Here is a 115,343-nt window from a genome sequence, read left to right on the forward strand (position 1 = left end):
GTAATTAACCGCCTTCATCAGGAATTGAAAAAACATTGATAGAGAGTGGTGAGTAGTGAGTGATGAGTAGTGAGTTCTTTGGGCATATTAATATGAAACATATAACCTATTCACTACTCATCACTCACTACTCACCACTCACCACTAAAATATGAGAGATTCGTTATTAATAAAAGCAGCTTTTTCCGAGAAAACAGAACGCCCGCCGGTGTGGATGATGCGCCAGGCTGGTCGTTTCATGAAAGAATACTGGGATATCAAAAACAAGTATTCGTTCCTGGAAATGTGTAAAACCCCGGAGCTGGCTGCTGATGTTACCATGCTGCCGGTTGATTTGTTGGGTATTGATGGGGCCATCCTGTTTTCGGACATACTGGTTACTGGCGAAGCCATGGGCGGCGATCTGAGTTTTACTAATGGTGTTGGACCTAAGTTTGCCAACCCGGTACGTACACAAGCCGATGTGGATAACCTGCAGATCGATGTTTTGGATAAACTGCAATATGTTGCCGATGCGATAAAAGTAATTCAGCAGCGTTTAAACGGCCGTATACCGCTTATTGGTTTTGCCGGAGCGCCATTCACTGTAATGAGCTACCTGGTAGAAGGCGGATCGACCAAGGATTTTAAACTCACTAAACTGATGCTGCATAATGAGCCCGAACTGGCTCATCAGCTGTTATCAAAAATAGCTACCGTTACAGCCGATTATCTGAACATGCAGATAGCTGCGGGTGTAAATGCCGTACAGATATTTGACAGCTGGGCACAAGCGCTGGCCTGGGATGATTATAAAGAGTTTAGTCACCGTTATATTGCCGAGATCATCAGTAAGTTGAACCGTAAGGATATTCCGGTGATATCTTTCTGCAAAGGCAGTTCGGTATTTGCGCCGTTAATGGCCGAAGCCAAACCGGATGTGATCTCGATTGACTGGAACGTTGATCTGCTGGATATTAAAAAACGTTTACCAGAAGGTATTGCAGTACAAGGTAACCTTGACCCGCATATTTTGTATGCCGATAAAAAGGTGATCAAAGAACGTATTCACCGCCTGTTTGACAGGATGAAGGACGAAAAAGGTTTCATCTTTAACCTGGGGCATGGTATTATGCCCGATATCCCGTTTGACAACGTGAAGTACGCGGTAGAGGTGATCAAAGAATATGCCCCCTAACCCCCTAAAGGGGGAATAGCAGAGGGTGATTTATAAAAATTAAAAGGTTTGCTCCCCCTTTAGGGGGCTGGGGGGCGTTATGTACAATTACGTTAAAGCTATACACATCATTTTTGTGGTTTGTTGGATGGCCGGGCTATTTTATATAGTGCGCCTGTTTATATACCATACCGAGGCACAGGAAAAACCCGAACCCGATCGTAAGATATTATCAGATCAGTTTACCATTATGGAGCGTAAGCTGTGGAATATCATTACCATTCCTTCCATGATCCTTACCGTGGCCGCTGGTATTACCATGCTGGTAATGCAACCCGGCTGGCTTCATTTTGGCTGGATGCACCTGAAGCTTACATTTGTGGTAGTGTTGGCTGTATATCACCATATGTGCCAGAATAAGATCAAGCAAATGGCCAATGGGGTATTCAAGTGGTCGTCGACCCAATTACGTTTGTGGAATGAACTGGCTACGCTCTTACTATTTGCCATCGTTTTCCTGGTGGTGCTTAAAAGCGCCCTCAATTGGATATTTGGTGTAGTGGGCCTGGTTGCCTTAGCCATGATCCTGATGATAGCCGTGAAGATATACAAGCGTTACAGGATGAAGAGGCAATAAGCCGCCCAAAGGTCATGCTGAACTTGTTACACTGTTGTCCGGGGAAATAAAATCGTAAAACTTTTACCGGACAGCCGGTATCGAAATAGCTGCGATATTTCGGGCAAAAAACATTTTATAACACCGCTCCCGCGGGATTAGCGTAGCGTATCTCGTGGGTGGCATAATTAAAGCTTTTAGCTTTAATTTCAGCTGAAAGCTGAGGCCATGTTTGCCACGGGCTGGAAGCCCGCGGCAGCGGAAGCAGTATTAAGAATATATTGAAATATATTTTCAATACCATGCAACCAATTACTGAAGCATTACATCTTAATGCTATAAATGATGTTTTTGGAACCCAAATTTACCATTCAACAATTGATAGACCGTTGTAAAACGGGCGAACGTAAAGCACAGGAGTTGTTATATAAACAATTCGCTGCCAAAATGCTGGCGGTGTGCATGCGTTATGCTACCGACAGAATGGAGGCTGAGGATATGCTGCAGAACGGATTTATCAGGGTATTCCAAAAAGCAGCAGACTTTCGTGGTGATGGTTCATTTGAAGGCTGGGTAAGGCGCATTATGGTGCACAGTTCCATTGAATATTATCGTAAACATCATAAAATGCTGCAGGTGGTTAATACGGATGATGTAGGAAATGAGCCCTCGGTAAACCCATTGGCAACATCAAATTTAGATGCACAGGTATTGTTAAGCCTGATACAACAGCTGGCACCGGGTTACCGCATGGTTTTTAACCTGTATGCGCTGGAAGGCTATTCGCACAAAGAAATTGCGGAGATGATGGGTATCAGCGAAGGCGCTTCCAAATCACAACTATCAAGGGCGCGGACTATATTAAAAGAACAAATTGCAAAAATGGAGGGTAAAAGTTATGGATATGCAGGGTAATGAATTGGATGAACTGTTCCGCTCGTCACTTAATGAATTGGAAATACAGCCATCAGCCCATGTATGGACTGGCATAGCCAATCAATTGGATGCCGGCAAACGCAAAAGATCACTGGTGTCTTTTTTAAGTATCGCCGCAGGTATTGTATTGGCGCTTACTATAGGCCTGCTGTTTATACCAAAACAGATTAAAGTAAACAAGCAGAATCCATTGGTTAACAGGATAGATAAAAACACATCTCTGCTTACTAAAACAGTTCCGGTGGTACTAACCATCGAACAACAAAACAAAAAAACGGAAAAGGGAGTTATCACCCCAGCTAATCACTTGGCAGCTGTAAAGGTTGAAAAAACAAATAACAGGGAAAATGCAAATAGAACTAAAAAAGCAAAGGTACAGAATGAGGAGTTGGTGAAAGTGAATGCGGAACCACAGGGTGTTTTAACAAGTCGTGGAGATGATCTGGCCAGTGCGGTTATCCCCGATCATACCGATGACGAAATATCAGTAAAACCAGCGATACATGACCTAAGTTTGTTGGAGAGCAAACAGCAATTGACGGCCTTGCATGCAAAACCGATTACAGCCCCGGTTAAAAAACATCGTATCCGTAGTATGGGCGATGTGTTTAACGTAGTGATAGCGGCAGTTGATAAGCGGAAGGATAAGTTCATTGAATTTTCCAATACCGATGAGGATGACGCCACGATTACCGGTATTAACCTGGGCATCATTAAAGTGAAGAAAGAAAAATAATATATTTACCATTATATATGAAACGCTTAATTTTTACCATCATCATATGCGTTGTAGCAAGCATAAGCTTTGCGCAAACTACTTCCGATTCAACTCATACTACCGTTGATAGCGTTCATAGGAAACGTGTACGGGTGAAGTTAGGCGTGGGGGATGATGCGCCGATTGTTTCAGCAAATCAGCCGGATACGGCCTATCATGCGCATAAGGCGCCCGGCTTTTCGTTCGGTGTAACCTTTTCCCGTATCGACCTGGGTTTGGCTACACTGGTTGATCATGGTAGTTTTACCTTATCGCCCAATAACCAGTTTTTGAGCTACCGCCAATGGAAAACCAGCAATTTCGGATTCGATGTGGTTCAGTTTGGCTATCGTTTTAACAGTGCCTTTAAAATATATGTTTCGGGTGGTTTCGACTGGACATTGATCCGTTTGCGCAGGGACATCACCATACAACGGAATACACCGGTTTTAACCTATACCGAGGATGATATCCATTACAGTAAAAATCGTTTTTCATCAAGCTATTTGCGGATCCCATTGTCATTCTACTACCGTAGTCATGAAGACGACAGAGGTAATTACTTCCGGGTTGTTGCTGGGCCAGAGATTGGCGTATTGCTTAATGGGCGTGTAAAGCAAATAAGCGAAGAGAACGGCAAACAGAAATTTAACGACGATTATCATTTTACCAAACTGCGTAAAGGCGCCTTTGTACGTGTAGGCTATGGCCTGATGGGTATTTATGCCAGATACTATTTTAGCGACATGTTTGAGAACAGCCCTGCGCAAAACGGATTGAGGAATTTCTCTTTTGGGTTAACGCTGGGTTTCTAAAATTAAAGCACGAATTTCACGAATGGTTTCGAATTTCACAAAACAGATGGTACGATTTAAACCGGATCACTCATAAGAAGTTCGAATTTCAAGAAACCTATTTTTATTCGTGAAATTCGAAATAATTCGTGATAATTGGTGTCTATGTCAGATACTCCTTTTTTGCAGGCAATTGCGGTAAGTAAAATATATCCTGGTAAACAGCTCTCGGGTGTAAAGCCAACCAATATGGTGGTGCAGACCGGTAAAATAACGGCTATTATTGGTGAAAGCGGCAGCGGGAAAAGTACTTTACTGAAGCTGCTTTACGGTTTGCTCTCTCCCGATACAGGAGAGGTGCAGTTTAAAGGCGATCGTATCTGGGGGCCCGAAGAAAAACTGATCCCCGGTCATGATGCCATGAAAATGGTTACCCAGCATACTGACGATCTGAACCTGTTTGCCAAAGTGTGGGATAACGTAGCCGCCATGCTGCCCGCAACCGACCTGGCCGCCAAACAACAAAAAACAGAGCAGGTACTCCAGCAACTAAACATGTTGCACATGGCCGAAAGACGCGTGGCCGATCTGAGCGGCGGCGAAAAGCAACGCGTGGCTATAGCCCGGGCTATCATTACCCGTCCACAGGTTTTGTTGCTGGATGAACCCTTTAACCAGGTGGATACTTCGTTCAGGGAAGGCTTGCAAAGCGATATCAGGCAGATAGTAAAAGAAACCGGACTTACAGTGATCATGGTATCGCATGACCCGGCAGAAGTGCTCTCCATGGCCGATGAATTGATCGTGCTGCAAAACGGAGAAATCATAGAACATGGTCATCCTAAAATCTTGTATCAATCACCAAAGAACTTGTATACCGCGCAATTGCTCAGCAACTGTAATGTACTTACCGCAGTCGAATCCAAACTTTGCGGTGTGGATATTAGAAAGGAATACGCCGTAATATATCCGGAATGGATCAGACTCAAAGTCATCACCCCAAACAAAGCCTGGACTGTAAAGCAGGTACTTTTTAAAGGCTTTTATGAGGACTTGATACTGGAACAGAAAGGCGTGTTATTACGCATAGTAAACGAAGAACCAGGCAAATACACCGAGGGTGATAAGGTTGCGGTAAGGGTAGGGAAGTGGTTGGAGTATTAGAGAGAGTCCGGGGTATTAAAAAAAATGTCATTCTGAGGAACGAAGAATCTATTCGGCAATTAGATTCTTCACTACGTTCAGAATGACAAAAATTATTTTACGGTGTTTTTTTTATACCAGATACTCAAACAAAGTACGGTCTTTATTCAATTCGATCACGTTAAAGCGATGGGCTAACATGCGTTTTAACAATGCCGGATAATCATCGGCTGATTGAAGCTCGATGCCCACCAGAGCAGGGCCGTTCTCTTTGTCGTTTTTCTTGATGAACTCAAACCGGGTAATATCATCATGCGGACCTAATACATTGGTCACAAACAATTTTAAAGCACCCGGGCGTTGCGGAAAGCGAACGATGAAGTAATGTTTAAGACCTTCATACAGTAAAGATTTCTCTTTGATCTCCTGCATGCGGGCAATATCATTGTTACCACCGCTTACTACACAAACTACCTTTTTGCCTTTTATTTTGTCTTTGCAGGCGTCAAGCACCGCTACAGAAAGGGCGCCTGCAGGTTCAGCCACAATGGCATCCTCATTGTATAGCTTGAGTATAGTGGTACAAACTTTTCCTTCGGGTACCAACAACATTTCATCCAATAACTCGCGGCAAATCTCATAAGTTAAAGTACCTACACGTTTTACCGCTGCACCGTCAACAAAGCGATCTATCTCTGGCAATGTGATCGGCTCACCATGTTCAAAAGCTTTCAGCATAGATGGCGCGCCTTCGGGCTCAACCCCTATCAGGTAAACTCCCGGTACGTGTTGTCTTAAGTAACTGCTGGTACCTGCCGCCATACCGCCACCACCGATAGGCATAATTACGACTTCAACATCCGGCAGATCTTCTAATATTTCTAGACCCACAGTTCCCTGACCTTCAATAATACGATAGTTATCAAAAGGAGGAATAAAGGTCATCTGATGGGCCTCAGTATAGATCAATGCTTCGCGCAGGCAATCATCAAAAGTATCGCCGGTTAAAACGATTTCGACGTTACCATGCCCATGCATTTCTGTTTGGGTAATTTTTTGTTTTGGCGTAATCTCGGGCATAAAAATTACACCCTTAGTACCTAAAGCATTGCAGCTGAATGCCACGCCCTGCGCATGGTTACCCGCACTGGCGCAAACTACACCACGACTCAACTCTTCGGCACTTAGCTGACTGATCATGTTGTACGCGCCGCGTAATTTATAGGAGCGTACAACCTGTAAGTCTTCACGTTTGAGGTATACCTCACATTCGTATTTTGCCGAAAGGCCGGCATTATATTCCAGCGGAGTGCGCTTAACAACGCCTTTCAGGCGTTGATGGGCAGCTTCAAAATCCAGCTGGTTCTTAGTATCAGTTTCCATTATTAGTTTTTTACCAGCTTGTGCGCTACCAGGCTCAACAGGTCGTTATCGTTGATGTCTAATTTAGCATCAGCAAGGGTTAAAAAGTTGTTATAAGCTTCGGCCAGTTCTTCTTTACTCAGGTTAATGCCCAGGCGCTCCAGATGGAACTTAAGCGCGTGCCTGCCGCTGCGGGCAGTTAATACAATGCTTGCACTTGGGAAACCTACATCTTCCGGACGAATGATCTCATAGTTTTCGCGCATTTTCAAGAAGCCATCCTGATGTATACCAGAGCTGTGTGCAAAGGCGTTAGCGCCTACAATAGCTTTATTTGGCTGTACCGGCATGCGCATTTGTGTACGGATCATTTGGCTAAGCTCATAAAATCTTTTAGAGTCTATCTGTGTATGTAAACCCAGCACCTGGTGTGTTTTCAGGATCATGACGACCTCTTCAATAGAGGTATTGCCTGCACGCTCTCCAATACCATTAATAGTACCCTCTATCTGGCGTGCGCCATTCTGCAAACCGGCAATGGAGTTGGCTGTAGCTAAACCCAGGTCGTTATGACAATGTACCGAAATGATAGCTTTGTCGATGTTTTTAACATTCTCTTTCAGGAATTTGATCTTACTGCCGTACTGATCGGGCAGGCAATAGCCGTTAGTATCCGGAATATTAACTACGGTAGCACCAGCGGCAATTACAGCCTCCACCATTTTAGCCAGGTATTCTACATCGGCACGGCCGGCGTCTTCGGCGTAAAATTCAATATCTTCTACACCACGTTTGGCATATTTTACGGCTTCAACAGCACGCTCCAGGATTTCTTCGCGTGTGCTGTTAAATTTATGCTTGATGTGCATATCAGACGAACCGATACCCGTATGGATACGCGGCCGTTTGGCATATTTTAACGACTCGATAGCAGCGTCAATATCGCCTTTGTTGGCACGTGTTAAGGCGCAAACAGTAGGTTCTTTTACAGCTTTTGAAATTTCAACAACGCTGTTGAAATCACCCGGACTTGAAACCGGGAAACCTGCTTCAATAATATCCACGCCCAGCAGCTCCAGTTCTTTTGCTATCTCAATTTTTTCGGGGGTTGTTAACTGGCAACCCGGTACCTGCTCGCCATCGCGAAGCGTAGTATCAAAAACATAAACGCGGTTGGGATCGTGTAACATATCTTTTTTTAGATTTGAGATGTTAGATATGAGATTTGAAACCTCCTATCTTTCATCGGTTAATTTTCTTATCTGTTTATTAATAATTTAATGTAATTTGAAAAATGAATATCTCATATCTCACGTCTCATATCTGATTTGGTGTAATTTGAAAAATGAAAAGTCTCATATCTCATATCTCAAATCTCACGTCTCATATCTATTCTTTTATCGCCACAAACCGTAACCTTTTATAGTCGGCATACCATTGGCCGCCTTCGTTGTAGTAAGGCTCCAGTTTGTGTGTAATTTCTTTTAATATTTCCGTTTTCTCCTCTTCAGGGATATTCTCCAGGTATTGGGCGCCAAACATGGTTACCCATTTAGCCACACCATCATCGCCATCCTGCAGGGGTGTTTTACGATCGTAATCCACTACATAGGTTACCCTGAAGCCATGCTCTTCCAGCAGGGTAGCGTATTCGCCTACGGAAGGGAAATACCAGATCCTGGTATCGGCCTGTACATGATAGCCATGGTTTTGTAGTACCAGTTGAGTTGCCTCAATTAAGCGGGCCACATTACCTTTGCCGCCCATTTCGGCCACAAAACGACCGCCATGTTTCAGGCTGTTGTATATACTGCGAGCAGCGCCGTTGGCATCAAGCACCCAGTGCAGGGCCGCGTTTGAAAATACGGCGTCATATTTTTCGTCGGTAAAAAAATCGGCAGCGTTCTCCACCGCGAAATCAACTTCCGGGTATTTTGCCCTGGCCTGCTCAATCATTTCCGGCGAAAAGTCGGTGCCTTTTACGCGTGCGCCTTTATCTTTTATTTGTTGTGTTAAATGGCCCGTTCCACAACCCAGATCCAGGATATATTCGCCGGGTTTAACATCCAGTAACTCCAGCACATCCTCGCCGTATTGAAATACAAAGGCATGCTTTTGGTCGTACAAGTCAGCGTTCCATTTCATATTAACCCCCTCTAAATCTCCCCCGAGGAGGGAGACTTTTTATTTTAAAAGTTATAACTCCACTACTATTTAAAGCCCTCTCCTTTGGGGAGGGTTGTGTGGGGTCTACAAGTATTCCAACACTTTTTGGCCCATGGCCTTAGTGCCTAAAATTTTGCTTTTGTCGGTATTCGCATCAGCGATATCGCCAGTCCGGTAACCATCTTTTAACGCTTTATCAACTGCTGATGTTACCAGTTTGGCTTCTTCTTTTAATCCGAAGCTGATCTCCAACATTAAGGCCACGGATAGGATAGAAGCCAGCGGATTGGCTTTATCCTGCCCGGCAATATCATGTGCCGAACCATGGATAGGCTCAAAGAAACCTGTTCCATCACCAATAGATGCCGATGCCAGCATACCCATAGAACCTGCTATCTGCGATGCCTCATCAGTTAAAATATCACCAAAAAGGTTGGCAGTTAACACCACATCAAACTTTTTAGGGTTTTTAACCAGTTGCATGGCTGCATTGTCAATAAACATATGCTCGGTTTCCACATCAGGGTATTGTTTAGCTATCTCCTGAACCACCTCGCGCCACAGGCGTGATGCTTCCAATACGTTAGCCTTATCTACAGAGCATAATCTTTTGCCACGAACACGGGCTGCTTCATACGCTTTTATAGCGATACGTTCTACCTCGTACCGTGAGTAGATCATCAGATCTGACGCGGTATTACGGTCTTCACTGCGTTTCTTTTCACCGAAGTAAACATCACCGGTCAATTCCCGGAAGAAAAGGATGTCCGTCCCTTTCAATATTTCAGGTTTCAGGCTTGATGCATCCAGCAGCTCATCAAATAACATGATGGGGCGCAGGTTGGCATATAACCCAAGTTCTTTACGTATTTTTAATAGCCCTTGTTCCGGACGCACTTTGGCCGATGGATCATTATCGTATTTAATGTGACCAATGGCGCCAAATAAAATGGCATCGCTGGCTTTTGCTTTAGCTAAAGTTTCGTCGGGTAGCGGATTGCCGGTTGCTTCGATACCTGCGTGACCCATGAGGGCTTCGTCAAAGGTAAATTCATGACCAAATTTTTGACCAATTGCTTCCAGTACGGCCTTACCCCAGGTTGTTACTTCGGTACCGATGCCATCACCCGGTATTACTAATATATGTTTTTTAAGTGCCATTCTTATTATTCAACCGTCATTGCGAGGTACGAAGCAATCCCCGATTTACAGAGTCTCTCTGTATAGTTTAGAGATTGCTTCGTACCTCGCAATGACGCGTGGTTAGTTATTTAGATTCTTCAAACTCCTTTATCAGTTCCTTCTTGCTCAGAATGTAGTCAATATCATCATAGCCGTTGGTCATGCAGGCTTTTTTGTAGGGGTTAACCTCAAATGTTTCCTGTTCGCCGGTAGCTACAATTTTAATGAACTGATCAACCAGGTCAATTTCCACTACAGCATGTTCATCGGCATAAACGGCTTCAAAGATCTTCTTTAAAAAATCGTCGCTTACCTGTACCGGGAGCAGACCATTGTTTAAGGCGTTGCCCTTAAATATATCGGCAAAAAAGCTGCTTACCACGGCGTCAAAGCCATAATCGGCAATGGCCCAGGCCGCATGCTCGCGACTACTGCCACAGCCAAAGTTTTTGCCTGCAACCAGTATTTTACCACTGAAGTTTGGATTGTTGAGTACAAAATCCGGTTTCGGATTGTCATTCTCGTCAAAACGCCAGTCGCGGAATAAGTTGTTACCAAAGCCTTCGCGGGTGGTAGCTTTCAAAAACCTGGCGGGAATGATCTGGTCCGTATCGATATTCTCGATAGGCAGAGGCACTACGCTGGTTTGTATATGTTTAAATATTTTGGTACTCATTGTCTGAACTCGAATTTATTGAATTTAAGAATGGCCAGAATTTTTGGCGTTCTTCTTAAATAAATTGTGGTTTGTATTTTCTATTTAATAATCGTTTAAATTGCAAGCTATTACTTCCAAAGTTGATCAGTAGCCCAGTCTTCATATTATAAGCCTCAAGGTAATTTATGCCTTGAGCCAGCTGTGTGTCACCTAAATCAATGATTGCTTTTAATTCAACCATAATCTCACTTTCAACAAAGAAATCTACCCGTCTTGTTCCGATGTGCTCATCTTTATAATAGATAGGCATTTCCATTTCCCGCTGATAGGCTAATCCCTCATCCCTTAATTCTATTTCAAGGGCGCGCTGATATATCACTTCCTGGAATCCATTACCAAGCGCTGAATGGACCCGCATAGCACAGCCTATAATTTTACTGGTGCAGTCATTAAACTCTTCGGCCGTACGCTTATAGTTTTCCATTTTTAAATTCTGGTAATTTTACAATTCCAAAAATTCGGGTTCAGACAGCTAATTCTTCTTCTTTCAAAAATTCCCGTATATCCGTTACCCTACCGGTAATAGCCGATGCAGCCGCGGTTAGCGGGCTGGCCAGGAAGGTGCGGGAATTTGGCCCTTGCCTGCCTTCGAAATTACGGTTGGAGGTAGATACACAATATTTGCCTGCCGGTATTTTATCTTCGTTCATACCCAGGCATGCGCTGCATCCCGGTTCGCGAAGCGGGAAACCTGCCGCGTCAAATATTTTATCCAGTCCCTCGCGGATGGCTTGTTCCTGTACCTGTTTTGATCCGGGAACCACCCATACGGTAACATTATCTGCCTTGTGTTTGCCTTTTACAAATTCGGCTACCTGGCGCAGATCTTCGATGCGTGAATTGGTGCAACTGCCGATGAACACATAGTCGATGGGTTTACCCAATAACTGCTCATCATCATGCAGACCCATATATTCCAGGGCTTTTTTGTATGATCCCTGCTCTTTAGCTTCAAAGGAAGCGGTTTCAGGAACGTGTTGTGTAACGCCAATGCCCATACCGGGGTTTGTTCCGTAGGTGATCATTGGCTCAATGTCTTCGGCTTTAAAGGATAATACTTCATCAAAAGATGCATCAGCATCAGAGTATAAAGTTTTCCAGTAAGCTACTGCTTTATCCCACTCTTCGCCTTTAGGGGCAAATTCGCGGCCTTTTACGTATTCAATAGTTGTTTCGTCAGGAGCAATTAGTCCGCAACGTGCACCCATTTCGATGCTCATGTTGCAGATGGTCATGCGGCCTTCCATGCTTAATGAGCGGATGGTGTCACCGGCATATTCCACAGCATAACCCGTACCGCCTGCAGCAGATATCTGTGCAATGATGTACAGGATGATGTCTTTAGCGCCGACACCTTTGTGCAATTTACCGTTCACCTCAATCTTCATCCTTTTTGGGCGCGACTGCAGCAAACACTGGGTTGCCATTACCTGTTCCACCTGTGATGTACCTATACCGAACGCTATGGCACCAAATGCGCCATGTGTTGAAGTATGACTATCGCCGCAAACGTAAGTGCCGCCCGGACGTGTAATACCCAGCTCGGGCCCTATTACGTGCACGATGCCCTGGAAAGGATGTCCTAAGCCGTACAGCTCAATACCAAATTCTTTGCAGTTTTTGGTAAGCATATCAACCTGGTAGCGGGAAAGTTCTTCTTTAATGGGAAGGTGCTGATCAATGGTAGGAACGTTATGATCGGCGGTGGCCACGGTTTGTTTTGGCCTGAAAACCGGTAACCCTCTGGTACGCAAACCATCAAATGCCTGCGGACTGGTTACTTCGTGTATGAAATGTGTATCGATGTATAAAATATCAGGAAAACCCTCGTTGCTACTGACGACGTGTGCATCCCAAATTTTATCAAATAATGTTTGTCCCATGTTTTTTAGTCTTTAGTCTAAAGTCCGAAGTAGTAAGTCATAAGCCGTAAGTACAAAGTCATTGACTTATAACTTCATACTTATGACTTACGACTCAAGACTTATAATTACGCTTCTACAACCTGGTTTTCAGGGCGTAAGCTGCGTACAGTTTTACCTGCTTGCCATATTTCGCTTTCGCGTAATTCTTTTAATTCCGCGTCTAATTTTTCGCGGTAATCAGGTTGGCTGTTCAGATCAATTGAACGTTGTGATTCTTTGCCAGTTGCAACGCTTTTGTATAATTCTTCAAATACTGGTTTAGTAGCATCACGGAATTTTTTCCACCAATCCAAAGCGCCACGTTGTGCTGTAGTTGAGCAATTGGCATACATCCAATCCATACCGTTTTCTGCAACTAATGGCATTAATGATTGAGTTAACTCTTCAACAGTTTCGTTAAAGGCTTCAGATGGTGAGTGACCATTGGCGCGCAATACATCGTACTGTGCAGCAAAGATACCCTGGATACAACCCATCAGCGTACCACGCTCGCCGGTTAAATCGCTGTATACTTCTTTTTTGAAGTTGGTTTCAAACAGGTAACCGCTACCTACAGCAATACCTAATGAAATAACACGCTCAAATGCTTTACCGGTAGCATCCTGGAAAATAGCGTAGCTTGAGTTTAAGCCACGGCCTTGCAGGAACATACGGCGCAATGAAGTACCAGATCCTTTAGGAGCAACCAAAAATACATCAACATCAGCAGGAGGAACGATGCCGGTTTGCTCGTTAAAAGTGATACCAAAACCATGAGAAAAGTATAATGCTTTACCTGGGGTTAAGTGTTTTTTAACAGTTGGCCAAAGAGCTATCTGAGCTGCATCACTTAATAAATAGCAAATTACAGTTCCTCTTTCCAGAGCTTCTTCAATTTCAAAAAGTGTTTCGCCGGGTACAAAGCCATCGCTTACTGCTTTATCCCATGTTTTAGTGCCTTTACGCTGACCAACAATTACATTAATGCCATTGTCTTTTTGGTTTAATGCCTGACCAGGACCTTGAACGCCATAGCCAATTACTGCTACAACTTCGTCTTTTAATACTTCCTGCGCTTTTGATAAAGGAAACTCTTCGCGGGTTACTACGTTTTCTTCAGTACCGCCGAAATTTAATTTTGCCATTGTTTTGTTTTTATTTAATGATTTTGATGATTGCACCGATTGTAGAGTGATTTCACCGATTATTCTATTTTAAGTTTATTTATTTTGATTTCACCGATTTTTACGAAAATCAGTCATTTTAGTTGTTAGCTTTCAGCTTTAACCTTTCGGCTTTCAGCTTACATAGTAAATACTTTTTCGCCTTGGTTAAGGTATTCGTTTTCTATCACTTCTTCGCCTGGTTCCAGTCTTTCAAATTCGCGTAGCTTACGGTTAAAACCTTCACTGTCTTTAATAATGGCTACACGTGCGCTGCGTACAAACTCAATCAAGCCAAAAGGCTGCAATATACTGATCAAATTGTCAGTTTCCTCACGGTGACCGGTGGTCTCAAATACGGTATAATCTTTACGCAGTACAACCACACGCGCACCATTTTCGCGCAGCAGGCGTTCAACGCTCACTTTCTCGGCAATTACATCGGTTGATACTTTATATAACGCTAATTCCTGCCAGATCACATCGGCATTGGTATGATAGTATGCTTTCAGCACTTCCACCTGTTTTTCTATCTGACGAACAAGCTTACGTACTACTTCTTCCGATTCGGTGATCACAATGTTAAAGCGGTGAATTTTATCTATCTCAGATGGAGATGTGTTCAGGCTTTCGATATTGATCTTACGGCGCGAGAATATGATGGCTATGCGTGTTAGCAGGCCTATCTGGTTTTCGGTGTAAACCGTGATGTTAAATTCTTGTTTCTCTATATCTTGATTACTCATGATTGCTATTTTAAAGGTTATAGGCTGTAATTATTTCAACCTGATCTCGGCTACACTGCATCCTTGCGGTACCATCGGGAATACGTTGTTCTCTTTAGTTACCATTACTTCTAAAAGGAATGATCCTTTGGTGCTCAGCATCTCATTTAATACTGCTGGAAGTTCTGCCCGGTCGTCAATTCGTTTACCGGGGATTTTATATGCCGATGCCAGTGTTACAAAATCAGGGCTCTGGATATCTACAAACGAATAACGACGCTCATTAAATAACTCCTGCCATTGCCTAACCATACCCAGGAAACGGTTGTTCAGAATGATGATCTTTACATCGATACCGGTTTGCATAATAGTGCCCAATTCCTGCAAGGTCATCTGGAACCCGCCATCACCAATAATAGCTACAACGGTGCGGTCCTGAGCGCCAAATTTAGCACCGATAGCAGCGGGTAGTGCAAAGCCCATAGTACCTAAACCACCACTGGTAACGTTGCTGCGTGTTTTATTGAATTTAGCATAACGGCAGGCCACCATCTGGTGCTGACCTACGTCGGTTACAATAATAGCCTCACCTTTTGTAATTTCATTGAGTTGTTTGATCACCTCACCCATGGTCATTTCCGGGCTGGTGGGATTCAATTCGTCATGAATTACCGCTTCAACTTCTTTTTGGGTGTATTCATTGAAAGTATTCAGCCATTCGGTATGCTTCTTTTCTTCAATCAATTTGGTCAGCATAGGGAGGGTCTCTTTACAGTCGCCCCATACCGGTACGGTTGATTTTACGTTTTTGTCGATCTCGGCCGGGTCAATATCCAAATGAACCACCTTTGCCTGTTTAGCGTATTTATCTAAACGGCCGGTTACGCGATCGTCAAAGCGCATGCCGATAGCAATCAGTACATCGCATTCGTTAGTTAATACGTTAGGGCCATAGTTGCCGTGCATGCCCAACATGCCTACGTTTAAAGGATGCTCAGTTGGGATAGCGCCTGCACCTAAAACAGTCCATGCAGCAGGGATACCTGATTTTTCGATAAATGCTTTAAACTCTTGTTCGGCGCTGCCCAAAATAACACCTTGTCCCCAAATTACAAATGGTTTTTTGGCCTGGTTTATCAGTTCGGCAGCCTCTTGGATATATTCAGAACGTACAATGGGTTTTGGTCTGTAGCTACGGATATGGTTACATTGCGTATAACCCTGGTAGTTGAATTTTTGTATCTGTGCGTTTTTAGTGATATCGATCAATACCGGGCCTGGGCGACCGCTTTTGGCAATGTAAAAAGCCTTGGCAATAACCTCGGGGATCTCGTTGGCATCAGTTACCTGGTAATTCCATTTGGTTACCGGTGTGGTGATGTTGATCACGTCGGTTTCCTGGAAGGCATCGGTGCCTAACAAATGAGCAAACACCTGCCCGGTGATACATACCACAGGAGTACTATCAATCTGCGCATCGGCTAAGCCGGTTACCAGGTTGGTTGCACCGGGACCGCTGGTTGCAAATACAACACCCACTTTACCAGAGGTACGTGCATAGCCTTGACCGGCGTGGATACCGCCCTGTTCATGACGGACCAGGATGTGGTTCAGTTTATCATTATAATCAAACAGAGCATCATAGATGGGCATGATAGCGCCACCCGGGTAGCCAAAGATGGTATCAACACCTTCAACAATTAATGCCTCCAATAATGCTACTGATCCTGAAACTTCTACCGCTGTTGTTGGTGCGGGTGTAGTTAGTGTTTCCTGTGCAACTTCCATAGTTTTACCCCCCAGCCCCCTAAAGGGGGAGCTTTTTAAGTGTATATTTTATTTTTATTAGTTCGTTTGTATTCGTATCCCTTATCATTCCCCCTTCAGGGGGTTAGGGGGCTACGGCATTTCGTCAGTAACACAACCTTCGGCTGCGGTACTTACTGTTTTAGCATATCTGTATAATAAGCCCTTGCTTACCTTTAAAGCAGGTTGTTTCCAGGCTGCTTTGCGGGCGGCAAATTCTTCGTCGCTGATGATTACGTTGATGGTGCGGTTAACGGCATCAATAAATATCCGGTCTTCGTCTTTCACAAAAGCGATACCGCCACCATCATAGGCCTCAGGAGTAATGTGACCAACTACAAAGCCGTGTGTTCCACCTGAAAAACGGCCATCAGTAATTAATGCTACGGAACTACCCAATCCGGCGCCAAATATGGCGGAAGTAGGCTTTAGCATTTCCGGCATGCCTGGAGCGCCTTTAGGACCTACGTTGCGGATAACCACCACATCGCCGGCTTTAACACGGCCGCTTTGTATACCGTGTATTAACTCAAATTCACCATCAAATACACGGGCAGGCCCTTCAAAGCTGGTACCCTCTTTACCGGTGATCTTGGCAACGCTGCCACCTTCGGCCAAGTTTCCGTACAATATCTGTAAGTGACCGGTCGCTTTAATTGGTTTTTCGGCCGGGCGGATTATAGTTTGTGTTTCGAAATTGATCTCCGGAACATCTGCTAAATTCTCAGCAATGGTTTTACCGGTAACAGTAAGGCAATCTCCATTCAACCATCCCTGGCTAAGGCAATATTTCATTACTGCAGGTACACCGCCAACCTTGTGCAGATCTTCCATCATATATTTACCACTTGGCTTCATATCGGCCAATACAGGTATGCGGTTACTTACCGTCTGGAAATCGTCTTGAGTTACTTTAACACCAACGCTTTTGGCCATTGCAATAAGGTGCAACACGGCGTTGGTTGAACCACCCAGTACCATGATCACAACCATGGCATTTTCAAATGCCTCGCGGGTCATGATGTCTGATGGCTTGATATCTTTTTCCAACAATATCTTGATCGCTTTACCCGCAGCAAGGCATTCTGCTTTTTTATCTTCGCTCAATGCCGGATTCGATGATGAGTAGGGCAAGCTCATACCCAAGGACTCAATAGCGGCGGCCATTGTATTAGCCGTGTAGATACCACCACAGGCACCCGCGCTTGGACAAGCGTTTTTAATTACGCCCATAAAATCAACATCATCTATCTGACCTGCAATTTTTTTGCCTAAAGCCTCAAATGCCGATACAATGTTCAGGTCTTCGCCTTTCCAGTGACCGGGTTTAATAGTGCCACCGTATACCATGATAGACGGACGGTTTAAACGGCCCATAGCCATGATAGAGCCTGGCATGTTTTTATCGCAGCCTGGCAAGGTAATTAAGCCATCATAATACTGTGCTCCCGTAACGGCTTCAATAGAATCGGCAATAATATCGCGGCTCATTAATGAGTAGCGCATACCTTCGGTACCGTTGCTCATGCCATCGCTTACGCCAATGGTATGGAATATCAGGCCTACCATATCCTCATCCCAGATACCTTGTTTAACCAGCTTAGCCAGATCGTTCAGGTGCATATTGCAGGTATTACCATCGTAACCCATGCTTGCCACCCCAACCTGTGCTTTTTCCATGTCGTCGTCGGTTAAACCTATGCCGTATAACATGGCCTTGGCAGCCGGTTGTGTTTCGTCCTGTGTAAAAGTTTTGCTGTACTTATTCAATTCTATAGCCGCTGTAGTATCTGATGAACTCATTTTTATTTGGTATGATAGACTAATTTGTAAATAATTTTGCCTGTTGATCCTGGTTTATTCGTACAGTACGAATCTGTATTTGTAAGGTAGATATAGGAATAAAGAATAGCAATAGCTGCGATTTTTTTTTGAAAAAAGTATTTTATGCCGTTTTTATTATAAAAATGAAATTTAATTCTGTTTAAAATAAAAATATAGCAATAATATATGTCGTGGAATATACCAAAGTTCAAAACGGTATTCGGTACATTTTTTATGCATGCATAGTAAGTTGTCGATTTTCTTCCTGAAATGGGCAAAGCCGCTGCAGAAGTTGTAAAAATCGGATTGCTTTGCATGATGTAATTACCGCTTAAGGATGTTGCTTTATCTTTATATAATTTGCCTCAGAATTTAGCCCTGTTAATTTAAACAACTTTTAAGCAGGAGCCGATAAAAAAAGGGTTCAGTTTGTTCAGTAACGGTTAGTCTTGTTTGATAAAAGATCAGCCGGAAAAAATGTCAAAAAAAAACGTCCGGGGTATCATACCCGGACGTTTTTTTTGAATGTAGGTATAAGGACTATTTGTGCTGAATGCCTTCAGCAAGAATAATGACCTTATTGTTTAATACTTCAACTACGCCGCCTTTAATAAAAAAAACTTCTTCTTTAGCAGCGCTGCCGCCACGTACGGTTAGCTTACCATCCTGTAAAGTAGAGATGATAGGCGCGTGATGGTTTAATATTTCAAATAATCCCAAAGTACCTGGAACGGTTACCGATGTGGCTTCGCCCTCGTATACTTTTTTATCGGGAGTAAGAATTTCTAATGTCATAGCTTAATGTGCGTATGTGCAGATATGCAAATGTGCAGATGATGTTTTAATTTGCACATCCGCACACTTGCACATTTGCATATTTAAGAATTAGCTTCTGCTAATAGTTTTTTACCTTTTTCAATGGCGTCTTCGATGCTGCCTACTAAGTTGAAAGCTGCTTCAGGATATTCATCCACTTCACCGTCCATGATCATGTTGAAACCTTTGATGGTTTCTTTGATATCAACCAATACACCTTTTAAGCCGGTAAATTGCTCGGCCACGTGGAATGGCTGTGACAGGAAACGCTGAACACGACGCGCACGTGATACAACCAGTTTATCTTCTTCAGATAACTCGTCCATACCCAGGATCGCGATAATATCCTGTAACTCTTTGTAACGTTGTAAAGTTTCTTTAACACGTTGAGCAGTGTTGTAGTGCTCATCGCCTAAAACAGCAGGGCTAAGGATACGTGATGTAGAATCCAATGGATCCACAGCTGGGTAGATACCTAACTCGGCAATTTTACGTGAAAGTACAGTAGTAGCATCTAAGTGAGCGAAGGTTGTTGCCGGCGCAGGGTCGGTTAAGTCATCCGCAGGTACGTAAACGGCTTGTACTGAGGTAATTGAACCTCTTTTTGTTGAGGTGATACGCTCTTGCATGGTACCCATTTCGGTAGCCAGTGTTGGCTGGTAACCTACCGCTGATGGCATACGGCCTAACAGCGCCGATACTTCAGAACCTGCTTGTGTAAAGCGGAAAATGTTATCGATAAAGAACAGGATATCACGGCCTTTGCCATCTTCTTCACCATCACGGAAATACTCGGCAATGGTTAAGCCTGATAAAGCCACACGTGCACGCGCACCTGGAGGTTCGTTCATTTGTCCGAAAACGAATGTTGCTTTTGACTCTTTTAAAGCTTCGGTATCAACTTTAGATAAGTCCCAACCGCCTTCTTCCATAGAGTGCATAAAGCCATCGCCATATTTAATAATGCCCGATTCAAGCATCTCACGTAAAAGGTCATTACCTTCACGGGTACGCTCACCTACACCGGCAAATACTGATAAACCAGAATAAGCCTTGGCAATATTGTTGATCAATTCCTGAATTAATACGGTTTTACCTACACCTGCACCACCAAACAATCCAATTTTACCACCTTTAGCGTAAGGCTCTAACAGGTCAATAACTTTAATACCTGTGAACAATACTTCGGTTTCGGTAGATAGATCTTCGAAACGTGGGGGGATATTGTGGATAGGGCGGCCATTAGATTTATCTAAGTTTGCGATACCGTCAATGGCATCACCAACTACGTTGAACACGCGACCTTTAATGTTTTCGCCAACCGGCATTTTGATAGCGGCTTCGGTATCCAACACTTTCATGCCACGTAGCAATCCGTCTGTCGAATCCATCGCGATCGCACGTACACGATCTTCACCTAAATGCTGTTGAACTTCTAAAATTACTTTTTGGCCATTATCTTTCGTGATCTCTAACGCATCATAAATCTTGGGAAGATGAGCATCATCAGCGAAACTTACGTCAACTACCGGACCAATGATCCGTGATATTTTTCCAATGTTTGGCATATATAACCTGGTGTTTTAAAGAATTTTTCTGCGAAATAGTTGTTACTGTTAAAATATAAGATGCTATTTCAGAGGCGCAAAGTTAAGATTTCTATCCAAATATTTAAATAGCAACGCCAACATTTTTGCATATATTTTCTGCACACCCATTTTCAGGTTTTTAATGCGCAAAACTCAGCACAATTTTTCCTGTGTGGGCGCTGCTTTCCATCAGCTCATGGGCCTGAGCGGCCTCTTCGGCTTTGAAAACTTTGTAGATAACCGGCTTTATCTGCCCGGATGCCAGCAATGGCCAGATGTTATTTCGTAGATTTTGGGCGATGGCGGCTTTAAACGCTATATCCCTGGCTCGTAATGTTGAACCTGTGATCACCAGCCTTTTCATCATCACCTGCGCCAGGTCAATCTGGGCATCCTTACCTTTCATGGTGTTGATCATCACCAGTCGTCCCTCAACAGACAGCGACTGGATATTGCCCGGCGTATAATCGCCGCCTATCATGTCCAATATCACATCAACTCCTTTGCCGTTAGTTAATTGTTTAATAGCATCGGTAAAATTTTCTGTTTTGTAGTTGATAGCTTTGGTAGCACCTAATTGCTCGCAAAAGCGGCATTTTTCATCCGAGCCGGCAGTTACATAAACCGGGTGACCCAGCGCTTTCGCCATTTGTATAGCCGCAACTCCAATACCGCTTGATCCGCCGTGCACCAGCAAAGTTTCATCGCCTTTGAGGTTGGCGCGATCAAATACATTGCTCCAAACGGTAAAAAACGTTTCGGGTAAGGAGGCTGCCTCTTCAAATGAAAACCCATCCGGAACCGGCAGGCATTGACCCTCCGGGGCGTTGCAATACTCAGCATAACCACCACCAGCTACGAGGGCGCAAACTTTATCGCCAATTTTCCATTGGGTTACCGCCGTGCCAGTTTCAACTATGATGCCGGCTATTTCCAAACCGGGGATATCCTGTACCACACCAGCAGGCGGCGGATATTTACCTTCGCGCTGTTTTATATCCGGACGGTTAACCCCGGCAGCTATCACTTTCACCAACACCTCATCAGCTCCACAACCGGGTTTTGATCTCTCGGCGATCTGCAAAACGGAAGGGGTACCAGGCCGGGTGACAACAACTGCGTTCATAATTAATTATTGAATTACTGATTTATTGAATTAGTGATTTCAGTTCTCAAAAACTTTTTAAACCTTAAATTTTAACACTTTTTTGATCAAAAACGATTGAAAATCGATCGAAAACTTCTTAAAACTCATTCAAAACCATCGATTTTAACACTTTTTAACAAACTTTTGATGGGTTTTGAAAACTTTAAAAAGTTTTAATTATTTGATCGCCAAATAACTATGTTAAAATCGGTCGGTTTTAGGACTCTTTTTTCCTTAACCAAACAGCCCGTTTCTCTTTTGGTTGAAGAGAAACGGGCTGTTGTATATACAAATATACTGAATTTTTGGAAGGGATAAAAGTTTAACCCTATCTTTTCACTATCCGAAATAAGTTCCTGTTTCCATATCGGTAAGAAGTTCAATATGTTTCGGCTGCCAGCCCAGTTGTTCACAGGTTTGGGCGCTGGACGATAGGTTATCCATGCCCGCGAAATGCCCGAACCAGCCAAAATGATCTGGTGCTTCTTCGGGTGTTTTGCTTACAACCGGTACATTCAGATGCAGGCCTATCACACCCGCAATATCGCGGAAGAGTACACCTTCTTCGGCAACGCCATGATATCGGGCCCCTGCGGAGCCTTTCTCCAGCGCGAGCCTGTACAAACGGGCGGCATCCAGGCGGTGCACGGCCGGCCAACGATTTAGTCCTTCGCCTACATAAGCCGAAACTCCTTTCTCCCGGGCCATGCCAATGAGTGCCGGAACAAAGCCATGGTCGCCATTGCCATGTACCGTTGGGGGCAGGCGCACCACTGCTGTGCGTACTCCTTGTGCCGCGATGGCCATCGCCGCCTCTTCCGAGGCTACACGAGGCACTGGCGACGAGCTGAAATCGGGCACCGTATCTTCGGTGGCCAGGCCCCTCCCGGCCAGCAGCCCTGTACCCGAGGTGATAACCAGCGGGCGATCGGAGCCGGTGAGCACGGAGCCCATTGCGTGTATCACTTGCCGGTCTGTTTCGCAGTTGGCTTTAAATTTGGTAAAATCGTGGTTAAAGGCGGTGTGGATAACGCCGTCACACATAGCCGCTCCCACCCGCAGGCTTTCGAGATCTTCCAGGTTACCACGGTGCACTTCGGCACCGGCGACGATAAGGGCTTTTGCACCCGCATCTGAACGCGCGAGACCAAGTACCTGGTGCCCCGCGCCTATTAATTCCTGAACAATGGCTGAGCCTACAAAGCCCGTAGCGCCTGTTACAAATACACGCATGTTTTTTTTTGAATTAGATAAATAAAATTTTAAATCGTTTTTAACGATTCAAAATTGGCCAATACCGCTTCGGGAAAAGAGGACATTTGACGCTGTTTTCATTTAGGTAATTTGCTTTTTTAATGCTTACTCCCTGGCAGCGTATCTCGTGGGAGCGAAGTAATAACTTATAAAAAGACATTAGGTGGAAATCGGGCGTATATCGACTCACCCCGACATCGCTGCGCTTGTCACCCCTCTCTCCGCTTCGCGCATAGAGGGGTTTTCTTTCTTTTTTCTTCACCCTCTTTCCGCCGCAGGCGAAGAGAGGTGGTCCAGCGAAGCGTAGACCGGTGAGTCGACTCTGCGATTTACTTATAACCTCGCAAGTTTGAGTTGTTATCTATCGTTTGAGCTGGGCATGCCGCACACGGCTAAGGGTCTTGAGCGAAAGCCCGAGGTACGAAGCGATCATGTGCAGGGGCACACGTGCAAATACGGTGGGGTAGGTTTGTATAAATTCATCGTATTTTTCTTCGGGTGTTGAACTGATGGCGCTAAAGATGCGATCGCGGCCTAATGTGACATTGCGGGAGATGAGCCGCTCCGTAAAGTATTTTAAGCGGGGGATCTGCGCAAACAGGGTGTCAAAATCACTTTTGGTCCAGAAGATAAGGTCACTGTCTTCTACAGCATCGATATAATAACGGGAAGGGGTATGATTATGTAAGCTTTCGGGCTCGGTAACCCACAAATTTTCTGGCGAAAACTGCACAATATGTTCGGTGCCGTCTTCCCGGGTGCGGTAGGTACGTAATATACCTTTGCAAACAAATATCTTGAAGCGGCATATTTCGCCTTCCTGCAGCAACACCTGTTTTCTGTGCACTTTTTTTTCGACAGCAAAGGAGTGGATCAGTCTGAGTTCATCATCAGACAGCTGCATGTGCTCCCGGAGGTAAGTTTCAAATTCAGCGTACATATAATGATCAAAAATAAGGAAAATACAGAGTCGGGAGTATCCTGTCAATGTAATTAAATTGCAGATTACTCCGCAGGAGTAAAGCTTTGTAGCAAATAAAGGCGACGTGATGGCATGCCGTAGGTATGCAACGGGAGTGCAGTACCTACGGCACTGAATAAGGATGACTTTTTCTACAAAGCTTTAACCCTGACGGGGTTTTCAATATCCTAAGTTGGCAGGTACCAGCCTGGATGTTAAAAAAGGTTAAGGTTTGTTTGAACTTTTCTTTTTGGATTATCTTAGAGGGCTGATTGATAATTCTAACATGAATAGCATGATTTACCTTATCCGGAAATTTACTAAGCCTTTTACCTGCATCGCATTTGTGCTGTTTGGTAAAAACGTGAACGCTCAGATTGTCTCAGTTCAACAAATTATTGGCAAACTGGAAAATCATAAAAACTTTAGCTACCAGTCTGTCAATAGAATGAGGGAGATATTTGCCAAAGACACGGTAACTACGCAAACTCATACCGTTTTGGAAAAAGCGCCTGAAGATAGAAGCTTTGGTTATCTGTTTAACATGGAAACCAAAAATGGAAATGATCAATTTACCAATATTGATTTATACAACGGGCAGGATCTGATACATATTACACCCAAAGACAGTACATATCGAAAGGATAAGCTGGAGTACATTGTTCAGCGCACATTGCCAGGTTATTTAAGATGGATGCAGGGCCGCATCGCAAAAGGACTATCCAAAGTTGTAAAAACCAGCGATACTACGATCAATGCGGTTGATAACTATCATTTAATTGTTAATATACGGGACACGCTCATTAATAAAGAACATGACTATAGCTATGTGCATTTGTATATTGACAAATTATCAGGTATGCCCAATTATATAGTTGCCCGATCAAGAGATATGAGTTTTGGTGATGGGGCTACAATCTATTATTCCGAAACCCGTTACTTCGATTATCAGTTTGATCAGAATAATATTGATATAGCTTCCATGACAATCCCTAAGGATTTTCATCCACCCAAAGATCAGCCCGCTTTACTTAAAGAGCAAACTGATTTGTTAGCATTGGGAAGTGCTGCACCAGGTTGGACCTTGTATACTGCCGATGGTAAAAAAATGTCCTTAACGCAATTGAAAGGGAAAGTTGTATTGATGGATTTTTATTTTATTGGTTGTGCTGGCTGTATGCTTTCTTTAAAGCCATTGAATAATCTTTTTGAAAAATACAAAGGGAAAAACTTTGTAATAGCAAGCATAACCGAGCGGGATAGTAAGCAATCCGTTTTAGACTTTGAAAAAAATTATCATTTAAGATATCCAAGCTACGTTAATGCGGCTGACGTAGTCAAATCATACCATGTAAACAGTTTTCCTACTTTTTATTACATTGACAAAGAAGGGAAAATAGCCAACGTGCACGTAGGTTATGGTGATGATTTTGTAGAGAAGGCAAGTGTGATAATTGATGATTTGTTAAACAAATAACCTCGATCATCCACTGGTACTGTGTGTTGCGCGATCCTCTTATAAAATTTATAAATCTGATTATTCGTTCCTTAAACTATCCCTCCTTAGCGCAAGTCTTGTGCGGTTGCTGGGGGGTGAGGACTTGTGCTTATGTCACAAGTCAGCCATTTTTCACAGGCCTACAACGCAAGACTTGCGCCAAAAGGGGTATGCTCGTGATTTATAAATCTGATTATTCGCTTCGTAAACTGTCAACAGGATTGCTATGCGCGGCTCTGAATGATTGCGAACTAATGGTGACAAAGGCGATAACAAGCGCGCCAACTGCCGCCGAAAGCAGCATCCACCATTGAATGTTTTGCCGGTAAGCAAAGCCCTGCAGCCATTTGTTCATGGTTAACCAAGCCAATGGCGTAGCGATAAGGATGGAGATGAAAACCAGCTTGATGAAATCTTTAGAGAGCATAGCTATTATGGTAGAAACACCAGCCCCTAATATTTTGCGTATACCTATTTCCTTGTTACGCTGCTCTGCCGCGTAGGCAGCCAGGCTAAAAAGGCCCAGACAAGCAATGATCACGGCCAGTGTGGTAAAGGATAAGAATAATTTTCCGGTGCGTTGTTCTGAACGATAGGCAGCATCAAAATCTTCGTCCATAAATGAATATTCAAAGTGTTCGTTAGGGCTCATGTTTTTCCATAATTGTTTTACCTGGGCCACAAAAGCCTGATAATTATGAGTATTTACCCTGATGCTCAACGCGCCGTTATCCTGGGACAAAAACATCACTACCGGTGTAATATTTTCGCGGAGGGAGTTGAAATTAAAATCTTTTACAATACCTAATACGCGATATTCTTGTGGTCCCTTTGGTGTGGAGCGGTAGATCCTTTTGCTTAGCGGGTCATTATAATAACCGAGCATTTTTGCCGCGGCCTCATTAATGAGTACGCCCGACGAATCGGTAGTAAAGGTTTTTGAAAAATTACGTCCCTTGAGTATCTTCATGCCCATTGTGCTTAAATAATCTTCATCAATATTCCATGTTTCGGTGAACAGGGCGCTCTTAGCGTCAACCGCCCTGCTGGAGAATACCGCGTCTGGGGCCCGGTTGCTTTTGGTAGGTAAAAAGCCACAGAGCGAGGCGTTTACCACGCCGGGTAACTGCCTAACCTGTTGCTGCAAAATTTTAGCCTGCTGATTTAAAACTTGCGCGTTTTTAACTATCAATACCTGGTTACGGTTAAAACCCATATCCCGGCTTTGTATGTAATGCAGCTGATTATAGATAACCACTGTGCCAATGATCAGGAAAATGGATATGGAAAACTGAAAAACGACCAAGAAATTACGTAATCTACCACCTTTAAAACCCGCGGACAATTTGCCTTTTAACACATCGGCTGGCTGAAAAGCTGATAGGAAAAATGCAGGATAAAAACCGGCGAGCGTACCTACCACTAAAACTATAAGGATCAGCGCGGGCAGTAGCCACATGATTATTTGCGGGGTAACAACCAGGTTTTTATTGGCTACCTGGTTAAAAAGAGGGAGCAAAGCCCAGGCCGCGAGTACCGCTACGACAGTTGCGCCGAGTGTTACCAGTATCGACTCAGTCAGAAATTGGACGATAAGACTTTTACGTGATGAGCCCAATACCTTGCGTACACCAACTTCGCGTGCCCGGTTTGCCGAACGGGCGGTAGATATATTCATGAAGTTGACACAGGCCAACAGCAATATAAATATGGCTACAACACTAAAAATATACACATATTGGATACTGCTGTTGGTGCCAAGTTCATACTGCTTATTACTATATAGATGGATATCGGTAAGTGGTGTTAAATTCATCCGTATATAATTACCCTGTTTTTCCATTGCATCCAAATTGCCATCGTTGTCGCGCATGCGGTTAAAGGTTCTTTTAACCATGGCGGGCAAACGAGCTGCTAAGGTTTGGGGATTGGCATGGGGTTTTAGTAATACATAGGTGCTCACCACATAGTTTAACCAGTTTTGACTTTTATCTTCCGGCTTAGAAGCCATGGATAAAAAGAAGTCGAAATTAAAGTGCGAGTTGCCTGGTATGTCCTTCATTACACCGGTTATTTTATAGTTGGTGCTACTGTTTACTACCAGGGTTTTGCCGGTGACATGTATATCGTTAAAATATCTTTTCGCGGTTGTTTCGGTGATCACGGCGGTGTTCGGTTCTTTAAGTGCCGTTCTGGGGTCACCTTCTATCATTGGTAAGGTAAATATGGTAAATATGGTCGGGTCGCTGTAAGCTACCTTGTCTTCCTGTACGTTCTCATTGTTTTTCCTAATGCGTACGCCCATATCATGCAGCAGCCTGGCCGATTTTTCAACTTCCGGAAAATCATTGATGAGCGTGGCTGCAAGGGGTGGTGGGGTAATGGCGTAAGATGAGGCATTGCCGCCAAATTTAAGATCGGTATTAACCCGGTATATGCGATCGACATTGGTATTGTACTTGTCGTAGCTTAACTCATCCACTACATAAAACACAATGAGCAGGCAGGTAGCCAGCCCCATGGCCAGGCCTAAAATATTAATGAATGCAACGCCTTTGTTTTTTAAAAGACTTTTGAACGCGATACGGAGATAGTTTTTGATCATGGCAGGAATGGGTTTTTAACAGGTTAAACCAATTGACCATAAAATTAAAAAGTAATTGAATATCAATTTGTTAAATAAAGTTAAATCAACCAACTTCAATCTTTGGTGCGGATCAATGTTTGCAGGTTTTGAGCACTCATTCCTATTTCTGCTTCGCTATGTCAATAGTATGTTTCAGCATCAGGGTATCACCCTGCCAGCCCTGGTGACCGGGAATGAGGTATTTGATATCCCGAAAACGGGTTTTTACCCGGTTTACGCTCAAAGGCCATGCGGCAATATTGCCATCGGCGGTATACCCCTTTTCGTCGGTATCCATGCTTTTGATCAGGCAGCCGCCAAACAATACTTTAGTTTGGGGCAGCCATATCACAATGTTATCCTTGGTATGGCCCTCGCCCGGGAAATAGGTTTGCACTTTTACTCCGCCAACGTTAAAAACGGTGTCTTTAGTAAAAGTAAACTCAGGTTGTTTGTCGTTGTGTTGTTTGGCCAGCTGTTTGGTTAATACGCTGGTATAGGTTTTGGTGCCGTTCTTTTTTAATACGTCGAGCCCCGCGGTACGGTCGGTGTGGAAATGGGTTGATATACAAAGCGCTATTTTTTGATGATAACGTTGTTTGATGGTATCTATCAGCTGCCGGGTCTGATCTTCGTCCCAGGGGGTATCAATTAATACAATGCCGGCCGGTGTTACTATATAAAGGCCATTGGCCGGGAATGGCGTTTTATCATCAGGTAAACCATAAGAAATATATACATATACATTACCTGTTAAATGTTTTGTACTGATGCGGAACGGCCTGGTTTGCGCTTTGGCGAAAAGGGATGAAAGCAGGAATAAAGTAAACAATAGGTGTTTCATGGCTTAAAATTATATTAAACGAATTAATTACCCAGCGATTACCAATAAGGCCGGTAATTTTTATTTATTTGTAATCAAAAAATTAACTATGACATTACAAGCAGGCCAGGCGGCACCTCAATTCTCTTTATTATCAACCGATATCAAGTCGGTATCATTAGCCGATTTTAAAGGCAAAAAAGTAGTTGTACATTTCTTCCCATTAGCTTTTACCGGTGTTTGTACCACGCAGTTGTGTACCATGCGCGATAGCTTTGGTTATTATGACGGGTTGAATGCAGTGATATTAGGTATATCTGTCGATTCGCCTTTTACACTGGCTAAATTCAAGGCTGAGAATAATTATCAGTTCGACCTGCTGTCGGATTTTAACAAAGAAGTATCGTCTGCTTACGGCGCCTTGTATGAAGAATTTGTCCTGGGCCTGAAAGGTGTTTCTAAGCGTTCGGCCTTTGTAATTGACGAAGAGCAGAATATTATATACGCCGAAGTGCTGGAAGATGCCGGCCAGCTGCCCGATTTTGCAGCGATAGCCGAGATAGTAAAGTAATTTTGAGCCGATGCATGGCAGCCGGTTCAAAAAGAGAAACGGTTTAGTAAGCATCAGATCAGCTATTTGGCTATCCGGAAAAAATAATTCAGAAAGTTATTTTAAAAAAGTTTGCAACGGACGGTGAAAAATTCTATTTTTGCATTCCGTTTCAAAAAGCACTTGTAGCTCAATTGGATAGAGCACCTGACTACGGATCAGGAGGTTAGGGGTTCGACTCCCTTCAAGTGCACCATAACGTTAAGCCTTTCTGTGTAGTACCGAAAGGCTTTTAATTTGTATAGAGCATGCTAAATCTGGTATTGTTTGGCCCTCCCGGAGCAGGGAAAGGGACTCAGTCGCAAAAGCTTATTGAAAAACACGGTTTAATACACCTTTCAACAGGCGACCTTTTACGCGGCGAAATTGCACAAGGAACAAAGCTTGGTTTAGAGGCGAAAAAACTGATGGATGAGGGGATGCTGGTTCCGGATGAGGTAGTTATAGGCATGATCAGTAATAAGCTGGATGCCAATAAAGATGCCGAAGGGTTTATATTTGATGGCTTTCCGCGTACTGTGGCACAAGCCGAAGCATTAGACCAGCTGTTGAAATCAAAAGAATCGGCCATATCAGGCATGATAGCGCTTGAAGTAAATGACGATGAACTGGAACACCGCCTTTTATTGCGCGGTAAAGAATCAGGTCGTGCTGATGATGCCAACCCGGAAGTTATCCGCAAACGTATTAAAGAGTATAATGATAAAACGGCGCCGGTTGCTAATTTTTATAAAAACCAGCATAAGTTTACCAGCATAAATGGTATAGGCTCAATTGACCAGATATATAAGGCAATTGATACGGTTATCGAAAATTATTAAGTAAAAAGACAGTCCGCAAGTCGGGTAAGTCAGTAAAGTCCGGAAGTTGAGACATTCAAAATTCTTAGCCTTCCGGACTTTACTGACTTTCGGACTTTCCGGACTAAAAAGGGAAAAGAAATGTCGCAGAGTTCCAATTTTGTTGATTATGTGAAGATCTGTTGCCGCTCGGGCCACGGAGGGGCGGGCTCTGCTCATTTACACCGTGATATATTAACCTCCAAAGGTGGTCCGGATGGTGGCGATGGCGGCCGCGGTGGTCATGTGATCGTTAAAGGCAATGCCCAGCTCTGGACAATGCTTCACCTCAAATACCGTAAACACGTAATTGCCGGCGACGGTGATTCGGGAGGCAGCTCTTTAAGAAGCGGAAAAACCGGGCGCGACGAGATATTGGAAGTACCCCTGGGTACAACCGTTAAAAATGCCGAAACAGGCGAGATCATCTTCGAGATAACCCAGGATGGGGAAACAAAAATATTAACACCCGGCGGTCGCGGTGGCTTAGGCAACTGGCACTTTAAAACCGCTACCCAGCAAACACCCCGCTTTGCGCAACCCGGTGAAGATGGCAGGGAAGACTGGAATATACTGGAGCTGAAAATACTGGCCGATGTAGGTTTGGTAGGTTTCCCCAACGCGGGCAAATCAACCCTGCTTTCGGTAGTATCTGCTGCCAAGCCCGAGATTGCCGACTATGCTTTTACTACCCTCGTGCCCAACCTGGGTATTGTATCCTACCGGAATAATCGCTCATTTGTAATGGCCGATATTCCGGGAATCATCGAGGGGGCATCACAGGGTAAAGGTTTAGGTTTCAGGTTCCTGAGGCATATCGAACGTAACTCGGTGCTGTTGTTCATGGTACCGGCCGATACCAACCGCACCATAAAAGAAGAATACGAAATTTTACTGAACGAGCTGCAGCAATACAATGCAGAGCTTATGCACAAGCCCCGCGTTTTGGCAGTTACCAAAATGGATATGCTTGATGACGAGCTGCAGGCCGAAATGAAAAAAGAACTCCCCGGGGGCGTTCCTTCTTTATTCATATCCTCCGTAGCGCAAAAGAACCTTACGGAACTGAAAGACCTTCTTTGGACCGAGATCAATAAAAGATAAAGTCCGAAAGTCAGTAAAGTCCATAAGTCGGAAAGATAAAGTCCGAAAGTTTAGAGTGTTGTAACGCGCTGTCCGAAGTTTCTGACTTCGGACTATTATGTTAGTAGTCTTTAGACTACATGAAGCAGTGTAGTTGCAAACTACAGGCATAGTCATTCGAAGTCAGAGACTTCGAACAGCGCAAGCAGTAAAGTCTGCAAGTCGAAAAATAAAAGATAAAGTCCGAAAGTTTGGAGTGTTGTAATTTCCAAACTTTCGGACTTTATCTTTTACTCCTATTTTATCTTCCGGGCTTTACTGACTTCCGGACTTCCCGACTCACTTAGCCGAGTACAACACATAATCATTACTCAGCATATCCATTTTAAAGCCTTTGTAACCTGGGAAACACTTGCGTATGATGTTTGACTTTGGCCCCATGTAACTTGCCGGTAACAGAATAAATATTGGCCCTGCGTGGCCACGGTGTACGTAGCTGTCATAATCAATTTTAATATCCGAGTCTATGGGATCTAAAGTAATAAAACGGTTGTGGTTGATCTCCAACCCCAGATCTGGACTGATAAATACAAAAAGGGCGTTATTGTTCTTTTTGTCGAGATCCATAATATAGTTCAATGATGGCTGATCAATAAACATTTGGGCCAGGCCAGACGTACCTCTGGCATTTACATTTTTGTTTTGCAGATAACCAGGTATAAAATAACGAAAACTAAAAAAGGCGATCACCATACAAATAAATCCGAACGCCGCTTTGTAAAATACCCCGCTCTGGCTTATTAAATAAACCACCCCGGGTATAATTAACAACCCGATTAAGCGCAGGTGCCTGGCTTCGTAAGAGATATATGCCTGTTTCAAAAAGTTGTATCCAAAAAACAATATCGCCACAGAATAAAAAACGATGAGCAGCCGTGTATACTTTTTATCGGGGACTTTACGCACTATACGGCTCACCAGTAATATACTCAATACAGCCGCTATTACCACAATAAACACCGCCCAAAAATGGTTTAACATGGCCGAATCATCATGATATATCAGGCCGCCCATTATATCATCAACCGAAAAACCGGCCAATATAGGTGAAGCCATCGGGAAGCTAAAAGTTTCCCAGGCCAGTTTTATACCGCCGGCTCCTGAGGCCGGTGTAATGCCTTTGGAAAGGTAAAATTTGTATATCACGGCTAATGACAGTACAGCGGGTATGCCTATCCAGAAGCCTTTTTTTATCCATCCCCATATACTCGTTTGGCCGGATGACAATGTGATCCATAAGTAAATACAGCCAGCTCCGTATATCCATAAAAATGACGATTTGCAGCAAAAGCCTATCCAGCCCGAAATAATCAGAAAAACTACAATCTTCCATCCTGGTTTATCTATAGCCGCACAGCCATACAGGAACCATCCGGCGAAGCCGAAAAGTAAAACCTCGCCACCATTGTAAAAAACATAAGGAACAATAAATGCCTGCTGACAGGCAATAACCAACACACTGATAGCGGCTACCAAAGGTGTAAAACCTACCTTTTTGAAAAACAGGTAAAAGGCAGCTAAACCCGATAAAGTAAACAAGGTAACCGTAACTGCCGCTGCTTTGCCAGTGTTTATACCCAAAAGGAGTTTGAAAACATAAGGGAACAGGTATTGCCCCGGTGACCACCAGGTTAAAAACTCAGCCGAGTTTTTAGCGACATCGGCAGGATCTGGTTTGATGGCCATATTAAAGCCGCCACCCATTTGCATGGCACGCAGTACCTGGAAACCCCAGCAGGAATCAGGAAAAATGGAAGTAGGATACAGGTATATCATGGTACCCAAAATAAGTACGAGGATACCCAGGGCCGCTAAAATAATCTGGTGGATGTGAGACTTTTGTGTTGACATAAGTTGTTTAGGCTTGATAGGTAGATAGATCCGTTTTATAAGGAGAAGCAAGAATTAAGAGTCTGGAATTAAGAAAAAAATAGCCTGCTTTTGTTCGTATTTTCAATAAAGAAATAAATTTTTTATAAATCATTTGTTTTTGCCTTTATCTTGATTCCTGACTCTTATATCTTGCCTTTTTATCGTCTCTTTTAACCCAAAAGTAAAGACTGATCATAATCAAGATGTAGATAACGATATTAAAAATAGTATGATGATCAATTATCCCATTTGTTTTTTTATTCCAAAACAAGGCTAACAGTACAAACCGGATAATGTTTAAAAATTGAATACCTAATAAGCCAGATACCAGAAATAAGATTTTTGACCTGAATTGTTTGGGATAAGCGATCACAAATGCCGAGAAAAAGCTCATGACCCCAAGTCCCAGGCAATCATAGGCTAACCGGATAGCGCCTTTGCCCGCTACCAGCAGATCAATATGATTGTAAATTACATCAAAACCGAGTATGTTAAGTATGAAGGCGCTGACTGATAATAAAAGGGTTCGTAAACCCTGTATATAGTTTAAATAAGTAGCTAAAAAAGCATTGTAATGATTACCGGGACTGGTTAAGCCCAGGAACAGGATATTGAAGTAATAGAATAACAGGAACAGGACTATGAATTTAAAGGCGAATTTTAAGGGAGAGGGTTGGTTACCAGCAACCCGCTTTGGGGTGGAGTTGAGTATTTCATCAATTTTTACATCGACAATAAGCCTGAACCAAAATCCCTGTAAAAAGTGGAATATGATACCGGTGCGGCCATCCAATATTCCTAACTGAAAGATCATACGGTGGCCGAAGTATAGCAAAGGTCTTATGTAACGTGGCAGCTGCCACCATAAGCGTTTAAGCCAGGCAGTACGTTCATCGGGCGAACCTAACAAGCTTGGTTTCAGTGTTTGGTGCCGGAGGTTTTGCATCCGTTCCACCTCTTCCCGTGCCACCAGGTCGCTGTAACGGTTGTGCTTATCTATCCAAAAACTGATGTTGTTCTCTTTTAAATTCTCCTCTAAAATATGTCCCTGCTTCCAAACAATGGTTTTACCCGGAACAATAAACCGGTGATCCATACCTTCATTCAGATCAGAATATCCGGCCTTATAGCGGAACATTTTGAGCAGATAGATGGGGTAATATCCCCCGTGTTTGATCCAGCGGCCTTTAAAAAAGTTTTTGCGGTTAAAATAAATGCCGTTAATATTCTGGTTGTCCTCGTCCTTAAAATTAAACAGCAGCTCTTTTAATTCGGGGGTAACTATCTGGTCGGCATCAAAGCAAATTACCCAGGGAGTTTGTATATCAAAAATCTTCAAGGCATGATCCCATTGTTTGGGATGATTTTCAAACGGATGCTGTTGCACAACTGCTCCTGCTTGCTGTGCTATTTGGATGGTTTGATCGGTACTGCCCGAATCCAGTATAAAAACAGGCGCGTTTAACGCCGCTATCGACTCCAGCAAGCGGGGCAAATGCTGCTCTTCGTTATAAGTAAGTATGATGACTGAATAAGGAACCATCAATTCAATTTAGCTTTTATCAACATTGATTTCCATAAATAAGGCCAGCGCCCGTTACCTTTAAACGAAGTAACTGTAAAACCGGCATTTGACAATGCCTGGCTCAGTGTTTTTTTTGACCATAATTTAATATGCCCGCCAAGCCAGAGCGGGTTCATGTGGCTGTCCCATTTGTTAAAAATGCTGAGCACCAGGTTTTTTATATATCCATGATAAGGGGTTGATACCATTAATTCGCCGCCTTGTTTAAGCTGTTTTTTGCAGAATAGGATAAACGCCTCGGGGTTGTACAAATGTTCGATAACCTCGGTAGTGATGATGATATCAAAGACTATATTTTGTAATTGTTGGGGTAAATTATCAGACGATAGGTCCTGAACAAAAAAACGATCGGGATTTTTTTGCCGGGCTATGCTGATACCTTCTTCAGAGGCGTCAGTTCCATAAGCGTTGTAACCCAGCTCAATCAAATAATTAACGAGATAACCATTACCACATCCCAGATCCAGTATATGGTGATGCCGCGACTGATCAATCATGCCAAGCAGGTCATGGAGCTGGTAGCTTAAATTGTGTGTTGGCTTATCATTATGATAACCATAGTTGTTATAATCAGCCATGGGTAATGATGTTTGTATACATATTCATGTACTGGTTGATCAGGTTGCTTTTGTCAAAGCCGGCTTCAATTATCGAAGGAGCGATTGCCCGGATACGGGTTAACTCATCTTGTTGACCACTTATTAAATTCAACTGGCTGGCTAATGAACGGCTTTCCAGTTCGCATTGCCAGCCCAGGCTTTTTTGAACCACATAAGCCGACAAGCCTACAAATTCGCTTAACAATACCGCTGTTCCCTGGCTTAAGCTTTCAATAACTACGTTCCCGAAATTTTCATCGTAGGATGGCAGCACCAGCAGATCATGCTCTTTTAAGAGCTCAAATTTATTTTCGTTTTGAAAACCCATCCAATTTACACTTTGTTCTTGGCCCTTGTTTTTTACCAGTTCCTTCAATCCCTCTACATAATTACTGTCGCCATCGCCGGCTATGGTCAATGTAAAGGGGAATGTTAGATCAGGTAGCGCATTGAGCAGTATATCCAACCCTTTTTTTTCTTCTATCCGGGAAAGGAAAATTAATTTAAATATGGCATCCCGCTTGCCATCTGCCATGTGATTTAATGAAGGCAGTTTAACCAGGTTGGCGATATTGAAAATGCTTTTAGGATGAACCAGGCTAAGCATAGCTTCTTTCTCCCTGTCGGTAGTTACATGGCAGTACGACCGTTTGAATAGAGGTTTGGTGAGCAGATGATGGATGATCTTTTTAATGTCCTTGTTTTTGTTTTGAAAAGAATAAGGACTCAATGTACCCCTGGCCGAAATTACAACAGGTACCTTGCGCCATACGGCTATGAGGCACGATAAAACCGAAACCGTATTCCACCAGGCCTGGATGTGTACCACATCATAATTTTTAACGTTTCGCCAAACCGATTTTAATAACGTCGGTGAAAAGTGGGTATGATCTTTAGTAATTCGTTTAAAGTAGATAACAGTAACCCCATCAATATTTACAGCTTCATTCGGAGCTATCGAAAGTTCGTTTAACCCGTTAGCGGTTGTAGTATACACCATGATCTCGCAACCTGCATTAGCCAATTGTTCGCACAGCATGGCTACCGACATGGTGGGCCCGCCATAGATAAACGCAGGTTTGTAAGAAGCCGAGATCTGTAAAACTTTCAAGCCTTTTGAAGGATATGGGTTGCCGTAAGTATTTTATGAATAACGAGCATGGTAATATAACTCCAGAATACACTGTTAATTAAAAACTCGAAACTTAACCCGCGCCACAGGATTTGAAATAAACCACTAAAAATAAGCGCTGTACCCAGGATATAACCTCCAAAAAGTTTCTCGGCCTGCAGAGCGATCAGCTGGGCAATAGCGCCATAGGCAAATAAACACAAAAGTACACCCAAGGCCCCTCCCGAAAGATACGCATCAACAACAAACGCGGGCTTAGCAGACACATTGGAAAAACGGTTAATAACCCCGGCATTGTAAACCCGTTCCATAACCATTTCTTCGGTAATGGGTTTGGACGGCCAGAATATACGGGGGATAATGGCTGTTCCGGATTGCTTAAACAGCGTAAAACCATAATAATCTACCTGTTTTGGGGTTGATTGCACAAAGTGCGTAAACATATCTATTTCGCTTAAACGGTTCACCAAAAACGACCAATTGGAATCATCATCCTCTGCATCATTATTTAAGGTAGCATCCAATGCCAGCTGACTGGCCTCGGTGGCGTTACTGTTACCAGACCATGCATTTTGCCTGAAAACACGATTGTAGGTAGGTAAAAAAACAAATAACAATAGCATCAAGGGAACAAAGGTAAAGGTCACCGCTTTTTTATAATTGGGATATAGAAATATACCCAAAACCAGTACGCTTACAATAATGGGCTCTTTAAACCCCGAGATGAGCGATTGATAAAAATTAAAACAGTAAAAACCAATACATATCAGCGTGTTGCCTACTTTTTTGAGTGGTATAGCAAAGGCCAGAGCCAATGTACCTGCAATAAAACTAAGCGAGTTTAATTGATTATAGAATTGGGATAGGCCCGGGATTTTTAAAAACAAAATAGATACAGGAAAACTAACCATCGCAAATAACATTAGCAGGCGGGTGAGTTTTTGCGTATCTACATGGTAAATCTTTTCGGTAGAATAGTTCATAAATATCAGTATGCCTAAAACAAGCGAGGCATGCCCCAGGCAATAATAACGCTGACATTGCGCGGTGAGCAGCAGCTTTTCATGGTCAACCAAAATATAGCCTTGTTTCACAAAATTCTCATAGCCCATTACATCCATGAAATAAAAAATGGATGTACAGGCCATGTACCCGGCAAAAATTATCTGGACTAAAAAAATGGGGCGCATTAACTGGCCTGCAATGCTCCTGTCGGCAGGGAGGGGTTTTATCCACCCGCTTAGCGAAAGCCAGAATATTAAAAACGAACCAAGCCAGGCAATAAAATAAGAGAGCACCGGATCGCCTTTTAATAAAAAGGAGAGTCCCCAGGGTAAAAATAGTACGATAAACCGCTCCAACGGAGCCTGATTAGTTCGCATGGTTATGCTTTAGTGTATTTAAAATGGCAGCCACTTGTTTGTCAAAGCTCCAGTCGGCTATTTTACGTTGGGTATTGGTACCTAAAGTTTTTAGCCTTGATCTGTCTTTTAAAAGTTCGCCGAGCTTTTGGGTAATATCTGATAAATTTTCCGAATCAAAAATATCACCCGTTAAACCGGGTATCACCAGATCGGCTGCACAACCCACTTTGTTGGATACCAGCACCGGTACTCCGGCAGCCATGGCCTCATTGACCGCAAGCCCCCAGGTTTCGCCGGGACCTTTGGATGGCAGGCAAAAAAGATCAGCGGCCTGGTATACCACCGGCATCAATAATTGATTTTGAAAGTCCATAAAATGGATACGCTTATTGATGCTTGCCTTTGTTTTTAAAGGTATCTCAAAAATACCGCTCCCCACGAGTAATAAGTACGCGCCTGGTTTATTTAGCGCTAAAAAAGCATCGATGAGTAATTGGGGTGACTTTTTATGTTCAAATTTACCTGCGAAAAGTATCAAGGTATCCTCCTCCGCAATACCAAGGGTTTGCCTTAATTTTAAAGCCTCTAAGTTTCTGTCGGCGCTAAATCTTGCGTTATCTATAGCGTGCGGGGCAAAGGTTAGTTGTTTGTCTGTTAATCCGTATTTTTTAAAATAAGTTTTGTTATTAATGCCTACATAAAAAGCGTGATCGACATGCCGGTAAACCCATTTTAAGAAAACGGATCTTAGAAATGCGCGGATGCCGGGTTTTATATCCAGAAGAGTAGAATCACCCCTGAAATAGACAGGTAGTTTATGGTGATAATAACGGATAACTTTTAAGTGACTATGATAGGCCCAGCCAAATACCAGTAATGCGTTGGGCTGCCATTGATTGATCTGGTCGATCAAACCAGGGTTAATGATCCCGTTACGGTGATGCGAGCCCGGATCTGATGCCGTGTTGGTTACCCACTCAAAATCGTATCCCTGCAACAAGGGAATGTCCCAGTCGATTTTTTGTCCGAAACCGGGATCAAATTTTTCCATGGCTTTTTCGCCCCAGGTATAAAACACCCTGATCTCCATGTCCGGGCTTTCGGCCAGCAGTTTAAAAACCGGGGCGTAATATTGTACCGGATGGGTGGCTATAATGGCTAAACGCATAGTTTGCTGAGAAGCAAGATATTAGAGTCAAGAGTCAAGAAAACTTCTATAATTAATCAATATTTACTGTCTTTATTCTTGACTTTCAACTCTCTGTTTAAAACCTGGTTAAAAAACAGGCACTGATTTACTGTCATTTGTTGTGCCGAATATTTCTTGATCGCTTCCTGGTTATATAAAGGCGATTCAGAGTTATTGGTATTTAGCTCTGAAAAGAAGTCGTTAATATTTATTCCCGTAACGCTTTCATAATCATAAACGTGTTTTACACCATACTCCCGAAGTATCGGTATCGCCGAACTTTTTTTGTTGAAAACAGCCAGCAAAGGTTTTTGAGTAAGCAGGTACGGATAAATTTTTGACGCCGTATATTGCGGATTATCCGAGCCCGGGATAAAAAGCCCATTGGCCTGCTGCAGGGTGAGCAGGGTATGATAATAACTGATTCGATCGGTTATCTCAACAACATGATCTGCTATCCCATATTGTTGGGCAAGGGGTAATATACTTGGCTTACCCTCACCGGCCGGGGCATAACTGGTACCGATAAAATAAAACTTCAGTCGGCTGTAAAATGTGTTTTCCCGATCAGAGAGCCCTTTTTTAAGCGCTTCAAATACGGGAATTATGGCTTGGTGCATGTCAGCCCCACCGCGACCGGTATAAACAATATTGATAAACCGAGCATCTAACAGGCTCACAAATCTCGTTTGGTTTTCACGGGCAATGGACAGATCAGGTTCAAAAGCCCCGAAAGTGATTACTGCTGAGGGAATGTTTTTTATAACCGAATATCGGTTTTTCAAATCATCGATATAACCTTCGGAAACACTGATTAACCCATCGGCATTTTTTATGGCGATGGGTTCCAGGTATTTATTTAAGCGGTACGAGAACCAGTATTTTGACGGCTGCTGTGTCCGTGGTTTATCCTGGTAATAGTCAGAATGCCAGGGGTCCTGCATGTCAATAACGTAAGGGATCCCAAACTTTTTTTTCCAATAGGCGCCTAAAATACAAACCGGGAATTGTGTGGTTGAAAAATAGATCAAATCAAATTTCCCATCTTTTAAAAGCCGGTTAACTTTATGCCAATAAAACCAAAGCGACCGTAAAGCAATACTCCCCAGCCCCAGTTTGGATGTCCAGCGTTTATTCAGGGCTTTAACTTTGTGGATCTTGATATCACTGGAGATACTTTGAAGCAACAAGGGATCGATCTGGATATCCGTATATTGCTCATCCACCATCACCACTTCCACATTCCAGCCATTGCTGGCAAAATAAGGCAAGCTCATACGTACCCGTTGCATGTCGGCCGCGTTTACCGGCGGAAAGTAGGGGGATATGATGAGGAGGTTTTTCAATTTAGTATCAAGTAGTTAGTATCAAGTATCAAGATATTTTGTAGGTCGTAAATGCTATTTTTAAAAGTCACGATACTTGATACTAACTGCTTGTTACTGATTCTACAACATGCTGAAATATCATGCTTTCATTTTCCCAATTCAATTCTGTTTGTCCCAATTGATAGTTCATTTGCTTTGTTTGAATTAAGCTTTCGGGGTTTTCGGCATATTCCAATAGGCAATTGGCCAGGGAGGTAATATCGTCTTTTTGATACAGGCAGCCCGTGGTTGGATGTTGCTCCATAAAAAGGCGTTGTGCCTGGGTATCGCTGGCAATAATGGCGAGACCGGCCTGTATGTAAGTGAAAATTTTATTGGTGAGGCAAATATCCCTGTTCAGGTTTGGTGCCGTTTCTGTGGCCATGCCAATATCAAACTGTGCGGCGAATTTGAAAAGTTCATCCGGCGCAATGGGTTTGTGAAAATGAATTTGACCGGGTGCAAGACGATTGTATTTTGCCAGCTCCATAATGGCCAGTTCATCCCCGGCAGAGCAATTTCCCAGCAGGTGTAACTCTGTTGGTTTGTCGATAAGCGCCATCGCCTCAATAATGTTTTCGATCCCCCGCTCAGCTCCGATGGTTTGCGAAAACCAAAAGAGTTTCAAAGGTGATGCTGTATCGATGTTTGGTCTGATAGGAAGATCAGTTTTGGGGAAAACATTATTGATCACTACCGGATTTAAATAAGGATAAATCTGTTTATAGTTTTGCGCAATAAGCGGACTCGCGGCCGTAAAATAATCTGTCTGAGGGAAGTATTTTTCTTCGATAAATTTATTCAGCAGGTAACCTTTTTCAGTTTTGGTTTTAAACTGGCCCGAATGCATGTCCTCGGCATCATATCCTACTTTGGCCTGGTTAAATTTTGCCGCCAGAACCGCTACCGGTAATGCTCCGAGATTATGTGCGATATACAGGTCGGTTTTGATGGACCTGGCGATATACAGCGCCTCAGCATGTGTACGGGATATGGCATTTTCGGGAATGCCGAAAGCTTTGGTATAGTTAAAAAGACGCAAGCTTGTTTTTTGCCGCAAACGTGTTTTGTAATAGCTTAGTTTTTCATGTACAGGATCGCCGCCGCAATAAATGTATACGCCTTGGTTCCTGTTGATGATCTCCAGATCAAATTCCCGCGCCCATCCTTGATAAAAGCAACAGATCACCTTAACCTGATAACCCAGCTTAATTAAGGTTTCGGCTTCCTTAACCAGTCTTGGATTGGTGCTCGGCTGCCCGGTGGTGATGAAGGTGATGTGTTTCACGGTATCAGGTAGTTAGTATCAAGTATCAAGATTCTTGAAATCCTCATAAAACAATTGCAGCAGTCATGATACTTGATACTCACTACTTGATACTAAATTTATACAATTGCTCATATTGCCTGGCCATTACATTCGAACTGAATTTTTCTTCAGCTACCTTGCGGCAGTTTGATCTGCTTATCGTCGATATACTATTCACCGCTTCAATCATTTCGTTTGCATTGCTGCATACAAAACCGGTTGATCCGTTGGTAACCACTTCGGGTACTGCTCCCCTGTTAAACCCAATTACGGGTGTACCGCAGGCCAGCGCCTCAGCCATTACAATGCCAAAAGGCTCGTCCCAGGTTACGGGCATCAACAGGGCGGCAGCATTACCTAATAGCTCGTTTTTTTGAATATTATTAACCGGCCCGATGTATTTGATCTGGTCCTGATCGATAAAGGGCCTTACCTGTTCATTAAAGTATTGCTGGTGAACTTGTTCAGCCGGGATATTGCCCGCAATGATTAGTTTTTTATTTGTTTTAAGCGCTATTTCGATGGCTATGGCCGTTCCTTTTTCTTGCTGGATCCTTCCTAAAAACACCAATGGCGCGTCTGCATCAACTTCGGCGTTAAAATGATAATCATCCATATCCACGCTGTTGTAAATGGTGGTTACATTACCGATGTGGCTGATTTGCTGTGCGATGAAATTGCTGCAGGCTGTAAAATAAAGCGAATTTTTGGCCGCGATTTTTACCGCTTTTTTTACCTGCGATAGCGTAGGCGGCAACTGGTACGAAACTATTTTAGGCTGTTTAAAAGGCATAAGCGATGCTATATTACTCATGCGGCCGAAAGTGTGTACCACATCGAAATTTTTAAAAAGCAGGGAAGAGGTTAGCAGGTTGATCTTTACAAGATCTTTTAACCCATAATTTTCAGACTCCCGGTAACCGGTGAGTTCGCAGCCCGGTTTCGAATCTGGATTAGCATACAGGGTTATCTCATGCCCCATTTTGAGCAACTCCCTGATCAGTACATAAACCACACGTTCTATACCGCCATATTGTTCGGGTGGCACCGGTATTAGAGGGTTTACAATAAGGGCTATCTTCAATGTACGTTGTGTTTTGACTCCTGGAACCGCAAGCGCGTTTGTTTTAGTAAAAAGCTGTAGGTTTCTTTTTGCGATGCCATGAAGGTTTTCATATAGTTTAGTTTATGCCCGTTTCTGATGAGCCATTTAATAATAACTATCCAATCTGACAAGCTGAAGTATTGATAGAGCAACCTGTTTTTTAACAAAAAGAAATTAGATAAAAAGAAATTGGCAATAGGGCTTGGTTTTAGCCCGCGATGATAGGCCAATGTTTCCCGGATGATCGCAACATTATGGTCGGATGCTTCTATATAACTGGCCAGCAGCATAGCCTGCGAAGCGATCCATGGATACGGATCATTTGAACGGCTTGTGCTTATCGTGATGGCGAAATTGGCCAGGGGTTTATGATTTAAAATTATAGGGTGTTCAAAACTCCGCTCCCTTACCAGTTCCATCACATCAAAGATGGTTTCGGCGGGTATGATATAATGATGGGCGTATTTGCCACGGTACAGCATGGCGCCGTTGGAGCTTATGGCACCTAAGATCTGTTTTTCTGCCGGCCATGAAAAAGTGGTAGTGCACTCATCCACAGGCCAAATGGTTTTACCCGTATTTTGCCATTCGTTGCCGGCTTTCTCCTGCCATAGGTTCATGTTGCTCCAGGACATATTAACTGTTGGATTATTCTCCATCAGGGCGATCATTTCTTCCAGGAAGGTTGCTTCCCACCAGTTGTCATCTTCCAGAATACTGGCGAAATCTTCTGCACAGCCCGCAAAAGCAAGATTAAAGCTGGCAGTTGCCCCCATATTAACCGCATGATCTTTTATAATGAAGCGGGGATCATTTAGCGACTGGATGTAAGTGGCAGGATAGGGATCGTCCGGGCAATCATTATGCAGTTCGCAAACCCAGTTCTGAAAAGTTTGGTTGATAAGGCTTTCTACGGCCCTTGATAGCAGATGATTTCTTTTATAAGTAAATAAATACACCCTGCAGCTAAGCACGTTTTTTGAATATAAATTTGAGATACTGGGTAGTTTTCCATCCCAATATAGATGCGAGTATTTTGGTGTAACCGCCTGCAGGGAAAGTAATTGACGAGCCGCCAAGTTCCTTTACCTTTAGTTCTGATAGGTTAACGATGGTTTTATGCTGAGGGTAAAAATTATAAACCAAGCGCTGAAAACAATCGGCAGCTATCCTGTTTACCCTGTCGCTGGCTTCCTGTTTTAAAAGATACTGTGTGCCCAGGTTTATCGAATGGTATGCCGATTCCGCGCCGCTTGCTGAGGTGGTGGCTGATAAGGATTGGGCAAGCCCGCTGCGGTAATATAAAATGGCATCATTGGTAAACCGTAGCTCATGGGCACATAACAACACCCGGATGAAAAATTCAAAATCATTGATGAGTGAAAGTGTTTCATTCCATAAACCCGAAACCTCTAATATCTTACGCGGAATAAGCCATAGTGCACATTGCAGCATCACCTGTTTGCCGGTCATAGAGGCGATAAGCCAATCGATAGGTTTCATGGAGACTTTTAAAAAGTCATCATCCAGCTGAAAGGTCGCTAATGAATTATTATAAAACCTTCCCCAGGCTGCAAAAGCAATTGCGTTATCATCGCCATTAATTGCCAATACCTGGTTTTGAATATAGTTGGGTGATAACAGGTCATCGGCATCCATAAACTTGATCAGCTCCCCACTTGAAAATTGGAACGCTTGATTGGCAGCCGCACATTGCCCTTTATTTTCCTGGTTGTATACTTTGATCCGGGGATCTGTTAACTGGTTCAGGATATCAGCGGTATCATCTGTCGACCCATCATTCACCACAATGAGCTCCCAGGTGGTATACGATTGGGCAGTAATTGATTTTATTGTATCAGCAATGTATTCGCCGGCATTATAAGCCGGCATGCAAACAGAAACTAAGGGAGTATTTTTTTCCATTCGGTATTAAAGTACGGCAGCTTGGCTTTAAAAATATAATGGCGTACTATTTGTGAATCTTCCACCTCAATTTTACTATCATAAAATATAGGATACCGTTGTTTATCGAGTGGTGTGGCGCCTTGTTTAAATAATACATAACTCATTAAGGTTTGCTCTACCTGGGCAGGGCCTGCATTGGGGTAATGTTTTAGTAAAGTCTTTGCTTTTTCTTCCAGATCGGTGTAATCTATATCGCCGTTATAGGCAATGATACCTCCGTTTACATGGCTTATGCAATTGATATCATATTTGTCTTTCAGCGTTTTTTCGTCATCAACAAAATAAGAACTGCTCAGATGTTCCTGCATGTAAATAGCGGTTTTATTTTGGTACGCATCTATGATCTGTTGGGGCCGGTCAAAAAAAAGCATATCACTATCCAGGTGTATGGCCCATAATGGGGCTGAATGAATATCTATAAGCCGCCTGAAAAAGGGGTGCCATTTTCTCAGATAATGCAAGGTGGGAAATTGAGCGATCGGAAGGAATTTGTCAAGATGCTCATTAACAGTCTTTTCTGCAACAATGCTGACACCGGGAATGGCTCGTGCAATAAAAGCTTCATGTGTTTGACCTAATGTTCCGTCGGAGTAAATGTTTATTTTAACTCTTCCCTGCAAAATCCTGGCAAGCGATTGTGCGCAAAAAATAGTTTGGTGCCAGTATTTAGCGCCGGTTAAATAATTAACCTCCAGTAAATGATCTTTTGCTAATGGAACGGGAGGAATATCCGAGGCCGCCTTTTTCATTTGCTGTTCGCCCTGGTATAATTTGTACCATCCTGTTAAACCAAAATGACGGATATAATACCTGATTTGTAAAGTTGGTTTAAAAAATATCTTGTAAATCAATCGCCCGATGCTCATTTAGCTGATCACTTTTTTCCAGGCCTGTGTGTAATAATATTTTTTGGAGAGATCTACATAATGATGCAGAACAGGAGGTTTAGTATCGCCCAGGGAAGGATTCACTTTATATTTATCCTGATCCAAAATAGTTGATTGTTGCTCACCGATGAGCATAGCGGTTAAAGCCTGCTCCAGGTAATAGCTCGAGCCCTCTTTTTCTTCCAATTCATATACCCAATTATCCAGGGCGGACCAGTTGATCGCGGTACTGTTTAATCCGATAGCCCCCACATTAAGTAAAGGAGGGATAGCGTGACCGCTCAGTTGCTTCATAAGCTGTTTAGAATAACCATAGCTTTCTGCACAGTCTACCATGTGTATAGGCCGATCCGGTTTTTTTAGCCACTGAATGATCTCGTGAGGGGTATCCCAAAATAGCATGTCGGAATCCAATACCAGTTTCCAGTCAGCACCGGGAAGGGTATGGATATCTGTTAATTTTTTTAAATGCGGATATACTTTCCTTTTTTGATGCAAATGAGGGTAGTGCCGTTGAGGTAAACGTTGCTGTAGGTTTTTATCTACTTCATCCTGCATAACAATGGTACAACCAGGAAGCTGTTTTTGAATTTGCGCAACAAGAGTGCTGTCAAAACTGCCGTCATCAACCAGTATAAACTGAAATTCTTGGTTACGGAACTTTACTAATGACCGGATGCAAAATAAAGTTTGATAGAGATAGTTTTTACCGGTCAAAAAATAAACTGGCAAGCCATGTGCATGGCATTGAACAGGAGGTAGCTGCAAAGATGCTTTCATCATTTGCCGGCTGCCACGCATCATGGCCTGATAACTAAAATATCCACCGAAACGCCTGTACCTTTTCAGCCGGGATAAGGGATGGCGGTAGAGTGCATTAATAATTTGCTGTAACATTATAGTTTTATCCGTCCTTCCAGCATGCCGCAGGCTCCCTGCCATTTTATAAAATTAACCTCGTTTTTCCAGGCCTTATAAGTCAGATACGCTTTTATTTTTCTGAGTAACAGTGTTTGTTTATTAATCTTTTTCCATGGGTTGATGTGGTGTTTTTCCAGCAATTGAACCCATGATCTGTTGGTATCCCGGAGCAGTCTGGCCAGGTACGCAGCCTGCATTCTTTCTTTTGATATAATGTGATGAAGCACCAGCTCCGGGAAATATCCCAATTCCCAGCCCGATTTTAAAAGCTGGATGTTGATCTCATTATCTCCGCCCGATGTTAAGGAAGTATCGGTGCGGTCGGTTATGATACTTTTATCAGTAGTCACGGCATCGATGTAAGATTGTAGGGCAATTTTTCTGACGGCCATACCCGCGCCTATAGGGGCAGCATCAGGATAAGTGTTTTTCCATTGGGTAATGATGGTATCATCGCCCAGATCCCGTAAGGCCAGGTTGCCATAAAACTCCGTTAACCAGACAGGGACTTCGCATTCAAATTCCGGCAGCGATTTACCCCCTGCAGCACCTATTTGAGGATGATCTTTAAATATATTTAAAGTTGTTTCCAGATAATCGCTTTGGAGTATATTGTCATCGTCGACCATTATAATGATCACTCCTTTGGCTTCATCAAAACCTTTAAGCCTGGCATATGTAAGGCCTTGCTCCTCCTCTTTGACGATCCTGGTATTTGGAAAGAAACTAAGATCAACGTAAGCATCAAATCCGTTGGAGGAATTATTATCTATTATAATAAGTTCCCACAACAAGGGATCCAGCGATTGTTTTTGTAATGCCGAAAGTGTTTGATGAAGCCTTTTTAAATTAGGATTATAAGTACAGATGATAACCGAGATATCCATCAGGTTAATTTGTTGATCGCCTCCTGGTAATATGTGATTGAGTTGGATGCAAGCTGTTCGTCTGAGAATTTATCTTCAACTGTTTTGTGTGCATTTGTACCTAATTCTTTTCGCAGAGCGGCATCTTCTATGAGTATGGAGAGTTGATGAACAAGGCTTGATACATCCTCCGGTTCGGCTAATAAGCCATTGTAGTGATCTTTGATGATGTCTAATGCTCCACCTGCTTTAAGCCCTATAACAGGTTTTGCATAACTCATGGCTTCAATATATATCAGCCCGAACGACTCGTATCGTGAGGGAGCTATAAAAATATCGCAGCCAGCATAGGCCCTGCTCGCACTCTCTTGATCAACTGAACCGCAAAACATTACTTTGTCCGTAATATCAACCGGATGCTTATCGCGAAAAGTGTTTTCGTAAAAATTATCCTTATCGGTACCAATCAGTTTAAAAACCACCTTTTTATATTTTTCCAATACATAAGGAATTGCGGCTAATAATAGATCGATACCCTTTCTGTATTCAAAACGGCCTACAAATAATATTTCGATCTGATTATTATTGGAGATTTGAACTGGCGACAAAACGGGTAGAGGTATACCATGCGGAATGATATAGAATTTGCCGGCGCTAATACCATACAGGTGTTCCATTTCGGCAGCGTGATGATGGGTATGCGTAATCAGATAATCACTTTTTCTAAGCATCGCAATCTCCATGCGTCCCAACCTTTTTTGAAGCCGTGACTTAAACGGGTAGTACTCCTCCATGATCTGTAAAAACGTGGTGCTCACCCTCACCACAATAGGTATTGGCGGTTTCCTTGTTAAAAGGTTAAAATAGCACAGCGAGTAATAATTGGTTGTTTCTATCACATCAAGCTGATGCTCTTTGATGATCCTGTCCAGGTTTTTAAAAGTAGTCAGCATGCATCGTAGCTTGATCAGAAAATCAAGCACGGCCCATTTGTTTTTAAAAAGCTTATTGAAATAATCCGGTAAAGTTATGGGATAGGTTAATACTGTTATTAAAGAGGTAATTTGTTGGCTCCGGATGTTATCGTTATTTCCATAAGAAGGCCGTATATGCAAAACCACCACCCGGTGACCCTGCTTTGCCAGTGCATTGGCTAAAATGGAGAAATGATTAGCTATACCACTATTAAAAGTTTGTTTATCCGGGTAATAGGGCGTAACTAAACCAATGGTCATCCGGGGTAATTAGTGAATTATTGATTTACTGAATTATTGATTTTTTTAGAGGCACTTTTTAAAGTTTTATTTACCTGCGCTACCCAGGTATCAAAACCCATGGGGTTCCAATGGGCATCACTTAAAAAGTATAGATTATGACTATCTGATTTATAAGTTTTATAGATACTGATGATAGGCAGGTTAGTTTGCCGCTCTACTCGTTCCAGCAGATGGTTATAGGGCATCCGGTTTTCATCATATATAGATACCGGGTTTGGTATAATGCTTAGAAACACTTTTTTAAAACCAATGGCTTCGTAGTAGTTTTTGGCCACTTTAAGGTTTGCTGTTATGCTGTCAATTTGCTGGATGGATTTATACCTGAAAGCCGAATGGATATCGCTGGTATCAACCGTGATGTTTAATAATAATCTTTTTTTGTCGGTACTCACGGCAACTTCTTTGGCTACCCGGCCAAATAAATTATAGTTGAGCGAGGCTTTCAGTTCTTTTATCGGTGTGAATAATTTATCGTCAAATAATAAAAGCTCGAGGTTGCGGCTTAGGTCTTTATTGAAAATGATTTTTCCCAATCTGTTTATTAAAGAGGGGCGTGCTGCGCGGTTCGGGGAGCGAGGAGTTAAAAGCGCCCCCGAACCGCGTAACACAGATCTCGAACCAATGGTCTTGATATCATTTTCCGTCCATCGTATTTCATCTGTTTTGTTGATGTTATAGCCGTTGAGGTTACGCTCTGCAAACTCCATGATCAGGAAGTTTTGTTTAGTACTGTCTACCAGGATAGGGCCGAACGGAAACCGCCTGTCTAAGAACACAACATTATCAAAACCATCAAATGCGCTGGTGAGCGTTTTATCAGCCAGGAAGCTATCGCCTATGATGTAGAGGATACGATTTTGGAGATTACCTCTGTTTATAGAATTGTATTTTTTAAAAGGCTCCAGCTTAAACCTGTACTGGGGTAAATAGCATAAACCGTAAAGGTCGCCGTATGCCCAGCGGTCCGATCTTACAAAAACACGTTGGTATAATGATCTGGGCGTATCGTCGGTATTTAAATGATCAAAATATCTATCCTGTTTGATGCGGTTAATGAACGACTGATTCATGACCATTAGTAGTACGATTGTACTAAAAACTAAAACCAATATGCCGATGATCTTTTTCATCAAAACTGAAAATAAATAAACTGGGCCTCATTAAATATACCCAGGAAATAACAGGCAATAAATAAGATGACCGTTGTAAGCAGCATACCCCGCTTTGACCACTGTGCTTTCCGCTGCAGGTACCACTCGCCGGCTAACAGGGCCAGGATAATGAATATGCAATAGAAGACCTCGTTCCGGGGCATAATAGAAGCTGCCGTATAATAGAAGGGGGCTAAAGTAAAGATCTTGTTCAGAATGAAAAAGCCATCGGTAACTGTATTGGCCCTGAAAAATATCCACGCCAGGCAAACCAAGTTAAAGGTGAGCATCCATTTAAGATAACTAAACCCTTTGACATTAATTTTGAGTTTTTTCAATAGCTGATAACCGATCAATAACAAGCCGTGTACCAAACCCCATACCAGGTATTTCCAGTTGGCGCCATGCCACAAACCACTGATGATGAATACAATGAGTATGTTAATACAGGTAACCATAGAATTTACCCTGCTGCCGCCAAGCGGGATGTAAACATAATCACGAAACCAGGTAGATAAGGAGATATGCCAGCGCTGCCAAAACTCCGCGATGTTTTTGGAGAGGTAGGGCATGTTAAAATTCCGCATGAGTTCGATGCCTAAGGTTAATGCTGCACCTACGGCTATGTCTGAGTACCCGCTAAAATCACAATAGATCTGGAACGCGAAAAAGTAAACCGCTACCAAAAGATCAAATGCCGAATGGCCGTGGGGGTTATTAAATACCGGGTCAACAAACAGCCCCAAGCGGTCGGCGATTACCATTTTTTTAAACAGACCGATCATGATTAAAAATATACCGGTAATAAAGCCTGTAGTATTGAACTTGTTGATACGGTGCAGCTGCGGCAAAATATGCTGAGGCCTTTCAATGGGTCCGGCAACCATTTGCGGATAAAAAAGAACGTATAGCGCGTAAATACCAAAATGCTTTTCGGCCTTTTGATTGCCGCGGTAAACCTCAATAGTATAACTCATGGCCTGAAAGGTGTGAAACGATAAACCAATGGGTAATAAAATATGCAGTAAGGGCATCTGCGGACCGTTAAAGCCATGGCTCAGGAAATTGAAGTTACCTGCGAAAAAATCGAAATATTTAAATATAGCCAGTATGCCTACATTAGCTATTATACTTGCCAGTAAAAAAAACTTTTTATTGCTGCCCTGCGCCTTTTCAATTAATAAACCCGCTATGTAATCAACTACAATGGTGAACAGTATAATTAAAATATATACCGGTTTAAAATACATGTAAAAGTAGCAGCTGGCTAATAAAAGCCATACCCAGCGTAATTTTGGCGCGAGCAAATAGTACGCGCTGGTTACCACCAGGAAAAAGATCAGGAACAGGAGAGAGTTAAATAACATTTGATGTTAGTATCAAGTAGTTAGTATCAAGTATCAAGACACCCTTTTGTTATATATAAGACAAAATCTTCAAAGTCGTGATACTTGATACTAACTACTTGATACTCCAAATTAGATGATCTTTAATAATTTATATAATTTCAGCCTGATGCGGTTCATGAAAACTATTCGTTTCCATTCCGGTACTGGTCCATGTCCTTCGGCCGACCACATTTTTAGGTGATCTTCCTGCCATTTAATTTTTATAGCGGCATCGTGGGTCTTGGCATCATCATGAACATTGACAATGGCCAGTGGCTGCCTGATCCGCTTGCGTTTATGGCCTTTCACCAGTCTTAACCAAAGTTCATAATCAAGCGCGCAATGCATCTCTTCCCAAACCGGCTCATTGATACCCATGCTCCAAAAGCAAGCGGGTTGTGATAAAGATGGTATTTTGATAAAGTAATCGTAAAGGGGCGGAACAGTCACTAATTCTAACTCATCGTTCTTCTTATTAAAGGCATATCCGTAAATAAAATCCGTGGAGCTTTTTAAAAATGTATAGACAACCAAATGGAAGGTATTTTTCAGGTAATAATCATCACTGTTTATCCAGGCGTAGTAGCTGCCGCTTGCCAGACTGAAACCTAGGTTTATGGCATTTGATTGTCCCTCGTCTTTTTTGCTTTGCCAATAACTAATCCAGGGCGAATATTTTTCCAGTATTTCAAGGCTGCCATCTGTGCTGCCACCGTCAATTACGATGTACTCCAGGTTGGGGTAATTTTGCAAGAGAACTGCCCTGATGGTTTCTTCCAGAAAATGCCCCTGGTTAAAAGATGGTGTAACAATGCTGAGCTTTGGCCATGCAGTCTTTTCATCATACTGAGCTGGTGGGGCTTCCTCCGTCCAGGGCCAACCTGTTTTATGGGTCTCTGGTTGAGGTAAAGTTTTCAATAAGCCTTGTTTGGTAAACGGCACCGTTTGCAATGGATATTGGACTCCGCTTTTTTCTAATTTGGCACGATAATGAAGCAGGTTAGGCAGCAGCATTTATGGTTTTATTTTTGACGCTGATAAACGTATTCTATATACTTTTTCAAACTAACCCTATCTATTAGTTTTATTAAAGTTGGATGAAAAGTTTTCAAGAGCCGGTACTCTAAAAGTTTGAATGGTTGCTTTGCGCTGATGTTATAGATTTGGTTGATACCGTTCAGATGATTGTTAAGGTAATGGTCAATAAACTCAAATTTGGATGGGTTCAATTCCCTTTCAATCAATAGGAGTTCCTTAAACCGGTCAACATTATTATCGTTTGATTTTTGATCGTTGTGCAGCCGGTAAACCGAAAAGTATTTTTCCGAAGGAATAAAATTTACACCGCTGGCCTGTGCGCGGGCAAACCACTCCCAGTCGAAACCAAAGTGCAGATCTTCCCGGAGCTTCCCGGCTTGTTCAAAAGCCTTCCTGGTCCAAAAGCTACTGGGTTGTACAATATAATCACCATGTTTAATATCCCAGTTTTTTAAAGGATCGAAAGAACTGCCGTGGACCAAATGGGTAGCTTCATTTAGATGGATACAATTGCCGAACAATAATTCGGCCCGCTCATTGGATAATGCCCGGTTTACTTCCAGCAACGCGCCCGGCAAATAATAATCGTCAGAATTTAGCCAGCATAAAATATCACCCGTAGCTTGCGCAAATCCTTTATTGATAGCGTTACTTTGGCCCGTATCCTTTTCGCTAACCCAGTAAGTGATATGCTTTTCATATTTCCTGATCATATCCAGGGTCTCGTCGCTGCTTCCTCCATCAATAATGATATATTCAAGATTAGTGTATTGCTGCCCGATAACCGAAAGGATAGTTTGTTCAATAAACCTGCCCTGGTTATAAGATGGGGTAATAACAGATATTTTGGCCTGTGTCAAATCTGATACTTGATAAAAGGATTCCACTGTTCATCATCAGGCTCCCTGTATCTTAATATTTTGGCCGGGTTACCGGCCACCACCGCAAAATCAGGGATATTTTTATTGACCACCGAACATGCGCCTATCACAACTCCTTTGCCGATGGTAACACCTCCAAGAATGGTTACCCGTGCCCCGATCCAACAACCAGCCCCGATCACCACCTGTTGGTTGTTTTTGGGAGATAAGGAATTTACCTCATGCGATCCGGATATGATCAGCAAATCTTTTGCGGTTTGGGTATAGTCGCCAATGTTTACGGTATCAAAGGCCCAGATATGATTATCGTGCCCTAAAGAAACATATCTGCCCAAAACAATATTTGTAGGATTGATACACTTAAAGCCTTTATCAATAAAAACAGGATGCGCTGCTTTAATACCAGCTAATTTCCAGGCCCTGTGACCCACCCGCAACCAAAAACCTGATCGGTGACTCCGCGGCATTAGTTGGGCAATAGCTAATATAAATGTCCGTGTTTTTCCGGTTAGAAAATGTTTGGCAGATCTTAATTTATTCAAGTTTAAATGCTTTATCGATAAAATGACCGGAAAAAGGAAGAGAGTCTTTTTTTTATTCTAAAGATCAGTTTTTTTTGGAGATAAAACTCTTTTATAGCCTGCCGGTCATTGTTGTATGGCTGTTCGTTGATGCCGATCCGCTCTCCGATAAATTCAAAGCCTTTTCTTTTAATGGGGAAAGGTTTTTTTTCAAAGAACTCATCGTGTACAGTACAGGAGTTTTTGAACCTGGAATAAATCTCATTTAAAAAAAACTGATCGCTCCCATAAACCAAATTGTTTTTTTCTGCAAAATTGCTGATCATTGATCGCATTTGAACTACGCCGCCCTTAATTCCCCACAAGCCTCCTAAAATATGAAAAGCATTGTGTTCATCTATGGAGCGGTGGTGCGGATGATCGCGCATAATATGGATCATGTTGTTACTGTTAACCCATTCATCAACTGCCAGCTTTTCCCGCATGGTTAAACGCGAATCGCAATCCCTGAAAATAATATGGGTACAACCATCCATATCAGCCGCGTAAAAACGCCAGAACATGCCGTAAATATCTCCTGTTCTGTTTATGGTAATGGCCCCTTTTTCTTTAATAGTATGGATGATCTCCGGAGGAACCGTATCATCAAAATATACAACGATTTGCCAGTCGGGGTATAGTACGGCGGCTTGTTCCATATTTCTGATCATGCCGGTGGTATACAGTGTATTATCACCCCATAAGGAATATGATATATATTTTGTCTTCAAGTTCAGGAAACCCCTGTGCAGGTAATTAATGAGGTGGAAGGAAGATCAATCCGGCCCCCTTTTCATATTCGAAAACATGACCGCTGGTCATGCTGTATCCGGCATATTCAATGCTTAAAGCCTTTTCACAGAACGCGTAGATCTCTACACCTGGATAGGTCAGATACAAGTTCATATCCAGATCTACCTTATTCAAATTATTGGGGAAAGTTATTTTATAGGATAGCGATACTTCTCCCTTGTTTTGAATCTTAACTCCGTCATGATGACCGGGACTATAAAAAGCAAGGGGGGTTAAATCCCGGTCTACAAAGCGGCATTCAATATCCATCGGCATATCGGTTTGTAACGACAGCTCAATTCTTATTTCAAATGAAAAGTTATTTTCCGGGTTTAAAACAATGCTGTTGACAGAGCTATTGTTAAAAAGTATATTGTTTATTTTAACCTTATCAGAAGAATAATTTATCCTGTTCAGAAAATCCGTATCCGTTTTAATACCGTTTTGGCCGTAGTTATAAATGGCGTCTTTACAGGATCCGTTAAATGTAATTTGTCCGTTGTTGAGTAAAATTCCCTTATTGCATAGTTTTTGAACCGCTCCCAAATTGTGCGAAACAAACAAAACGGTTCGGCCTTCGCCTCTGCTTACGGCATCCATTTTACCCAGGCATTTTTTCTGGAATTCGGCATCGCCTACAGCTAATACTTCATCAACAATCATGATCTCCGACTCGAGGTGTGCCGCCACCGCGAAGGCCAGGCGTACATACATGCCCGATGAATACCGTTTTACCGGTGTGTCTATATAGCGCTCCACACCCGAAAAATCAACGATCTCATCAAACTTTCGCTTGATCTCGGCCTTGCGCATCCCCAGGATAGCGCCGTTTAAAAAAATATTTTCCTTTCCGGTTAATTCCGGATGAAAGCCGGTACCTACTTCAAGCAAGCTTGCTATGCGCCCTTTTACTTTTACAGAGCCGGTAGTAGGCGAAGTAACCCGGCTTAGTATTTTCAGCAAGGTGCTTTTACCCGCCCCGTTACGACCGATAATGCCTACGGCATCGCCTTGTTCAATATCAAAATTAATATCGCGTAAGCTCCACACCACATCGCTTTCGCCTTTGGTTGTGCGGTCATTGGTTTCGCCAACTTTTAAAAAAGGATCTTCTTTACCGCGTATCCTGGCCCAATAGCGTTCCAGGTCGCGGGAGATGGTGCCGGTACCAAAATCGCCCAGCTGGTAGGCTTTTGATAAATTTTCAACTTTAATTACGCTGCTCATTATACAGTATCCACAAACGTTTTTTCAACCCTGTTAAATATAACAGTTCCCAGCAGCAGAATAATAATGGTGGTTACAAGGCTGTAACCTATCATTTCCCAACTAAAACTTCCGCGACCCATAAAGCCATACCTGAAAGTTTCTATGATAGCCGTTATCGGATTAAATTTTACCAGCCAGCTATAAGCCGGGTATTTGGCTTGGGCTACGGATAGCGGGAAAATTACTGTGGTGGTGTACATGAACAAGGGTACTCCGAATGATACGATAAAAGCCAGGTCGCGGTATTTGGTTGTTACTGCCGATATGATCATCCCGAAGCCTAAACCCAAAGCCGCTATCATGATGATGAGTAAAGGCAGCAGCAATAAAAAAGCATTCGGGACAATGACTGTGCCTTTAAAAAGATAGACAACATAAAGCATCAGGAAAAGCAAAAACTGTACGCCAAACCTGATAAGGTTTGATAATACAATGCTCAGCGGCATAATTAACCGGGGAAAATAAACTTTACCCAGCAGGGCTGAGTTATCCCTGAAAACGGTGGATGTTTTAGTAAGGCATTCAGAAAAATAATTCCATATAATGATCCCCGCCAGGTAAAACAGGGGCTTTGGCAGGCCATCAACAGGTATACCGGCAAGGTTACCAAAAACCAGGGTGTAAAACAGAATAGTAATAGCCGGCTGTATAAAAAACCAAATAGGACCCAGGATGGTCTGTTTATAAAAGGAAACAAAATCGCGCCGTACCAGTAACAAGAGCAGGTCGCGGTAGTGCCATACATCTTTAAACTTTAAGTCGAAAATGTTGTTTTGCGCGGTTATTTGAATGTCCCAGTCTTCGTTTTCCGACATACTTATTCGGTTAATAATTCCTGTAGTTTACGGGCATAATCGGGTTGATTAAAGTGGTGTAAACTGCGTTTTTGCAATTGCTCCCGGTCGGTACTTGTTAGCGGTTGTGCTAACGATTCGTTCATGCAATTGTATAACTCGGCAGCATCATCTGTGTTAACCGATTTGCCCAGCTCTCCGTTACGTATAGCATCAATACTTCCATCGGCATTACCGCAAATAACAGGAAGGCCGCAAGCCAAAGCTTCAATAAACACAATGCCGAAGCCTTCTTTTTTACTGGGTAAAACAAACAGATCGGCCAGTAAAAAATGATCTGTGAGCTCGGTTTCATCAATAAAGCCTGTTAATATGATCTGATCGCTTACATCGTGATCGCTTATTAATTTATGAATTCTCACATCCTCCAGCTCATCATATTTTCCAGACAGTATATATTTGATGCCGGGATATTTATTTTTCAATTTTCCAATGGCTTCAATCACCAGTTCATGGCCCTTGTATTTTTCTGTAGAGCTTAGGCGGGTTAAGGTAAATATGATAGGATGGCTATTGTTAAGCTGATAACGATCAAGCAAACTCGCGGGCTTTGAAAAGGTGACCGGTAATGGCATCAAAGGGTCAATAGCATTGTTCAGTACTATACAAATGTTCTTGTCAATATGGTGACGGTCAAGTATTTGCTGCCGGGTATAATTGCTTACGCAGATCACTTTGTCGCAATTTTTCAGGAAAAGTTTTTTGATGAATGAAAGAGGCCGCCATACCTCAATACCATGAGCCACTAACCATACCTTGCATTTGGGGTTCACCGCCTTGATAAGCAAACCAATGGCAGCCAGATTAATATGACTCAGTATGATAATATCCTTTAGCGTAAACTTTTTACTAATAACCTTTAAGGCAAAGTTTAGTTTGTTAATGCCAAATCCCTTGAAATTTGAAGAAGGCAAGTATTCCGGCATCAGATCCTGGGCACGGTCATAGGCCGACCATAATTCAAAGTTCCAGTTATTGGCAAGGGCTATCTGGTTTAAGGTATAGCCTAAGGTACGGGTCATTTTTTGGATACCACCGGTGGTACTAAATATTTGTAAAGTAAGTAGCAGTACCTTTTTAGACATGCGCCTGTATCTGATAAAGTGCAAATGCTTTTGACCAGTGTACCCCCTTGTTCTTAAACTTTTGAATCATCGCCTGAGCAGCCTTCCCTTTATATGCCGCACTGTTACTTATTTCAGGATGAGCCGCCATCCATTGTTGCAGCGGGAAGGAAAAGCCCATTTTGGGCCGGTCCCATATCTGGGTTGGCAGCATATCTCCAAAGCTATCAATCAGTAGTTTTTTGGGTTGATTGTTGTCAAACCGGATGGATGGATCAATGCGGCTTACCATATTTGTAAAGTCCTCGTCTAAAAAAGGAACCCTAACTTCCAGCCCGTGACTCATGCTCATCACATCGGTATCCCTGAGTAACTGATTTTGCATGTACAAATTGGTTTCGAGCCAGGCCGCGTGTTCTTGATTGTAATTGTTCAGACTTGAGGCATGATTAGTATCAAAGAGTATATTCCTGACCTGCTTACTATCGGCATCCAAAAATTTAGCGATTTCGGTGGGAGAGAAGAATCCTCTTAGCAAGAGATAATCAGCTAAATAATGGTCATTAGCTAAAAAGGTGAGTTTTTTATACTGATTGGGTAAAAAGGCGGTAATAGCCGAAAACAATGATGGACTGACTTTTCGGAGATATTTTAGATATTTTATCCGTCCAAAGGATGGGTAACCGCCAAAAAGTTCATCAGCGCCAATGCCCGATAGTACTGCCTTTAAACCATCTTCATGAGCGTATTTACTAATAAACCAGCTGTTAATACCATCGGTAGTTGGCATATCCATGGCATCAAGAATTTGAGGCAGAAAGGTGTCAAAGTCATGCTGTTGCACCAGGTGCGAAAAGCTTTGACCTTGTAACTTATCTAAAATTATACGCTGATGGCTTTGCTCGTTATAATTTTGCTCATTAAAAAAGATGGATACCGTTTTAAGCTGCTGTTCTTTTTTAAGATTTGACAGCAGGGTGAGCAAACTGGAATCAATACCTCCGCTTAAAAATACACCAATGGCGGCGTCGGCTATTAATTGCCGGTTTACGCTTTTTATCAGCGTTTCTTTGATCAGTAAGCGGGCCTCGTTTACATCAGTGATCTGTTCCTGTGCCGGGGTTTCATGATACGGATTGATGGTATAGGCAGATGACGTAATATCCCAGCGTAAAAAATGCCCCTTTGGTAAACTGAATACATTTTTTAGGGTAGTATATGGCTCCTGGATATGACCAAAGGCTAAAAACCTTACCGGCCAGTTGGGATCTTTTTCTGTAGCGATATTTGCCTCGGTAAAAGCCCTTATTTCTGATGCAAAGCTTAAAACTCCATGTTGGGCGTAATAATACATGGGTTTTATACCAGCGCTATCACGTACCAAATAAACGAGATTGTTAACCTGATCATACAGCGCGAAAGCAAACATGCCACGAAATTTGGCAAAGGCAGCAGTTCCCCATTGCAGGTATGATAGTAAGATCACCTCGGTATCGGTCGCCGATTTGAATTGTGCGCCCAGCGTTAACAGCTCTGTTTTTAGCTCCAGGTAATTATAAAGCTCGCCGTTAAAAGTTATCCAGGTTTTTTGCCCGGCATCGGCCATGGGCTGGTGCCCGTTGCTGCTCAGGTCAATGATCGATAAACGGCGATGCCCAAACCCCAGGTGATTTCTGTCGTCAAAAAACAGGCCCTCATCATCAGGGCCACCATGCTGTAATACCTGGCACATGGCTTTTACCTTTTGATGGATATCTCCAGGCTGTAATCTTTTATCAATTATTCCCGCTATCCTGCACATGGTTGGTATATATTCACAGCTTCGCCCCGTAAGTCACAGTTTTGTTTTGTAACTTATTATTTTATAGTTATTTGTGAAAATCAAGAGCCCAGAGTCAAGAAGCAAGAAAATATCTAAATATGGAATAATACCCCATCAAAAAAGAAATATTCGGATACCGCTTTTCACTGTTCTTTCTTGACTCTTATTTCTTGACTCTTGATTTGTCGTATTTTCTTTATTGTTAAAAATAATAATTCTGATTAAAAGCGCTCAATATATGAAGCTGCAACATGCACAATAATGGAGCATCCGATGCTTTCAAGCCTTAATATCAATTGCTTTTGCGACCGGTATATTACCACCTCGCCGGTCATTCCTTTTAAGGGTCCCGCCTTTATAATAATTTTTTCCCCGGGCTGCAGGTCCTCTTCAGTAATTTCCAGATCGATTGAACTTGTCATCAATAACTTTAATTCGTTGATCTGGCGGTCGGGCATGGTGGCCGGTTTGCCCGAAAAATATAGAAAACGGGATATCCCCCTGGTCATTAATACATCTGCCTGTGCGCGTTCGGCGATGTTAACAAATATATATGATTTGATAAAGGGTTCCTCGACCCACTTTTTGCGGTCGCTCCATTGCCTAAGCTGCCGATGCAGGGGTAAATAGGCCAAAATTCCTTTACTGGTTAATGCTTCGTATGCTTTTTTTTCGGCCTTTGCATGTGTATAAACCGGATACCATTTATTTTTTACCTCACTTGTTAACAGCCCCATATTTATTAAAAAGCTTAATATTTAAACCATCTTCTCACATTCCACCATTTGGTTTTGTTATCATCCAAATAGTACCCCGAATCTTCATAACCGTTGTAATCGGCATAATAATAGTAGTGCACGCCAGAATTATCACCTGTAAATTTGGTGGTATAATACCTGGAGTGCAGGGGCTCTTCCTCATATGCGTTGAGCACTATTACGGTATTATCAAGCTGATACTCCTGCGCTACACGCTGGGGCACGGTAGCCGCGTAAAATTTTGACCTTCCAGATCGTATCACAAAAACATTGATATCACTCATCCGGATAAGCGGGATAGCATCAGACACCAGACCTATTGGCGCGGTATCTATCATTACAATATCATACCTGGCTTTTAACTGGGCAATTAAAGTGCTCATCCGTTCGCTATGCAACAGTTCGGAGGGATTGGGTGGAACAGGCCCGGAGATTATAAAATCAAGGTTTTCCTGTTCGGAATGAAAAATGATATCATCAAGCTCGTTTTGGTGGGCCAGATAATTGCTCAGCCCGATGTCGTTAGCCACATTAAATATCTTATGTATTTTGGAACGGCGAAGGTCGGCCCCAATAAGGATAACTTTTTTGTCGATCAATGAAAGCGTGCTTGACAGGTTAACAGCCACAAATGATTTTCCTTCGCCTGCTACTTCCGAAGTAATACAAATCACCTTATTTTTTTTCTCGGATGCCAGGAAACTTAAGTTAGTACGTACCGAACGTACCGACTCTGCAAATATGGATTTTGGGCGTACAAGCGCTAAAATTTGCCTGTTATTTTCATCAATAGGCTCCGGGAATTTTCGGATGATACCCAATATAGGTATCGAGGTAAGGCTTTCGATGGTTTCTTTATCGTAGATGTAAGGATTCATGATCCTGACAACAACAATAAGACTCAAACCAATAACCAAGCCCAGGATAATGGCCGAGCGGTGTATATTATGCTCGTCGGGCGATACCGGGTTAAAATTGGGCTGAGCCGGTTCAATAATGGTTGCTCCAGGCAGTATACCGGCCCTGCTTATTTGTGCCTCCAGTTTTTTTTCTGATAAAAATGAATACACTTTATCGTTGATCTCAAAATCCCGTTGCAGGCTCACCAGGTCGCGCTGAGCAGCGGGCAATGTCATGATGGTTTGATTAACCTGCGAAAGCTGACTATCCAAAAAAGCGATGTTTTTTTCAACTCCCGAACGCAAAGCTTTGATATTATTCAACGCATTCAGTTTTATTTGTAATATCTGCTGGTTGATGTCGCGGATGGGTTGCGAATCGGTATTGTAAGTTTTTAACAGCGCGTTTCTTTCCTGTATCAAAGCATCCAGCTTTTCGACCATGGCCTGTAACAGGTGATTGTCTGCCCCTGCCGTGGTGAAATTTAAATTAACATTATCCTTTTCCCTGGTGATCTGGTCTTTGAGCTGATCAAGGGCCATCAGCTGTATTTTTAATAAGGATTTGTTCGACTCAAGATCGGCCGCTTTGGAGACCGAAGTTGTTGAAGCCGAGCTTACATCCAGGATCTTTGATTTTTGCTTGTATTTTTCAATCGAGTTTTCTGAACCTTTAACCTCGGTTGACAGAAAAGCCAGCTGGCTGTCGATAAAATCAATCATTTGTGAAGCCGACTGAGTTTTTTGATTACGATCAAAAGCCACATATTCGTTCATGATACTATTGATAATATCGGCGGCAAACTGAGGATTGGAGTCAACTTCCTGAAGGCCGATAATATTGGAGTTTTTTGAGGTTTCACCAGTGGACAAGCCCCCCCTTACCCGGTCAACATAGTCTTCCGGAATATTGAATTTAAACAGGTAAACCGTATTCTTGCTCAGCGCCCCCGGATATCTGATGCTGAAGCTGGTATGCCCTATATTTACGGGTGTATCATAATTAAAGGTGTTTTGAATTTCCTTACCCGCCATTTTGTACGACAACTCAAACGATTTCGTGTTTAGGGGTTTAAAACCTATCTGATCGTGGTAAAAATTTAAACTATCAAACCTGATGAGCTCAATGTTCAACGGTTTTGAAGGATAGATCTCAGAGGTACGCACCCGGCCCATAACATAAAAACTTATCCTGTAATCCAGATTTTTTATGGCACTTAAGATAAGGTTGCGGCTTTGTATCACCGATGTAATACTTTGTATTTTTGATGGTCCGCGTTCGGGAACGGTTATTACGCTTACCAGGTCGGAGATCTCCGATTTTTTTTCTTCAATTTTTAAGGTGCCCGATGATGAATAGGTTTTAGGCGTATACCACAGATAAGTATATGATATAAGCACCGCTATGCCCACAGAAGCGGCTATCCAATACCAGCGGCTCAGCAATATTTTGCCTATCTTAAAATAGTCAATCTCCTGACTGGGCAGTTTTCGCTGAATTTTTTCTGTTTCTTCCATTAGCGATGGGCAAGCGTGAAAATAATTAAGGCCGTGTTGAGCAAAAGCAAAACCGGCTGACTGATCACCGATACGTTTTGCAGATTCTCGTTCCTGACCGCGCGTTTGTTTTGGGCAATATAAATAATATCTCCATTTTGAAGAATAGCACGCGGATCATTGATGGCCTGGATATTCCGGAGGTTGATGGTCGTTACCTGCGGATTCGCCTGGTCGCCCCTTATAATTTGAATATTGGTTTCGTTGGCTTTCTCTGTAAGACCGCCGGCTGCGCCAATCATCTCCACCAGGGTAGTCCTGTCTTTGGTTAGCGGATAATTTCCCTGTCCTTTAATTTCGCCTAACAGCGTAACCTTCAGGTTTACAATTTTTAGTTCGATGATAGGGTCCTTGAGCAGGCTTTTACGGTACAGACCTTCGATAAGCTTTGCCGCTTCTGGCCGGGTAAGGCCCCCTACCGCCACATGACCAATAACCGGCAGGGCTACGGTGCCGTCATCATCAACCTGGAAAGTTTGCCCGGTGCTTGTGCCCGTGCCAGTGCTGGAAGTGGTAGTGCTTACCGGTGCCTCGTCAACAATATACTTTACGTTTTGCAGATTCCTGATCTGCAGTATATCCTGTGGTTGTATGCGATAGGCAGCCATGGCTACAGCGGGTCTTTGCGCAGAGCTGCTATCTGCAACAGTGGTTTTTTGTTCAAAAAGCGATTGGTATTGTTTACTGGAACAAGATGTTAAAACAAAAATTATCCCGAGAAAGAACAGAGTAAAAGTAAAAAAACGCATACAGACGAGTAGAAACTAAATAAGTATATAATTAGGGATTGATTTCAAAAATACATAATTTGCGGGTATATATATTGGTAATTCTTTTCCCACTTTGTACGTTTTGAAACTCTCCCTGGTTACAGTAGTTTATAATGCCCAGGATACCATCAGGCAGTGTATCCAATCTGTTATCAACCAAAACTATCCCAACCTGGAGTATATTATTATCGACGGCGGTTCAACAGACCAAACACTTTCAATTATACGTGAATATCATGAATATATCCATATTTTAGTTTCAGAACCGGATAATGGGATATACGATGCCATGAATAAAGGTATAAGCCGGGCTACCGGCGACGTAGTGGGCATATTAAATGCCGATGATCATTTTGCCGATGCGGATGTTTTACGATCGGTGGCCGCGATATTTGCACAACATGATATAGAAACATTGTACGGCGATTTGGATATAATTGATCAACACCAGCAAGTTATCCGTAAGTGGCGCTCTGGTAAATGCAACCGCAATTCCTTTAAGCTGGGGTTTATGCCCGCGCATCCTACTTTTTACTGCAGGCGTAATTTATTTAACCAATTTGGCTTTTACAATCCTGGTCATGGTTCGGCAGCCGATTATGAGTTGATGCTTCGGTTAATGTACCTGCATCAGGTTAAAAGTTTTTATCTGAAAAAGGTAATGGTTAACATGCGCGCCGGGGGCATAAGCAGCAAAAATTTAAGGAACAGAATAAAGGCATGGCAATTTGACCTGCTGGCCATGCGTCAAAATAAACTCCCCTTTCCCTTACTTACCCTGGTTTTAAAGCCCCTCCGAAAAATAGTTCAATTTCTTTAATTTCAACTTAAACTTAAATTTTTTAAACCCGTATAAAGAGTAAATCACATACTCGATTTTTATAAGATAGGCCCCGCTAACATTGTAAAAGCAATTACATGACTGAACTTTTGCATCCTAACAACTTTGGATTTCAGGTTTTGATACTTGTAATGTCAACGCTTATAACCTGGTTAGTTATACCATCCATTTTACATGTGGCGCGTGCCCGCCATTTATATGATGATGTGGGCCATTTCCGCAAACAGCATGACCATGGCATCCCACGTTTGGGCGGTGTAGCCATATTTGTGAGTTTTATTATCACTACCCTGCTATTCAGTGTTATAGGCAAATACCTGCCCGTCAGTTATCTGCTGATAGCCTGTATCATTTTATTTGCCATGGGTTTAAAGGATGATCTTTCGGGCGTAAACTCGAGCACTAAATTTTTCATCCAGTTTATTGTGGCTGCCATCCTGGTATTGCTGGGCGATATCCGCATCACCAGCATGTACGGCATTTTCGGTATTTTTAATTTGCCTTATGTGCCCAGCGCCATCTTCTCTATCCTGTTGATCATGCTGATCGTGAATTCCTTTAACCTGATTGATGGGATAGACGGCCTTGCCGCCACCACAGGATTGATTGTTAATGGCACGCTGGCGCTGATGTTCCTGTCAATAAAACAATATGAGCTGGCCGCTATTTGCCTGGCCATGGTAGGAGCGGTAGCCGGTTTTTTACGCTACAATATTACCCCGGCCAAGATATTTATGGGTGATACAGGGGCATTACTGATCGGTTTGGTATCGGCGGTAATGGCTATTAAATATACCGAGATCAGTAAGATCAGCGTGGCAGGTGTGCCGCAACTGTTTACCGCACCGGCGCTTACAGTAGCCATATTGATAGGTCCTGTTTTTGATACCCTCCGGGTATTTACATTAAGAATATTAAAAGGGGGATCGCCCTTTAATGCCGACCGGAACCATATGCACCACCGGATGCTAAAATTAGGATTGAATCATTTACAGGCCACGCTTTGCCTGGCAGGCATTAACCTGGGGGCCATTGGTCTTGTGTTAACTTTCAGCGACCTGAGCAACACTTTCCTGATCTCGGTGATTTTGCTGATCCCGATGATCTTTAACTGGATAGTTACATTCTGCATCCGCTCCAAAGAGCGTGAGCAGGTGGCCTTACGTAACTTATTTGTTTAAAATTCAATAAGACGCTAAGTTATTTACTTTGTAGTTATTGGGGGTATTATGTAATTTAAATGACCTGATGACTCAATGTACCAATGACTTAATTACTAACTTTGACCTGTTTTTAAAACAGAGAGAATGAAGATCGCTATAAATGGATTTGGCCGGATAGGCCGCATTTTTCTAAGAAATATTTTAGCTAAACCAGGTATCGAGGTGGTAGCTATAAATGACCTCACAGATACGCAAACCCTTGCTCATTTATTTAAATATGATTCGGTTCACCGCGGGTTTAAAGGCACGGTTGAGCATGATGCCAGCAACCTTTATATCAATGGCCGCCAGATAAAAGTATTCGCCGAGCGTGATCCGCAGGCATTACCCTGGGGAGCACTGGATATCGACCTGGTGATTGAATCAACCGGAAAGTTTACTTCCAGGCAGGGCGCTGAGCTGCATTTAGCCGCCGGCGCCAAACAGGTGATCATCTCGGCCCCATCAACTGATAAAAATGTACCAACCGTTGTATTGGCTGTAAATGATGGCCTGGTTGACCTGCATTCACCCGTATTATCCAACGCATCCTGTACCACCAATAATGTGGCGGCTATGGTGAAAATACTGGATGAGAACTGGGGAATTATTGATGGCTACATTACCACCGTTCACTCCATGACCGGCGACCAAAGCCTGCATGATGCCCCGCATAAAGATCTGCGCAGGGCAAGGGCAGCTTCGGCTTCTATTATACCTACTACAACCGGTGCGGCAAAAGCTATTACCGCCATATTTCCGCATCTGGAAGGCCGCCTGGGGGGGGCAGGTATCCGGGTTCCGGTGCTCAATGGCTCACTGACAGATTTTACCTGCAGTCTTAAAAAACAACCCACCATTGCCGAAATTAACGCAGCCTTTAAACAGGCAGCCGATGGCCCTATGAAAAATGTACTGGAATACACCGAAGATCCCATCGTATCCACCGATATACTGGATAACCCGCACAGCTGTATTTTCGACGCGCAACTAACCTCCATTGTTGGGGGACTGGTGAAAGTGGTTGGCTGGTACGATAACGAAATGGGCTACAGCAGTCGTTTGGCTGATTTGGTAGAGGAAATAGCTGGTTTGGGGGGCAAAGATTAGTGGAGCAAGGAATAAGGATTTTTGGAACAAGGAATGAAGGAGCAAAGACTTTAAGAGCAAGGATTGGGAGCAAAGAACAAGGAGAATAATGACGAACGTGCAACGCATACTTATTTTTCGGTCCTTGTTCTAAAAATCCTTATTCCTTACTCCCCAAGTCCTGACTTTAATAAAAAATTATGATCAAATTTATAACCGTAGAAGAGCTATTGCCTATCCGTAATGAAGTGCTGCGTGAAGGTAAGCTCACTTTAGAAGAGTGTATTTTCCCGACGGATAAAATAGAAGGTGCATTTCATTTAGGCTATTTTCAGAATGATTGGCTGGCTTGCATAGCGTCGTTCCATCCACAAAATTATGAAGGTTTTGCGGGCAAGGCCTACCAGCTAAGGGGCATGGCCACTACCGAAAAATACAGGGGCAAGGGACTGGGCAATCAACTGGTTAATTTTGCCCTGGTTTATCTGCGCGGACAAAAGGCCAACTACGTTTGGTGCAACGCGCGCAAAAAGGCGGTTCCGTTTTATCACAATGCCGGTTTCGAGATCATTTCTCCGGAGTTTGAAGTGCCCGGAATTGGGCCGCATTATGTGATGTATGTTAAAATAGCATGAAGTTTGGGCCGTTTTCAAACACCTTTTTTACTTTTTCGTTAAGAATTAAGAATAAAATGCTGAATTTGCGCGCCTTACAGTAAATGACCTATATAATTAATATGAAAACAGTAGATCAAATAAGTTTTGCAGGCAAAAGAGCCCTGATCAGGGTTGATTTTAATGTGCCCCTGGATAAGGATTACAATATTACTGATGATAACCGGATGACGGCTGCTTTGCCAACTATAAAAAAGATTTTAAAAGATGGCGGTAAGGTTATCCTGATGTCGCACCTGGGCCGACCAAAAGATGGTCCAAATGAAAAAGATTCTCTAAAACACGTTGTTGCGCATTTATCTGATCTGCTGGGTCAGCAGGTACAATTTGCTGATGACTGCATTGGCGCCGATGCCCTTGAAAAATCACAAAAATTAGGAAAAGGCGAGGTGCTTTTATTAGAGAACCTACGTTTTTATAAAGAAGAGGAAAAAGGCGATGTGGCTTTTGCCGAAAAGCTTTCCAAATTAGGCGATATCTACGTGAACGATGCCTTTGGTACCGCTCACCGTGCACATGCTTCTACAGCGGTTATCGCGCAATTTTTCCCGGATGCCAAATATTTTGGCTACCTGATGGCTGCCGAATTGAACAATGCCGAAAAGATCCTGAACGGCGCTGCTAAGCCTTTCACCGCTATTATGGGTGGTTCCAAAGTTTCGGATAAAATTGAGCTGATCGAAAAACTGCTGGATAAAGTTGATAACCTGATCATCGGCGGTGGTATGGCTTATACCTTTGCTAAAGCAGATGGCGGTAATATCGGTACTTCACTGGTTGAGGCCGATAAACTTGACCTGGCCATCAGCCTGAAACAAAAAGCAAAAGATAAAGGCGTGAAACTTTATTTACCGGTTGATAACGTTATTGCCGATGCTTTTGCTAACGATGCCAAAACCGGCGTTGCCAAAACCGGCGAAATTCCCGACAACTGGATGGGCCTGGATATCGGTCCGGAAACCGTTGCTATATTCAGCAAAGTGGTTGAAGAATCAAAAACTATTTTATGGAATGGCCCAATGGGTGTTTTTGAAATGGAAACATTTTTAGTAGGTACCAAAGCTATTGCCGAAGCGGTAGTTAAAGCAACTGAAAACGGTGCTTTCTCCCTGATAGGTGGTGGCGATTCAGCAGCAGCTGTCGCTAAATTTAACCTGACCCAGGAGGTTAGTTATGTATCAACCGGCGGCGGTGCTTTGCTGGAATATATGGAAGGTAAAGAGTTACCGGGCGTAAAAGCGATTAACGAATAAATAAAATTTATTATTACGAATAAATAAAAAGTTCAGCTGGATAGGCTGAACTTTTTATTTTTATATCGCTTTTCAAAAATATACAACAAAAATGATTAAAACGCTGGCTTTAACTGAAGATGATTACCTGACTTACTATTTATATACGGCATCCAGGAGTAAAAAAATACAATCAAATCGCCGCAAATCGTGGTTGATAATTTCAATTTGTTTTTTGGTCTTAGGAATGCTTTTTATTAATAATAATAAGTTTTATGCCTATTACTTTTTTGCTTTCGGGATTATATGCTTCATTTTTTACCCTTCTTATCAGAGTTATGAATATAAAAAGCGTTACAAAAAGCATGTATCAGATAATTATCAATATAAGGTTGGTGTAGCGTGTGAAATTAACTTTCAACCAGACTTTATCGAAACCAAAGATGCAACTAGTGAAAGTAAATTTAGTACTAATGAAGTTGTAGAGATTAATGAAATATCCTCTCACTATTTTATAAAAACCCGGTCCGGATCATCAATAATTTTATCTAAAGCTGCTATTAATAGCCCATCTTTTATTACTGATCTTATCGCGATCTTTAATAACCCGAATATCGTAATCAATAAGCAACTGGAGTGGAGGTGGAAATAGATTTAATGTCCCCTCAAGGTCTCCTGCAAGTTTAAGTTAGTGAATTTGTGGGTTAACTTAAACCTGCAAGGGACCCTGAGGTTAGTCTTGCTGCAATTCAAAACGCAGTGTTCTCTCTGAGAGACCCTGCGGTGACATTAAGAATACTTACTTAAATAGAAAAAGCCTCCAGATATTATCGGGAGGCTTTTTGGGATAAATCACACAAAACGCGTCAGTGCGAGGTACGAAGCAAGAGCCTCACCCAACCCTCTCCAAAGGAGAGGGCTTTAAAGCATTTTTTTTGAAGTCTCCCCCTTATGGGGGAGATTTAGAGGGGGTTATTGAATTTTAACCGACGACACCACATCATTGGCACTTGGCGACAGCGCGCCAAACCAACTGTTATTGGCTGTCAACGTCCAGGATGTACCGCTAAAGTTATCGTTGGAATACATGATCACCGTCCAGCCGGAAGGGATTTGTGCCGAAGATGCCCAGTCGTTCACAAAGCCTTTGGCTTGTAATTGCGCTAAGGTGTAATTGCCCTTGGCTATTTTTTGAGCGGCTGTGCCGCCATAGCTGGAGTTTTGATAAAAAACTACGCCTGTTGCAGTGCCGCCACCACCGCCGGTTGGGTTCATGATCTTGATCAGATCCTTAGTTACCTTGTAATCCGGAATGCGGTTGGTATTGTCATGCATAGAAGTAAGCGGCGCGTCGCGGTCAATAGCATAGCCAAATACGCCGCCTTTTTTGCCTGTTGTTGGCTCCCACCCGGCATAATCATAAGTACGACCGGTTCCGTTTTCCGGGTAAGTAACATCATCCCAGTAATTGCTTGGATAACCGTTTTCTTCATAAAAAGAAAACCCGGGTACAAATTTATCCGAAGTAATGTAGGCGGAGAACGTGTTCCATGTACTCTGAAATCCGGACGTTCCTCTGCCATAAGCCTGCAGCCACACATAATCTATCATCGTATAAACATTTCTGAAAAGACTATTGGTGCCGGTTTGGTTGGTATCAAAAGTAAGCAGTTTGCCGGTTCCGGATTTTGGGCCCAGATAAGCCGAAAGCGCGGTATAAACCCCGGTCATATCGGTGAGTGTAGTGCCCGAAGGATTGCTTTCCACATCAATGTCAAATCCGTCAAAACCATATTTATTAACCAGGCTATCCATGATCAGTTTAGCGGTTGTCTGGTATCCCGCTGTGGTGTGCGGTACACCCGAAGGAATATCCAGATTGCCGGTAAGTATCACCCTGGTGCCTTTGGTATGTAATGCTGGTATAACAGTATTTTTCATTTGTGTTTTTTCGGTGGCAGACGAACCATTGCTAAATCCGAAAGCAATGGCAATGTCCAGACTATCAGGTAAATTGGCCATTCCCGAAATATCGGTACCGCCGCCGGTTGGCGAGCCATATGACCTGTAAAAGCCCGCGGTAATTTCGTGCTTTGTTTTTTTGTAGGCAACCAAAGCGCTGTCTGAAGCTGCCGACAGGGTGGTCAGGCTGTTTTTAGACGCGCCTGCTGTTTGTAGTTTTGAAGCCGCGCTTCCGTTATCCTTTTTACAGGCTTGCATAGCGAATAAAGCTGAAAGACCGATCAACAAGATGCCGGCTTTAAAAGAGAAGATGTTTTTTTTCATAATGAGGGCTTTTTAATGGTTTATAATTTATGGATTTGGTTTTTTAAAAAAATGGCAATAGGTTACCCAGGAACCCTCCCAAAAGAGTAATAACCCATGAAAAGACATAAGGCGAAAATTTGGCACCTATAGACTCACCCCGACATCGCTGCGCTCGTCACCCCTCTCTCCGCTGCGCGCATAGAGGGGTTTACCCTCTTTGCGGCAAAGCCGTAGAGAGGGTGGTCCAGCGCAGCGTAGACCGGGTGAGTCGGCTCTGCGGCTTGTTTTTAACCTTGTAGGTTTCAACGCTGCCTTTTCATGGGCTATTACTCCCAAAAGAGGGTTTTGAAGCAGATTAACTGATCATACCCGGCATAAGAAACCGGGTATGGGTTTTACTATTTACTGAATTTTAACAGAGGTTATTTTATCATTGGCATTTGGCGATAAGGTGGTAAAATCGGGCGTGTTGGCCGTGCGTGTCCATGAGGTACCGCCAAAATTATCGTTGGTATACATGATCACCGTCCAGCCCGATGGTACTTTTACCGACGATGCCCAGTTATCTACAAAGCCTTTGGCCTGTAATTGTGTCAGGGTATAAGTGCCTTTAGGGATAAGACTGGTAGCTGTACCGCCGTAGTTGGTATTCTGATAAAAAGTGACACCGGTTGTAGTACCTCCACCGCCGGTACCATTCATCAGTTGGATAGCGTTCCTTGAAACGATGAACGGAGGAGTGTGGTTATAATCGCGACTCATACGATATGCTCCAACACCGGCAACCTTGTTGGTTTTGGCCCAATTAGTGGCATAACTGTACATATCTGATGTTGCTTTAGCATCGCCGCCTGATTGGTCTTCAGTACCATCAGCATGTTTAAAGCTATCGCCGTTAACCAGTAAAATAGTTTTATCCGATCCATAAGTAGAAGCTACAGAGGATAGTGGGAAGGAACTGCTGCTCCAGAAATGGCTTCCGGTAGTATAGGACTGGAATAATATATAGTCATAATTGCTTTTGGTGCCGGTTAAACTATTATTATCCAGGGAGCCGTCGGTATCATAAAAAAACACGGGTTTTTTGCCCATACTTAGTGTAACTGCCGACGTAGAGTTCGGTCCGAACCATTTGGCTACCGATTTTAATAAATTGGGATAACTGCTGCTGGTTACATTTTTATTGTCGATGGTACCTGATTCAATATCCAGATCTATACCATCCAAAGAATCGGCTACAATATGCTGGTTATACATCGCCTGCGACCAATGGTCATAAGTGCTTGTTGAAGTGGCAACGGTAGCGGTTGAAGTTGGTGTAGCCGGATCCTTGGATGAACCATCAAAATAGGCATCACCCAAAAAATGACATACCACGATCCGGGTTCCCTTGGCCTGGGCTGCACGCCAGTGTGACCTTGTGGCATCATTGCCGGCAAAAAACTCCAGGAAATCGGTACTGTCCGGTGCATTGGCCGGGTTGAAACTGGCAGCAGGATCGGCGCCATCGCCAACCAAAAAGCCTACAAATATTTTATGTACGCTGTTTTTGTAAGCGATCAGGTCGGCATTGGAAGTTGTCGACAGGGTGGTTAATCCGTTTTTAGATGCACCTTCCGCTTGTAATTTTTCAGCGGCGTTTCCATTATCCTTTTTGCAGGATTGCGTAGCGGCAAGGGTAAACAGGCAGAGTATAGGCAATCCTACGCTCATTAAAAAAGTATTTTTTTTCATAATAGGTTTTTTTTATAGAGTCAAGAATTAAGAGTCAAGAATCAGGAAGGGAGCGCAATTGATCGATGATCATTTTTTTACTCTTGATTCTTGACTCTTAACTCTTGATTCCTTTTTAATTATTGAATTTTAACAGAACTTACCACATCGTTCGCGTTGGGCGAAAGGGTGGTGAAATTGGTGGTGTTGGAGGTTAGCGTCCAGGAAGTACCGGCAAAATTATCGTTGCTGTACATAGTCACCGTCCATCCCGTAGGAATTTTTACCGACGATGCCCAGTCGTTCACAAAACCCAGGGCCTGCAACTGCGATAAGGTGTAGTTACCTTTGGCTATGGTGCTGGTAGCAGTGCCGGTATAATTGATATCCTGGTAAAAAGTAACACCCGTAGCTGGCGTAGTACCGCTGCCGTAAACCGTTGCTTTACCATATAAGGCGTTGGAAACACTGCTCAGGTAAGTGTGTACATCGGTATTTGGTAAATTGTAATACAGATAGATGCCATAACTGTTATTAACGGTCTGTGTAGCTAAGGACGCGGCGGTTGATGCGCTGGTACTTTGGATATCGATAGCAGCAGGCCCAAGGTTGCTGGCTGCTAATCCAGGTACATTTGGTACAGAATAGCTGCCGTAAATGGCATTCCAGCTATAATCAACTTTTGAGCCTACGGTTACCCCGTTAAAGCTCAAGCGGGAAGCTGCCGGGCCATAAAAATAAAAGGAAATGATCTTGGTAGGCATCAGCTGGCGCAAGGCGGTTACCAGATACACAAATGAGCTTGAATTTGGCTGACCGGTTCCGTTGGTGCCATAATCAGCATATTCATCGTCAAAGTCAATGCCGTCAAGTCCATAAGTGGTTACGGCATTGGCCAATAACTGCGCAAAATCCTGGGCGGCCTGCTGGCTCGGAAAATTAGTTATACCCGCACCCTGATGATTACCCAGTATAGAGAGTAGCACCTTGATCCCTTTGGCCTGTAATGGCTGGATCTTGGTGGCCGCGTTATTTAATACAGTGGTTACCTGCGGATTAAAAAACAGTTCGGCTTTTTGGGTAGTGGTATTGTAATTGATATTAGCCGCGAATATAATGCCGATATCAAAAAGCTGCTCCCCGGTTGAAAGCTTATAATTACCAACGTTAAGGATATCGTTATTATTCACTTCCACATAACAAACGCCTTTGGGGCCGCTAACGCCAATGGCGCTGGTACTTAATTTTGATGAAGCGTTATTGGCTTGGGGTGTGGGTGACAGATCTTTTTTACAGGCTGCTGTAAACAGCAGCGAAAAGCCTAATAAAGCAATAGATGCTTTGGTAATTGAATTGGACGTTTTTCTCATTGTCGGTTTTTAAATTGGTTTATAAATTTTTGATAGGTTGTAAGCTCAAAGGCAGTGTTTTATCCATAGGCATCTGATGTTTTTTTATAGGTATCGGCAAAAAGATTAATGAGCATAAATTAATAGGGGAGGGGTAAGTATTAAACGATTTAGTAGCATAGTATGCATAGTTATATAACCTGTAAATATTATATAATTTACAAGTTTTAATAATGTATGTGCATATATTATAGGTTTTATATGCGCGGTGATTTAATTGGTTTACAGTGATATAGACAAGTAATAATCAGGGATTGCCTACAAGGATTTAAAATTTTTATTCTACAAGTTAATATTTTTATTTTGATATATTTTCTATAATATACCTGGTAATGATATATCCACATAAATGAACAAGAAAAAGCTACATTTGCCATGGCTTTAGGGGTATTCTGTACAGAATTGAGATAAACCCTTTGAACCTGACCCGGCTGATACCGGCGTAGGGAAAAGTCGGGACATACCTGTCTGTAGCGCTCAGTCCTGCGCCCCGAAGCCATGTTTTTATGAAATTGTAAACCATGAATAAAAAAACCTTTAGCTATCCATCCGTTTTGACGATTGCGGGCTTCGATGGCAGCGGTGGGGCCGGTATACAAGGCGATATTAAAACCATCTCGGCGCTGGGATGCTACGCCACTTCGGTGCTCACCGCGCTCCCGGTGCAAAATACTTGTGGGGTGAGGTCCATTCACGCGATCCCGGTCGAAGTGGTAGGAGCGCAACTACAGGCTATATTGGATGATATTTTTCCGGATGCCATTAAAATAGGTATGATACATACAACTGATGTGCTTGAAGCCATTGTAAATACCCTGCTGCAGTACCCGGAGGTTCCGGTGGTATTTGATCCGGTGATGGTATCAACCAGCGGTCATCAACTTCTGGAGGATAGTACAGTGGAGGCAATCGTTAAAAAAATGTTTCCGCTGGCCGCGGTTATTACCCCCAACCTGGATGAAACCACTGTTTTAACCGGGATGCCTGTACATACCCTTGATGATATGCGGATTGCCGGTAAAAAACTCATGGGGATGGGAGCACGCTCAGTATTATTAAAAGGCGGTCACCTGGATGCTACGCAATTAACCTCCTTATATTTTACAAACGACGGTAAAGTGCAAGAATACAGCTTTGAAAAAATAGACACCCAAAATACCCGGGGCACCGGATGTGCCCTGTCATCGGCTATGGCCTGTTACATAGCCCAGAAGAAATCATTAGCCGATGCAGTAGTACTGGCGCAGGAGTACGTACACCAGGCCATACTTGCTGGAAAGGATGCGCGAACGGGCAAAGGAAATGGCCCTTTAAATCATTTCTTTAATCCGCAAAAACTCTTCATAAACCCGTAGGAAAGTTAATAGCTATGAAAAGTTATAAATCGGGCATTGAAGAATAATAACATAGTGCATAGTCTACTCACCCAGTCTACCCTTCGCTGGACCACCCTCTCTGTGGCTTTGCCGTAAAGAGGGTAAAGAAAAAAAGAAAGCAACCCTCTCTATGCGCGCAGCGGAGAGAGGGGTGACAAGCGCAGCGATGTCGGGGTAGTCGATACCGCGCGTTCGATTCTTATCATTTGCGTAACCCTGGCTATCACCTGTAGAAAAAGGCAAATAAAGCCCCATTTAAACCTCAAAACCTCAATGGATTTTACGCTTGCCATATCGCGTAAAATCGCGATAGAGGAATCTGTTAAACCTCTCAGTATTATTCCCCCAGGTCCTTAGCTATGCTAAGGGTTTTTTGGTTTATAGGGTTCGCTGTAATTCTTTTAAACTCAAAACTCCCTACTCAAAACTTACGACTTAACACACCAGTTGCCTCTTTTATTTTATTCAGGTACATTTAGGGCTTGATTAACTAACTAAATGAAAAAAACTTTATTTATCTGTTTGTGGCTGGTCGTAACAGCTATCAGCGTTTACGCGCAAACCTCACCGCCTGATGCTGAATACATTAAGGCCAATTATCAAAAATACGAATACCAGATACCTATGCGCGATGGTAAAAAGCTGTTTACTTCGGTATACGTACCCAAAGACCAATCCAAAAAATATCCCATCATGATGGATCGCACGCCATACAGCGTTGCGCCCTATGGAACTGACTTGTATAAAGGCAGCCTGGGCCCATCGTCGGTATTTGCGCATGATGGATTTATTTTTGTTTACCAGGATGTTCGTGGTCGTTGGATGAGCGAAGGTATTTATGAGGAAATGACCCCTGAAAAAGAAGTGCACAAGACCAAGAATGATGTTGATGAAGGCACCGATACATATGATACCATTAACTGGCTGCTTAAAAAAATACCCAACAATAATGGTAAAGTAGGCGTGTGGGGAATATCATATCCCGGTTTTTACACCACTACTGCATTGCTGAGCCGTCACCCGGCCCTGGTAGCTGCATCGCCGCAGGCCCCTATTGCCGATCTGTACCGCGATGACGCTTTTCATAACGGCGCCTTTATGCTGGTGGCCAATTTTGGTTTCTATTCATTTTTTACCAACCGCCAGGATGATAAACCCACCCAGCGCAGGGCTCCCGGGCTTAATGTGGGAACTGAGGACGGCTATGATTTTTTCCTGAAAATGGGTTCGGTAAAAAACACCAACGATAAATTTTATAAAGATACCATCCGCCTGTGGAACGAGATGCTGGATCATCCCAACTATGACCAGCACTGGAAAGACCGCAACGTATTGACCCACCTGCACAATATTAAAACCGCTGTACTGGTTACCGGTGGCTGGTACGATGCCGAGGATCTGTACGGCGCCATCAATACCTATAAAACGCTGGTAAAGGAAAATCCTAAAACACCGGTTTACTTTGCTATGGGCCCCTGGGTGCATGGCGGCTGGTCCCGGGGTGATGGCGACCATTTAGGCGATGTTGACTTTGGCGCGCCGACCGGTCCTTTTTATCGAGAAAAGATAGAGTTCGCCTTTTTTAGTCATTACCTCAAAGGGACCGACCTGAACCTCGCGCCGGTATCTGTATTTGAAACCGGCACCAATCAATGGAAAAACTACAACACCTGGCCGGCAAAAGAGGCTGCCGAAAAGAACTTATATCTGCTGCCGGGAGGTAAACTGTCCTTCGATTCAGTACCGGAAGGCGGTTTTGACGAGTTTGTATCCGACCCTAACAAACCGGTGCCTTTTACCAATGATATTACCATGGATATGAAACGGGAATATATGACCGGCGATCAGCGTTTTGCCGCGCGGAGACCGGATGTACTGACTTATCAAACCGATGTGCTGGATAAAGACATCACCATTGCCGGTAATATATGGGCCAATTTAAAGGTGTCAACTACAGGTACCGATGCCGATTGGGTGGTTAAGGTTATTGATGTATATCCCGATTCGGCCAAAAACAATAAGTGGACAGGTAAAGAGGTTTACTTATCTGGCTATCAGCAAATGGTACGGAGCGAGGCTATGCGAGGCAAGTTCCGCAATGGCTTTGATAAACCTGAGCCATTTGTACCCGGACAGGTTAGCCCCGTGAACTTTGAACTACAGGATATACTGCATACGTTTAAAAAAGGTCACCGTTTAATGGTGCAGGTACAAAGCACCTGGTTCCCGCTTACCGACAGGAACACCCAACAATTTCAGGATATTATGAAAGCAAAAGATACCGACTTTAAAAAAGCGACCAACAGGGTTTATACCGGCAGCAGTTTTTTAAAGGTAAGGGTAATAGAATAGGGTTTGAATGTTGAACACCGGATGCTGAATGTTGAACATCGAAATGTTCTATCATTCGGCACCTGGTATAGTGAGGAAATAAAAGCAAGGAATAGTGCGATTCCTTCCATAGGAAGGGATTACGTCCTTAAGTTGAGGATGTTTGTAAACCCCATAGGTCAATGTCATTAAGTTAAGGAATTTTGCAAACCCCAAAGGGGTTAAAGCTTTGTAGAAAAAAGGCAATCCAATTCAGTGCCGTAGGTACTGCACTCAGGTTGTATACTAATAAGTGTTCGAAATACTAAAAATAACGAATTGATTGTTTTTTAGGCTAAAGCCAATGGCTGATCATTTAAAATCCGTTGATTAAAACCAACGGCAATGAAAGATAAATTAATATGTCCTCTATTCATTGCCGTCCCATTTATGGGACGGATAATGGAAACAGTTCCTGGCTTTAGCGAAACAACAATCTTTCGAACGCTTATATAGTTGCATATCTACGGCATGCTTTATAGTTGCCTTTTTCTTTTTCTACAAAGCTTTTACTCCTCGGAGTATCTTTCTCCTGTGATCGTTGTATCACCATAGCACTCAAAACTATGTATGGATGAAAACGATAAGCCGCTTTCTTAAACTATTTTGCTCCCTGGATTGTTTTTCCTGTACTCCTGATGAGCTATGGCCAACACAGCCAGGAGAAAAATATGTCCACAACCCCTGAAGTATGATACAACAACCAAGCTATTATGAAACCTTTACAACCAACAGTTATCGATACCAAAGTGATCTCGGCAGAGCACCCGGAGGATTATTTCAATACTATCCTGAGCAGTGTGAATGATCATATCGTGCGGATCGGGATCATGACCGAACCTTATTTCTGGCATCTGCACCCCAACTCCGACGAAACCTTCCTGATACTGGAAGGCACGCTGTTGATCGACCTGGAGACCGGCACTATCGAACTGCAACCCGGGCAATTGTTAACCGTGCCCAAAAATATGCGTCACCGCACCCGCCCCGGCGGCGAAAGATCAGTAAACCTCACCATCGAGCATAAGCAAACAGAAACCATAATGGGATAGGGATACATGGACGATCAAATGAATTTGTATAACCCGCATAAAAAATAACAGTTGTGGTATAATGCAGGATTTGTACTAAACTATAGATTTGGGGTTAAAACCTGGAGATCCGAACTTTATCAGTGAATTGCATGAAAAATCTACTGTTTATTTTGTCGCTGTTTGTTATAACCGGTGCCTATGGTCAGCAAACCAAGGTTGAAAATAATGTGTTGTATAAATCCGTACCGTTACCAAAAGATGATGCCCGGTTTCTGGCTTTAAAACGTACTGCTCAAAAATATTTGCCCCAGTTTATAGATAGCCTGCAAAAGCACGGAAGCGACAAAGAGGGATACCGGTTTGTAGTAAAATCCGACTTTGTAGAAGGCAATAACCATGAGCATATGTGGTCTGAAGTAGTTGGTTATAGCAATGGCGTTTTTAAGGCGATATTTATTGATTCGCCTTTTACACTTAAAAGTATTAAGCTTGGTGATAAGATCAGCATTAATCAAACCGATGTGGAAGATTGGGCTGTTCATAATTTGCGAACCAAAAAAATAACGGGTGAGTTTTCAGAGAAATATCTGAACAGCAAGCAGTAGCGTTTGTAGCATTTATAACTTTTCTGTCGTAATGAGTATAAAACCCTGATTATGATAAAGAAAGTATCTTTCCTGCTATTAGTTATTGCAGGCTTTACAGCCTGCAAAGGAAACAAACAAAAAAATGGCTGCGGTGTACAAACCTGTACCCTGGAATACGCTTACCTGGGAATTGTTATTACTGATAAACAAAATACCTACCCGGCTATCACCAATTTTTCGGCTATTAACCTGCGTACCAATAAGCCATTGTCGCCGGTAAAGTATCCTCCTAATATCGATTTTGTGGCAGGCTTTAAATTGTTAGCCACAGACGATAATATCAAGGATTTTTCGACTGAAGGAGATGATATAAAAATAATGGCTACTAATGCCGCTACTCATCAAACGCTGAGTGCAATTATCACCATAGCCGGAGGCTGCAATTGCCACATAAAAAAGGTATCAGGACCGGAAAAGATAGTGTTTGACTGATCAAACTCCTGCCAAGGTTACCGGTGAGGTATTTGGATAGGCCTGGTACAATACATAAGAACCATTGCTATCTGTAGCTACTTTAAGCGATTGTTTTTTAGTGCCTTGTACAGCGTTTACAGTTTTCCAACCAGCGGGTACATAAGTTTTAAGTGTAAGCGGGATATTATAAAAAACTTTGCTGAGCGGGTGGCTGATACTGACGGTTACCTTATTGCCTTTTAAACTGCTTTGTACTTTGGCACTTTGCCTTTCGCGCATGTACTTGGTTGCATCGCCAAAAGTGGCTACCCAAAGTTTATCCTGGTGATTTTTAATATAGGTAAAATATTCGTCAAGCTCCTGATGGGGCAGGGCTTCCCAGCCTATACCGTCAACGCCGTGATGGGTGAGTACCAGCCAGGTATCTTTCCTGTTCATGGTGGTATCTACCCAGGCCTTCATCATGGGCAATGGTGTTTTGGTTGTTGCACCGCGCTGGTATTGTACATATTCCTTATTGGTATTGCCGGGAGTATCCTTATTACCACGGCTTATTTCTTTGAGCCAGGGTTCGGGCATACGGTTGCGAAGGGCAGGATAAACCTTGGCCAGGTAAGCTACGGCGCGTTCATTCTCGGTGCCAAACGGCCCTTCGGCACTAAAGGTGTACGCGAGGCCTAAATGATTTAAAACATCCAGCCGGCTTTTTTCGGCTTCGTACATTAAATTGGTTTCATCAAGGGCGGCCAGGCGGGGGTGGGTTACCATATGGCTGGCAAATTCGTGGCCTTGCGCCGCATAAGCTTTAATTTGTGCCCAGGTAGTGCCATGCGCATCTTTGTATTCGTCGTTGTGCTGTACGCCAGGTTTAAATTCGCCGTTACGCACTTTGGCATAGCATTCATCAATAGCTTTATAGGCGGCTTCGGTTTTACCGGCATCTACCAATGATCCGGCTTTATAATGATAATCAAGCGGACCCACCAGCCCCAGATAGCCTGCTGCCGAGGCCCGCTCAAAAAAATTATCCTTATTGGTTGGTATGGTAGCCGTTTCCTTGATAATATCTTTTACCGGGCGGCCAATGAATTTACCATGATATTGCGAACCAGGTATTTGCCCGGTGATGATAAAAAACGTGGCGGGTAACTGCAGCCTGTTGAGTATAGGTAATGCGACTTTAAACTGGTTAATGGAGCCATCATCCCAGGTAATGGATACCGCACCATTACGGCCATATTGCCACTTAGTTATTTGAGTTTTACCCGGCTGGGCCTTTACTAATGTACCTGAAAGCAAGATGGCAATAACCGGCAAAAACAGTTTTTTCATTATAAAAGGTTTATGTAGCTAATATAACATACTTATACAATGATGCTTTGTAATAATGCTTTTGTAACAAAATAGTTAATGATGCGACGATCATCTTCTTATTAATTTAAACTAATTCTAAATAATGTTTGCAAATTAGGATTGCGTTGTTATTTTTGCGCTTAATTAGACTTAATCTAAATTAAATGGCAAAACACTTACACAATACCCTGCAAAAAGTTTCTATTCTTCTATTAGTTTTATTGGTAACTGTTTTAACAGCAAAAGCTGACGATGAGGGCATTAACGGGAAGATATCCGGATTTGTAAAAACAAGCGATGGGTTACCGGCAGCATTTGTTAATGTGGCTATTAAAGGTTTAAACAAAAGCGTTATGACAGTTGGAGATGGCTCATTTGTTTTTAACAATATAAAACCGGGTACTTATTTATTAATAACCTCATATGTAGGCGCTAAAAGTGAAGAGAAAACAGTAGAGGTGGTTGCCAGGCAAACTACTACTGTTAATTTTATACTGAGTGAAAGTTCGGCACAGCTTGATGAGGTTGTGGTATCTTCAACAAAAACCATCAACAGTAAAAAGCTGAGCGTGGGTAAAATGAATGTATCACCTATGGACCTGCCGCAAAGTGTTACTGTTATAGGGCGCGATGTGCTCGATCAGCAACAATCATTACGGTTAAGCGACGTTACAAAAAACATCAATGGTGTTTATTTATACAGCGCCCGTGGCAATACCCAGGAAACCTTTGGAGCGCGTGGATACAATTTTTCAAGCACCAATATGTTTAAAAACGGCTTTCGTATCAATTCAGGTGTAATGCCCGAGATCAGCTCTCTTGAACGGGTAGAGGTTCTAAAAGGAAGCGCTGCTTTACTTTATGGTAACGTTGCGCCGGGTGGTATCTTAAATCTGGTTACCAAAAAACCAAAGTTTGAACAGGGAGGCCAGGTATCCATGACCTATGGCAGCTATGACCTGTATAAGCCAGCGTTTGATGTTTATGGCCCAATATCATCTAAATTGGCATATCGTGTAAACGGAACCTATGAAAACGCTAAAAGCTTTCGCGATAACGTAAAATCAGAACGGGAATACATCAACCCTTCGTTTCTGTATAAGATCAGCGATAAAACCAACATCATTGTTGAAGGCGATTACCTGAATTATGATTTTACACCTGATTTCGGAACCGGGCAAATTAATAATGTAATTGCCAAAGTACCACGTAACCGTTATCTGGGCGCATTGTGGTCAACCGGCAACACCAAGCAAACAACAGCCACGGCTACTATTAATCATCAGATCAATAGTTTATGGCAGCTGAGCGGTGGATTCTCTTACCAACATTTTGATCGTCAGTATCAAACCACAGAACGTGTACTGCCTGATACGCTTACCGGCGACTGGGCGCGTACCTTAAATCGTGCTAAAACACTGGAAGATTATTATACCGCCCAGTTTAATATAACCGGCCAGTTCAATACAGGCGCTATCAAACATAATATTTTAGTAGGGGTTGACGCCGACTGGTACAGAAATACCAACTATACCTATGTGGCCAGTGTAAATAAGGTATCAAGTTATCTCGATCAGAATAATGTACTTCAAAACGCGGTTTATGATAAGATCAACATTCTTGATCCTTCCAAATACACCCAGCGTACAGATAAGCCAACCATGAACCCTTTTTATAATGTTTTAACCCTTACAAACCGTTTTGGCGCTTATTTTAATGATTTGATCAGCTTGTCAGAAAAAGTAAAGGTATTGGCAGGTTTACGTTGGTCATATCAATATATATCGCCTACAACGGTTAGCACTTATTATAACACAAGCCCAGCTTTAGCACAACCCGCAGCCGGTAAAGAGGATAAAGCATTTTCGCCAAGGGTTGGCATAGTTTATAAACCATTAACCAATACTGCTTTATTTGCCAGCTATTCCAATTCGTTTGTTGTAAATACCGGTACAGATGTTAACAACAACCCGCTTGATCCTTCGCTGCTTGATCAATATGAATTCGGTGTTAAAAACGATTTCCTGAACGGTAACCTATCGGTAAATGTAACGGCTTACCGGATACTGAATAATAACCTGGCGCAAACGGCAGTTTTTCAGGCTGATGGCGTTACACCTAATACCAATACCAATATCAAAACATTAACAGGGCAAACCAAAAGTGATGGGGTTGAACTGGATATTGCGGGCCATCCGATAAAGGGGCTTGATATATTAGCAGGTTATAGCTACACCAATGCCAGGTATACCAAAACACCAACAGCGGTAGGCAGCAATATAGCCGGTCAACCACTGGTGAATGTACCTAAGCATACCGCAAATACCAGCTTATTCTATACTTTTTATAATGGCGATCTGAAAGGCTTTAAAGTGGGTGCTTCTGTTTATTACCTGGGCGATCGAACTGCCGGTAATGCCAATACAGTTGGACAAACACCAACCTCAACACAACCCAGATCAAGACTGGTCAATGTTTCCGGATTTACTACGGTTGATGCCTCAGTTGGATACACGTATAAAAAATTATCCATCATTGGTAAAATATCAAACATAGGTAATGTGCTTAATTACAATGTACATGAAAACTATAGCATAAATCCTATACCACCGCGACAGTTTTTAACCACATTGGCTTATAAGTTTTAAAATTTTTAAACCACAATAAAAACACAAAAACCGGCTATGCTTTTGCATACCGGTTTTTGCAGATACAGCAGCTATGAAGGTTTTTTTTCGCACAATACATCTTTACCTGAGCCTGGCGGCTGGTATTATCATTTTTTGCTCGTGCTTTACCGGTACTATGCTGGTTTTTGAAAAGGAGATACAGCATACGCTTAATCCGCAGCGTTATTATGTAAAACCAGCAGGAACAAGGATGGCTTTGACGTATCTGATACCAGGAGCTTTAAAACAAGTGCCTAAGGCGAAGCTTTCATCGGTTATGGTTTATAATAACCCGGAGCGCGCTATAGAAATAGCAGTAATAGTTCCGGAAAAGAAGAACAAAAAAAGCGATGGGGCACCTGTGCCGGAAACCGACAAGGAGAAAAAAGCAGAGAGCCATGATCCTAAGAAACCAAAGGCAGATGAGCGATCTAACCTCACGCTTTTTGTAAATCCCTACACCGGGCAGGTGATCGGGCAATATAATCGTCGCCAAACCTTTATGTATAAGGTCGAGATGTTTCACCGGTATTTGCTGGGTGCTAAAAATAGCATTGGTGATTGGATAGTATCTTTATCTACGCTTTTTTTCCTGTTTATATTAATTACCGGGGTAGTGTTGTGGTGGCCCAAAACAAAGAAGATCATGAAGCATCGCCTCAAAATTAAATGGGATGGCAGTGCCAAAAGATTAACACATGACCTGCATATAGTCACCGGATTTTATACCTCTGTGTTTTTAATTGTGGTGGTGCTAACCGGCCTGGTTATGACCTTTAAATGGGCTAATGTCACCTTGTTCGCGTTAACCGGTTCAAAAGTAGTGGGTAAGGAGCTGCCTAAACAACCCCTGTCTGTATATAAAGCCGGTGCCATTGCCTTATCTGCCGACGCAGTTTTAACTGGTATGGGTAAAACAATAGCCACTGCAGATTATTACAGTGTTCGTCTGCCACGCGATTCTTCCGGCACATACTCCGTTACCGTTTGGCCAAATGAACTGGTCGAAACAGTGTCAGATATTTATTATGTCGATCAATACAGCGGCCGCCTGGCTGGCTCTCTTACATTCGCTTCAAAAAGTTTGGGACAGCGTGTTAGAGCATTTGTGAAACCGGTGCATACCGGGGCAGTGTATGGTTTGCCAACTCAAATAATCAGTTTCGTTGTTTGTGCATTATCGCTCATATTCCCGGTAACCGGCGTAATGATGTGGCTAAACCGTACCAGAAAAAAGAAACCCCACGCAAAGACCCTGGTCGTAGCTTAATCGGCTATGCATTTATTTGCCTGATCTGATTTTTACAATAGCGAACGATTAGTAATTCCTTTATAAAAGAATACTCTTTGGATGAGCAGCAGCATTCTGCGTTTGTTGCTAAATATAAGCGCGCCTGTTTCCCAGACAGGTTGAACCCTGCATTATTAAATAAGCAAACTCCGGTATTTGACCAATATTTTAGGTTTAGTTATTGTATCATATTATTTAAGAATAAATAGTAAGATATCTTTTTTATTATATTTTTTTTAATGAACTTTCCATATATGTTTTCAGACCAATTGTTTGATGAAATATAAGCTGGAAAATACTTGTTTTAAAGTAAAGCACGGAGATGGTTATTGGGTTGAAAGTATAAAAAATTGATATTTCTCTGTTATAGAGGCGCTTTTTAATAATTAACATAAATGAAATAAGGTTCTATAATTTCCTATTCTAAGCAGTTGGATATATAAATGTTTATTAACTAATCAAGCCTAAAACCATTAACATACGCTCATTATGCTTTCTATTTTTGAATCTAAAACCAATGGTCCGGAAGCTGCAAAACGCTTGCTCGACCTGTTGCATGTTAAAGTCACCACAACAACGCTAACCCGGGAAATAGAAGAACATCCGGATTATCCGAGCCTGTTGAGCATAAGTGATGTTTTAAACAGTCATGGTGTTGAAAATATGGGGATAAGGGTTGACCCTCAGAAATTAGAAGAGCTCCCCTGTCCCTTTATTACCCAGGTAAAGGGGGTGAAGGGAGGAGCCGAATTTTTTACTGTTGTAAGAGAGGTAAGCAAAAATACCATCCACTTCTTTGAACAGGAAAAAAATCAATGGACCTCACTTGCTAAAGAAGACTTTTTAAAGAGGTGGTCGGGAGTGGCATTATTGGCCGAGGCTAAAGATGATGCAGGTGAGAAGGATTACAACAAAAAGATAAAAGAAGAAAACAGAAAAAATATCATCCAATATCTGAGTGCGTTTTGCATCCCTGTTATAGCAATTATTGCCGGGTTAATGGCCTTAGGGCAATCAGGAACAAATGCCTTGCTTCCCTTTGCTTTTTCTTTGTTAACCCTGGCGGGAGCTATTACGGGGGCGTTATTACTTTGGTATGAACTGGATCAGCATAATCCAGTATTACAGCAGATTTGCAGTGCAGGTAAAAAGGTAAACTGTGGAGCTATATTACAATCTAAAGCTGCAAAAATTGCAGGCATAAGCTGGAGCGCAATAGGTTTTAGTTATTTCATGGGCATATTATTGTTGTCGCTGTTTTCGGGCGTCACCAATCCGGCTGTTTTGTTTGTAGCATCCTGGTTAAATGTAATAGCTGTACCTTATGTAGTATTCTCTATTTATTATCAATGGCGTATAGCCAAACAATGGTGTGTGTTATGCTTATGTGTGCAAGGGCTATTGGTTTTGCAACTGGCAACTACACTTACAGGTGGTTGGCATACTTTGTTATCGCTTAGTGCCATTGAACCTGGATTGATCATCTCAACAGTAACTGCGCTTGTTATTCCATTTATAGTTGTCACTTTGTTAATACCGGCTTTTCAAAAAGCTAAAGAGAGTAAACGAACCAGTAACGAATTACAAAAGCTAAAACATAACCAGGAAATATTTGAAGCATTACTTCAAAAGCAAAAGATGCTGACTAATGTCCCTGGTGATCTTGGGATAACTTTGGGTAACCCTAACGGTGCTTATAAACTGATTAAAGTTTGTAACCCTTATTGCGGCCCTTGTGCTAAAGCACATCAGCCCATGGAAGACCTGCTGGAGAATAATCCGGATGTACGGATACAGATCTTATTTACAGCCACAAATAGCGACGGGGACATGAAGGCTCCGCCTGTAAAACATTTGTTAGCTATCGCTGAAAAAAATGAAGAATCTATTGTAAAACGAGCTTTGGATGACTGGTACCTGGCCGAAAAGAAAGACTATGAGGTGTTTGCCGCTAAATACCCGATGAATGGAGAATTGAAACAACAAAATGCTAAAGTAGAGGCCATGAAAAACTGGTGTGATACCACAGGAATAGAATTTACACCTACTTTTTTTGTTTCTATGCCAAGTGAGAGCAATGAAACAGTATATTATCAATTACCTTCTATATATAGCGTGGTTGATTTAAAATATTTTTTTGCGGTGTAAGATGAATATTCAATGATGATTTTGAATGCCCAGATGTTGTAGAGATCAGCAATAAAAATAACTAATTTTTAGAATCCGGCGTCCGCCGGATTTTTTTGTTTTTATAGGTATAGCGAAATATCCTCCAAAAATGTTGAAAACTTTTTGGTGGTAGAAAGTGGTAGAAAGTGGTAAAAGTACCTTACTTTTACTCATTGAATCATGCCATAGTCTCAAAATGTCCTATTTAACCGGTGAATTTGAATGTAAGCTGGATCCTAAATCAAGGATGATGATACCTGCTGGGCTCAAAAAAAAGCTTCCTGAAGCTGAAACTGAAGGCCTGGTGATCAATCGCGGATTCAAAAACTACCTGGTTATTTATACTAAAACAGAGTGGGACAAACGGCTTGATGAACTGAGCAAACTTAACGAATACGAGGAAGATAACATAGAGTTTATCAGATATTTCACCCGTGGCGCTACCGAGCTTACCCTTGATGCTGCCGGCAGGGTGTTGTTGCCAAAGTTTTTGCTGGATTATGCAGGTATAAAAAATGATGTAGTACTGGCCTGTCAGTTAAATAAAATTGAGGTTTGGGATGCCGGGGCACATAAAGCCGCGTTCTCCCATGAGCCGCAAAACTTTAGCGCGCTGGCGCAACGGGTTATGGGTAATAAAGCAAGGAGGGGTGATGAGTGAGTATCATGTACCGGTTATGCTCAATGAATGTATTGAGGGGCTTGCCATTAAAAAGGACGGCACTTATGTGGATGTTACTTTTGGTGGTGGTGGTCACTCGCGTGAAATATTAAAGCACCTGGGGCCCAAAGGTACTTTGCTGGCTTTTGATCAGGATGCCGATGCGCAGCAGAATTTAATTGATGATAAGCGTTTTGTGTTTGTTGATCAAAACTTTCGTTATCTCAAAAACTTTTGCCGTTTACATGGCGCTATCCCGGTTGATGGGATACTGGCCGATCTGGGTGTTTCGTCCTATCAGTTTGATCAGGCTGAACGGGGTTTCTCGATCAGGTTTGATGCTGAGCTGGATATGCGCATGAATCAATTGGGTGAGCTCACTGCTAAGGATGTAGTTAATAATTACACCGTTGCCGAGCTGCACCGCATTTTTGGTATTTACGGCGAAATACAAAACGCGAAATCGCTGGCCGAAACCATCGCGACAGCCCGTTTAAATGCGCCGATAGTAACCATTGCCGATTTAAAAAACGCGATCAGTAACCGGATCCCCCGGGGTAAGGAAAATAAATACCTGGCGCAGGTGTTCCAGGCGTTGCGGATTGAGGTTAACCAGGAACTGGAAGCATTGAAGGAGTTTTTGGTTCAATCGGCAGAAGTATTAGCTGTTGGCGGCAGATTGGTGGTAATGTCATACCATTCGCTGGAAGACAGGCTGGTGAAAAACTTCATCGCCAAAGGCAAATTCAGCGGCGAGGTGGAGAAGGATTTTTATGGTAATAATAATAAACCATTAGATGCGATAAGCCGTGGGGCTATAACAGCATCAGATGAGGAAATAAAGAATAATAACAGGGCAAGGAGCGCTAAATTAAGGATAGCTGTAAAAAAATGACTAATCGTTTACGTACAGAAATTCAGGAAGAGGAATTGGAACAGGATATTATCGTGGAGGAAAAACCTGCACGGGAAATTCCTGATAATTTTTTTACCCAATTTTTTACCAAAGGCTTTATCTCAAAAGAAAAAGCCACCGGTGCCTTGCCGTTTGTGATGTATATAGCCTTTTTAGGCATGATGTACATTGGCAATATGCACCTTGCCGAAAAAACCATACGTGACATTGATGATATCAGCAAAGAGGTAAAAGAACGTAGCTGGGATTATAAAACGGCCAAAGCCGATATGGCCTTTAAAAGTACATTAACAGAAGTGGCTAAACGTGCCGATACCCTGGGGGTAAGGCAGTCTGTGGAGCCGCCGCAAAAAATAACAGTAAAGGAGGAGGATCAGGATGGGAATTAGAACCAACATTCTGTTGCGGGTATATATCGCTTTCGGGCTGATATTGCTTTTTGCTTTTGCTGTAGTAGTGCAGTTATGCCGCGTGCAATTTGTACAGGGCAAAAAATGGAAAGATATGGCGGCCAGTCTTTCGGCGCAATATCAAACCGTTGAGGCTGCCCGTGGGAATATTTTTTCTGTAGATGGTAGTCTTTTAGCTACCTCTGTTCCGGAGTATGAGCTGCATATGGATATGCTGGCCGGCGGTATTGCCGAGGACAGTGTGTTTAATGATAATATTGATCAGCTGGCTGTGAACCTGTCAAAAATGTATAACGACAGACCGGCCCGCGAATATTCCAGGATATTTCGTGATGCTCGCAAGGAAGGTTCGCGTTACCAGCTGCTAAGGCGAAGGGTGAGTTATCAGGAGCTGAAAAAGATCAAAGAGTTCCCGATCTTCAAAAAAAGGAAGACCAGAAACTGTTTGATTGTGCTGCAGCAGAACAAGCGTATACGACCGTTTCACTCGCTGGCTGCTCGTACTATTGGATATAAAAATGAGAATGTTAAAAATGCTGTAGGCCTGGAGGGGGCCTATTCGTCTTATATCAATGGCGAGAATGGCCGCAGGTTAATGCAGCGCATTCCCGGTGGAACATGGATGCCTGTTGATGATGATGATGAGATAGCCGCTAAAGATGGCGCCGATATCATATCAACCATCAATGTGAATTTTCAGGATGTGGCGCAGGATGCTTTAATGAAACAGTTGATCAAAAGCGAGGCCGACCATGGTTGTGTGGTATTAATGGAAGTAGCCACAGGCGAGGTGCGGGCTATAGCCAACTTTACCCGTACCAAAAATGGTGATTACGAAGAACGGATGAACTATGCTATCAGTAACGCTATTGACCCGGGTTCAACCTTTAAGCTGGCATCATACATGACCTTGCTTGATCAGCATAAGATAGATACCAGCACTATTGTTAATGCGGAAGGCGGTAAGTATAAATTCCCGAAGGGGCCAACCATCACCGATACCGAGCATGATAATTATGAAATGAGTGTTAAACGGGCGTTTGAAGAATCATCAAACGTAGCGGCAGCTAAACTGGTTACCAGGTACTATAGTGGTAATCCATGGGAGTATATCAATAAGCTGTACAGCTATCACTTAAATGAAAAGCTACAGCTGCAAATACCTGGCGAAGGTAGGCCGGTGATCAAAAATCCGTCAAACCGCAGCTGGAACAAAAATTACACCCTGCCCGAAATGGCCTATGGTTACGAAATGAATTTAACGCCATTGCAGATGCTGGCATTTTATAACTCGGTACCTAATAACGGTAAGCTGATAGCGCCCATTTTTGTACGCGAAATACGCCGCCTGGGTAATCCTATTGAGCAATTCCAGGCACGGGTTATTAATGAGCAGGTATGCTCAGATGTTACCATAGGTAAATTGAAGGGTATGTTAGAGGGTGTAGTACTTAATGGTACGGGTAAAAATGTAATTAAAAACAAGCTTTACAGCGTTGCTGGTAAAACCGGTACGGCGCAAATAGCTGACGGCCGGAAAGGTTATACTGCTCATAAAACATACCAGGCTTCATTTTGCGGTTATTTCCCGGCCGATCATCCTAAATATTCGATGATTGTGGTGATCAATAACCCAACAAAAGGTAATTACCTGGCAGCCCTGGTGGCAGGTCCGGTTTTCAGGGAAGTGGCCGATAGGGTTTATGCCAATGATATGGAAATAAACCAAAGCCCGGCAACACATTTGGTGGGTAATACCAGTTTGCCAAAAGTAAAACAGGGTAATTTAAAAGCATTAAAAAAGGTGTATACCAAATTGGGTGTAAAGCCACTGTATGCTTCGGCAAATGCCGATGCAAATGGTGTTGATACCAGCAATGGGATCCCTTTTGAGGAAGTAAAATATAAAAATGGCACTGTACCGGCTGTAACAGGTATGGGTCTGAGCGATGCCCTGTATGTATTGGGTAACGCGGGTTATAAAGTAACGGTACGCGGCAGCGGAGTGGTAACCACACAATCGGTTACCGGCGGCAGCCTCATACCCAAAGGATCACGAATAACAATTGAATTACAATGAGGTATTTAAGTGATATATTGGAAGGATTGGCTTTTACTGAATTGCAGGGAAGCGCTGATGTGGAAATTACGTCTGTAACCTTTGATTCGCGCAAAGTTGAGCCCGGTTCATTGTTTGTTGCTGTAAAAGGCACGCTGGTTGATGGCCATGACTATATTGATCAGGCTATTAAAAGCGGCGCCATAGCTGTTATTTGTGAAGATCTGCCCGCACGTACTGTTGCAGAGGTTGACTTTTTGATGGTAGCCGATTCTGGCAAAGCTTTAAGTATTGTTGCAGCCAATTTTTATGGCCGTCCGTCTGAACAGCTTAAGCTGGTGGGAGTAACCGGTACCAACGGCAAAACTACGGTAGCTACTTTGTTATACCAGTTGTTTCGCGATCTGGGTTATAAATGCGGATTACTGTCAACCGTCGAAAATCAGATCAATGATACCGTGATCCCATCAACTCATACCACTCCAGATCCTATTGAGCTGAATAGCCTGCTGGCCGAGATGGTAGAGCAGGGGTGTGATTACTGTTTTATGGAAGTAAGTTCGCACGCTATAGCGCAGCACCGTATTGCCAATCTGGTGTTTTCGGGTGGGATATTCACCAATCTGACGCATGATCATTTAGATTATCATAAAACGTTCGACAGTTATCTGAAAGCTAAAAAAGCATTTTTTGATGGCTTGCCGAAAGCGGCCTTCGCGTTGACCAACAGTGATGATAAAAATGGGAACGTGATGCTGCAAAACACCCAGGCCCACAAAAAAAGTTACGGATTAAAATCAATGGCCGATTATAAGGCCCGTATCCTGGAAAATCAATTTGATGGCTTACTACTGCATATTGATAACGAAGAGGTTTGGTTTAAAATGGTAGGCACGTTTAACGCTTACAACCTGCTGGCTGTTTATGCCACAGCCATGCTGCTTGATCAGGACAAGGCCAAAGTATTAACAAGTTTAAGCAAACTGACCGGCGCCGAAGGCCGATTTGAATATATAGTAGCACCCAATAAGGTGATAGGTATTGTTGATTATGCCCACACACCTGATGCCGTGCAAAATGTGTTAAGCACTATTCACGATATCCGCAAGGGTAACGAAAAAGTGATCACCGTAATTGGCTGTGGCGGCGACAGGGACAAAACCAAACGCCCTATCATGGCCCGTGTAGCCAGCGAATGGAGTGATAAGGTAATAATGACTGCTGATAATCCGCGGTCGGAAGATCCTGGACAGATCATCAAAGATATGGAGGAGGGGGTCGACCCGGCTTTCAAAAGACACACGGTAAGCATAGTTGACCGGCGGGAAGCCATTAAAACTGCATGTATGCTGGCCAATCCTGGCGATATTATACTGGTTGCTGGCAAAGGACACGAAAAATACCAGGAAATAAAAGGAGTGAAAAATCACTTCGATGACATGGAAGAGTTGGAAGAGCAGTTTAAATTAATGTCATAGATGTGCAGATTTCAGATGTGCAAATGTGCAGATGAGAATGAAAAATGAATGGATTGAATAATGAAAAAATAAGGAAGATAATTTCATCAACCAATTAATATAAATAAACAAGTAAAAGTAATCAAGCAATAAAACCGCAAGTATGCATATCTAAAATCTGCAAATACATCATTTGCACATTCGAGATCTGCACATCTGCATATTGAAAAAAGGATGTTATATTATTTATTTACATATCTAAGTAAAAACTACAGTATTCCGGGGGCAGGGGTATTTCAGTATATCACTTTCCGTACGGCTATGGCTGTAATAACATCGTTGCTGATCACCACGGTTTATGGTCGTAGGCTGATTGATTATCTACGTTTTAAACAAGTGGGCGAAACAGTGCGGAACCTGGGTTTGGAAGGGCAAATGCAAAAATCAGGTACGCCTACCATGGGTGGTATCATTATTTTATTAGGCATCCTGATCCCAACGTTACTGTTTGCCAAATTGGGTAACGTATATATTGTCCTGATGCTGATCACCACGGTGTGGCTGGGAGCTATCGGTTTTCTGGATGATTATATTAAAGTTTTCAGAAAAAATAAAGAGGGCCTGGCAGGCAGGTTTAAGATCATCGGGCAGGTAGGGCTTTCGCTCATCATCGGCTGGACAATGTATTTCAATACCGACATTGTGATCAGGCAGGAAGTGAAGCTACCCGTAAAGGTTGATGCCCCAGTTGAGTTCCATATGAAAAGGGATGTACCAGTTTATACGCAGGATGTGCGGTCGACAAAAACCACCATGCCTTTTTATAAGAACAACGAGTTTGACTATGCCAAAGTACTGAAATTCCTGGGACCCGGTTATGAGCAATACGGGTTGGTGGTGTTCCTGTTCTTTGTCATATTGATCATCACTTTTATATCAAACGGAGCAAATATTACCGATGGTATCGATGGCTTGGCAACAGGTACCTCGGCTATTATAGGCATTACGCTGGCTATACTGGCATATGTATCGGGTAACATTGCCATGGCCGATTACCTCAATATTATGTTTTTACCCAACTCGGGCGAGCTGGTAATATTTGCCGGTGCTTTTGTGGGGGCTTGCGTGGGCTTTTTATGGTACAACTCCTATCCGGCGCAAGTGTTTATGGGCGATACGGGTAGTTTGGCCATCGGTGGCATCATAGCTGTTTTTGCTATTGTGATACGCAAGGAACTATTACTCCCGGTGCTGTGCGGTGTATTCCTGATTGAGAATATATCAGTTATTATGCAGGTTGGCTGGTTCAAATACACCAAGAAAAGATCGGGCGAGGGCAGGCGGATATTTTTAATGGCGCCGCTGCATCACCATTACCAGAAAAAAGGGTTCCATGAAGCCAAGATCGTAACCCGCTTCTGGATCATTGGGATCCTGCTGGCTATTATTACGATCATAACATTGAAGCTGAGATAACCCCCTAACCCCCTGAAGGGGGAACAATAGTAGAGATCGAAGAAATAAAGTAAAGAAAGAGAAGAATAAGACAAGAAATGAACGATAACAAAAACATAGCCAATCAAAAGCACCCCCTTCAGGGGGCGGGGGGGGTTGTTGTGCTCGGCGCAGGCGAAAGCGGTGTGGGGGCGGCATACCTTGCCCAACAGCAGGGTTATGATGTTTTTGTTTCGGATTTTGGGGCTATTGCCGATAATTATAAGAAGCAGCTGCAGGACTGGAAGATCCGCTTTGAAGAGAACCAGCATACCGAGGCAGAAATATTAGCTGCAGTTGAAGTGATTAAAAGTCCGGGGATACCGGAGAAAGCGCCTATTGTTAAAAAGTTACGTGAAAAAGGCATCCCTGTTATTTCAGAGATAGAATTTGCAGGCAGGTATTGCGATGCAAAGATTATCGGCATCACAGGCTCAAACGGGAAAACCACTACCACCAGCTTAACTTACCACATCCTTAAAAACGCGGGATTAAATGTGGGTTTGGCGGGCAATATTGGTAAAAGTTTTGCTTACCAGGTGGCTACGGAGAAATTTGAATATTATGTGTTGGAGCTAAGCAGCTTTATGCTGGATGATATGTACAGGTTTAAGGTTGACATTGCTGTTTTGCTCAATATTACGCCTGATCATTTAGACAGGTATGATTACAAGCTGGAAAACTACGCGGCATCAAAATTCCGTGTTACGCAAAATCAAACCTCGGCCGATTATTTTATTTATTGTGCCGATGATCCGGAAACCATCAAAGGAATGGCCGGGCGTACGTTTGAAGCGCAGCAGTTACCCTTTTCAATTGAAACTACGATTAAACCGGGAGCATATCTCGAAAACGACAATATTGTCATCAACACACAACAAGAACATTTTCAAATGTCAATTAAAGAATTAGCCCTGCAGGGTAAGCACAACATTTACAACTCCATGGCATCAGGTATTGTTGCAAAAGTGCTCGAATTGCGCAATGAATCGATGAGGGAGAGTATGGGCAGCTTTAAAAATATCGAGCACAGACTGGAGTCGGTTGGTAAAATATCCGGTATCAGCTTTATTAATGACTCTAAAGCTACCAACGTAAATTCAACCTGGTATGCATTGGAAAGCATGACAACTGATGTAGTGTTGATCCTTGGTGGTGTTGACAAGGGCAATGACTATAGTATGTTGAAACAACTGGTAAAGCAGAAGGTAAAAGCTATTGTGTGTTTAGGCAAGGATAACAAACGTATCCATGATGCTTTTGAAGATGATGTGGAAGTGATCGTGAACACAGGCTCGGCACAAGAGGCCGCGCAGGTGGCGTTTCACCTGGCCGAAAAAGGCGATACCGTATTGTTATCACCGGCATGCGCCAGTTTTGATCTGTTTAAAAATTATGAAGATCGAGGCAATCAATTTAAAGCCGCGGTAAGGGAATTATAATCTCAGATGTGCAGATGTGCGAATATGCAGATGTGCAAATGAAAAAAATGAGTATTAATGAATGAAAAGCCGAATTTGATTGTTGATTTAACCTTCAATTTTTCTTTAAAGATTATAGCATTTACAGAAGTGCTTGAATCACAAAAAAGATTTAATCTGGCTAATCAACTGTTTAGAAGTGGTACATCAATAGGAGCTAATATCAAGGAAGCACAAGGAGCAGAAAGTAAAACTGATTTTAGGCACAAATGTAAAATAGCATACAAAGAAGCACAGGAAACAGAATATTGGTTAATGCTATGCAAGAATGCAGAAAATTATCCATTTGAAGAGGAACTGTACGATTATATAAAATCAATAATAAAAGTATTAGGAAAAATAATTTCATCAACACATTAAAAAAATATCTGCACATCTGCACATTCGCATATCTGCACATACATGAATCATATGCACAGGATACTCAGTAATACAAAAGGCGACCGCTGGATATGGCTTATAGTCATATTGCTTTCTGTTATATCCCTGTTGGCGGTATACAGTTCAACCGGTACGCTGGCTTATAAACGTGGCGTTGGGGTGGAGTCGATCCTGATGAAACACCTGGCTATGGTGGTGGGTGGTATCGCGCTGATGTATATCTCGCACAAGCTCGACTATCGTTACTATGCCGGTATCTCCAAGATCATGATGATCGTAACTATCCCGTTATTACTATATACTCTGGTATTTGGTAGCCACATCAATAACGCCAGCCGTTGGATCAATATCCCGGTGATAGGCCTCAGCTTTCAGACATCCGATTTGGCTAAGCTGGCTTTGATCACCTACCTGGCGCGTACACTATCGCGCAAGCAGGAAAATATTAAGGATGTTAAAGAATCCTTCCTGCCTATTATGGGTTCTGTTTGCCTGGTATTTATACTCATAGCGCTGGCCAACCTTTCAACAGCGTTGATGCTGTTTGGGGTAAGTATTTTACTGTTGATCATCGGTCGTATCAGCATTAAACAAATAGCGGTGGTTTGTGCGGCTGGGTTTATATTATTAATGGGTGTTTTGTTTTTGGGGCCACGCCGGCACATGTATGCTACCCGTGTAAGTACATTCCTGCATCCCGAACAGGCTAAGCCCGATAAGTCGTTCCAATCAGATCATGCCAAGATAGCTATCGCGAGCGGCGGAATATTTGGCAAAGGCCCGGGTAACAGTACTGAAAGAAATTATCTGCCAGAGTCCTACTCCGACGAAATATACGCCATTATTATTGAGGAGTATGGACTTGTAGGCGGGTTTGCCTTAATAGGCATTTACTTGTTTTTACTATACAGATGCATAAAAATCGTGACGAAGGCTCCAAAGGCATTTGGAGCGTTATTGGCCTGCGGCTTAAGTTTTAGCTTAACTATACAGGCATTTGCAAATATGGCGGTGGCTGTAGGTTTGGGTCCTGTAACCGGGGTGCCTTTACCATTTGTGAGTATGGGTGGTACATCGATATTATTTACCAGTGTGGCGTTTGGTATCATATTATCCGTTAGCCGTGATATTGAGGAACCCAAAAAAGTAGTGGTAGGAGAGATCAGGACGGCATAAGGTTAATTAGTGAATTATTGATTTAGTGAATTAGTGAGTTACGGTTTTAGAGTTTAGAATTTACTATTTAGAATTTAGTTTTTAGAGTTTAGAATTTACTATTTAGAATTAGTTTTTAGAGTTTAAAAAAATGGCAAAGAGAATAATCATAAGCGGTGGCGGAACAGGAGGACATATCTTCCCGGCTATTGCTATTGCCAATGCTTTAAAAAATATTGATCCGGCTATCGAGATATTGTTTGTGGGCGCTAACGGGCGCATGGAGATGGAAAAAGTTCCGGCAGCTGGTTATAAGATCATTGGTCTGGATATTCAGGGTATACAACGTAAATCACTTTGGAAAAACGTGATGTTCCCCATCAAACTAATGAACAGTGTGCGCCGGGCGCTTAAAATTATTAAGGATTTTAAACCCGACGCGGCGGTTGGTGTTGGAGGTTATGCTTCGGGGCCGTTATTGTATGCTGCTTCGCTGAAAAATATACCCTACCTCATACAGGAGCAAAACTCCTATGCAGGTATCACCAATAAGTGGCTGGGTAAAAACGCTCAGAAAATATGTGTGGCCTTTGATGGCATGGATAAGTTTTTTCCTGCCGAAAAAATTATTAAAACAGGTAACCCCATCCGTCGTGATTCGGTGAACGTGGCTGGTAAGCATATGCAGGCGCTGGAGCTGTTTAAGCTTTCGGCATTTAAAAAAACAGTATTAATAACCGGTGGAAGCCTTGGTGCACGTACGCTAAATAACAGCATAGCCCTTGGTTTAGATAAATTGATTGCTGCCGATGTGCAGGTAATATGGCAAACCGGCAAGTTCTATTATAAACAGATCATTGAAAAATTAGGTGAAGACCATCACCCTGATGTGAAGATCAGGGAGTTTTTAACCCGTATGGATCTGGCTTATGCCGCTGCCGATATCATTATATCACGCGCCGGCGCAGGTACCATTGCCGAGTTGTGCATGGTTAAAAAGCCGGTGATCCTGGTGCCTTCGCCTAATGTGGCCGAAGATCATCAGACTAAAAACGCACTGGCACTGGTAGAGGAAGATGCGGCAATTTTTCTGGCCGACAGGGATGCCGAAGAAAAGCTGGTTGATAAAGCAATTGAATTATTAAACGACAGAAATTTACAAAAGAAACTGGGTACTAATATTGGCAAAATGGCTATGCCTGATGCTGACGAGGTTATAGCACACGAATTATTAAAAATAACAATAAACAACAACAATTAAAATTATGGTCCTCCTTCTCCCCAAAAAGAGGAGGGCCTTTTTTAAAATTAAAACAATGGAACTGCATAACATCAAAAGAGTTTACCTTATAGGTATAGGCGGCATCGGGATGAGCGGCCTGGCTCGTTATTTCCATCATTTAGGGTGTGTTGTTTGTGGTTATGATAAAACGTCGACTGACCTGACCAACGATTTGCATAATGAAGGTATACGGATCATTTTTGATGACCGGGCCGATTGGATCCCGATGAGTTTTCAGCAACTCAGCAATGATACCTTGATTATTTATACGCCGGCCGTTCCTAAGGATTCGATTATATTAAACTATTTTAAAAATAAGGGATTTGAGTTGTTCAAACGCTCACAGGTTTTGGGTTTGATCAGTAAAAGCTCCTTTACCATAGCGGTAGCCGGCACGCACGGTAAAACTACCACATCAACCATGGTAGCGCATATCCTGAAAGATTCTGGTAACGATTGCTCGGCATTTTTGGGTGGTATATCATCCAATTACCAAAGCAATGTGCTGTATGGTAAAAACAATGTGATGGTGGTAGAGGCTGATGAATACGACCGTTCGTTCCTTACTCTGTTTCCGGATGTGGCTATCATCACATCGATGGATGCCGATCACCTGGATATTTATGGCGATCATGCTCATTTAACCGAATCGTTCCAACTGTTTGCCTCGCAGATCAAAAGCGGCGGCACACTGGTGCATAAAAAGGGATTGCCTTTGGATACCGGTTATACCTACGCGCTTAGTGATGCTGCTGCCGATGCACATGCGGCTAACGTACGTATCGAGAACGGCGATTTTTATTTCGATTTCATCAATGCTGATGTTACTATCCCAAACATCAGGATGGGTATAGCCGGCACGCATAATGTGGAGAACGCGGTTGCAGCTATTGAGGCTGTTTTGCGGTTGGATGTCGATACAGAGGCTATAAAAAGTGCGCTTGGATCATTCAGGGGTGTTAAACGCCGGTTTGAATATATTGTAAAAACACCACAGCATATTTATATTGATGATTATGCGCATCACCCTGAGGAATTAAGGGCATGCATATCCTCAGTAAAAAAACTGTATCCTGAAAAAAAATTGACCACCATTTTTCAGCCCCATTTATATACCCGCACACGTGATTTTGCCGAAGGCTTTGCCGAGGTGCTGGATATGGTTGACGAATTGATCATGCTGGATATTTATCCGGCACGTGAATTGCCTATTGAGGGCGTTAATTCAGAAATGCTGCTGAACAGGATGGAGCTGCAAAATAAACGGAAACTGAGCAGACAGGAAGCGCTGAATGCGGTAGCCCATGAAAAGCCCGAATTATTACTGACCGTAGGCGCCGGTGATATTGATACTTTGGTAAACGCTTTAAAAGAAATATTGAGCAATGAATAGAAAACTCATTTGGAAGCGTGTGTTGATCATTTCTGCCTGGGTGGTTTGCCTGGGTGGCCTCATCGCGCTCATGAGTTTTATTGAAATAAAAAAGGCCGGTGTTATTTGCACGGCCGTAAAAGTGAATATCCCCGGCAGTCAGTATTTTATTGATAAGCAGGAGGTAGACCAGATCTTGCAAACCAGCAGTCATACACTAATAGGGCGCAAACTGGAAGGAATAGATATACAGGACCTGGAAAATAAGCTCAGAGCGAATCCATTTATTGAATTTGCCAAGGTTTATACGGAGATGGATGGTGTCCTACGTGTCGAAGTAAGTCAGCGCCAGCCAATACTGCGTATCATGAACCATTATGATATGGATTTTTATGTTGATCAGCATGGTTTAAAGATCCCATTGTCGCCAAACTTTACCGCCAGGGTACTGGTGGCCAATGGTTTTATAGACGAGCTGTTTACCAACCATGTGGACTCTTTGCATACCAAATTGGCCAAGGACTTGTTCCTGGCCGCCGATTATATCCGCAAGGACTCCTTATGGGACGCGCAGATAGCACAGCTGTATGTTAATAAAGACCATGAAATTGAACTGATCCCGCGTGTAGGGAGCCAAAGAATATTGATCGGTAATGCCGATTCGCTGCAGGTGAAATTTGCAAACCTGATAGCGTTTTATAAACAGGTATTGCCAAAGGTGGGCTGGGATAAATACAGCACTATAAATATAAAATACTCCGGCCAGGTGGTTGGTATTAAAAATGAAAATATGAAAGCAGATTCGATCAAAGCAAGTAAGGCCAAAAGCCTGAAGCCCGATTCTGCAAAAATGGAAAAGGATACATCTCAAATAAATTAGGAATATGGACAAAAGCTCAACTCAAGACAAAAGTTCGCCAATTGTAGTAGGATTGGATATCGGGACGACTAAAATATGCGCCATTGTTGGGCGCAGGAGCAAGAACGGGAAGATTGAGGTATTAGGAATTGGCAAGGCCGAATCTGCGGGTGTTACCCGTGGTATGGTATCAAATATTGATAAAACAGTACAAGGGATCTCTCAGGCCGTTGATGTGGCCGGGGCGCAATCCAATGTAGATATCAAAGTGGTATTTGTGGGTATTGCAGGTCAGCATATCAAAAGCCTGCAGCACCGGGGATTGATAACCCGTCGTGACTTGCAATCAGAAATTGGCCGTAAGGATATCGATAAACTCATTGAGGATATGTACAACCTGGTGATGCCTCCGGGCGAGGAGATCATCCACGTGTTGCCGCAGGAGTTTACGGTAGATAACGAGCCGGGTATCAAAGACCCGATCGGTATGGCAGGTGTGCGTCTGGAAGCAAATTTCCACATCATATCCGGCCAGGTTACGGCTATTAAAAACATTGTGAAATGTGTTAATAAGGCCAGCCTGGATAGCCAGGACCTGATCCTGGAGCCATTAGCTTCTTCCGAATCGGTATTGAGCGAAGAGGAAAAAGAAGCAGGTGTGGTGCTGGTAGATATTGGTGGTGGTACTACCGACGTGGCCATATTCCACGAAGGTATTATCCGTCATACCGCGGTGATCCCATTTGGTGGTAACAGCGTAACTGAAGATATCCGCGAGGGTTGTTCGGTAATGCGTAACATAGCCGAGCAGTTAAAAGTAAGGTTTGGATCGGCCCTGGCTGATGAAAATAAAGAGAACGAAATAGTTTGTGTACCCGGTTTACGTGGTCGCGAGCCAAAAGAGATCTCTGTAAAAAACCTGGCTTACGTGATACAGGCCCGTATGGAAGAAATTGTAGAGCATGTATACTACGAGATCAAATCATCAGGTTACGAGAAAAAACTGATAGCAGGTATCGTTATAACCGGTGGCGGCGCGCAATTGAAACACTTACGTCAACTGGTAGAGTTTGTTACCGGGCTTGATTGCCGTGTAGGTTACCCAACCGAGCACCTGGCCAAAAACGAAGTGCTGCCAAAAAATATTTATGAGGAGCTGCAGAGCCCGACCTTTGCAACAGGCATTGGTTTGCTGATAAAAGGTATCCAGAAAACGGAGTACATGACCGCGGCGCCTGCAACAGATACAAGAACAGAAAAACCAAAATACGAGCCCAAAAAAGAAGGTGGTTTGTTTGACAGATTGCTGAAAAAAAGCATCACGTTTATAAAGGATGATATAAATGATGAGGACTTTTTGAAATAGATGAATAGTGAATGGAGAGTAGTGAGTAGTTAGTAGTGCCATGCTACTCACCATTCACTGCTCACCACTCACAAAATTATTCACATAACGCAACTTTTCCACATTATTGACAATTGTGGAAAACCTTTGTGGAAAAAGTACTATTATTACGATGGTAAAATCTAAATATTGGTTGAATCACATATAGCTGAAAACGAAGATTATGCAGTTTGAGATGTTAAAAGAAAAATCGTCAATCATCAAAGTAATTGGTGTTGGCGGTGGCGGCGGTAACGCGGTGAACCATATGTACAGGCAGGGAATTACCGGTGTTGACTTTATAATTTGCAACACTGATGCCCAGGCGCTGGAGTTAAGTCCTATACCTAACAAGGTACAGTTGGGCGCAAGTCTTACTGAAGGGATGGGTGCCGGTTCAATACCCGAGGTGGGCAAAAACTCAGCTATTGAGAATATCGACGATATTAAGCAGATGCTGGGTGTTAATACCAAAATGTTGTTTATTACAGCAGGTATGGGCGGTGGTACCGGTACAGGCGCAAGCCCTATCATTGCCAAAGCGGCCCGCGAAATGGATATATTAACGGTAGGTATTATTACCACTCCGTTTTCATTTGAAGGTAAACGCCGTAAAATGCAGGCCGACGCCGGTTTGGAAGAGCTGAAAAAATACGTCGATTCATTCCTGGTGATATCAAACGACAGGTTACGCCAGATCTTCGGCAACTTAACCATGAGCTCTGCTTTTGCACAAGCCGATAATATATTAACAACTGCCGCTAAAGGCATAGCCGAGATCATAACCTTACCGGGTTATATCAACGTTGACTTTAAGGATGTGCGCACCGTAATGAAAGATAGCGGTGTATCCATCATGGGCAGCTGCTCTGCCGAAGGCGAGAACCGTGCTTTAAAAGCGGTTGAAGGTGCGCTGGCATCACCGTTGTTAAAAGATAATGAGATTGAAGGTGCACGATATATATTGCTCAACATCAGCTCTGGTATACATGAAGTAACCATGGACGAGGTGAGCATCATTACCGATTACATACAGGAAGAAGCCGGCTTAGCTGCCGACCTGATATGGGGTAATTGCGTGGATGATAACCTGGGCGACCAACTATCGGTTACCATCATAGCTACCGGTTTCCAAACCAAGGATGAGCGCGAAAAAGAGAACAGTAACAAAAAGATCATTTCTATGCTGGAGCCTGAGGCTAAACCTTTGGTAAAACCGGTAAATGAATTTATCAACCCGGTTAATAAAGCCACTGCTACAGCCGAGCCTTATATTAAACCAAAGGACGAGCCAAAACAAACAGGCTTGTTTGATATGTTTGCCGCGGGCCGTTCTGAAGAAAAAGAAGAAGTGGTGATGAGGTATAATCTGGATGAAGAGGAAGCTGAGGAAGATAACGAACAGGATACCGCGGGCTTTACCTTTAAAATGAGTGAACCGGAATCATACGCGCCTGTTAAAGAAGAAAGAATGCCCGAGCCACCGGCTCCCGCTCCAGAACCGGAGCCTGTGGTAGGTGCCGATGATCATAAAACAAATGAATCTATCGAGGAGCAGCTGAAAAAATCGCGCGAGCGTATCATGAGGTTGAAGGACCTGAGCATGAAACTGCGCAGCGGTAACATACAGGAACTGGAAAATGTACCGGCCTACAAACGCAAGGAAATAGCGCTGCAGGAAACCCCGCAGTCTGACGAAAGCCAGATCTCCAGGTTTAGCCTGATGCCGGATAACGAGGGTAATACCGAGATCCGCAAGAACAACTCTTTCCTGCATGATAATGCTGATTAAGGAGCAAGGATAAAGAGATAAAGGAACAAGGACTGAAAACCACAACAATAAAGACAGGAAAGTTATCACAAGAAAAATCTTCAGATAACTTTCCTGTTCTTGTTTAAAACAAATTCGATTCTTGTCCTTATTCCTTGTTCCAATAATCCTCGCTCCTTCCACTCAGTTATAACCTATTCTAAAAAGTTATAACTATTGCTGCGAACTGAATAAACGGCTATATTTGTATTTTAAAATACTATCTACAAAAGCATACTATTTTGGATTTATTTGATAAAATAACAAAAAACTCTGGCGGCCCCATCGGTCAGCACCAAAAATGGTCGCACAGTTATTTTACATTCCCTAAGTTGGAAGGAGAGATCGGCCCGCACATGCAGTTCAATGGCAAAGAGCATTTGATCTGGAGCCTGAACAATTACCTGGGTTTGGCCAATCACCCCGAAGTAAGGGAAGCCGACGCAAAAGCCGCTGCCGATTATGGTATGGCTTACCCTATGGGAGCGCGTATGATGTCTGGTAATTCCATCCATCACGAAGAGCTGGAAAACAACCTGGCATCTTTTGTAGGTAAAGAAGCTGCCTTTTTATTGAACTATGGTTACCAGGGTATGGTATCCATTATAGATGCGCTGGTTGACAGGAACGATGTTATTGTTTATGATGCCGAATCACACGCTTGTATCATTGACGGTGTGCGCCTGCATATGGGCAAACGTTTTGTTTATCAGCATAACGATGTAGAAAGCTGTGAAAAGCAACTGGAACGTGCTACCCGTCTGGCCGAGCAAACCGGCGGTGGTATCCTGCTGATCACCGAAGGTGTTTTTGGGATGTCGGGCGTTCAGGGCAAGCTGAAAGAAATTATAGAACTTAAAAAGAAATACGATTTTCGTTTATTGGTTGATGACGCGCATGGTTTTGGAACCATGGGTAAAACCGGTGCCGGTACGCACGAAGAGCAAGGCTGCATTGATGGTGTTGATGTGTACTTCGCCACTTTTGCTAAATCCATGGCTGGCATTGGCGCTTTTGTAGCTGCCGATGAGCAGATAGTTCATTTCCTGCGTTATAATATGCGGTCACAAACTTTTGCCAAGGCATTGCCAATGCCAATGGTAATAGGCTTAAAAAAGCGCTTTGAACTATTAAAATCAAAACCTGAGTTACGCGAAAAGCTATGGCTCATTGCCTCAACCCTCCAAAAGGGTTTAAAAGAGCGTGGTTTTGACCTAGGCGCCAGCAATACTATGGTTACCCCTGTGTTTTTAAAAGGCGACCTGTTTGAAGCTACCAGTCTTACCCGCGATCTGCGCGAAAACTACGGTATCTTTTGTTCCATTGTGATCTATCCGGTTATCCCTAAAGGATTGATCGTACTGCGTATCATACCAACCGCCGCCCATTCTTTAGAGGATGTACAACGCACGTTAGACGCCTATAGCGAAATGGCTGAAAAACTAAAGTCAGGTTACTACAAAGAGAACAAACTGGAAATAGCTTGATATATATTTATTAATAAAACAGAAAAGGTCACAAGAAATTGTGACCTTTTCTGCTACTAAAATATTGTCATTGCGAGGAGGAGGAACGACGAAGACAACCGACCGCAGGGAGCTCATTAATACCGTAAAAAACGAACACAACATTAATAATCTCTTTGCTATACAGAGAAATCATGCAGGACTGAAATTGGGCTCTGTAGAGATCGCGTTATTGATTAGGGTTTTTCAAAATGCTCGATTGCCTGATAGCCAAATTCGTTTTTAATATTTCTTTTATATATCCGCTGCCAGGATCAGTAGCCTGTTTTAAGAAAATATCAGCTGCGGCCACGCCAATTTCAAATGCTGGTTGTGCAACAGTTGTTAGGGGAGGATCAATAACCGTAGCAGTAGGGTCATCATTAAAACCAACAACCGCGATGTCATGCGGTATGTTTATCCCCTTTTGCTTTAAGGTAAGCATCACACCGATAGCCACCGGATCGCAAACCGCAAATATGGCATCGACGGAAACCTGATCACTGAGCATTTTTTCCGTCGTGGCTACTCCCTGGGTTCTTTCAAAACCACATTCATAGATCAACTCGTTATTTATGGGGATATGATGCTTTTTCAAAGCGTCTTTGTATCCCTGCAATCGGTTTTGTGCCAGTGCAATATTTAATGGCCCGGCAAAGTGGGCTATCCTTTTGCAGCCCTGCTCAATCAAATGCTCTACTATTTTAAAGGCACCTTCATAGTCATCAACCGATACGCTGTTGCTTTGAATACCGGCGGGCAATCGATCGAAGAAAATCAGGGGAATATTCTTGTTCAAAAACGACTGAAAATGATCCATGTTGACGGTTTCTTTTGAAACGGACACGATCAGTCCATCTACCTTGGCCGATAATAATGTTTTGGATACGATCACCTCTCTTTCGTACAACTCGTGCGATTGGCAAATGATCACTTTATAACCTGCTTTATAGGCCACATCCTCAATCCCGGCTATTACCGTCGAAAAAAAGTAATGCGATAAGATAGGGACGATGACCCCTATGGTTTTGGTTGATTTTTTAAACAAGCTGGCAGCAATGGCATTGGGCTGGTAATTATATTTTTCGGCCAGTTCCTGTACAGCTTTCTTGGTAGCCGCACCAATGGAGTGATGGTTCTGCAGCGCCCGTGATACCGTACTTTTAGAAACGTTTAATTCGTTTGCTATGTCAATTAAAGTAATTTCCTTATTTAATTTATAACGATCCTCTATGCTCATGCTTACCTTGTATGTGTATTCTGGAAAATCATCTAATTTATCATTATTCCCGCTATAAATAATCTTTCTGACACACAATAAATTGCAATAAAAATTCTTTTGTGAATTAATTTTATATATTTACACAACCGGTTGCGTAACATATTATAAACCATCTATAAACTAAAGAAGAATGAGAAAAATTCAACTAATGGCAACTGCCTTGGGGGCAGGTTGCGTGCTACTGCTATCTCAATGCACCAAAGATGTAAAAACCAATTCCACAGGTAATGGAGATGTTGCTGCACAAACCAATGGAAAATTGTCCACCATGTCGCTGTTATTTAACGGTGATGCATCTCTCGGCTCAGGCAATGTATGGAAGGACGTGAATATTGAGGGCTCAGGTGCCATGACAACCGTGAATGATGAAACCAACACCCTGTGCTGGCAATTTACCAAACCGGCAGGCAGTCATCGTACCGAAGGTCATGGTGCCAAAAACTACCAGGCACAAATTGGCTCAGAGTTTTACATCGGCTGGACAGACAAACTGTATATGCCTGCCTCGTTAAAAACGGATGCGGTATTCCAGTGGAAATCATATCCTACCAGTACTACAGCTAATCATCCTTTAATGCTGCGCACCAATAATGGGAATCTGGAGCTGCAATACTTTGATATTAATCACGTGGCCAGCGTTCCCTGGTCAATCCCGCTTGCTGTAAGTACCTGGCAATCCTTTGTCTTACGCATAAAGTTATCAGATAGCGCCACCGATGGCTATATTGAATTATGGTATAACGGGGTAAAACAAACGTTTACTAATAGTAGTCAGCGTTACTACTGCCGTACTTTCGACAGCGACTACTGCGATCCAAAATGGGGCGTATATGGCGGCGATGCTTCACAGGCAACCCATATTGTTAAAAAGATACGTATTGGCACAAGCTACGCAGATGTAGCTCAATAACCACAAAAAGAAGCCCTGGTTTACGAGGGCACTGAAAAAGTAATACAATAATAAAGATCACTAAAGGCGATCAAGAGAAAGGCAACTTTTACTTGGTCGCTTTTTTTGTTTTGATTATTTTGCGGAGGTAATTCATTGAGGCTGATATGGGCCAATTTTGGTGCTGGAGGATGGCTAATCATCTCTGTTCAAGGGTTTTAAGCTATCAGTTTGATGATCCTTTTCAGATTGACTGTGAAGATAGCCAATGCACCCTGCATCTGCATATTTTCAATGCCATAGGCTATCGCCCGGTCGTAACCATGAACGTTTTTTAGCTCACTGTTCTTGGCTTCGATCTTATATCTGTGTTTGATGCCCGCTTTATATTCTTCCGTTTCCTGGAAAGCCATTTGCCCAAGGTGTGTGTCTGATTTGATACTGACCGAATAAGTCTTCGTTTTTGCCCCGGGTTTATAACAGTTTTCTCTCAATGGGCAGACTTTGCATTTTTCAACATCAAAGTAATAGGTATGTACTTGATTCGTACCGGTGTGTTTTTTGCCTCCGCGCGATTTCCTAATGGATAGGTGCCCTGCCGGGCAGACGAACATATCAGCATCTTTGTTGAAATCGAACTTGTCTTCTTCTTTTCTGCCCCCCTGAGTGATGGATGGGTTTAGTTTAGCCACCATCTTGATATCTTGTTCGCCTGTCATTTCAAGATTTTCTTTTCCCGAATAAGCCGAATCGCCGATGATCGTTTCTACTTCAATGCCATTTTGCTGGCTGATCTTCAAAAGTTTGGAAAGTTCCGGGCCGTCTCCCTTTTCACCAGATGTGACCACCGCAGCGGTAATAATGCGTTCTTCGGTCATCGCCAAATGGGTCTTGTAACCAAAGAAAGAGCTATCAGCCGATTTGTGGCCTGTTTTGGCATCCTTGTCTTTGGATAACGTATAGTGCTCCTGCGTATCTGCCACCGTCTCCTTCAACAGGTTCAGCTTTTCTTTTACCGCAGGTATCTGGCTTAACGGCCCATCGGCTTCAATATACTTTTCCAATGCACTACAATAGGCCAGTTCTTTTTCCAATTCGCCCGTGGTGTTCTTTTCCGGCATACCGGCCTTCATATCTTCATCTATGGCATACACCGCTTTGCGGAGCAGCTTTGAACGCTCCCGTAATACCTCCAATGCTGAATAGGGATTTGACCTTGACAGGGAATGCGTGGCATCGACGATAATGGACTTGGAACGGATGATCCCTTTTTCAATGGCTATTGCGACTGTTTTATTGATGAGCAGGTTTAACAGATCATTATCCTTTAGTCGCAGCTTTCTAAACTTGGTCAATGAACTGGGATCGATAACCCCTTCCTCGGGCGACATATCCAGGAAATATTTGAAGGACATATCATACTGCGAACGTTCCACCACATCAACATCTGAAACGGTGTAGACCGTTTTCAATAGCAGATATTTGAACATCCGTACAGGACTTTCTGCTGTCCTGCCATTATTAATGCAATACTTACTAACCAGTTCATCATAGATAAAGGTAAAATCGACCAGGTCATTGATCTTCCGCAAAAGATTGTCTTTCGGAACGATCAGATCGTATAACCCTGAATATGCACTGAACTGGATCTGCTGTTGTTGAATAAGCATCTTGGTATCTTTCTTTCGACACTTTAAGATACAAAAAATGGGGCAGAAAAACTAAATTTTCTACCCCTATAGCCTAAATGGACTTTTTCAGTGCCCTCCTGGTTTACCGGGGCTTTTCTTTTGTCTCCCCATCACGCGCGTCATTGCGAGCGAAGCGTGGCAATCCCCTACTTACAGAGCGGCTCTGCCTATCGGGGATTGCCACGCTTCGCTCGCAATGACGTTATAAAATATTTTATTGTTCAATTGCACGCACACATTTTATTACCATATTTGTTATCAAACTGATTTTAACAAATTATCCATTAATAAAGGTACACATGCAAGAATTAGACCCCTCCGTACTACAAAAAGTAAATACATGGCTTCAAGGCAGCTACGATGCTGATGTTAAACAACAGATACAAAAATTACTGGATGATAAGGCATATACAGAATTAACCGATTCATTTTATAAAGACCTTGAATTCGGAACAGGTGGTCTTCGCGGTATTATGGGCCCCGGCTCAAACCGTGTTAATAAGTACACCATCGGTACCGCTACCCAGGGTTTAGCCAACTATCTTAAAAAAACTTACCCCGGCGAAAAAATTAAAGTAGCCATAGCGCATGATAGTCGTAACAACGCCGATCTTTTGGCTTCTACCACGGCCGAAGTTTTTTCGGCAAATGGTATCCATGTGTATTATTTTGAAGCCTTACGCCCAACACCCGAGCTTTCCTTCGCGGTACGCCACCTGGGTTGCAAAAGCGGGGTAATGCTTACCGCATCGCACAATCCAAAAGAATACAACGGTTATAAAGCTTATGGTGATGACGGCGGTCAGTTAGTTGCCCCGCATGATAAAGCTGTAATGGACGAAGTAGCAGCTATAAAAAGCATTGATGAGGTAAAATTTAACCGCGTTGAAGAAAATATAGAAACCATAGGTAAGGACATTGATGATCTGTACCTGGCCGAAATTGTGAAGCTTTCAGTATCGCCAGAAGCCATTAAAAGACAAAAGGATCTTAAAATTGTATACTCGCCAATCCATGGTACAGGTATCACTCTAACACCAAAGGCCCTGCAGCTTTTTGGCTTTGAAAATGTGATACTGGTTGATGAACAAACCACGCCAGATGGTAATTTCCCAACCGTAATATATCCAAATCCTGAAGAAAAGGAAGCATTAACACTGGCGCTGAAAAAGGCCCAGGAAACCGATGCCGACCTGGTGCTGGCAACCGATCCGGATGCCGACCGTGTAGGTATCGCCGTTAAAAATGACCAGAACGAATTTATATTACTTAACGGTAACCAAACCGGCAGCTTGCTCATCAATTACTTGTTAACCGCATGGCAGGATAAAGGTAAACTTACCGGCAAGGAATACATTGTTAAAACCATTGTAACCTCCAACCTCATTGAGGCGATTGCCAAAGCCAAAAATGTGACCTATTATAATACACTTACAGGTTTTAAATATATTGGCGAGCTGATGACCAAATTACAAGGCAAGGAAACCTTTATTGGTGGCGGCGAAGAAAGCTATGGCTACCTCATAGGGGAGTTGGTACGTGATAAGGATGCCATTGTATCCAGCGCGTTTATTGCCGAAATGACCGCCTTTTATAAAGATCAGGGAAGCAGCTTGTTTGAAGCTCTTATTGATACCTATATCCAGTATGGTTTCTATAAAGAAAAACTGATCTCGATCACCAAAAAAGGTAAAACCGGTGCCGAAGAAATTGTGGCGATGATGGATAAATTCAGGAACAATCCGCCTGCTACATTGGGCGGATCAAAGGTGATCACCCTGAAAGATTATGAAAAAGGCATAGAAACTGATTTGAACAGCAATACCACCAAAGCGCTGGAATTGCCAAAATCAGATGTATTGCAATTCATCACTGAAGACGGAAGCATTATATCTGCCCGTCCATCGGGTACCGAACCTAAGATTAAGTTCTATTGCAGCGTAAATGGAAAGCTGGCCAGCAAAGCTGCTTACCATGAAACCGACCAGCAACTGGAAGCAAAAATCGATACCATTATGAAGGATCTGGGAGTTTAATTACTTTTAAAAAAAAAATATATCAAACACAAAAGGCGCCTTAAGCGCCTTTTGTGTTTTTATCCAACGCGTCATTGCGAGCGTAGCGTGGCAATCCCTAACTATACAGAGCGGCTCTGCTTATCGGGGATTGCCACGCTATCGCTCGCAAATGATGTAGAGGGGGATGTTGCTAAAACCTTTTAAAATAAAATCCCAATATCTTTCGGATAACCAAAGGCTTTTATATTTTTACGGCTACCATTAAAAAATCTTTATGCTCACCAGAAGACATTTTATCAAACTGAACGGCGTAGCCGCCGCGGGTATTACCCTGGGTGTTACACCTTCATTATTTGCCAGCACTTTGCCAGCGTTTGAAAGTAAACGCCCTAAACTGGCCGATCGTAAATTTACCAGTAAGGCGGTTGAGGCCCTTATTCAAAAGGTGAAAAAAGATATTAAAGATCCCGAACTGGCCTGGCTGTTTGAAAACTGCTATCCCAATACCCTGGATACTACCGTAAACTATTCCGAAGCCGGTGGTAAGCCCGATACCTTTGTAATTACCGGCGATATTAACGCCATGTGGATGCGCGATTCATCCGCACAGGTTTGGCCATATTTGCCACTGATCAAGACCGACACGGCGCTTAAAAAGCTGATACAGGGCGTATTGAGCCGCCAGGCTAAGTGTGTGCAGATAGATCCCTATGCCAATGCCTTTAACCAGGGGCCAACCGGCAGCGAGTGGGATACCGACAATACCGATATGAAGCCGGAACTGCACGAGCGCAAATGGGAGATCGACTCACTTTGTTACCCGGTACGACTGGCTTATAATTACTGGAAGATCAGCGGCGACAGCAGCTTTTTTGATGAAAGCTGGCAAAAAGCCGGTAAGATCATCCTGAAAACCTTTAAGGAGCAGCAGCGTAAGGAAGGCAAAGGCCCTTATCATTTCCAACGGAAAACCGAAGTTGCCAGCGATACCGCGCCTAACAGGGGTTATGGTAACCCGGTTAAACCTGTAGGGTTGATCTGTTCTATCTTCCGCCCATCTGATGATGCCACCATTTATCCATTCCTGATCCCGTCAAACTATTTCGCTGTTACCAGCTTAAACCAGATGGCCGAAATGTATGCCACCATCGGTAACGATAGCGGAACATCTGCCGCCTGCCGTGCCCTTGCAGCCGAAGTTGATGCCGCACTTAAAAAATACGCTGTAGCCCAGCATCCGGAGTATGGTAAAATACTGGCCTTTGAGGTTGATGGTTACGGTAATCAGTTATTTATGGACGATTCCAACGTACCCAGTTTGCTGGCATTGCCTTACCTGGATTCTTTGCCGGTTACCGACCTGCTGTACCAAAATACCCGTAAGTTTGTGTTAAGCCAAAACAATCCTTACTTCTTTAAAGGCAAAGTAGCAGAAGGCATTGGCGGTCCGCACGTTGGGATAGGTTATATATGGCCTATGGCTATTATTATGCGTGGCTTAACCTCTACCCATAAAGATGAGATCACCGAATGTTTGCGGTTATTAAAGACAACACATGCAGGCACGGGCTTTATGCATGAGTCGTTCAATAAGGATAATGCCGATGATTTTACCCGTAAATGGTTTGCCTGGGCTAACACTTTATTTGGAGAATTGATCATCAAAACACACCAGCATTATCCGGATATATTGCAGGAAATCATTTAATACGATTTTTAATATATGATTTGTATTTAAATACGAATTTTTTCAACTAAAATCATATAAAATATTATTATATAAAATAATTTTTTGTATTAAATATTTATATTGAATTTATTATTAAAAATATTTTATTATTTTTTGTTTTTAATATAATAAATGTTCACTTAAATATCCATTAATCCTTTAAAATGTGGAAAAAAACCACTTTTAAGGCAGTATTTTTTTGCTTTAAAAGTTTTTAATTAAAAAAAAACATTATAGATTAGCTTTAGTTAAAACAATAAACCTCAATAATTTTAAAAGGAGTAATTAAATGAAAAAATTTACTGAAGTAAAAGAGCTTGTAGCTTCATTGGAGGCCGACGCCGACAAATTCTACAACAAAGGAAACAGCGCTGCCGGAACACGTGTTCGTAAAGGCATGCAAGATCTTAAAAACCTGGCACAGGCTATCCGTCTGGAAGTACAGGAAGCTAAAAATAAAGAAGCTTAGTAGGATTTTTCTTATTCCAATAAAAAACCCGGTTATATGATAACCGGGTTTTTTTGTTGAAGATTATTTGCTTATGAAAGCTTGTCTGTTTCCAGTTTAATGGCGTCGGCTATCTTACTGCTTACCGGTACCAATGGCAGGCGCAAATGCTCGTCACAAACACCCAGATGTTTCAGGGCGTTTTTGGCACCTGCGGGATTACCTTCCACAAACATTAATCGGGTAAACTCAACCAGGCTGGCGTTTATTTTTTGCGCGGCTTTGTAATCGTTATTAAGCAATAAGCTGATCATGGCCGACAGTGGTTTAGGCAAAGCATTGCCGATAACCGATATCACACCTACAGCTCCCATGGCCATCATAGGCAGCGTAACCGGATCGTCGCCGGATATCACTAAAAACGCCTCCGGCTTATCGCGCATCAGGTGGTTAAACAGGTCGAAATTGCCTGAAGCCTCTTTGATGCCAATAATATTTTTAAAATCACGGGCCAGACGTACGGTTGTTTCGGCTGCAATAGTGCTGCCGGTACGGCTGGGTACATTATATAAAATTACCGGGAGTGGCGCAACCTGTGCTATCGCTTTGTAGTGCTGATAGATACCCTCCTGGGTAGGTTTGTTATAGTGCGGACTTGATGATAATATGGCATCGTAACCGGTAACATCAAATTCTTTGACTTGCTCAACTACCTCATGAGTATTATTACCGCCTATACCGGCAACCAGATTTACGCGCTTCTTGACAACCTCCGCGGTAAATGCCCAAACCTGCTTTCGCTCGTCGGCATTCAATGTGGCGCTTTCGCCGGTTGTACCTAATGATACCAGGTATTGCACCCCGCCATCAATCAAATGTTCAATAAGGTTTCTCAAACCCTCGTAGTCAACTTGACCATCCGCCTGAAAAGGGGTCACCATGGCTACCCCTGTTCCGTAAAATATATTCATGAGTAAAATTAAAGGACGCTAATATAGTGATTCGTGGTGAATAGTGAGGGGTGAATGGTGAATGGTTGGTAATGAATAATAAATGTACTGAGATCTTTTTGGCTAATAAAAGCCGAATGAACCAACTACTCACCGCTCACTATTAACTATTCACCAATCACAAACTCACCCCCAGCCTGATAGCCGAATTGGTGTTGCTGCCGCTGTTGAATGATTTGCCATACATCAGCCTGATATTTAGATATTGCAGACCGAAACCAAGCTCGGTATAATTTTTAAGCGTAGGGGTGTACAGGTAGTTTACATTCACAATTTCCTGCAGCTTCAGTTTGCGGATGAGCGGGATCTTGTTAGTGATAAAGCCCATGAAATTGTGCTCCAGGTGACCTTCGGCGTATTTATCGGGCGTGCTGAAGTTGTAATAATCCAATAGCAGGAACCGGTTAATGCCGGGGGTATAGGCCAATAGCTGGTTGCCGTCGAAGTGTTTATAATCGGGAAAGTACAGTTTGTTGGCATTCAGGAATTTACCTGCG

Annotated in this window: 98 protein-coding genes, 1 tRNA gene, 1 pseudogene and 1 riboswitch (2 of these 101 cut by a window edge); of the genes and pseudogenes, 46 read left to right on the forward strand and 54 right to left on the reverse strand. The window is 42.8% G+C overall.

Translation table 11 applies throughout. From position 1 onward, the window contains the following. The 7 genes from ACNURT_RS06555 to ACNURT_RS06585 all read left to right on the forward strand — a co-directional run. On the forward strand, positions 1-39 hold the end of the coding sequence (locus tag ACNURT_RS06555; RefSeq protein ID WP_419701056.1) for a hypothetical protein. 483 nt of this gene lie to the left of the window's left edge; 39 of the gene's 522 nt are visible here — the last part of the coding sequence; its start codon lies off the left edge, out of view; its stop codon occupies positions 37-39. Between the two features lie 112 nt (positions 40-151). Beyond that, positions 152-1,177, forward strand: a complete 1,026-nt coding sequence (gene hemE / locus ACNURT_RS06560; RefSeq protein WP_419701057.1) for a uroporphyrinogen decarboxylase — start codon at positions 152-154, stop codon at positions 1,175-1,177. Between the two features lie 79 nt (positions 1,178-1,256). Continuing rightward, positions 1,257-1,793 (forward strand): protoporphyrinogen oxidase HemJ, encoded by a 537-nt coding sequence (hemJ, locus tag ACNURT_RS06565; RefSeq protein WP_419701058.1) that lies wholly within the window; start codon positions 1,257-1,259, stop codon positions 1,791-1,793. A gap of 324 nt (positions 1,794-2,117) precedes the next feature. Further along, on the forward strand, positions 2,118-2,687 hold the full coding sequence (locus tag ACNURT_RS06570) for an RNA polymerase sigma factor (protein ID WP_419702114.1): 570 nt from the start codon (positions 2,118-2,120) through the stop codon (positions 2,685-2,687). Further along, positions 2,671-3,444 (forward strand): hypothetical protein, encoded by a 774-nt coding sequence (locus ACNURT_RS06575; protein ID WP_419701059.1) that lies wholly within the window; start codon positions 2,671-2,673, stop codon positions 3,442-3,444. The genes ACNURT_RS06570 and ACNURT_RS06575 overlap by 17 nt, the downstream gene beginning before the upstream one ends. 17 nt (positions 3,445-3,461) lie before the next feature. Continuing rightward, positions 3,462-4,280: an outer membrane beta-barrel protein gene (locus tag ACNURT_RS06580; protein WP_419701060.1), complete on the forward strand. Its 819-nt coding sequence runs from the start codon at positions 3,462-3,464 to the stop codon at positions 4,278-4,280. A 144-nt stretch (positions 4,281-4,424) separates the two neighbouring features. Next, positions 4,425-5,423: an ABC transporter ATP-binding protein gene (locus tag ACNURT_RS06585; RefSeq protein WP_419701061.1), complete on the forward strand. Its 999-nt coding sequence runs from the start codon at positions 4,425-4,427 to the stop codon at positions 5,421-5,423. Positions 5,424-5,534: 111 nt separating this feature from the next. On the opposite strand, the gene ilvA is transcribed toward ACNURT_RS06585, so the two are convergent. From ilvA to ACNURT_RS06665, 16 genes are all read right to left on the reverse strand, one after another. Further along, positions 5,535-6,785 (reverse strand): threonine ammonia-lyase IlvA, encoded by a 1,251-nt coding sequence (ilvA, locus tag ACNURT_RS06590; protein ID WP_419701062.1) that lies wholly within the window; start codon positions 6,783-6,785, stop codon positions 5,535-5,537. A 2-nt stretch (positions 6,786-6,787) separates the two neighbouring features. Beyond that, entirely contained in the window at positions 6,788-7,954 is a 1,167-nt protein-coding gene (locus ACNURT_RS06595) for a 2-isopropylmalate synthase (protein ID WP_419701063.1), read from the reverse strand. A 199-nt stretch (positions 7,955-8,153) separates the two neighbouring features. Further along, positions 8,154-8,909: a class I SAM-dependent methyltransferase gene (locus ACNURT_RS06600; protein WP_419701064.1), complete on the reverse strand. Its 756-nt coding sequence runs from the start codon at positions 8,907-8,909 to the stop codon at positions 8,154-8,156. Between the two features lie 105 nt (positions 8,910-9,014). Beyond that, entirely contained in the window at positions 9,015-10,091 is a 1,077-nt protein-coding gene (gene leuB / locus ACNURT_RS06605; RefSeq protein ID WP_419701065.1) for a 3-isopropylmalate dehydrogenase, read from the reverse strand. 106 nt (positions 10,092-10,197) lie between these two features. Beyond that, positions 10,198-10,788: a 3-isopropylmalate dehydratase small subunit gene (gene leuD, locus ACNURT_RS06610; protein WP_419701066.1), complete on the reverse strand. Its 591-nt coding sequence runs from the start codon at positions 10,786-10,788 to the stop codon at positions 10,198-10,200. Positions 10,789-10,843: 55 nt separating this feature from the next. Then, complete coding sequence (locus ACNURT_RS06615; protein WP_419701067.1) at positions 10,844-11,254, reverse strand: GxxExxY protein; 411 nt, start codon at positions 11,252-11,254, stop codon at positions 10,844-10,846. 40 nt (positions 11,255-11,294) lie between these two features. Then, positions 11,295-12,713, reverse strand: coding sequence for a 3-isopropylmalate dehydratase large subunit (gene leuC / locus ACNURT_RS06620; RefSeq protein WP_419701068.1), 1,419 nt, complete (start codon positions 12,711-12,713; stop codon positions 11,295-11,297). A 107-nt stretch (positions 12,714-12,820) separates the two neighbouring features. Next, on the reverse strand, positions 12,821-13,879 hold the full coding sequence (gene ilvC, locus ACNURT_RS06625; protein WP_370993919.1) for a ketol-acid reductoisomerase: 1,059 nt from the start codon (positions 13,877-13,879) through the stop codon (positions 12,821-12,823). Between the two features lie 158 nt (positions 13,880-14,037). Then, a complete protein-coding gene (gene ilvN / locus ACNURT_RS06630; protein ID WP_370993918.1) occupies positions 14,038-14,643 on the reverse strand; it encodes an acetolactate synthase small subunit in 606 nt (201 codons plus the stop codon). A gap of 30 nt (positions 14,644-14,673) precedes the next feature. Further along, on the reverse strand, positions 14,674-16,410 hold the full coding sequence (gene ilvB / locus ACNURT_RS06635; RefSeq protein ID WP_419701069.1) for a biosynthetic-type acetolactate synthase large subunit: 1,737 nt from the start codon (positions 16,408-16,410) through the stop codon (positions 14,674-14,676). 111 nt (positions 16,411-16,521) lie between these two features. Then, positions 16,522-18,231, reverse strand: a complete 1,710-nt coding sequence (gene ilvD / locus ACNURT_RS06640; RefSeq protein ID WP_419701070.1) for a dihydroxy-acid dehydratase — start codon at positions 18,229-18,231, stop codon at positions 16,522-16,524. A gap of 561 nt (positions 18,232-18,792) precedes the next feature. Next, positions 18,793-19,047 (reverse strand): ATP synthase F1 subunit epsilon, encoded by a 255-nt coding sequence (gene atpC, locus ACNURT_RS06645; RefSeq protein WP_076374640.1) that lies wholly within the window; start codon positions 19,045-19,047, stop codon positions 18,793-18,795. A gap of 83 nt (positions 19,048-19,130) precedes the next feature. Continuing rightward, a complete protein-coding gene (atpD, locus tag ACNURT_RS06650) occupies positions 19,131-20,636 on the reverse strand; it encodes a F0F1 ATP synthase subunit beta (RefSeq protein WP_419701071.1) in 1,506 nt (501 codons plus the stop codon). A 160-nt stretch (positions 20,637-20,796) separates the two neighbouring features. Then, entirely contained in the window at positions 20,797-21,783 is a 987-nt protein-coding gene (locus tag ACNURT_RS06655) for an NAD(P)H-quinone oxidoreductase (protein ID WP_419701072.1), read from the reverse strand. A 360-nt stretch (positions 21,784-22,143) separates the two neighbouring features. After that, positions 22,144-23,037 (reverse strand): SDR family oxidoreductase, encoded by an 894-nt coding sequence (locus ACNURT_RS06660; protein WP_419701073.1) that lies wholly within the window; start codon positions 23,035-23,037, stop codon positions 22,144-22,146. Positions 23,038-23,419: 382 nt separating this feature from the next. Further along, positions 23,420-23,998: a Crp/Fnr family transcriptional regulator gene (locus ACNURT_RS06665; RefSeq protein ID WP_419701074.1), complete on the reverse strand. Its 579-nt coding sequence runs from the start codon at positions 23,996-23,998 to the stop codon at positions 23,420-23,422. 307 nt (positions 23,999-24,305) lie between these two features. Between ACNURT_RS06665 and ACNURT_RS06670 the strand changes: the two genes are divergently transcribed. Continuing rightward, complete coding sequence (locus tag ACNURT_RS06670) at positions 24,306-25,496, forward strand: TlpA family protein disulfide reductase (RefSeq protein WP_419701075.1); 1,191 nt, start codon at positions 24,306-24,308, stop codon at positions 25,494-25,496. 214 nt (positions 25,497-25,710) lie between these two features. On the opposite strand, the gene ACNURT_RS06675 is transcribed toward ACNURT_RS06670, so the two are convergent. Beyond that, positions 25,711-28,122 (reverse strand): ABC transporter permease, encoded by a 2,412-nt coding sequence (locus tag ACNURT_RS06675; protein WP_419701076.1) that lies wholly within the window; start codon positions 28,120-28,122, stop codon positions 25,711-25,713. A gap of 142 nt (positions 28,123-28,264) precedes the next feature. After that, positions 28,265-28,987 (reverse strand): subclass B1 metallo-beta-lactamase, encoded by a 723-nt coding sequence (gene bla, locus ACNURT_RS06680; protein WP_419701077.1) that lies wholly within the window; start codon positions 28,985-28,987, stop codon positions 28,265-28,267. An 88-nt stretch (positions 28,988-29,075) separates the two neighbouring features. Between bla and ACNURT_RS06685 the strand changes: the two genes are divergently transcribed. From ACNURT_RS06685 to obgE, 4 genes are all read left to right on the forward strand, one after another. After that, a complete protein-coding gene (locus ACNURT_RS06685; protein ID WP_370993908.1) occupies positions 29,076-29,537 on the forward strand; it encodes a redoxin domain-containing protein in 462 nt (153 codons plus the stop codon). A 158-nt stretch (positions 29,538-29,695) separates the two neighbouring features. Beyond that, positions 29,696-29,772: transfer RNA gene (locus tag ACNURT_RS06690), tRNA-Arg, on the forward strand. Between the two features lie 52 nt (positions 29,773-29,824). Next, positions 29,825-30,397 carry an adenylate kinase gene (locus tag ACNURT_RS06695; RefSeq protein WP_370993907.1) on the forward strand — a complete coding sequence of 191 codons (573 nt, stop codon included), beginning with the start codon at positions 29,825-29,827 and terminating at the stop codon, positions 30,395-30,397. Positions 30,398-30,517: 120 nt separating this feature from the next. Then, positions 30,518-31,519: a GTPase ObgE gene (gene obgE, locus ACNURT_RS06700; protein WP_419701078.1), complete on the forward strand. Its 1,002-nt coding sequence runs from the start codon at positions 30,518-30,520 to the stop codon at positions 31,517-31,519. Positions 31,520-31,837: 318 nt separating this feature from the next. Here obgE and ACNURT_RS06705 read toward each other — a convergent pair whose 3' ends face one another. The 28 genes from ACNURT_RS06705 to ACNURT_RS06840 all read right to left on the reverse strand — a co-directional run bounded on the left by ACNURT_RS06705 (position 31,838) and on the right by ACNURT_RS06840 (position 63,640). After that, on the reverse strand, positions 31,838-33,409 hold the full coding sequence (locus ACNURT_RS06705; protein ID WP_419701079.1) for a hypothetical protein: 1,572 nt from the start codon (positions 33,407-33,409) through the stop codon (positions 31,838-31,840). Positions 33,410-33,554: 145 nt separating this feature from the next. After that, the gene (gene xrtY, locus ACNURT_RS06710; RefSeq protein ID WP_419701080.1) at positions 33,555-34,973 is read right to left on the reverse strand and encodes an exosortase Y; all 1,419 of its coding nucleotides are present in this window, start codon (positions 34,971-34,973) and stop codon (positions 33,555-33,557) included. Next, complete coding sequence (locus ACNURT_RS06715; RefSeq protein ID WP_419701081.1) at positions 34,973-35,593, reverse strand: class I SAM-dependent methyltransferase; 621 nt, start codon at positions 35,591-35,593, stop codon at positions 34,973-34,975. Before ACNURT_RS06715 ends, xrtY begins: the two co-directional genes overlap by 1 nt. After that, positions 35,586-36,725: an XrtY-associated glycosyltransferase XYAG1 gene (locus tag ACNURT_RS06720; RefSeq protein WP_419701082.1), complete on the reverse strand. Its 1,140-nt coding sequence runs from the start codon at positions 36,723-36,725 to the stop codon at positions 35,586-35,588. The genes ACNURT_RS06715 and ACNURT_RS06720 overlap by 8 nt, the downstream gene beginning before the upstream one ends. Further along, positions 36,722-38,128, reverse strand: coding sequence for an exosortase Y-associated Wzy-like protein (locus ACNURT_RS06725; protein ID WP_419701083.1), 1,407 nt, complete (start codon positions 38,126-38,128; stop codon positions 36,722-36,724). The genes ACNURT_RS06720 and ACNURT_RS06725 overlap by 4 nt, the downstream gene beginning before the upstream one ends. Further along, positions 38,118-39,278 carry a glycosyltransferase family 4 protein gene (locus ACNURT_RS06730; RefSeq protein WP_419701084.1) on the reverse strand — a complete coding sequence of 387 codons (1,161 nt, stop codon included), beginning with the start codon at positions 39,276-39,278 and terminating at the stop codon, positions 38,118-38,120. Before ACNURT_RS06730 ends, ACNURT_RS06725 begins: the two co-directional genes overlap by 11 nt. A 56-nt stretch (positions 39,279-39,334) precedes the next feature. After that, positions 39,335-40,645 (reverse strand): glycosyltransferase, encoded by a 1,311-nt coding sequence (locus ACNURT_RS06735; RefSeq protein ID WP_419701085.1) that lies wholly within the window; start codon positions 40,643-40,645, stop codon positions 39,335-39,337. Positions 40,646-40,727: 82 nt separating this feature from the next. Continuing rightward, positions 40,728-41,954: a glycosyltransferase gene (locus tag ACNURT_RS06740; protein ID WP_419701086.1), complete on the reverse strand. Its 1,227-nt coding sequence runs from the start codon at positions 41,952-41,954 to the stop codon at positions 40,728-40,730. Between the two features lie 82 nt (positions 41,955-42,036). Then, a complete protein-coding gene (locus tag ACNURT_RS06745; protein WP_419701087.1) occupies positions 42,037-43,059 on the reverse strand; it encodes a glycosyltransferase family 4 protein in 1,023 nt (340 codons plus the stop codon). Next, the gene (locus ACNURT_RS06750; protein WP_419701088.1) at positions 43,056-44,054 is read right to left on the reverse strand and encodes a glycosyltransferase family 2 protein; all 999 of its coding nucleotides are present in this window, start codon (positions 44,052-44,054) and stop codon (positions 43,056-43,058) included. Before ACNURT_RS06750 ends, ACNURT_RS06745 begins: the two co-directional genes overlap by 4 nt. Further along, a complete protein-coding gene (locus tag ACNURT_RS06755; RefSeq protein ID WP_419701089.1) occupies positions 44,047-45,006 on the reverse strand; it encodes a glycosyltransferase family 2 protein in 960 nt (319 codons plus the stop codon). Before ACNURT_RS06755 ends, ACNURT_RS06750 begins: the two co-directional genes overlap by 8 nt. Further along, positions 44,985-45,914, reverse strand: a complete 930-nt coding sequence (locus ACNURT_RS06760) for a hypothetical protein (protein WP_419701090.1) — start codon at positions 45,912-45,914, stop codon at positions 44,985-44,987. The genes ACNURT_RS06755 and ACNURT_RS06760 overlap by 22 nt, the downstream gene beginning before the upstream one ends. Continuing rightward, a complete protein-coding gene (locus tag ACNURT_RS06765) occupies positions 45,915-46,832 on the reverse strand; it encodes a hypothetical protein (RefSeq protein ID WP_370993893.1) in 918 nt (305 codons plus the stop codon). It abuts the gene before it with no gap. After that, positions 46,832-47,743 carry a glycosyltransferase gene (locus ACNURT_RS06770; protein WP_419701091.1) on the reverse strand — a complete coding sequence of 304 codons (912 nt, stop codon included), beginning with the start codon at positions 47,741-47,743 and terminating at the stop codon, positions 46,832-46,834. Before ACNURT_RS06770 ends, ACNURT_RS06765 begins: the two co-directional genes overlap by 1 nt. Beyond that, entirely contained in the window at positions 47,743-48,957 is a 1,215-nt protein-coding gene (locus ACNURT_RS06775) for a glycosyltransferase family 4 protein (RefSeq protein ID WP_419701092.1), read from the reverse strand. The genes ACNURT_RS06770 and ACNURT_RS06775 overlap by 1 nt, the downstream gene beginning before the upstream one ends. 17 nt (positions 48,958-48,974) lie before the next feature. Then, positions 48,975-50,129 carry a hypothetical protein gene (locus tag ACNURT_RS06780; protein WP_419701093.1) on the reverse strand — a complete coding sequence of 385 codons (1,155 nt, stop codon included), beginning with the start codon at positions 50,127-50,129 and terminating at the stop codon, positions 48,975-48,977. Continuing rightward, positions 50,129-51,517: an MBOAT family O-acyltransferase gene (locus tag ACNURT_RS06785; protein ID WP_419701094.1), complete on the reverse strand. Its 1,389-nt coding sequence runs from the start codon at positions 51,515-51,517 to the stop codon at positions 50,129-50,131. The genes ACNURT_RS06780 and ACNURT_RS06785 overlap by 1 nt, the downstream gene beginning before the upstream one ends. A gap of 111 nt (positions 51,518-51,628) precedes the next feature. Beyond that, positions 51,629-52,552 (reverse strand): glycosyltransferase family 2 protein, encoded by a 924-nt coding sequence (locus ACNURT_RS06790; RefSeq protein WP_419701095.1) that lies wholly within the window; start codon positions 52,550-52,552, stop codon positions 51,629-51,631. 8 nt (positions 52,553-52,560) lie between these two features. After that, positions 52,561-53,436, reverse strand: a complete 876-nt coding sequence (locus tag ACNURT_RS06795; protein WP_419701096.1) for a glycosyltransferase family 2 protein — start codon at positions 53,434-53,436, stop codon at positions 52,561-52,563. Further along, positions 53,433-53,999 carry an acyltransferase gene (locus tag ACNURT_RS06800; protein WP_419701097.1) on the reverse strand — a complete coding sequence of 189 codons (567 nt, stop codon included), beginning with the start codon at positions 53,997-53,999 and terminating at the stop codon, positions 53,433-53,435. The genes ACNURT_RS06795 and ACNURT_RS06800 overlap by 4 nt, the downstream gene beginning before the upstream one ends. An 11-nt stretch (positions 54,000-54,010) precedes the next feature. Beyond that, positions 54,011-54,748 (reverse strand): hypothetical protein, encoded by a 738-nt coding sequence (locus ACNURT_RS06805; RefSeq protein ID WP_419701098.1) that lies wholly within the window; start codon positions 54,746-54,748, stop codon positions 54,011-54,013. A 25-nt stretch (positions 54,749-54,773) separates the two neighbouring features. Continuing rightward, complete coding sequence (locus ACNURT_RS06810) at positions 54,774-56,036, reverse strand: ABC transporter ATP-binding protein (RefSeq protein WP_419701099.1); 1,263 nt, start codon at positions 56,034-56,036, stop codon at positions 54,774-54,776. Further along, the gene (locus tag ACNURT_RS06815; protein ID WP_419701100.1) at positions 56,036-56,893 is read right to left on the reverse strand and encodes an ABC transporter permease; all 858 of its coding nucleotides are present in this window, start codon (positions 56,891-56,893) and stop codon (positions 56,036-56,038) included. The genes ACNURT_RS06810 and ACNURT_RS06815 overlap by 1 nt, the downstream gene beginning before the upstream one ends. Before the next feature lie 2 nt (positions 56,894-56,895). Further along, positions 56,896-58,017, reverse strand: a complete 1,122-nt coding sequence (locus tag ACNURT_RS06820; RefSeq protein ID WP_419701101.1) for a glycosyltransferase family 4 protein — start codon at positions 58,015-58,017, stop codon at positions 56,896-56,898. Next, positions 58,010-59,797 carry an asparagine synthase (glutamine-hydrolyzing) gene (gene asnB / locus ACNURT_RS06825; RefSeq protein WP_419701102.1) on the reverse strand — a complete coding sequence of 596 codons (1,788 nt, stop codon included), beginning with the start codon at positions 59,795-59,797 and terminating at the stop codon, positions 58,010-58,012. The genes ACNURT_RS06820 and asnB overlap by 8 nt, the downstream gene beginning before the upstream one ends. A gap of 242 nt (positions 59,798-60,039) precedes the next feature. Further along, positions 60,040-60,555 carry a UpxY family transcription antiterminator gene (locus ACNURT_RS06830; RefSeq protein ID WP_419701103.1) on the reverse strand — a complete coding sequence of 172 codons (516 nt, stop codon included), beginning with the start codon at positions 60,553-60,555 and terminating at the stop codon, positions 60,040-60,042. A 14-nt stretch (positions 60,556-60,569) separates the two neighbouring features. Beyond that, positions 60,570-62,993 carry a GumC family protein gene (locus tag ACNURT_RS06835; protein ID WP_419701104.1) on the reverse strand — a complete coding sequence of 808 codons (2,424 nt, stop codon included), beginning with the start codon at positions 62,991-62,993 and terminating at the stop codon, positions 60,570-60,572. Then, positions 62,993-63,640 (reverse strand): polysaccharide biosynthesis/export family protein, encoded by a 648-nt coding sequence (locus tag ACNURT_RS06840; protein WP_419701105.1) that lies wholly within the window; start codon positions 63,638-63,640, stop codon positions 62,993-62,995. Before ACNURT_RS06840 ends, ACNURT_RS06835 begins: the two co-directional genes overlap by 1 nt. Before the next feature lie 244 nt (positions 63,641-63,884). Between ACNURT_RS06840 and ACNURT_RS06845 the strand changes: the two genes are divergently transcribed. The 6 genes from ACNURT_RS06845 to ACNURT_RS06870 all read left to right on the forward strand — a co-directional run bounded on the left by ACNURT_RS06845 (position 63,885) and on the right by ACNURT_RS06870 (position 69,492). Next, positions 63,885-64,622, forward strand: coding sequence for a glycosyltransferase family 2 protein (locus ACNURT_RS06845; protein WP_419701106.1), 738 nt, complete (start codon positions 63,885-63,887; stop codon positions 64,620-64,622). A gap of 98 nt (positions 64,623-64,720) precedes the next feature. Beyond that, complete coding sequence (locus ACNURT_RS06850; RefSeq protein ID WP_419701107.1) at positions 64,721-65,824, forward strand: MraY family glycosyltransferase; 1,104 nt, start codon at positions 64,721-64,723, stop codon at positions 65,822-65,824. Positions 65,825-65,950: 126 nt separating this feature from the next. Continuing rightward, positions 65,951-66,955: a type I glyceraldehyde-3-phosphate dehydrogenase gene (gene gap, locus ACNURT_RS06855; protein ID WP_419701108.1), complete on the forward strand. Its 1,005-nt coding sequence runs from the start codon at positions 65,951-65,953 to the stop codon at positions 66,953-66,955. Between the two features lie 179 nt (positions 66,956-67,134). Beyond that, positions 67,135-67,569, forward strand: a complete 435-nt coding sequence (locus tag ACNURT_RS06860; protein ID WP_419701109.1) for a GNAT family N-acetyltransferase — start codon at positions 67,135-67,137, stop codon at positions 67,567-67,569. A gap of 101 nt (positions 67,570-67,670) precedes the next feature. Further along, positions 67,671-68,861, forward strand: a complete 1,191-nt coding sequence (locus ACNURT_RS06865) for a phosphoglycerate kinase (protein ID WP_419701110.1) — start codon at positions 67,671-67,673, stop codon at positions 68,859-68,861. A 91-nt stretch (positions 68,862-68,952) separates the two neighbouring features. Beyond that, the gene (locus tag ACNURT_RS06870; RefSeq protein WP_419701111.1) at positions 68,953-69,492 is read left to right on the forward strand and encodes a hypothetical protein; all 540 of its coding nucleotides are present in this window, start codon (positions 68,953-68,955) and stop codon (positions 69,490-69,492) included. A 320-nt stretch (positions 69,493-69,812) separates the two neighbouring features. Here ACNURT_RS06870 and ACNURT_RS06875 read toward each other — a convergent pair whose 3' ends face one another. The 3 genes from ACNURT_RS06875 to ACNURT_RS06885 all read right to left on the reverse strand — a co-directional run bounded on the left by ACNURT_RS06875 (position 69,813) and on the right by ACNURT_RS06885 (position 74,191). Continuing rightward, a complete protein-coding gene (locus tag ACNURT_RS06875; protein WP_419701112.1) occupies positions 69,813-71,126 on the reverse strand; it encodes an EndoS/ChiA family endoglycosidase in 1,314 nt (437 codons plus the stop codon). Between the two features lie 384 nt (positions 71,127-71,510). Then, positions 71,511-72,842, reverse strand: a complete 1,332-nt coding sequence (locus ACNURT_RS06880; protein ID WP_419701113.1) for a glycoside hydrolase family 18 — start codon at positions 72,840-72,842, stop codon at positions 71,511-71,513. 119 nt (positions 72,843-72,961) lie between these two features. Then, a complete protein-coding gene (locus tag ACNURT_RS06885; protein WP_419701114.1) occupies positions 72,962-74,191 on the reverse strand; it encodes an endo-beta-N-acetylglucosaminidase H in 1,230 nt (409 codons plus the stop codon). A 412-nt stretch (positions 74,192-74,603) separates the two neighbouring features. Beyond that, positions 74,604-74,696: riboswitch (TPP riboswitch) on the forward strand. A gap of 55 nt (positions 74,697-74,751) precedes the next feature. Between ACNURT_RS06885 and thiD the strand changes: the two genes are divergently transcribed. From thiD to ACNURT_RS06915, 6 genes are all read left to right on the forward strand, one after another. Continuing rightward, the gene (gene thiD / locus ACNURT_RS06890) at positions 74,752-75,585 is read left to right on the forward strand and encodes a bifunctional hydroxymethylpyrimidine kinase/phosphomethylpyrimidine kinase (RefSeq protein ID WP_419701115.1); all 834 of its coding nucleotides are present in this window, start codon (positions 74,752-74,754) and stop codon (positions 75,583-75,585) included. A 519-nt stretch (positions 75,586-76,104) separates the two neighbouring features. Further along, positions 76,105-77,958: a CocE/NonD family hydrolase gene (locus tag ACNURT_RS06895; RefSeq protein ID WP_419701116.1), complete on the forward strand. Its 1,854-nt coding sequence runs from the start codon at positions 76,105-76,107 to the stop codon at positions 77,956-77,958. Positions 77,959-78,689: 731 nt separating this feature from the next. Further along, positions 78,690-79,028 (forward strand): cupin domain-containing protein, encoded by a 339-nt coding sequence (locus ACNURT_RS06900; RefSeq protein WP_419701117.1) that lies wholly within the window; start codon positions 78,690-78,692, stop codon positions 79,026-79,028. Between the two features lie 131 nt (positions 79,029-79,159). Beyond that, the gene (locus tag ACNURT_RS06905; RefSeq protein WP_370993864.1) at positions 79,160-79,615 is read left to right on the forward strand and encodes a DUF2314 domain-containing protein; all 456 of its coding nucleotides are present in this window, start codon (positions 79,160-79,162) and stop codon (positions 79,613-79,615) included. Between the two features lie 51 nt (positions 79,616-79,666). Continuing rightward, on the forward strand, positions 79,667-80,089 hold the full coding sequence (locus ACNURT_RS06910) for a hypothetical protein (protein WP_370993863.1): 423 nt from the start codon (positions 79,667-79,669) through the stop codon (positions 80,087-80,089). Between the two features lie 384 nt (positions 80,090-80,473). After that, positions 80,474-80,752 carry a DUF2182 domain-containing protein gene (locus ACNURT_RS06915; RefSeq protein ID WP_419702115.1) on the forward strand — a complete coding sequence of 93 codons (279 nt, stop codon included), beginning with the start codon at positions 80,474-80,476 and terminating at the stop codon, positions 80,750-80,752. Here the strand turns inward: ACNURT_RS06915 and ACNURT_RS06920 are convergent. Beyond that, a pseudogene (locus ACNURT_RS06920) lies at positions 80,687-81,403 on the reverse strand (polysaccharide deacetylase family protein); the annotation flags it as partial. The gene ACNURT_RS06915 and the pseudogene ACNURT_RS06920 sit on opposite strands and share 66 nt — an antisense overlap. Positions 81,404-81,588: 185 nt before the next feature. Between ACNURT_RS06920 and ACNURT_RS06925 the strand changes: the two are divergent. From ACNURT_RS06925 to ACNURT_RS07010, 18 genes are all read left to right on the forward strand, one after another. Next, a complete protein-coding gene (locus ACNURT_RS06925; protein WP_419701118.1) occupies positions 81,589-84,072 on the forward strand; it encodes a TonB-dependent siderophore receptor in 2,484 nt (827 codons plus the stop codon). Between the two features lie 73 nt (positions 84,073-84,145). Then, the gene (locus ACNURT_RS06930) at positions 84,146-85,363 is read left to right on the forward strand and encodes a PepSY-associated TM helix domain-containing protein (protein WP_419701119.1); all 1,218 of its coding nucleotides are present in this window, start codon (positions 84,146-84,148) and stop codon (positions 85,361-85,363) included. Positions 85,364-85,873: 510 nt separating this feature from the next. Continuing rightward, the gene (locus ACNURT_RS06935) at positions 85,874-87,532 is read left to right on the forward strand and encodes a vitamin K epoxide reductase family protein (protein WP_419701120.1); all 1,659 of its coding nucleotides are present in this window, start codon (positions 85,874-85,876) and stop codon (positions 87,530-87,532) included. 217 nt (positions 87,533-87,749) lie between these two features. Further along, complete coding sequence (locus tag ACNURT_RS06940) at positions 87,750-88,214, forward strand: division/cell wall cluster transcriptional repressor MraZ (RefSeq protein WP_419701121.1); 465 nt, start codon at positions 87,750-87,752, stop codon at positions 88,212-88,214. Continuing rightward, positions 88,207-89,109: a 16S rRNA (cytosine(1402)-N(4))-methyltransferase RsmH gene (gene rsmH, locus ACNURT_RS06945; RefSeq protein WP_419701122.1), complete on the forward strand. Its 903-nt coding sequence runs from the start codon at positions 88,207-88,209 to the stop codon at positions 89,107-89,109. Before ACNURT_RS06940 ends, rsmH begins: the two co-directional genes overlap by 8 nt. Continuing rightward, positions 89,106-89,519: an FtsL-like putative cell division protein gene (locus ACNURT_RS06950; protein WP_370993855.1), complete on the forward strand. Its 414-nt coding sequence runs from the start codon at positions 89,106-89,108 to the stop codon at positions 89,517-89,519. Before rsmH ends, ACNURT_RS06950 begins: the two co-directional genes overlap by 4 nt. Further along, positions 89,509-91,620, forward strand: a complete 2,112-nt coding sequence (locus ACNURT_RS06955) for a penicillin-binding protein (RefSeq protein WP_419701123.1) — start codon at positions 89,509-89,511, stop codon at positions 91,618-91,620. The genes ACNURT_RS06950 and ACNURT_RS06955 overlap by 11 nt, the downstream gene beginning before the upstream one ends. Continuing rightward, positions 91,617-93,077, forward strand: a complete 1,461-nt coding sequence (locus ACNURT_RS06960) for a UDP-N-acetylmuramoyl-L-alanyl-D-glutamate--2,6-diaminopimelate ligase (RefSeq protein ID WP_419701124.1) — start codon at positions 91,617-91,619, stop codon at positions 93,075-93,077. The genes ACNURT_RS06955 and ACNURT_RS06960 overlap by 4 nt, the downstream gene beginning before the upstream one ends. Before the next feature lie 213 nt (positions 93,078-93,290). Beyond that, positions 93,291-94,532, forward strand: a complete 1,242-nt coding sequence (gene mraY / locus ACNURT_RS06965; RefSeq protein ID WP_370993852.1) for a phospho-N-acetylmuramoyl-pentapeptide-transferase — start codon at positions 93,291-93,293, stop codon at positions 94,530-94,532. A gap of 77 nt (positions 94,533-94,609) precedes the next feature. Next, on the forward strand, positions 94,610-95,992 hold the full coding sequence (gene murD / locus ACNURT_RS06970; RefSeq protein ID WP_419701125.1) for a UDP-N-acetylmuramoyl-L-alanine--D-glutamate ligase: 1,383 nt from the start codon (positions 94,610-94,612) through the stop codon (positions 95,990-95,992). Between the two features lie 57 nt (positions 95,993-96,049). After that, positions 96,050-96,391 (forward strand): four helix bundle protein, encoded by a 342-nt coding sequence (locus ACNURT_RS06975; RefSeq protein ID WP_419701126.1) that lies wholly within the window; start codon positions 96,050-96,052, stop codon positions 96,389-96,391. Between the two features lie 51 nt (positions 96,392-96,442). Beyond that, complete coding sequence (locus ACNURT_RS06980; RefSeq protein WP_419701127.1) at positions 96,443-97,588, forward strand: FtsW/RodA/SpoVE family cell cycle protein; 1,146 nt, start codon at positions 96,443-96,445, stop codon at positions 97,586-97,588. A 130-nt stretch (positions 97,589-97,718) separates the two neighbouring features. Continuing rightward, positions 97,719-98,828: an undecaprenyldiphospho-muramoylpentapeptide beta-N-acetylglucosaminyltransferase gene (gene murG, locus ACNURT_RS06985; RefSeq protein ID WP_419701128.1), complete on the forward strand. Its 1,110-nt coding sequence runs from the start codon at positions 97,719-97,721 to the stop codon at positions 98,826-98,828. 55 nt (positions 98,829-98,883) lie between these two features. Next, positions 98,884-100,242, forward strand: a complete 1,359-nt coding sequence (murC, locus tag ACNURT_RS06990; protein WP_419701129.1) for a UDP-N-acetylmuramate--L-alanine ligase — start codon at positions 98,884-98,886, stop codon at positions 100,240-100,242. Beyond that, on the forward strand, positions 100,235-101,101 hold the full coding sequence (locus ACNURT_RS06995; protein ID WP_419701130.1) for a cell division protein FtsQ/DivIB: 867 nt from the start codon (positions 100,235-100,237) through the stop codon (positions 101,099-101,101). Before murC ends, ACNURT_RS06995 begins: the two co-directional genes overlap by 8 nt. Before the next feature lie 4 nt (positions 101,102-101,105). Continuing rightward, positions 101,106-102,446 carry a cell division protein FtsA gene (ftsA, locus tag ACNURT_RS07000; RefSeq protein ID WP_090473201.1) on the forward strand — a complete coding sequence of 447 codons (1,341 nt, stop codon included), beginning with the start codon at positions 101,106-101,108 and terminating at the stop codon, positions 102,444-102,446. A 202-nt stretch (positions 102,447-102,648) separates the two neighbouring features. Further along, a complete protein-coding gene (ftsZ, locus tag ACNURT_RS07005; protein WP_419701131.1) occupies positions 102,649-104,256 on the forward strand; it encodes a cell division protein FtsZ in 1,608 nt (535 codons plus the stop codon). A gap of 260 nt (positions 104,257-104,516) precedes the next feature. After that, positions 104,517-105,761 (forward strand): aminotransferase class I/II-fold pyridoxal phosphate-dependent enzyme, encoded by a 1,245-nt coding sequence (locus ACNURT_RS07010; protein WP_419701132.1) that lies wholly within the window; start codon positions 104,517-104,519, stop codon positions 105,759-105,761. Between the two features lie 208 nt (positions 105,762-105,969). On the opposite strand, the gene ACNURT_RS07015 is transcribed toward ACNURT_RS07010, so the two are convergent. Then, positions 105,970-107,019 (reverse strand): LacI family DNA-binding transcriptional regulator, encoded by a 1,050-nt coding sequence (locus ACNURT_RS07015; protein WP_419701133.1) that lies wholly within the window; start codon positions 107,017-107,019, stop codon positions 105,970-105,972. A gap of 172 nt (positions 107,020-107,191) precedes the next feature. Here ACNURT_RS07015 and ACNURT_RS07020 point away from each other — a divergent pair, with 172 nt between their 5' ends. Beyond that, positions 107,192-107,971, forward strand: coding sequence for a heparin lyase I family protein (locus ACNURT_RS07020; RefSeq protein ID WP_419701134.1), 780 nt, complete (start codon positions 107,192-107,194; stop codon positions 107,969-107,971). 197 nt (positions 107,972-108,168) lie between these two features. Here ACNURT_RS07020 and ACNURT_RS07025 read toward each other — a convergent pair whose 3' ends face one another. Continuing rightward, positions 108,169-109,620, reverse strand: a complete 1,452-nt coding sequence (locus tag ACNURT_RS07025; RefSeq protein ID WP_419698415.1) for an IS1182 family transposase — start codon at positions 109,618-109,620, stop codon at positions 108,169-108,171. Between the two features lie 320 nt (positions 109,621-109,940). Between ACNURT_RS07025 and ACNURT_RS07030 the strand changes: the two genes are divergently transcribed. From ACNURT_RS07030 to ACNURT_RS07040, 3 genes are all read left to right on the forward strand, one after another. Next, entirely contained in the window at positions 109,941-111,677 is a 1,737-nt protein-coding gene (locus ACNURT_RS07030; protein WP_419701135.1) for a phospho-sugar mutase, read from the forward strand. Between the two features lie 256 nt (positions 111,678-111,933). After that, positions 111,934-113,367 carry a glycoside hydrolase family 125 protein gene (locus ACNURT_RS07035; RefSeq protein ID WP_419701136.1) on the forward strand — a complete coding sequence of 478 codons (1,434 nt, stop codon included), beginning with the start codon at positions 111,934-111,936 and terminating at the stop codon, positions 113,365-113,367. 310 nt (positions 113,368-113,677) lie between these two features. Continuing rightward, positions 113,678-113,857 carry a histone H1-like protein gene (locus ACNURT_RS07040; RefSeq protein ID WP_022830046.1) on the forward strand — a complete coding sequence of 60 codons (180 nt, stop codon included), beginning with the start codon at positions 113,678-113,680 and terminating at the stop codon, positions 113,855-113,857. A 71-nt stretch (positions 113,858-113,928) separates the two neighbouring features. Here ACNURT_RS07040 and dapA read toward each other — a convergent pair whose 3' ends face one another. Then, entirely contained in the window at positions 113,929-114,807 is an 879-nt protein-coding gene (gene dapA / locus ACNURT_RS07045) for a 4-hydroxy-tetrahydrodipicolinate synthase (RefSeq protein ID WP_419701137.1), read from the reverse strand. 157 nt (positions 114,808-114,964) lie between these two features. Further along, positions 114,965-115,343, reverse strand: partial view of a DUF5686 and carboxypeptidase regulatory-like domain-containing protein gene (locus tag ACNURT_RS07050; RefSeq protein ID WP_419701138.1) — the end only. Its footprint extends 2,078 nt past the window's final position; the window shows 379 of its 2,457 coding nt (coding positions 2,079-2,457); its start codon lies off the right edge, out of view — the gene reads right to left on this strand; it ends in the stop codon at positions 114,965-114,967.

This window comes from Mucilaginibacter sp. NFX135 (genome assembly GCF_048565145.1).
GTDB lineage: Bacteria > Bacteroidota > Bacteroidia > Sphingobacteriales > Sphingobacteriaceae > Mucilaginibacter.

Excerpts from the sequence above, each read along its gene's own strand:
- hemE (WP_419701057.1), top strand. The coding sequence starts at position 152 with ATGAGAGATTCGTTATTAATAAAAGCAGCTTTTTCCGAGAAAACAGAA.
- hemJ (WP_419701058.1), top strand. The coding sequence starts at position 1,257 with ATGTACAATTACGTTAAAGCTATACACATCATTTTTGTGGTTTGTTGG.
- ACNURT_RS06570 (WP_419702114.1), top strand. The coding sequence starts at position 2,118 with ATGTTTTTGGAACCCAAATTTACCATTCAACAATTGATAGACCGTTGT.
- ACNURT_RS06575 (WP_419701059.1), top strand. The coding sequence starts at position 2,671 with ATGGATATGCAGGGTAATGAATTGGATGAACTGTTCCGCTCGTCACTT.
- ACNURT_RS06580 (WP_419701060.1), top strand. The coding sequence starts at position 3,462 with ATGAAACGCTTAATTTTTACCATCATCATATGCGTTGTAGCAAGCATA.
- ACNURT_RS06585 (WP_419701061.1), top strand. The coding sequence starts at position 4,425 with ATGTCAGATACTCCTTTTTTGCAGGCAATTGCGGTAAGTAAAATATAT.
- ilvA (WP_419701062.1), bottom strand. The coding sequence starts at position 6,785 with ATGGAAACTGATACTAAGAACCAGCTGGATTTTGAAGCTGCCCATCAA.
- ACNURT_RS06595 (WP_419701063.1), bottom strand. The coding sequence starts at position 7,954 with ATGTTACACGATCCCAACCGCGTTTATGTTTTTGATACTACGCTTCGC.
- ACNURT_RS06600 (WP_419701064.1), bottom strand. The coding sequence starts at position 8,909 with ATGAAATGGAACGCTGACTTGTACGACCAAAAGCATGCCTTTGTATTT.
- leuB (WP_419701065.1), bottom strand. The coding sequence starts at position 10,091 with ATGGCACTTAAAAAACATATATTAGTAATACCGGGTGATGGCATCGGT.
- leuD (WP_419701066.1), bottom strand. The coding sequence starts at position 10,788 with ATGAGTACCAAAATATTTAAACATATACAAACCAGCGTAGTGCCTCTG.
- ACNURT_RS06615 (WP_419701067.1), bottom strand. The coding sequence starts at position 11,254 with ATGGAAAACTATAAGCGTACGGCCGAAGAGTTTAATGACTGCACCAGT.
- leuC (WP_419701068.1), bottom strand. The coding sequence starts at position 12,713 with ATGGGACAAACATTATTTGATAAAATTTGGGATGCACACGTCGTCAGT.
- ilvC (WP_370993919.1), bottom strand. The coding sequence starts at position 13,879 with ATGGCAAAATTAAATTTCGGCGGTACTGAAGAAAACGTAGTAACCCGC.
- ilvN (WP_370993918.1), bottom strand. The coding sequence starts at position 14,643 with ATGAGTAATCAAGATATAGAGAAACAAGAATTTAACATCACGGTTTAC.
- ilvB (WP_419701069.1), bottom strand. The coding sequence starts at position 16,410 with ATGGAAGTTGCACAGGAAACACTAACTACACCCGCACCAACAACAGCG.
- ilvD (WP_419701070.1), bottom strand. The coding sequence starts at position 18,231 with ATGAGTTCATCAGATACTACAGCGGCTATAGAATTGAATAAGTACAGC.
- atpC (WP_076374640.1), bottom strand. The coding sequence starts at position 19,047 with ATGACATTAGAAATTCTTACTCCCGATAAAAAAGTATACGAGGGCGAA.
- atpD (WP_419701071.1), bottom strand. The coding sequence starts at position 20,636 with ATGCCAAACATTGGAAAAATATCACGGATCATTGGTCCGGTAGTTGAC.
- ACNURT_RS06655 (WP_419701072.1), bottom strand. The coding sequence starts at position 21,783 with ATGAACGCAGTTGTTGTCACCCGGCCTGGTACCCCTTCCGTTTTGCAG.
- ACNURT_RS06660 (WP_419701073.1), bottom strand. The coding sequence starts at position 23,037 with ATGCGTGTATTTGTAACAGGCGCTACGGGCTTTGTAGGCTCAGCCATT.
- ACNURT_RS06665 (WP_419701074.1), bottom strand. The coding sequence starts at position 23,998 with ATGTACGCTGAATTTGAAACTTACCTCCGGGAGCACATGCAGCTGTCT.
- ACNURT_RS06670 (WP_419701075.1), top strand. The coding sequence starts at position 24,306 with ATGAATAGCATGATTTACCTTATCCGGAAATTTACTAAGCCTTTTACC.
- ACNURT_RS06675 (WP_419701076.1), bottom strand. The coding sequence starts at position 28,122 with ATGATCAAAAACTATCTCCGTATCGCGTTCAAAAGTCTTTTAAAAAAC.
- bla (WP_419701077.1), bottom strand. The coding sequence starts at position 28,987 with ATGAAACACCTATTGTTTACTTTATTCCTGCTTTCATCCCTTTTCGCC.
- ACNURT_RS06685 (WP_370993908.1), top strand. The coding sequence starts at position 29,076 with ATGACATTACAAGCAGGCCAGGCGGCACCTCAATTCTCTTTATTATCA.
- ACNURT_RS06695 (WP_370993907.1), top strand. The coding sequence starts at position 29,825 with ATGCTAAATCTGGTATTGTTTGGCCCTCCCGGAGCAGGGAAAGGGACT.
- obgE (WP_419701078.1), top strand. The coding sequence starts at position 30,518 with ATGTCGCAGAGTTCCAATTTTGTTGATTATGTGAAGATCTGTTGCCGC.
- ACNURT_RS06705 (WP_419701079.1), bottom strand. The coding sequence starts at position 33,409 with ATGTCAACACAAAAGTCTCACATCCACCAGATTATTTTAGCGGCCCTG.
- xrtY (WP_419701080.1), bottom strand. The coding sequence starts at position 34,973 with ATGGTTCCTTATTCAGTCATCATACTTACTTATAACGAAGAGCAGCAT.
- ACNURT_RS06715 (WP_419701081.1), bottom strand. The coding sequence starts at position 35,593 with ATGGCTGATTATAACAACTATGGTTATCATAATGATAAGCCAACACAC.
- ACNURT_RS06725 (WP_419701083.1), bottom strand. The coding sequence starts at position 38,128 with ATGCGAACTAATCAGGCTCCGTTGGAGCGGTTTATCGTACTATTTTTA.
- ACNURT_RS06730 (WP_419701084.1), bottom strand. The coding sequence starts at position 39,278 with ATGCGTTTAGCCATTATAGCCACCCATCCGGTACAATATTACGCCCCG.
- ACNURT_RS06755 (WP_419701089.1), bottom strand. The coding sequence starts at position 45,006 with ATGGAAAAAAATACTCCCTTAGTTTCTGTTTGCATGCCGGCTTATAAT.
- ACNURT_RS06760 (WP_419701090.1), bottom strand. The coding sequence starts at position 45,914 with ATGAGCATCGGGCGATTGATTTACAAGATATTTTTTAAACCAACTTTA.
- ACNURT_RS06765 (WP_370993893.1), bottom strand. The coding sequence starts at position 46,832 with ATGTTACAGCAAATTATTAATGCACTCTACCGCCATCCCTTATCCCGG.
- ACNURT_RS06770 (WP_419701091.1), bottom strand. The coding sequence starts at position 47,743 with ATGGATATCTCGGTTATCATCTGTACTTATAATCCTAATTTAAAAAGG.
- ACNURT_RS06775 (WP_419701092.1), bottom strand. The coding sequence starts at position 48,957 with ATGACCATTGGTTTAGTTACGCCCTATTACCCGGATAAACAAACTTTT.
- ACNURT_RS06780 (WP_419701093.1), bottom strand. The coding sequence starts at position 50,129 with ATGAAAAAGATCATCGGCATATTGGTTTTAGTTTTTAGTACAATCGTA.
- ACNURT_RS06785 (WP_419701094.1), bottom strand. The coding sequence starts at position 51,517 with ATGTTATTTAACTCTCTCCTGTTCCTGATCTTTTTCCTGGTGGTAACC.
- ACNURT_RS06790 (WP_419701095.1), bottom strand. The coding sequence starts at position 52,552 with ATGCTGCTGCCTAACCTGCTTCATTATCGTGCCAAATTAGAAAAAAGC.
- ACNURT_RS06810 (WP_419701099.1), bottom strand. The coding sequence starts at position 56,036 with ATGAGCAGCGTAATTAAAGTTGAAAATTTATCAAAAGCCTACCAGCTG.
- ACNURT_RS06815 (WP_419701100.1), bottom strand. The coding sequence starts at position 56,893 with ATGTCGGAAAACGAAGACTGGGACATTCAAATAACCGCGCAAAACAAC.
- ACNURT_RS06820 (WP_419701101.1), bottom strand. The coding sequence starts at position 58,017 with ATGTCTAAAAAGGTACTGCTACTTACTTTACAAATATTTAGTACCACC.
- asnB (WP_419701102.1), bottom strand. The coding sequence starts at position 59,797 with ATGTGCAGGATAGCGGGAATAATTGATAAAAGATTACAGCCTGGAGAT.
- ACNURT_RS06830 (WP_419701103.1), bottom strand. The coding sequence starts at position 60,555 with ATGGGGCTGTTAACAAGTGAGGTAAAAAATAAATGGTATCCGGTTTAT.
- ACNURT_RS06835 (WP_419701104.1), bottom strand. The coding sequence starts at position 62,993 with ATGGAAGAAACAGAAAAAATTCAGCGAAAACTGCCCAGTCAGGAGATT.
- ACNURT_RS06840 (WP_419701105.1), bottom strand. The coding sequence starts at position 63,640 with ATGGCTGCCTATCGCATACAACCACAGGATATACTGCAGATCAGGAAT.
- ACNURT_RS06850 (WP_419701107.1), top strand. The coding sequence starts at position 64,721 with ATGACTGAACTTTTGCATCCTAACAACTTTGGATTTCAGGTTTTGATA.
- gap (WP_419701108.1), top strand. The coding sequence starts at position 65,951 with ATGAAGATCGCTATAAATGGATTTGGCCGGATAGGCCGCATTTTTCTA.
- ACNURT_RS06860 (WP_419701109.1), top strand. The coding sequence starts at position 67,135 with ATGATCAAATTTATAACCGTAGAAGAGCTATTGCCTATCCGTAATGAA.
- ACNURT_RS06865 (WP_419701110.1), top strand. The coding sequence starts at position 67,671 with ATGAAAACAGTAGATCAAATAAGTTTTGCAGGCAAAAGAGCCCTGATC.
- ACNURT_RS06870 (WP_419701111.1), top strand. The coding sequence starts at position 68,953 with ATGATTAAAACGCTGGCTTTAACTGAAGATGATTACCTGACTTACTAT.
- ACNURT_RS06875 (WP_419701112.1), bottom strand. The coding sequence starts at position 71,126 with ATGAAAAAAAACATCTTCTCTTTTAAAGCCGGCATCTTGTTGATCGGT.
- ACNURT_RS06880 (WP_419701113.1), bottom strand. The coding sequence starts at position 72,842 with ATGAAAAAAAATACTTTTTTAATGAGCGTAGGATTGCCTATACTCTGC.
- ACNURT_RS06885 (WP_419701114.1), bottom strand. The coding sequence starts at position 74,191 with ATGAGAAAAACGTCCAATTCAATTACCAAAGCATCTATTGCTTTATTA.
- thiD (WP_419701115.1), top strand. The coding sequence starts at position 74,752 with ATGAATAAAAAAACCTTTAGCTATCCATCCGTTTTGACGATTGCGGGC.
- ACNURT_RS06895 (WP_419701116.1), top strand. The coding sequence starts at position 76,105 with ATGAAAAAAACTTTATTTATCTGTTTGTGGCTGGTCGTAACAGCTATC.
- ACNURT_RS06900 (WP_419701117.1), top strand. The coding sequence starts at position 78,690 with ATGAAACCTTTACAACCAACAGTTATCGATACCAAAGTGATCTCGGCA.
- ACNURT_RS06905 (WP_370993864.1), top strand. The coding sequence starts at position 79,160 with ATGAAAAATCTACTGTTTATTTTGTCGCTGTTTGTTATAACCGGTGCC.
- ACNURT_RS06910 (WP_370993863.1), top strand. The coding sequence starts at position 79,667 with ATGATAAAGAAAGTATCTTTCCTGCTATTAGTTATTGCAGGCTTTACA.
- ACNURT_RS06915 (WP_419702115.1), top strand. The coding sequence starts at position 80,474 with ATGGGTGAGTACCAGCCAGGTATCTTTCCTGTTCATGGTGGTATCTAC.
- ACNURT_RS06925 (WP_419701118.1), top strand. The coding sequence starts at position 81,589 with ATGGCAAAACACTTACACAATACCCTGCAAAAAGTTTCTATTCTTCTA.
- ACNURT_RS06930 (WP_419701119.1), top strand. The coding sequence starts at position 84,146 with ATGAAGGTTTTTTTTCGCACAATACATCTTTACCTGAGCCTGGCGGCT.
- ACNURT_RS06935 (WP_419701120.1), top strand. The coding sequence starts at position 85,874 with ATGCTTTCTATTTTTGAATCTAAAACCAATGGTCCGGAAGCTGCAAAA.
- ACNURT_RS06940 (WP_419701121.1), top strand. The coding sequence starts at position 87,750 with ATGTCCTATTTAACCGGTGAATTTGAATGTAAGCTGGATCCTAAATCA.
- rsmH (WP_419701122.1), top strand. The coding sequence starts at position 88,207 with ATGAGTGAGTATCATGTACCGGTTATGCTCAATGAATGTATTGAGGGG.
- ACNURT_RS06950 (WP_370993855.1), top strand. The coding sequence starts at position 89,106 with ATGACTAATCGTTTACGTACAGAAATTCAGGAAGAGGAATTGGAACAG.
- ACNURT_RS06955 (WP_419701123.1), top strand. The coding sequence starts at position 89,509 with ATGGGAATTAGAACCAACATTCTGTTGCGGGTATATATCGCTTTCGGG.
- ACNURT_RS06960 (WP_419701124.1), top strand. The coding sequence starts at position 91,617 with ATGAGGTATTTAAGTGATATATTGGAAGGATTGGCTTTTACTGAATTG.
- mraY (WP_370993852.1), top strand. The coding sequence starts at position 93,291 with ATGTTATATTATTTATTTACATATCTAAGTAAAAACTACAGTATTCCG.
- murD (WP_419701125.1), top strand. The coding sequence starts at position 94,610 with ATGAACGATAACAAAAACATAGCCAATCAAAAGCACCCCCTTCAGGGG.
- ACNURT_RS06975 (WP_419701126.1), top strand. The coding sequence starts at position 96,050 with ATGAATGAAAAGCCGAATTTGATTGTTGATTTAACCTTCAATTTTTCT.
- ACNURT_RS06980 (WP_419701127.1), top strand. The coding sequence starts at position 96,443 with ATGCACAGGATACTCAGTAATACAAAAGGCGACCGCTGGATATGGCTT.
- murG (WP_419701128.1), top strand. The coding sequence starts at position 97,719 with ATGGCAAAGAGAATAATCATAAGCGGTGGCGGAACAGGAGGACATATC.
- murC (WP_419701129.1), top strand. The coding sequence starts at position 98,884 with ATGGAACTGCATAACATCAAAAGAGTTTACCTTATAGGTATAGGCGGC.
- ACNURT_RS06995 (WP_419701130.1), top strand. The coding sequence starts at position 100,235 with ATGAATAGAAAACTCATTTGGAAGCGTGTGTTGATCATTTCTGCCTGG.
- ftsA (WP_090473201.1), top strand. The coding sequence starts at position 101,106 with ATGGACAAAAGCTCAACTCAAGACAAAAGTTCGCCAATTGTAGTAGGA.
- ftsZ (WP_419701131.1), top strand. The coding sequence starts at position 102,649 with ATGCAGTTTGAGATGTTAAAAGAAAAATCGTCAATCATCAAAGTAATT.
- ACNURT_RS07015 (WP_419701133.1), bottom strand. The coding sequence starts at position 107,019 with ATGAGCATAGAGGATCGTTATAAATTAAATAAGGAAATTACTTTAATT.
- ACNURT_RS07020 (WP_419701134.1), top strand. The coding sequence starts at position 107,192 with ATGAGAAAAATTCAACTAATGGCAACTGCCTTGGGGGCAGGTTGCGTG.
- ACNURT_RS07025 (WP_419698415.1), bottom strand. The coding sequence starts at position 109,620 with ATGCTTATTCAACAACAGCAGATCCAGTTCAGTGCATATTCAGGGTTA.
- ACNURT_RS07030 (WP_419701135.1), top strand. The coding sequence starts at position 109,941 with ATGCAAGAATTAGACCCCTCCGTACTACAAAAAGTAAATACATGGCTT.
- ACNURT_RS07035 (WP_419701136.1), top strand. The coding sequence starts at position 111,934 with ATGCTCACCAGAAGACATTTTATCAAACTGAACGGCGTAGCCGCCGCG.
- ACNURT_RS07040 (WP_022830046.1), top strand. The coding sequence starts at position 113,678 with ATGAAAAAATTTACTGAAGTAAAAGAGCTTGTAGCTTCATTGGAGGCC.
- dapA (WP_419701137.1), bottom strand. The coding sequence starts at position 114,807 with ATGAATATATTTTACGGAACAGGGGTAGCCATGGTGACCCCTTTTCAG.